This window comes from Pseudomonas psychrophila, assembly GCF_001043005.1.
Classification (GTDB): Bacteria; Pseudomonadota; Gammaproteobacteria; order Pseudomonadales; family Pseudomonadaceae; genus Aquipseudomonas; species Aquipseudomonas psychrophila.
The window spans coordinates 57672-172524 of the sequence record NZ_JYKZ01000010.1; the positions used below are offsets into that span (position 1 = coordinate 57672).

General features: G+C 58.4%; 101 protein-coding genes and 1 tRNA gene (2 of these 102 only partly in view). 44 read left to right on the forward strand and 58 right to left on the reverse strand.

Annotation, left to right across the window (positions count from 1 at the left end):
* The 5 genes from TU76_RS18840 to fdhA all read left to right on the forward strand — a co-directional run.
* Positions 1-227: the 3' portion of a sarcosine oxidase subunit delta gene (locus TU76_RS18840; protein ID WP_019822974.1), read on the forward strand. The gene continues 106 nt to the left of window position 1, outside the view; the window shows 227 of its 333 coding nt (coding positions 107-333); the start codon falls outside the window, past its left edge; it ends in the stop codon at positions 225-227.
* A complete protein-coding gene (locus tag TU76_RS18845; protein WP_019822975.1) occupies positions 224-3241 on the forward strand; it encodes a sarcosine oxidase subunit alpha in 3018 nt (1005 codons plus the stop codon). The genes TU76_RS18840 and TU76_RS18845 overlap by 4 nt, the downstream gene beginning before the upstream one ends.
* An 80-nt stretch (positions 3242-3321) precedes the next feature.
* A complete protein-coding gene (locus TU76_RS18850) occupies positions 3322-3954 on the forward strand; it encodes a sarcosine oxidase subunit gamma (RefSeq protein ID WP_048352312.1) in 633 nt (210 codons plus the stop codon).
* A gap of 147 nt (positions 3955-4101) precedes the next feature.
* Complete coding sequence (purU, locus tag TU76_RS18855; RefSeq protein WP_019822978.1) at positions 4102-4959, forward strand: formyltetrahydrofolate deformylase; 858 nt, start codon at positions 4102-4104, stop codon at positions 4957-4959.
* Positions 4960-5025: 66 nt separating this feature from the next.
* The gene (gene fdhA, locus TU76_RS18860) at positions 5026-6225 is read left to right on the forward strand and encodes a formaldehyde dehydrogenase, glutathione-independent (protein WP_046809224.1); all 1200 of its coding nucleotides are present in this window, start codon (positions 5026-5028) and stop codon (positions 6223-6225) included.
* A gap of 114 nt (positions 6226-6339) precedes the next feature.
* Here fdhA and TU76_RS18865 read toward each other — a convergent pair whose 3' ends face one another.
* Together TU76_RS18865 and TU76_RS18870 are read right to left on the reverse strand one after the other, a co-directional pair.
* Positions 6340-7014, reverse strand: a complete 675-nt coding sequence (locus TU76_RS18865) for an anti-sigma factor (protein WP_048352313.1) — start codon at positions 7012-7014, stop codon at positions 6340-6342.
* A complete protein-coding gene (locus TU76_RS18870) occupies positions 7011-7643 on the reverse strand; it encodes a sigma-70 family RNA polymerase sigma factor (RefSeq protein ID WP_019822983.1) in 633 nt (210 codons plus the stop codon). Before TU76_RS18870 ends, TU76_RS18865 begins: the two co-directional genes overlap by 4 nt.
* Positions 7644-7823: 180 nt before the next feature.
* On the opposite strand from TU76_RS18870, the gene TU76_RS18875 reads away from it, so the two are divergent.
* Positions 7824-8381: a DUF2780 domain-containing protein gene (locus tag TU76_RS18875; protein WP_019822985.1), complete on the forward strand. Its 558-nt coding sequence runs from the start codon at positions 7824-7826 to the stop codon at positions 8379-8381.
* Positions 8382-8384: 3 nt separating this feature from the next.
* Here TU76_RS18875 and TU76_RS18880 read toward each other — a convergent pair whose 3' ends face one another.
* Positions 8385-9272, reverse strand: a complete 888-nt coding sequence (locus TU76_RS18880; RefSeq protein ID WP_019822987.1) for an acyltransferase — start codon at positions 9270-9272, stop codon at positions 8385-8387.
* A gap of 159 nt (positions 9273-9431) precedes the next feature.
* Between TU76_RS18880 and rloA2 the strand changes: the two genes are divergently transcribed.
* Positions 9432-9932 carry a retropepsin-like aspartic peptidase RloA2 gene (gene rloA2 / locus TU76_RS18885; RefSeq protein ID WP_019822989.1) on the forward strand — a complete coding sequence of 167 codons (501 nt, stop codon included), beginning with the start codon at positions 9432-9434 and terminating at the stop codon, positions 9930-9932.
* A gap of 205 nt (positions 9933-10137) precedes the next feature.
* Here rloA2 and TU76_RS25430 read toward each other — a convergent pair whose 3' ends face one another.
* The 7 genes from TU76_RS25430 to TU76_RS18915 all read right to left on the reverse strand — a co-directional run bounded on the left by TU76_RS25430 (position 10138) and on the right by TU76_RS18915 (position 18366).
* Positions 10138-10314 carry a hypothetical protein gene (locus tag TU76_RS25430; RefSeq protein ID WP_019822990.1) on the reverse strand — a complete coding sequence of 59 codons (177 nt, stop codon included), beginning with the start codon at positions 10312-10314 and terminating at the stop codon, positions 10138-10140.
* Positions 10311-11423 (reverse strand): PepSY-associated TM helix domain-containing protein, encoded by a 1113-nt coding sequence (locus TU76_RS18890; RefSeq protein ID WP_019822991.1) that lies wholly within the window; start codon positions 11421-11423, stop codon positions 10311-10313. Before TU76_RS18890 ends, TU76_RS25430 begins: the two co-directional genes overlap by 4 nt.
* A gap of 74 nt (positions 11424-11497) precedes the next feature.
* Positions 11498-13933: a TonB-dependent siderophore receptor gene (locus tag TU76_RS18895; protein ID WP_048352314.1), complete on the reverse strand. Its 2436-nt coding sequence runs from the start codon at positions 13931-13933 to the stop codon at positions 11498-11500.
* A 90-nt stretch (positions 13934-14023) separates the two neighbouring features.
* Positions 14024-15001: a FecR family protein gene (locus TU76_RS18900; RefSeq protein WP_048352315.1), complete on the reverse strand. Its 978-nt coding sequence runs from the start codon at positions 14999-15001 to the stop codon at positions 14024-14026.
* Positions 14998-15522, reverse strand: coding sequence for an RNA polymerase sigma factor (locus TU76_RS18905; RefSeq protein ID WP_019822997.1), 525 nt, complete (start codon positions 15520-15522; stop codon positions 14998-15000). The genes TU76_RS18900 and TU76_RS18905 overlap by 4 nt, the downstream gene beginning before the upstream one ends.
* Positions 15523-15724: 202 nt before the next feature.
* Positions 15725-16435: a 3'-5' exonuclease gene (locus tag TU76_RS18910; RefSeq protein ID WP_048352316.1), complete on the reverse strand. Its 711-nt coding sequence runs from the start codon at positions 16433-16435 to the stop codon at positions 15725-15727.
* The gene (locus TU76_RS18915; RefSeq protein WP_048352317.1) at positions 16432-18366 is read right to left on the reverse strand and encodes a putative nucleotidyltransferase substrate binding domain-containing protein; all 1935 of its coding nucleotides are present in this window, start codon (positions 18364-18366) and stop codon (positions 16432-16434) included. Before TU76_RS18915 ends, TU76_RS18910 begins: the two co-directional genes overlap by 4 nt.
* 294 nt (positions 18367-18660) lie before the next feature.
* On the opposite strand from TU76_RS18915, the gene TU76_RS18920 reads away from it, so the two are divergent.
* Positions 18661-19098, forward strand: coding sequence for a response regulator (locus TU76_RS18920; protein ID WP_048352318.1), 438 nt, complete (start codon positions 18661-18663; stop codon positions 19096-19098).
* 103 nt (positions 19099-19201) lie between these two features.
* On the opposite strand, the gene TU76_RS18925 is transcribed toward TU76_RS18920, so the two are convergent.
* A complete protein-coding gene (locus tag TU76_RS18925) occupies positions 19202-21379 on the reverse strand; it encodes a malate synthase G (RefSeq protein ID WP_048352319.1) in 2178 nt (725 codons plus the stop codon).
* A gap of 352 nt (positions 21380-21731) precedes the next feature.
* On the opposite strand from TU76_RS18925, the gene TU76_RS18930 reads away from it, so the two are divergent.
* On the forward strand, positions 21732-22250 hold the full coding sequence (locus tag TU76_RS18930) for a glycine cleavage system transcriptional repressor (protein ID WP_019823006.1): 519 nt from the start codon (positions 21732-21734) through the stop codon (positions 22248-22250).
* A 10-nt stretch (positions 22251-22260) separates the two neighbouring features.
* Here TU76_RS18930 and rarD read toward each other — a convergent pair whose 3' ends face one another.
* The 5 genes from rarD to TU76_RS18955 form a co-directional block, all read right to left on the reverse strand.
* On the reverse strand, positions 22261-23148 hold the full coding sequence (gene rarD, locus TU76_RS18935) for an EamA family transporter RarD (protein ID WP_019823007.1): 888 nt from the start codon (positions 23146-23148) through the stop codon (positions 22261-22263).
* A 203-nt stretch (positions 23149-23351) separates the two neighbouring features.
* Positions 23352-24326: a serine/threonine protein kinase gene (locus TU76_RS18940; RefSeq protein WP_048352320.1), complete on the reverse strand. Its 975-nt coding sequence runs from the start codon at positions 24324-24326 to the stop codon at positions 23352-23354.
* 132 nt (positions 24327-24458) lie between these two features.
* Positions 24459-26360 (reverse strand): PhoX family protein, encoded by a 1902-nt coding sequence (locus TU76_RS18945; RefSeq protein ID WP_046808574.1) that lies wholly within the window; start codon positions 26358-26360, stop codon positions 24459-24461.
* Positions 26361-26445: 85 nt separating this feature from the next.
* Complete coding sequence (locus TU76_RS18950) at positions 26446-27210, reverse strand: TOBE domain-containing protein (protein WP_019823012.1); 765 nt, start codon at positions 27208-27210, stop codon at positions 26446-26448.
* 57 nt (positions 27211-27267) lie between these two features.
* The gene (locus TU76_RS18955; protein WP_037031831.1) at positions 27268-28008 is read right to left on the reverse strand and encodes a ComF family protein; all 741 of its coding nucleotides are present in this window, start codon (positions 28006-28008) and stop codon (positions 27268-27270) included.
* Between the two features lie 87 nt (positions 28009-28095).
* Here TU76_RS18955 and bioB point away from each other — a divergent pair, with 87 nt between their 5' ends.
* The 7 genes from bioB (at position 28096) to TU76_RS18990 (ending at position 36606) form a co-directional block, all read left to right on the forward strand.
* Complete coding sequence (bioB, locus tag TU76_RS18960) at positions 28096-29151, forward strand: biotin synthase BioB (protein ID WP_019823015.1); 1056 nt, start codon at positions 28096-28098, stop codon at positions 29149-29151.
* A 64-nt stretch (positions 29152-29215) separates the two neighbouring features.
* The gene (bioF, locus tag TU76_RS18965; RefSeq protein ID WP_046808576.1) at positions 29216-30388 is read left to right on the forward strand and encodes an 8-amino-7-oxononanoate synthase; all 1173 of its coding nucleotides are present in this window, start codon (positions 29216-29218) and stop codon (positions 30386-30388) included.
* On the forward strand, positions 30381-31112 hold the full coding sequence (locus tag TU76_RS18970) for an alpha/beta fold hydrolase (protein WP_019823019.1): 732 nt from the start codon (positions 30381-30383) through the stop codon (positions 31110-31112). The genes bioF and TU76_RS18970 overlap by 8 nt, the downstream gene beginning before the upstream one ends.
* The gene (gene bioC / locus TU76_RS18975) at positions 31105-31917 is read left to right on the forward strand and encodes a malonyl-ACP O-methyltransferase BioC (protein ID WP_019823021.1); all 813 of its coding nucleotides are present in this window, start codon (positions 31105-31107) and stop codon (positions 31915-31917) included. Before TU76_RS18970 ends, bioC begins: the two co-directional genes overlap by 8 nt.
* Entirely contained in the window at positions 31914-32594 is a 681-nt protein-coding gene (gene bioD, locus TU76_RS18980) for a dethiobiotin synthase (RefSeq protein WP_019823022.1), read from the forward strand. Before bioC ends, bioD begins: the two co-directional genes overlap by 4 nt.
* Before the next feature lie 175 nt (positions 32595-32769).
* On the forward strand, positions 32770-34575 hold the full coding sequence (locus TU76_RS18985; RefSeq protein WP_019823024.1) for a phenylacyl-CoA dehydrogenase: 1806 nt from the start codon (positions 32770-32772) through the stop codon (positions 34573-34575).
* 252 nt (positions 34576-34827) lie between these two features.
* Positions 34828-36606, forward strand: coding sequence for an acyl-CoA dehydrogenase C-terminal domain-containing protein (locus TU76_RS18990; protein WP_048352321.1), 1779 nt, complete (start codon positions 34828-34830; stop codon positions 36604-36606).
* Positions 36607-36893: 287 nt separating this feature from the next.
* Here TU76_RS18990 and TU76_RS18995 read toward each other — a convergent pair whose 3' ends face one another.
* Positions 36894-37793, reverse strand: a complete 900-nt coding sequence (locus tag TU76_RS18995; protein WP_019823027.1) for a LysR family transcriptional regulator — start codon at positions 37791-37793, stop codon at positions 36894-36896.
* A 217-nt stretch (positions 37794-38010) separates the two neighbouring features.
* On the opposite strand from TU76_RS18995, the gene TU76_RS19000 reads away from it, so the two are divergent.
* Positions 38011-39294 carry an aspartate aminotransferase family protein gene (locus TU76_RS19000; protein WP_048352322.1) on the forward strand — a complete coding sequence of 428 codons (1284 nt, stop codon included), beginning with the start codon at positions 38011-38013 and terminating at the stop codon, positions 39292-39294.
* A gap of 185 nt (positions 39295-39479) precedes the next feature.
* A complete protein-coding gene (locus tag TU76_RS24895; protein ID WP_004419451.1) occupies positions 39480-39638 on the forward strand; it encodes a YqaE/Pmp3 family membrane protein in 159 nt (52 codons plus the stop codon).
* A gap of 104 nt (positions 39639-39742) precedes the next feature.
* Here TU76_RS24895 and TU76_RS19010 read toward each other — a convergent pair whose 3' ends face one another.
* The 10 genes from TU76_RS19010 to TU76_RS19050 form a co-directional block, all read right to left on the reverse strand.
* The gene (locus tag TU76_RS19010) at positions 39743-41569 is read right to left on the reverse strand and encodes a S9 family peptidase (RefSeq protein ID WP_048352323.1); all 1827 of its coding nucleotides are present in this window, start codon (positions 41567-41569) and stop codon (positions 39743-39745) included.
* Entirely contained in the window at positions 41535-42671 is a 1137-nt protein-coding gene (gene pqqE, locus TU76_RS19015; protein WP_019823034.1) for a pyrroloquinoline quinone biosynthesis protein PqqE, read from the reverse strand. The genes TU76_RS19010 and pqqE overlap by 35 nt, the downstream gene beginning before the upstream one ends.
* Positions 42672-42678: 7 nt before the next feature.
* A complete protein-coding gene (gene pqqD, locus TU76_RS19020; protein WP_019823036.1) occupies positions 42679-42954 on the reverse strand; it encodes a pyrroloquinoline quinone biosynthesis peptide chaperone PqqD in 276 nt (91 codons plus the stop codon).
* Positions 42951-43703 carry a pyrroloquinoline-quinone synthase PqqC gene (pqqC, locus tag TU76_RS19025; protein ID WP_019823038.1) on the reverse strand — a complete coding sequence of 251 codons (753 nt, stop codon included), beginning with the start codon at positions 43701-43703 and terminating at the stop codon, positions 42951-42953. Before pqqC ends, pqqD begins: the two co-directional genes overlap by 4 nt.
* Positions 43704-43822: 119 nt before the next feature.
* Complete coding sequence (pqqB, locus tag TU76_RS19030) at positions 43823-44734, reverse strand: pyrroloquinoline quinone biosynthesis protein PqqB (RefSeq protein WP_019823040.1); 912 nt, start codon at positions 44732-44734, stop codon at positions 43823-43825.
* Between the two features lie 96 nt (positions 44735-44830).
* Positions 44831-44905 carry a pyrroloquinoline quinone precursor peptide PqqA gene (gene pqqA / locus TU76_RS24900; RefSeq protein ID WP_003444522.1) on the reverse strand — a complete coding sequence of 25 codons (75 nt, stop codon included), beginning with the start codon at positions 44903-44905 and terminating at the stop codon, positions 44831-44833.
* Between the two features lie 153 nt (positions 44906-45058).
* A complete protein-coding gene (gene pqqF, locus TU76_RS19035; RefSeq protein WP_048352324.1) occupies positions 45059-47506 on the reverse strand; it encodes a pyrroloquinoline quinone biosynthesis protein PqqF in 2448 nt (815 codons plus the stop codon).
* A 39-nt stretch (positions 47507-47545) separates the two neighbouring features.
* Positions 47546-48340, reverse strand: coding sequence for a carbon-nitrogen hydrolase family protein (locus tag TU76_RS19040; RefSeq protein WP_019823044.1), 795 nt, complete (start codon positions 48338-48340; stop codon positions 47546-47548).
* 145 nt (positions 48341-48485) lie between these two features.
* Complete coding sequence (locus TU76_RS19045; RefSeq protein WP_046808582.1) at positions 48486-50168, reverse strand: flavin monoamine oxidase family protein; 1683 nt, start codon at positions 50166-50168, stop codon at positions 48486-48488.
* A 150-nt stretch (positions 50169-50318) separates the two neighbouring features.
* Complete coding sequence (locus tag TU76_RS19050; RefSeq protein WP_019823049.1) at positions 50319-50771, reverse strand: Lrp/AsnC family transcriptional regulator; 453 nt, start codon at positions 50769-50771, stop codon at positions 50319-50321.
* Between the two features lie 172 nt (positions 50772-50943).
* Between TU76_RS19050 and TU76_RS19055 the strand changes: the two genes are divergently transcribed.
* On the forward strand, positions 50944-52911 hold the full coding sequence (locus TU76_RS19055; RefSeq protein WP_048352325.1) for a TonB-dependent receptor domain-containing protein: 1968 nt from the start codon (positions 50944-50946) through the stop codon (positions 52909-52911).
* Here TU76_RS19055 and TU76_RS19060 read toward each other — a convergent pair.
* Both TU76_RS19060 and TU76_RS19065 read right to left on the reverse strand, forming a co-directional pair.
* Positions 52895-54241, reverse strand: coding sequence for an ATP-binding protein (locus TU76_RS19060; RefSeq protein WP_048352343.1), 1347 nt, complete (start codon positions 54239-54241; stop codon positions 52895-52897). The genes TU76_RS19055 and TU76_RS19060 overlap by 17 nt on opposite strands.
* 29 nt (positions 54242-54270) lie before the next feature.
* Positions 54271-55026, reverse strand: coding sequence for a response regulator transcription factor (locus TU76_RS19065; protein ID WP_048352326.1), 756 nt, complete (start codon positions 55024-55026; stop codon positions 54271-54273).
* Between the two features lie 197 nt (positions 55027-55223).
* On the opposite strand from TU76_RS19065, the gene TU76_RS19070 reads away from it, so the two are divergent.
* The 3 genes from TU76_RS19070 to TU76_RS19080 all read left to right on the forward strand — a co-directional run bounded on the left by TU76_RS19070 (position 55224) and on the right by TU76_RS19080 (position 59233).
* Entirely contained in the window at positions 55224-55730 is a 507-nt protein-coding gene (locus TU76_RS19070) for a sigma-70 family RNA polymerase sigma factor (RefSeq protein WP_048352327.1), read from the forward strand.
* Positions 55727-56695, forward strand: coding sequence for a FecR domain-containing protein (locus TU76_RS19075; protein WP_048352328.1), 969 nt, complete (start codon positions 55727-55729; stop codon positions 56693-56695). The genes TU76_RS19070 and TU76_RS19075 overlap by 4 nt, the downstream gene beginning before the upstream one ends.
* A gap of 102 nt (positions 56696-56797) precedes the next feature.
* Positions 56798-59233, forward strand: coding sequence for a TonB-dependent siderophore receptor (locus TU76_RS19080; RefSeq protein ID WP_048352329.1), 2436 nt, complete (start codon positions 56798-56800; stop codon positions 59231-59233).
* Between the two features lie 107 nt (positions 59234-59340).
* On the opposite strand, the gene TU76_RS19085 is transcribed toward TU76_RS19080, so the two are convergent.
* From TU76_RS19085 to rpsU, 5 genes are all read right to left on the reverse strand, one after another.
* A tRNA-Ile gene (locus TU76_RS19085) sits at positions 59341-59417 on the reverse strand.
* A 15-nt stretch (positions 59418-59432) separates the two neighbouring features.
* Complete coding sequence (locus TU76_RS19090; RefSeq protein WP_048352330.1) at positions 59433-62804, reverse strand: bifunctional diguanylate cyclase/phosphodiesterase; 3372 nt, start codon at positions 62802-62804, stop codon at positions 59433-59435.
* 117 nt (positions 62805-62921) lie between these two features.
* The gene (gene rpoD / locus TU76_RS19095) at positions 62922-64769 is read right to left on the reverse strand and encodes an RNA polymerase sigma factor RpoD (protein WP_019823064.1); all 1848 of its coding nucleotides are present in this window, start codon (positions 64767-64769) and stop codon (positions 62922-62924) included.
* 67 nt (positions 64770-64836) lie between these two features.
* Complete coding sequence (gene dnaG, locus TU76_RS19100) at positions 64837-66792, reverse strand: DNA primase (RefSeq protein WP_019823065.1); 1956 nt, start codon at positions 66790-66792, stop codon at positions 64837-64839.
* A 471-nt stretch (positions 66793-67263) separates the two neighbouring features.
* Positions 67264-67479, reverse strand: coding sequence for a 30S ribosomal protein S21 (gene rpsU, locus TU76_RS19110; RefSeq protein ID WP_002551877.1), 216 nt, complete (start codon positions 67477-67479; stop codon positions 67264-67266).
* Between the two features lie 198 nt (positions 67480-67677).
* Here rpsU and tsaD point away from each other — a divergent pair, with 198 nt between their 5' ends.
* Positions 67678-68703 (forward strand): tRNA (adenosine(37)-N6)-threonylcarbamoyltransferase complex transferase subunit TsaD, encoded by a 1026-nt coding sequence (tsaD, locus tag TU76_RS19115; RefSeq protein WP_019823068.1) that lies wholly within the window; start codon positions 67678-67680, stop codon positions 68701-68703.
* 44 nt (positions 68704-68747) lie between these two features.
* On the opposite strand, the gene plsY is transcribed toward tsaD, so the two are convergent.
* On the reverse strand, positions 68748-69317 hold the full coding sequence (plsY, locus tag TU76_RS19120; protein WP_019823070.1) for a glycerol-3-phosphate 1-O-acyltransferase PlsY: 570 nt from the start codon (positions 69315-69317) through the stop codon (positions 68748-68750).
* Positions 69318-69391: 74 nt separating this feature from the next.
* On the opposite strand from plsY, the gene folB reads away from it, so the two are divergent.
* Together folB and folK are read left to right on the forward strand one after the other, a co-directional pair.
* On the forward strand, positions 69392-69745 hold the full coding sequence (gene folB / locus TU76_RS19125) for a dihydroneopterin aldolase (RefSeq protein WP_019823072.1): 354 nt from the start codon (positions 69392-69394) through the stop codon (positions 69743-69745).
* A complete protein-coding gene (folK, locus tag TU76_RS19130) occupies positions 69736-70263 on the forward strand; it encodes a 2-amino-4-hydroxy-6-hydroxymethyldihydropteridine diphosphokinase (protein ID WP_019823073.1) in 528 nt (175 codons plus the stop codon). The genes folB and folK overlap by 10 nt, the downstream gene beginning before the upstream one ends.
* A gap of 100 nt (positions 70264-70363) precedes the next feature.
* On the opposite strand, the gene TU76_RS19135 is transcribed toward folK, so the two are convergent.
* The 11 genes from TU76_RS19135 to TU76_RS19185 all read right to left on the reverse strand — a co-directional run bounded on the left by TU76_RS19135 (position 70364) and on the right by TU76_RS19185 (position 84426).
* A complete protein-coding gene (locus TU76_RS19135) occupies positions 70364-71593 on the reverse strand; it encodes a multifunctional CCA addition/repair protein (RefSeq protein ID WP_048352331.1) in 1230 nt (409 codons plus the stop codon).
* Between the two features lie 62 nt (positions 71594-71655).
* Positions 71656-73218 (reverse strand): SpoVR family protein, encoded by a 1563-nt coding sequence (locus TU76_RS19140; RefSeq protein ID WP_019823077.1) that lies wholly within the window; start codon positions 73216-73218, stop codon positions 71656-71658.
* Positions 73215-74489: a YeaH/YhbH family protein gene (locus TU76_RS19145; RefSeq protein ID WP_048352332.1), complete on the reverse strand. Its 1275-nt coding sequence runs from the start codon at positions 74487-74489 to the stop codon at positions 73215-73217. Before TU76_RS19145 ends, TU76_RS19140 begins: the two co-directional genes overlap by 4 nt.
* A gap of 102 nt (positions 74490-74591) precedes the next feature.
* Positions 74592-76514, reverse strand: a complete 1923-nt coding sequence (locus TU76_RS19150; protein ID WP_019823081.1) for a PrkA family serine protein kinase — start codon at positions 76512-76514, stop codon at positions 74592-74594.
* A 299-nt stretch (positions 76515-76813) separates the two neighbouring features.
* Positions 76814-77143 (reverse strand): thiosulfate sulfurtransferase GlpE, encoded by a 330-nt coding sequence (gene glpE, locus TU76_RS19155; RefSeq protein WP_019823082.1) that lies wholly within the window; start codon positions 77141-77143, stop codon positions 76814-76816.
* A gap of 32 nt (positions 77144-77175) precedes the next feature.
* Complete coding sequence (locus TU76_RS19160; protein WP_048352333.1) at positions 77176-78057, reverse strand: symmetrical bis(5'-nucleosyl)-tetraphosphatase; 882 nt, start codon at positions 78055-78057, stop codon at positions 77176-77178.
* Positions 78057-78437, reverse strand: a complete 381-nt coding sequence (gene apaG / locus TU76_RS19165; protein ID WP_019823087.1) for a Co2+/Mg2+ efflux protein ApaG — start codon at positions 78435-78437, stop codon at positions 78057-78059. Before apaG ends, TU76_RS19160 begins: the two co-directional genes overlap by 1 nt.
* Positions 78438-78559: 122 nt before the next feature.
* Entirely contained in the window at positions 78560-79378 is an 819-nt protein-coding gene (gene rsmA / locus TU76_RS19170; protein ID WP_019823089.1) for a 16S rRNA (adenine(1518)-N(6)/adenine(1519)-N(6))-dimethyltransferase RsmA, read from the reverse strand.
* Complete coding sequence (gene pdxA, locus TU76_RS19175; protein WP_048352334.1) at positions 79375-80364, reverse strand: 4-hydroxythreonine-4-phosphate dehydrogenase PdxA; 990 nt, start codon at positions 80362-80364, stop codon at positions 79375-79377. The genes rsmA and pdxA overlap by 4 nt, the downstream gene beginning before the upstream one ends.
* A complete protein-coding gene (gene surA, locus TU76_RS19180; protein ID WP_019823093.1) occupies positions 80361-81695 on the reverse strand; it encodes a peptidylprolyl isomerase SurA in 1335 nt (444 codons plus the stop codon). The genes pdxA and surA overlap by 4 nt, the downstream gene beginning before the upstream one ends.
* Positions 81676-84426 carry an LPS-assembly protein LptD gene (locus TU76_RS19185; RefSeq protein ID WP_048352335.1) on the reverse strand — a complete coding sequence of 917 codons (2751 nt, stop codon included), beginning with the start codon at positions 84424-84426 and terminating at the stop codon, positions 81676-81678. Before TU76_RS19185 ends, surA begins: the two co-directional genes overlap by 20 nt.
* A gap of 131 nt (positions 84427-84557) precedes the next feature.
* On the opposite strand from TU76_RS19185, the gene TU76_RS19190 reads away from it, so the two are divergent.
* The 3 genes from TU76_RS19190 to TU76_RS19200 are packed head-to-tail and all read left to right on the forward strand — an operon-like array spanning position 84558 to position 87017.
* The gene (locus tag TU76_RS19190; protein ID WP_048352336.1) at positions 84558-85583 is read left to right on the forward strand and encodes an aminoglycoside phosphotransferase family protein; all 1026 of its coding nucleotides are present in this window, start codon (positions 84558-84560) and stop codon (positions 85581-85583) included.
* Positions 85580-86251, forward strand: coding sequence for an N-acetylmuramate alpha-1-phosphate uridylyltransferase MurU (murU, locus tag TU76_RS19195; protein ID WP_019823099.1), 672 nt, complete (start codon positions 85580-85582; stop codon positions 86249-86251). Before TU76_RS19190 ends, murU begins: the two co-directional genes overlap by 4 nt.
* Before the next feature lies 1 nt (position 86252).
* Entirely contained in the window at positions 86253-87017 is a 765-nt protein-coding gene (locus tag TU76_RS19200) for a DnaJ domain-containing protein (protein WP_046809277.1), read from the forward strand.
* A gap of 6 nt (positions 87018-87023) precedes the next feature.
* On the opposite strand, the gene TU76_RS19205 is transcribed toward TU76_RS19200, so the two are convergent.
* A complete protein-coding gene (locus tag TU76_RS19205) occupies positions 87024-88001 on the reverse strand; it encodes an alpha/beta hydrolase family protein (protein WP_048352337.1) in 978 nt (325 codons plus the stop codon).
* Between the two features lie 74 nt (positions 88002-88075).
* On the opposite strand from TU76_RS19205, the gene TU76_RS19210 reads away from it, so the two are divergent.
* From TU76_RS19210 to TU76_RS19235, 6 genes are all read left to right on the forward strand, one after another.
* On the forward strand, positions 88076-90466 hold the full coding sequence (locus TU76_RS19210; protein ID WP_037031842.1) for a PAS domain-containing sensor histidine kinase: 2391 nt from the start codon (positions 88076-88078) through the stop codon (positions 90464-90466).
* Positions 90467-90473: 7 nt separating this feature from the next.
* Entirely contained in the window at positions 90474-91109 is a 636-nt protein-coding gene (locus TU76_RS19215; RefSeq protein ID WP_173667387.1) for a response regulator, read from the forward strand.
* A 376-nt stretch (positions 91110-91485) separates the two neighbouring features.
* Positions 91486-92610 (forward strand): ABC transporter ATP-binding protein, encoded by a 1125-nt coding sequence (locus tag TU76_RS19220; RefSeq protein ID WP_019823108.1) that lies wholly within the window; start codon positions 91486-91488, stop codon positions 92608-92610.
* Positions 92611-92650: 40 nt separating this feature from the next.
* Complete coding sequence (locus TU76_RS19225) at positions 92651-93691, forward strand: ABC transporter substrate-binding protein (protein ID WP_019823109.1); 1041 nt, start codon at positions 92651-92653, stop codon at positions 93689-93691.
* A gap of 68 nt (positions 93692-93759) precedes the next feature.
* Entirely contained in the window at positions 93760-95007 is a 1248-nt protein-coding gene (locus TU76_RS19230) for an ABC transporter permease (protein WP_046810030.1), read from the forward strand.
* 10 nt (positions 95008-95017) lie between these two features.
* On the forward strand, positions 95018-95842 hold the full coding sequence (locus tag TU76_RS19235) for an ABC transporter permease (RefSeq protein WP_019823113.1): 825 nt from the start codon (positions 95018-95020) through the stop codon (positions 95840-95842).
* Here the strand turns inward: TU76_RS19235 and TU76_RS19240 are convergent.
* On the reverse strand, positions 95839-96297 hold the full coding sequence (locus tag TU76_RS19240; RefSeq protein ID WP_048352344.1) for an REP-associated tyrosine transposase: 459 nt from the start codon (positions 96295-96297) through the stop codon (positions 95839-95841). The genes TU76_RS19235 and TU76_RS19240 overlap by 4 nt on opposite strands.
* A gap of 189 nt (positions 96298-96486) precedes the next feature.
* Here TU76_RS19240 and rpe point away from each other — a divergent pair, with 189 nt between their 5' ends.
* The 3 genes from rpe to trpE all read left to right on the forward strand — a co-directional run bounded on the left by rpe (position 96487) and on the right by trpE (position 99528).
* Positions 96487-97161, forward strand: a complete 675-nt coding sequence (gene rpe / locus TU76_RS19245) for a ribulose-phosphate 3-epimerase (protein ID WP_019823117.1) — start codon at positions 96487-96489, stop codon at positions 97159-97161.
* The gene (locus TU76_RS19250) at positions 97158-97976 is read left to right on the forward strand and encodes a phosphoglycolate phosphatase (RefSeq protein WP_048352338.1); all 819 of its coding nucleotides are present in this window, start codon (positions 97158-97160) and stop codon (positions 97974-97976) included. The genes rpe and TU76_RS19250 overlap by 4 nt, the downstream gene beginning before the upstream one ends.
* A gap of 70 nt (positions 97977-98046) precedes the next feature.
* Complete coding sequence (gene trpE / locus TU76_RS19255) at positions 98047-99528, forward strand: anthranilate synthase component I (RefSeq protein WP_046810032.1); 1482 nt, start codon at positions 98047-98049, stop codon at positions 99526-99528.
* A gap of 59 nt (positions 99529-99587) precedes the next feature.
* Here trpE and estP read toward each other — a convergent pair whose 3' ends face one another.
* The gene (gene estP, locus TU76_RS19260) at positions 99588-101516 is read right to left on the reverse strand and encodes an esterase EstP (protein ID WP_048352339.1); all 1929 of its coding nucleotides are present in this window, start codon (positions 101514-101516) and stop codon (positions 99588-99590) included.
* Positions 101517-101914: 398 nt separating this feature from the next.
* Between estP and TU76_RS19265 the strand changes: the two genes are divergently transcribed.
* The 4 genes from TU76_RS19265 to TU76_RS19280 all read left to right on the forward strand — a co-directional run bounded on the left by TU76_RS19265 (position 101915) and on the right by TU76_RS19280 (position 105234).
* A complete protein-coding gene (locus TU76_RS19265; RefSeq protein WP_048352340.1) occupies positions 101915-102508 on the forward strand; it encodes an aminodeoxychorismate/anthranilate synthase component II in 594 nt (197 codons plus the stop codon).
* Between the two features lie 9 nt (positions 102509-102517).
* A complete protein-coding gene (trpD, locus tag TU76_RS19270; protein ID WP_048352341.1) occupies positions 102518-103567 on the forward strand; it encodes an anthranilate phosphoribosyltransferase in 1050 nt (349 codons plus the stop codon).
* Positions 103564-104400: an indole-3-glycerol phosphate synthase TrpC gene (trpC, locus tag TU76_RS19275; protein ID WP_019823128.1), complete on the forward strand. Its 837-nt coding sequence runs from the start codon at positions 103564-103566 to the stop codon at positions 104398-104400. The genes trpD and trpC overlap by 4 nt, the downstream gene beginning before the upstream one ends.
* 132 nt (positions 104401-104532) lie before the next feature.
* Positions 104533-105234: a lipoate--protein ligase family protein gene (locus TU76_RS19280; RefSeq protein WP_019823130.1), complete on the forward strand. Its 702-nt coding sequence runs from the start codon at positions 104533-104535 to the stop codon at positions 105232-105234.
* On the opposite strand, the gene crp is transcribed toward TU76_RS19280, so the two are convergent.
* Positions 105231-105875, reverse strand: coding sequence for a cAMP-activated global transcriptional regulator CRP (gene crp / locus TU76_RS19285; RefSeq protein ID WP_019823132.1), 645 nt, complete (start codon positions 105873-105875; stop codon positions 105231-105233). The two genes, TU76_RS19280 and crp, sit on opposite strands and share 4 nt — an antisense overlap.
* Before the next feature lie 222 nt (positions 105876-106097).
* Here crp and TU76_RS19290 point away from each other — a divergent pair, with 222 nt between their 5' ends.
* Positions 106098-106520, forward strand: coding sequence for an OsmC family protein (locus TU76_RS19290; protein WP_003444470.1), 423 nt, complete (start codon positions 106098-106100; stop codon positions 106518-106520).
* Between the two features lie 134 nt (positions 106521-106654).
* Here the strand turns inward: TU76_RS19290 and coq7 are convergent, their stop codons facing one another.
* From coq7 to hemJ, 6 genes are all read right to left on the reverse strand, one after another.
* Entirely contained in the window at positions 106655-107302 is a 648-nt protein-coding gene (gene coq7, locus TU76_RS19295) for a 2-polyprenyl-3-methyl-6-methoxy-1,4-benzoquinone monooxygenase (protein ID WP_019823137.1), read from the reverse strand.
* 118 nt (positions 107303-107420) lie between these two features.
* Positions 107421-107759: a histidine triad nucleotide-binding protein gene (locus tag TU76_RS19300; protein ID WP_019823138.1), complete on the reverse strand. Its 339-nt coding sequence runs from the start codon at positions 107757-107759 to the stop codon at positions 107421-107423.
* A gap of 67 nt (positions 107760-107826) precedes the next feature.
* Positions 107827-108615, reverse strand: a complete 789-nt coding sequence (locus TU76_RS19305; RefSeq protein ID WP_019823139.1) for an SDR family NAD(P)-dependent oxidoreductase — start codon at positions 108613-108615, stop codon at positions 107827-107829.
* Between the two features lie 76 nt (positions 108616-108691).
* A complete protein-coding gene (locus TU76_RS19310; protein ID WP_019823140.1) occupies positions 108692-109207 on the reverse strand; it encodes a DUF805 domain-containing protein in 516 nt (171 codons plus the stop codon).
* A 61-nt stretch (positions 109208-109268) separates the two neighbouring features.
* Positions 109269-110240: an NAD(P)H-dependent flavin oxidoreductase gene (locus TU76_RS19315; protein ID WP_046808571.1), complete on the reverse strand. Its 972-nt coding sequence runs from the start codon at positions 110238-110240 to the stop codon at positions 109269-109271.
* A 29-nt stretch (positions 110241-110269) separates the two neighbouring features.
* Positions 110270-110698 (reverse strand): protoporphyrinogen oxidase HemJ, encoded by a 429-nt coding sequence (gene hemJ / locus TU76_RS19320; RefSeq protein ID WP_019823142.1) that lies wholly within the window; start codon positions 110696-110698, stop codon positions 110270-110272.
* A gap of 133 nt (positions 110699-110831) precedes the next feature.
* On the opposite strand from hemJ, the gene argC reads away from it, so the two are divergent.
* Together argC and erpA are read left to right on the forward strand one after the other, a co-directional pair.
* The gene (argC, locus tag TU76_RS19325) at positions 110832-111866 is read left to right on the forward strand and encodes an N-acetyl-gamma-glutamyl-phosphate reductase (protein ID WP_019823143.1); all 1035 of its coding nucleotides are present in this window, start codon (positions 110832-110834) and stop codon (positions 111864-111866) included.
* A 169-nt stretch (positions 111867-112035) separates the two neighbouring features.
* Positions 112036-112386 (forward strand): iron-sulfur cluster insertion protein ErpA, encoded by a 351-nt coding sequence (gene erpA, locus TU76_RS19330; protein ID WP_016782396.1) that lies wholly within the window; start codon positions 112036-112038, stop codon positions 112384-112386.
* A 75-nt stretch (positions 112387-112461) separates the two neighbouring features.
* Here the strand turns inward: erpA and TU76_RS19335 are convergent, their stop codons facing one another.
* The gene (locus tag TU76_RS19335) at positions 112462-113553 is read right to left on the reverse strand and encodes an anhydro-N-acetylmuramic acid kinase (protein WP_048352342.1); all 1092 of its coding nucleotides are present in this window, start codon (positions 113551-113553) and stop codon (positions 112462-112464) included.
* Between the two features lie 3 nt (positions 113554-113556).
* Positions 113557-114853 carry the 3' portion of a peptidoglycan DD-metalloendopeptidase family protein gene (locus TU76_RS19340; protein ID WP_019823149.1) on the reverse strand. 113 nt of this gene lie beyond the right edge of the window, so only the last 1297 of its 1410 coding nucleotides appear in the window; the start codon falls outside the window, past its right edge — the gene reads right to left on this strand; it ends in the stop codon at positions 113557-113559.

Consider the following 114853-nt stretch of genomic DNA (forward strand, 5'->3'; position numbering starts at 1 on the left):
CCGACGCCGAGTGGGGCGACTACATGTTCTTTCGCGACAACCCCCGGGGCCTGCACCACGAACTGTGGAACCACGTCGCCGGTTGCCGGCAGTTCTTCAACGCCACGCGCAACACCGTGACCTACGAAATTCTTGAAACTTACCTGATTGGCACCCAGCCGCAGTTCACTGAACAGGCGGCGCCACTGACCACCACGGCCACCCGCGAGCAGGGAGAAAAGGTATGAGCCAGACCCATCGCTTGCCTAATGGCGGCCGCGTAGACCGCAGCAAAGTGCTGACCTTTACCTTCAACGGTCAACAGTACAAAGGCTATGAGGGCGACAGCCTGGCCGCAGCGTTGCTGGCCAATGGTGTCGACGTTATTGGTCGCAGCTTCAAATATTCCCGGCCTCGTGGCATCTATGCCGCCGGTGCCGAAGAGCCCAACGCGGTGCTGCAAATCGGTGCCACCGAAGCCACTCAGATCCCGAACGTGCGGGCTACGCAACAGGCGTTGTATCAGGGCCTGGTTGCCACCAGCACCAACGGTTGGCCCAACGTCAACAACGATGTGATGGGGATTTTGGGCAAGGTGGGCGGCAAGCTGATGCCGCCGGGTTTCTACTACAAAACGTTCATGTACCCGCAGTCATTCTGGATGACTTACGAGAAGTACATCCGTAAGGCGGCAGGCCTGGGCCGTTCGCCGACCCAGAACGATCCTGACACCTACGACTACATGAACCATCACTGCGACGTACTGATCGTCGGCGCTGGCCCTTCAGGCCTGGCGGCGGCACTGGCTGCAGCACGCAGCGGCGCCCGGGTGATCGTGGCCGATGAGCAGGAAGAGTTCGGCGGCAGCCTGCTCGACAGCCGCGAAAGCCTGGACGGCAAACCGGCCATGGAGTGGGTCGGCAAAGTCATTGCCGAACTCAAGGAGCTCCCGGGCGTGACGCTGTTGCCCCGGGCGACAGTCAACGGCTATCACGACCACAACTTCCTGACCATCCACGAGCGCCTCACTGACCATCTTGGCGACCGTGCCCCGATTGGTCAGGTTCGTCAGCGCATCCACCGTGTTCGGGCCAAGCGCGTGGTACTGGCTACCGGCGCCTGCGAGAGGCCGTTGGTGTACGGCAACAACGACGTGCCGGGCAATATGCTGGCAGGCGCAGTGTCGACCTACGTGCGCCGCTACGGCGTGGCGCCGGGTAAAAAACTGGTGCTCAGTACCAACAACGACCACGCCTACCGCGTTGCGCTGGACTGGATCGATGCAGGCCAGCAGGTGGTGGCTGTCGCCGATGCGCGCAGCAACCCTCGCGGCGCATTGGTCGAGGCCGCGCGCGCCAAAGGCATCCGCATTTTGACCGCCAGTGCGGTGATCGAAACCCGTGGCAGCAAGCACGTGACCGGTGCCCGTGTGGCCGCGATTGACCTTAAAACCAACAGTGTCGCCAGCCCCGGCGAATGGCTGGAGTGCGACCTGGTTGCCACTTCCGGCGGTTACAGCCCGGTGGTGCACCTGGCCTCGCACCTGGGCGGTAAACCGACCTGGCGCGAAGATATTCTGGGTTTTGTACCCGGCGAAGCTCCGCAAAAACGCGTGTGTGTGGGCGGCATCAATGGTGTCTACGGATTGGGCGACAGCCTGGCCGATGGTTTTGAAGGTGGCGTGCGTGCTGCCAGCGAAGCCGGTTTCAAAGCGGTGGAGGGTGTGTTGCCCAAAGCCCTGAACCAGCATCATGAAGCCACGCTGGCACTGTTTCACGTGCCTCACGAAAAGGGCACTGCACGGGCGCCGAAGCAATTTGTCGACCTGCAAAACGATGTCACCGCCGCTGCAATCGAACTGGCTACCCGCGAAGGTTTCGAGTCGGTTGAACACGTCAAGCGCTACACCGCGCTGGGCTTCGGTACCGATCAGGGCAAGCTGGGCAACGTCAACGGGCTGGCCATTGCAGCACGCTCGCTGAACGTCACCATCCCGCAGATGGGCACCACCATGTTCCGCCCCAATTACACGCCGGTGACGTTCGGCGCCGTGGCGGGGCGGCATTGCGGGCATATTTTTGAGCCGGTGCGTTACACCGCGCTGCAAGCCTGGCACGTCAAGCAGGGTGCCGAGTTTGAAGATGTGGGCCAATGGAAGCGTCCGTGGTACTTCCCGCGTAATGGCGAAGACCTGCACGCAGCGGTCAAGCGCGAGTGCCAGGCGGTGCGTGACAGCGTCGGTATTCTCGATGCCTCCACCCTGGGCAAAATCGACATTCAGGGCCCGGATGCGCGGGAATTTCTCAACCGCATCTACACCAACGCCTGGACCAAACTCGATGTGGGCAAGGCTCGCTACGGCCTGATGTGCAAAGAAGACGGCATGGTGTTCGACGACGGCGTAACCGCCTGTCTGGCCGATAATCACTTTGTCATGACCACCACCACCGGCGGTGCGGCCCGCGTGCTGCAATGGCTGGAAATCTACCAGCAGACCGAGTGGCCTGACCTGAAGGTGTATTTCACGTCGGTGACCGACCATTACGCGACGCTGACCCTGTCAGGCCCCAACAGCCGCAAGCTGCTGAGCGAAGTCACGGACATCGATCTGGACCGTGAAGCTTTCCCGTTCATGACCTGGAAGGAAGGCCTAGTGGGCGGTGTACCGGCGCGGGTCTTCCGTATCTCGTTTACCGGTGAGCTGTCGTACGAGGTCAATATCCAGGCCGACTATGCGATGGGCGTGCTGGAAAAAATCGTCGAGGCGGGCAAGCCATACAACCTCACCCCCTATGGCACCGAGACCATGCACGTGCTGCGGGCCGAGAAGGGTTTCATCATCGTCGGTCAGGACACCGACGGGTCCATGACCCCGGATGACTTGAACATGGGCTGGTGTGTGGGCCGTACCAAACCGTTCTCATGGATCGGCTGGCGCGGCATGAACCGTGAAGACTGCGTGCGTGACCAGCGCAAGCAGCTGGTGGGGCTTAAACCGGTCGACGCGACCCAATGGCTGCCGGAGGGCGCGCAACTGGTGTTCGATCCGAAGCAGACGATCCCGATGACGATGGTCGGTCACGTGACGTCCAGCTATGCCCACAACTCACTGGGTTATTCGTTTGCCATGGGTGTGGTCAAAGGCGGTTTGAAACGCATCGGTGAGCGTGTGTTTTCGCCTCAGGCCGATGGCAGCGTGATCGAGGCCGAGATCGTGTCTTCGGTGTTCTTCGACCCCAAAGGTGAGCGGCAGAATATTTGAGTGGAGCCCTTTCGCGAGCAGGCTCGCTCCCACGGGGAATGGTGGGAGTCAATCAACACAACATTGCTAACGGGTGATCCATGACCACAGCCAACGTATACCAACAACGCCCGGACTCGGGCGCCAAAGCCGAGTCATCGTTGCACCAGGCCAACCTCGCCGGTTTGATCGGCAAGGGCCGTAAAAATCCGGGTGTGACCGTGCGCGAGAAAAAACTGCTGGGCCATCTGACCCTGCGCGGCGATGCCAAAGACCCGGCTTTTGCCGAAGGCGTGCACAAGGCCCTGGGGCTGGAGTTGCCAGTGGCCCTGAGCCTGGTGGCCAAGGAAGACACATCGTTGCAATGGATGGGGCCGGATGAGTGGTTGCTGATCGTGCCCGGTGGCCAGGAATTCGCCGTGGAACACGCGTTGCGCGCAGCGCTGGCCGGGCTGCATATCTCGGTCGTCAACGTCAGCGGCGGGCAACAGCTGCTGGAACTGAGCGGGCCAAAGGTGCGCGAAGTGCTGATGAAGTCCACCAGCTATGACGTACACCCGGACAACTTCCCGGTGGGCAAAGCGGTGGGCACGGTGTTCGCCAAGTCGCAGCTGGTGATTCGCCACACGGCTGAAGACACATGGGAGCTGCTGATCCGCCGCAGCTTTTCGGACTACTGGTGTCTATGGTTGCAGGATGCAGCAGCGGAGTACGGGCTGAACGTCGAAGCGTAAATATGATCCTGCCTGCGCCTCTGTGGGAGCGGGCTTGCTCGCGATTGCAGCACCACGGTCATCCGGATGTACCGTGTTGTTTGCATCGCGAGCAAGCCCGCTCCCACACAGGTCGTGTGCGTTCCAATACCCATCAAGGAGCACCCCATGAGCCGCGCCCCTGATACCTGGATTCTTACCGCGGACTGCCCGAGCCTCCTGGGCACGGTGGATGCGGTCACGCGTTATTTGTTCGAACACAGTTGCTACGTTACCGAGCACCACTCTTTCGACGACCAGCGCTCGGCGCGTTTTTTTATTCGCGTGGAGTTCCGTCAGCCTGACGGTTTTGACGAGCACGCTTTTCGCGCGGGTCTGGCCGAGCGCGGCCAGGCTTTCGGCATGGCCTTCGAACTGACGCCGCCTCATCACCGGCCCAAAGTCCTGATCATGGTGTCCAAGGCCGATCACTGCCTCAACGACCTGCTGTATCGCCAGCGTATCGGCCAGTTGTCGATGGACGTGGTGGCCGTGGTCTCCAATCACCCCGATCTGGAGCCGCTGGCCAGCTGGCACGGCATTCCTTATCACCACTTTGCGCTGGATCCGGCCAATAAACCGGCGCAAGAAGCAAAGGTGTGGCAGGTGATCGAAGACACCGGCGCCGAGCTGGTGATCCTCGCCCGTTACATGCAAGTGCTGTCCCCTGAGTTATGTCGCAAGCTCGACGGCAAAGCGATCAATATCCACCACTCCCTGCTGCCCGGTTTCAAAGGGGCCAAGCCGTATCACCAGGCCTACGAAAAAGGCGTCAAGCTGGTCGGCGCCACGGCGCACTACATCAATAACGACCTGGACGAAGGCCCGATCATCGCTCAGGGCGTGGAGGTGGTGGATCACAGCCACTACCCCGAAGACCTTATTGCCAAAGGGCGCGACATCGAAGCCCAGACGCTGGCTCGTGGTGTGGGCTATCACATTGAGCGGCGCGTTTTCCTAAATGGAGGTCGTACGGTGGTGCTGTGAGGTTAGCGGCACGTTCTAAGCTGGATGCAGCAAGTAATCCCTCCAATTACAACAAGGGTGAATACGATGGCTGACAATCGCGGTGTGGTGTACCTGGGCAATGGCCAGGTTGAAGTGCAAAGCATTCCTTTCCCGAAGATGCAGAATCCTCAAGGCAAGCCCATTCATCACGGCGTGATCTTGCGTGTGGTGTCGACCAATATCTGTGGCTCCGATCAGCACATGGTGCGTGGCCGTACCACGGCGCAAACCGGGCTGGTCCTGGGCCATGAGATCACCGGCGAGGTGATCGAGGCCGGGCGCGATGTGGAGCATCTGAAAGTCGGCGATCTGGTTTCTGTGCCGTTCAACGTGGCATGCGGGCGTTGCCGCAGTTGCAAGGAGCAAAACACCGGCGTCTGTCTGACCGTCAACCCGGCCCGTCCCGGCGGTGCCTATGGGTATGTGGACATGGGCGATTGGGTCGGCGGTCAGGCTGAATATGTATTGGTGCCTTATGCCGATTTCAACCTGCTCAAGTTGCCCAATCGTGATGCGGCAATGGAAAAGATCCGTGACCTGACGTGCCTCTCCGACATCCTGCCCACCGGCTATCACGGTGCAGTGACCGCAGGCGTTGGCCCCGGCAGTACGGTGTACATCGCTGGCGCTGGTCCGGTAGGTCTGGCAGCGGCGGCTTCGGCGCGTTTGCTGGGCGCTGCGGTGGTGATCGTCGGTGACGTGAACCCGATTCGCCTGGCCCACGCCAAGGCTCAGGGGTTTGAAATTGCCGACCTGTCCAAGGACACCCCGTTGCACGAACAGATTGCCGACCTGCTGGGTGAGCCTGAAGTGGATTGCGCCGTGGATGCGGTGGGCTTTGAAGCCCGTGGTCACGGGCATGACGGAGTGAAACACGAGGCGCCGGCCACCGTGCTCAACTCGCTGATGGGCGTAGTGCGGGTGGCGGGCAAAATCGGCATTCCGGGGCTGTACGTCACCGAAGATCCGGGTGCAGTCGATGCAGCCGCAAAAATGGGCAGCCTGAGCATTCGCTTTGGTCTGGGTTGGGCCAAATCCCACAGCTTTCACACCGGGCAAACGCCGGTGATGAAATATAACCGCCAACTGATGCAGGCCATCATGTGGGACCGGATCAAGATCGCGGATATCGTGGGCGTTGAGGTCATCAGTCTGGACGACGCGCCACGTGGCTATGGCGAGTTCGATGCCGGGGTGCCGAAGAAGTTTGTGATCGATCCGCACCGGATGTTCAGCAAGGCTTAAAAGCCACAACTGACTGTGTAGTCGCTGCCGCAGGCTGCGATGGATTGCGCAGCGATCCTGCCTTGAAGGGCCTGCGGCCCTTATCGCAGCCTGCGGCAGCGACTACAGGTTGGTTTACAGTGTCGCCAGCGGCCCCTGATACAGCACGGGGCCGGTTGGCTGCCCGGTTGGTGAGCCGCCCTGCGGCTCAAGACTCACCGCCAGTACCACCGGGACCCTGATCAATTGCTGCTGGCTCTGGCTCAGGGCTATCCGACCATCACCATCCGCGGGGATCAGCCCCAGGGACACCGGTTTGCCCTCAACCGGAATCGCCCACAATTCCAGACTGCGTCCTGCCTCTACCGCGCTCAGCTCAAGCGGTCGAACCTTCAGGTAGTCGGCGTGGGCCTCGATCCGCAGGCCGGGCTGAGCCGTGCCGCTGAGCAGGGTGGCCTGGTACTGGACACTGTCGCGGTTGTAGAGCAGGCCCGCGGTCAAGACGATCAGCAACGAGCAGGCAACCGCCCCCAACCGCAGCCAGTTCCAGAACGGGCGCTTGAGCGGTACATGCAGTGTTTGCGGTTCAATGCGCGCCACAACGGCTTGCCACACATGCTCGGGCACGGGTTGCTCGACCAGGGGCTCGGTCAGTAGGGTGAGGTGGTTTTGCCAGCGGGCCAGTTCAGCGCGCAACGCCCCATCGTCCAGCAGCAAGTGTTCAAAGCGTTTACGGGCGGTGGGCGGCATCAGGCCGATGGCGTAATCGGCGGCCAGCGCACGGCGCCGTTCAGGGGTTTGATAGTTCATGACTCAAGGCACCTGCGCAGTCGCTCCATGCCCCGGCGGATCCAGGATTTGACCGACCCTAGCGGTGCATCAAGGGTGTGCGCCAGTTCGCTGGCACTCAGCCCCTGAAAATAGGCGATGGTGATGCTCTGGCGCTGCATGCCTTCCAGTCGTTCAAGGCAATGGCCAAGGGCGCTGGCCGCCCGGGCGCTGTCCAGTTGCTCGTGGGCGCTTGGGCTCTCATCGGCCAAGGCGTCTTGCTGCAGGTCACTCAAGGGCAGTTCGCGATGTTTGCGCAACTGGTCGATGGCCAGGTTGCGAGTGATGGTGATCATCCAGGTCAGGGGGGCCGACACGTGAGCCTCATAACGGGAGGCGTTGTGCCAGATGCGCACAAAGCTTTCCTGCACCACGTCTTGCGCCAGGTCGCTGCGGCCCATGCAGCGCAGTGCCACGCTGTGCAGGCGCGGCGCCACGGTGCGGTAGAGGGTTTCGAAGGCGCGGCGATTGCCCAGTGAACATTGGGCCAAGAGCGTTGCAAGGTCATCGGCATCGGTAATTAAAATAGCCACTCTCCCGTCAAACACAGTCAGGGCATCAGACCAGTCGTCGGTTGAGGTTAGTTCAGGCTGTGGGGTTGTTCCAATCATGTGGCACCTCTGTGTCCTGTATACGCAGGCAAGGACACAGCGGATGCAGCGGTTTTCAATTAAGATTGCGACCCGTTTGATCCGATAGTGGCACCTGGGAACATCTGCTGGGGTTTTGGGTCATAGACATAGTTTTACCGCTCTATTGCAGGCGGTTTTTTGGTTCTAGAGGTTGAAGCGATGAATAAGTTGAGCGGCGTGGCACTGGCAACATTGATGACCGTGGTCGCGAGCCCGGTGTTTGCAGGTTTCAGCCTGAGCGATGTGGCCAACGTGGCGGCGCAGGTGCAGGGTGCCAACGGCAATGGCGCGACCACGGACAAGTCCGCGCAAGCCGTACAAATGCTGACCAAGGTCAACGAGCTGGGTGTAAAGCCTGAGCAAGCGGCAGGCGGCATCGGCGCGATGTTGAGCCTGGCGAAAAACCAGCTGACCTCCAGCGACTACTCCGAGCTGACCGAGCAAGTGCCGGGTGTCAACAAACTGGCTGGCGCTGGTGCACTGGGCCAGTTGAGCCAATTGGGCGGCTTGCTGGGCAAGTCCAGCGGCGTGTCCGAGACTGCGACCAGCGCTGTCAGCAACGTGTCCAACACTGACCAGTTGAACAGTGCATTCACCGCACTGGGCATGCAGGACGGTATGGTTGCCAAGTTTGCGCCGGTTTTGCTGGAGTACTTCAAAGGTCAGAACGTCAGCACTTCGCTGCTGAGCAAACTGGGCAGCGCCTGGGGCGTTTAAAGGCTAGCCGCGCTCGGCACGCAAGGTGCTGATGCGCAGGTCTTTCTCGGTCCAGAGCTGGTTGACCCAGCTCTGGACATGCTCGCGAAACACCGGATCGTTTTCGTAATCACCCCTCCACAACGCCGGATCCAGCTCACGGGTCTGTATGTCGATAATCACTTTGGGCACCTGCCCGCTGATCAATTGCCAAAACCCCGGAATTTTTTCCTGTGGATAAACCACGGTCACGTCGAGCACGGCATCCAACTGTTCACCCATCGCCGCCAGCACAAACGCCACTCCCCCCGCCTTGGGTTTTAGCAACCAAAAGTAAGGTGAATGTTGCTGGGCGTGTTTGGCGGGGGTAAAGCGCGTGCCTTCAATGTAATTGACCACCGTCACAGGCTGGCGCTTGAACAGTTCGCAGGCGTCCCGCGTGATCTTGAGGTCCTGGCCCTTGAGTTCGGGATGTTTGGCCAGGAAGGCTTTTGAGTAACGTTTCATGAATGGATAATCGAGCGCCCACCAGGCCAGCCCCAGGAAGGGCACCCAGATCAGTTCTTTTTTCAGGAAGAATTTGAAGAAAGGCGTACGTCGGTTCAGGCTCTGTATCAGTGCGGGAATATCGACCCACGACTGATGATTGCTGATCACCAGATACGAGGTATTACGGCTTAGCCCCTCAGCGCCGCGTATGTCCCATCGGGTGGGCAGGCACAAGGCGAAAATGCGCTTGTCTATCTCTGACCATGTCTCGGCGATCCACATCACCGCCCGCGAGTTGAAATCGCGAAGGCGCCCCGGCGTCACCAGTTTGAGCAGGGCAAACAGCATCAACGGCCCGAACAGAATCAGGGTGTTGCACAGTAATAACAGGGTAACCAGACAGCCGGTGAGCAGGCGGCGCATAAGCAACTCTTGAACGTTTAAGGACTGGTCATGATAAGCAGACTGGCGTAGAACGCCAAATCAATGAGCCCTTCCGGCGCTGGCTTGCACCAGCAAAAGCCGTGTGAACCTACTGCCGGTATGTGGTCTAAACCGGACTCTTTAAAAGGAATGACCCGTATGAAGTCTGTTTTTGTGTTGCTGTCCGTATTGGCGTTGCCGGTGATGGCGGCCGAGCCGACCCTTTATGGGCGTTACGAATACATCAAGCTGCCGGAAATTGGCGAAACCCTCAAAGCCAAGATGGACACCGGCGCCCTGACAGCGTCGCTGTCGGCTAAAAATATCCAGACCTTTACCCGTGATGGTGACGAGTGGGTCCGCTTCCAGCTGGCGACCGAGGGCGCGAGCAGCAAGGTTTACGAGCACAAGGTTGCGCGTATCAGCAAGATCAAGAGCCGTGCCGATGAAGATGACGAGAAAGAGGTCCCGGAAAGCGCCAAGCGCCCGGTAGTCGATCTGGAGATGTGCCTGGGTAACGTCAAGCGCACCGTAGAGGTCAACCTTACGGATCGCAGCAGCTTCAACTACCCGCTGCTGATCGGCGCCAAGGCGCTGCGTGAGTTTGGTGCGGCGGTGAACCCGGCGCGTCGCTATACAGCGGACAAGCCTGATTGCTGAAAACCCGCGTTCTCGTCAGCGGCTAAAGATTTTGCTTGTCCCGATTCGTAGCAGTTGACGAGCTGTGCGAGGCTACGTCCGGCGGCGCAGCCGTCGTAAAGCCTGCTTCCACGGTTTATCAGGCATGCCGTGTGTACCGGTTTTACGACCGCTACGCGCTCGAACGCAGCCTCGCAGAGCTCGTCAGCTGCTACGCAACTTTCGCTCAGCGCTTGAGCAACCCGCGCACGCTGACCCACACCGGAATGCCCAAGCCAATCCAGCTCAGTACATCCCACGCGCCGTCACCTAATAGCGCGCTGAACAGTCCGGTCACGCTCACAAGTCCAATCGCCAGCGGGATAGAAAACACCTTCCAGAAGTTCGACCGACGCGGCCTCATCGAGCGTTCTCCTTGGCCGCACGTCGGCGTACCCACCACAGGTACAAGCCGCTGCCGAGTACCACAATGGTCAGCAGGTCGAGGGCTGCCCAAAGGATCTTCATCGGCATGCCGCCGTAGTCGCCAAAGTGCAACGGCTGGGACATGCCCATCGCATCCATGTACCACGGTCGTCCGGCCACGGCAGTAACGTCCAGGGTGCTCGCGTCGATCAAGACCGGTGTCAGCAGGTGCGAGGTCAGGTGGGTGCTGCCTTTCATGAACACTGCGTAATGGTGTTCGCTGGAGAACCGTGTGCCCGGGAAGGCGATAAAGTCCGCATTCATGCCGGGTGCTGCTTTGGCGGCAATGTCCAGCAACTGGCTGGCAGGGGCCAGCTGGGTCAGCGGTGGTGCATCACGATAGGGTTCGATCATGACGCCGAGGCTGTCATTGCGCCAGGCTTCGATAATCAGGTCGGCACACGCGCTGATCACACCGGTCACCCCCACCACCAGGGCCCAGGTCAGGGTCACGGCGCCCAGCAGGTTGTGCAGGTCGAGCCAGCGCAAGCGGGTGGACTTGTCGGTGCGCACGGTGGCGAAGTCGTGACGGCGCATGAACGGCAAGTACAGCACCGTCCCGGAGATGATCGCCAGCACAAACAGCAGCCCCATGAATGCCAGCAGCAGCTTGCCGGGCAGCCCGGCGAACATGTCCACGTGAAGGCGCAGCATGACCATCATGATCCCGCCATTGGCCGACGGAACCTCTATCGCCTCGCCCGTACGCGCATCGAGCATAAAGGTGTGGGACGAGTTCGGCTCGGTGCCTGCGGTGGCCGCCATGATGGCTACGACCGCGTTGGGTTCGTCTGCTTCCCAGCCGAAATACTGCATGACTTCGCCCGGGCGATGAGCCTCGGCGGCGCGCACCAGTTGTTGCAGATCGAGTGTCGGGGTGTCGGCGGGCAGTTCCTTGACCTGCGGCGCATCGCCCAGCAGGTGGTCGATTTCATGGTGAAAAATCAACGGCAAACCGGTCAATGCCAGCATCAGCAAAAAACCGGTGCAAATCAGGCTGGTCCAGGTGTGGATAAAAGACCAGCGGCGAATGGTTTTGCTTTTCATGAAGCTCCAAAACACTGCTGTGGGAGAGGCGGTGCGCCGCTCCTACAGGGACAGGTGACATAGCGCTTAGCGGATTACCACTTGTAGTTGACGCTGGCCATGACGTTGCGGCGGTCGCCGTAGTAGCAGTAGAAGCCATCGCAGGTCGACAGGTATTCCTTGTCGAAGACGTTGTTGGCGTTAACTGAAACCGTCGCACCTTTAAGCGATTTGTTCATTTTTCCCAGATCATAATGCACGGCAGCGTCATAGACGGTGTAGGCGTCGGTGTGGCCATAAGAGGCATCGGGCACATAGGCCATGCTGCCAATCGCAATGTTGTCGGTTTCGCCAATGTAGCGAGCGCCAAAGCCCACACCGAAACCTTCCAGTGTGCCTTGGTGCCACGTGTAGTCAGCCCAGATCGAGGCTTGATGCTCAGGCGTCAGTGGCAATGGACGGTTCTTGTCCAGCGGGTCGGACACCTTGGTCATTTTGGTGTTGGCGTAGGTGTAGGCGGCTGTCAGCTTCAGGTTGTCGTTGACGTTGCCCACCGCCTCCAGTTCCAGCCCGCGTACGTTGGCTTCGCCCAGTGGCCGGCTCACACCCAGGGTATCGCTGAGCACAATATTTTTGCGGGTCAGGTCGTATACGGCGGCGGTGAACAGCATGTCGCTGCCCGGCGGCTGGTATTTGAGACCCAGTTCATATTGCTTGCCGGTGCCGGGTTTGAATGCCTTGCCGCCAAACCCTCCTGGCTCGGCCTGGAACGATTCGGCATAGGAAACGTAAGGCGTAAAGCCGGAGTCGAACACATAACTCAGAGCCGCATTGCCGGTGAAGGCGCTGTCGTCACGCTTGTCGCGGGCATTGTTCTCGTTATGGAACGTGGTGTCAGTGTGCAGCCAGTCCTGACGACCGCCCAGGGTCAAGCGCCAGTTATCCAGCGCCATCTGGTCTTGCAGGTAAACACCTGTATCGCGGGTTTTCTGGTTGTAGTCGTTATAGGCCGTGTATTTGACGTTGCTGAAATCTTGCCCATAAATCGGGTTGATAATGTTGCTGGCTGGGGCTGAGCCATAGTCCCATTTGTAATTGGTATTGATGCGCTGATGGTCAAGACCAATCAAGAGGGCGTGTTTGATTACGCCGGTGTCGAAGTCGGCCTGGAAGTTGTTGTCGACAGCAAACTGGCTAATGTCTTCATCGACCACGTTCGCCCCGCGCTGCAGGGTTCCATCGTCTGCAACCGAGCCGTAATAGCCCCCGGCGGTAATGCCCTGGAATGCCAGGTCGCTTTTTGTGTAGCGCAGGTTTTGGTGGAACTGCCACACATCGTTGAGACGGTGTTCAAACGCATAGCCCAGTGCGTAGTAGGTCTTGTCGTAGAACTCCCATTTAGGGTCACCCAGGTTCTTGTGATATTTCACTTCGCCCGCAGGTGAGGACACTTTGGTGCCTTGCAGCGGCAAGAACTGGCTGGTGATGGCGGTATCGTCGCGATTGAACTGGCTGAGGAAGGTCAGTTTGGTGTCTTCGTCGATATTCCAGGTCAGGCTTGGGGCAATGTTGTAGCGTTTGTCTTCGTTGTGTTCGATGGCGGTGTTGCTGTCGCGAACTACGCCGCTGACGCGATATAAAAAGCGTCCTTCATCATCGATAGGGCCAGTGCTGTCGAAGCTGATTTGCTTGCGCTGGTAGCTGCCGACTTGAAGCTGTACTTCATGACTTGCGTTGTTTTCAGGGCGACGGCTGACCATGTCCAGCAAGCCGCCCGCCGGAGTTTGTCCATAGACCGATGAGGCAGGCCCGCGGAGCAGGGCCACGCGCTCCAAGTCCCAGGTTTCCAGTTTTGGCATGGCGTAGGTGCCTTTGGGCAACGCCAGGCCATCGAGAAACTGGGTCGGTTCAAAACCTCGCACTTTCAACCACTCTGCACGGCTGTCGCTGCCATAACTGCTGGCGGTGACACCGGGCATATAGCGCACGGCATCATCCAGATTCTGTACTGCCCGGTCCTGCATCTGGTCGCGAGTGGCGACGGAGATGGAACGAGGAGCTTCAACCAGTGATGTATCGGTCTTGGTGCCAGAGGCTGTGCGCTGAGCGAGGTAGCCATCCACCGGTCCCCAGGCACTTTCGTAATTGTCCTGGCCGGAGATGGTCGTTGCTTCAAGCGCCAATGCGCCCTGGGGCATTTCGATCAGAGTGAAGCTCCCTGCGTTGCCGGGCACCAACTGCAACCCGCTCCCCTGCAGCGCCTCACGCAATGCCGTGGTTGCCTCGAACGTACCTTTTACCGGGGCTGAGGTTTTACCGGCCAGCAAGGACGAGTCGATGGCCAGGGTGATGCCGGCCTGGCTGGCGATCTGGTTCAGGGTGGACGCCAAAGGGCCGGCGGGCAGGTTGTAGCTGCGCGCAGACGATGTCTGCTCGCCAGCAACCAGCGCGGTGCTGGTCAACGGGGCGCAGAGAGCGATGGCTACGGCTAACAGGCTGGGGCGCAAAAACGTGTCGAGGGAGCGGGACATTCGGCGGGTTCCTGAATGGAAATGTTTCTTTATGCCTATCTGCCGGATGAGAGTTGAAAAGTGATAGGGCTGATTGAAAATAATTTAGATTCAGTTCGCCGACGGCTTGGCACTGACGGTGACCCACCATGGGGTGCGTTGTTCGATGTGTACCGGCAAGGTCGGCAACAGGGCATTGAGCGACAACTCGATGTTGTTCAGCGGGAAGCTGCCGGTGATGCGCAGGTCAGCGACTTCGGGCTCTACGCCCAGATGGCCGCGATGGTAGCGGTTGAGCTCGCTGATCATGTCGGCCAGGCGCACGTTGTCGAGTACCAACATTCCCCGTGTCCAGGCATCTGCCCCGGGGCTGAGGGCGAGCATTTGGCCTAGACGATCGCGGTGCATCAGCACCTGCTGGCCTTCGCTGTAGAGGGTGCGCTCGGCGCTGTTTTCAGGGTGTGCCTCGACCCGCGATTGCAGAACACTCAGGCGAGTGCCCTGGTCTTCGCGCTTGACCATGAACCGTGTGCCCAGTGCGCGCAGGCTGCCATCGCGGGTTTGCACGATAAACGGTCGAGGATCGCCATGGCCGGTCTCAACCATGATCTCGCCTTCTTGCAGGATGATGCGCCGCGTCGTGTCATCAAACTGCACATCGATTGCGCTGTGGGTGTTGAGGTTGAGCAGCGTGCCGTCGGCCAGCCGTAACTGGCGCTGTTCGCCGGTGGCGGTGCGCTGATCGGCCATCCAGTAATCAATGGGCAGGTAGTTTTTACCGGCGAACAAGGCCACTCCACAGACCAGCGCAATACTGGCCAGGCCACTGCCTATTTTGCGCACCCGCTCCTGTACGCCATTGCGGGCATTAAGCAAGGCGTTGCGCGCAGGGATGCTGGTAGTGCTGAAGCGCTGATCGAGCATGCCCAGTTGTAGCCAGGCCCGGGCGTGTTCTTCGCTGGCGCTGTACCACTTGGCAAATTCAGCCTGTTCCACGGCACTGCCGCTGCCGCAATCCAGGCACAGTTGCCAGGCGATGGCGGCATCCAGCACGTGGGATGAGACCGGTTTGGCGTTGGCCTGGCTCATACCGGTTCGCCATAGAGGGCGATGTAGCACTGGCGGATACCTTGGGCCAGATACTGGCGTACACGGGGCACAGACACGCCTAGGCGTTCGGCGATTTCTGCGTGGGTCAGGCCATCGAGACGGCTGTGCAGGAAGGCTGCACGGGACTTGCTCGACAGCTTGCCCAGCAGACGGTCAATGGCCTTCAGGTCTTCAAGGATCAGTTGCTGGACTTCGGGCGAGGGTTGCTCGGCCTCGGGGATCAGCATCAGCTCGTTGAGGTAGGCCTGCTCCAGCGCGGCGCGGCGAAAATAGTCGAACAGCAGGCCCTTGGCGATGGCGGCCAGGAATGCCCGAGGCTCACGGGGAGCTTGCAGTTCAGGGCGGCCCAGCAGGCGCACAAAAGTGTCCTGGCTGAGGTCTTCGGCCCGCTGCGGGCAGGCCACGTTGCGCCGCAACCACGCCAGCAGCCAGCCGCGATGGTCGCGGTAAAGCGCTCCAACCAGCTCACTGTGTGGGTTTTGGACTGACGACAAAGACATCACCGACGGCAAGTTTTAACTAACGATAATTATTCGCGATTGTGTCAGAGGGAATGGTCCTACGCAATTGACGCTCATCGGATGGCAGACACGGAGCGGTAAAAACCATTTTTTGTAGGAGCGGGCTTGCTCGCGATGAAATCGCTGCGGTGTGTCTGATGGACCGGGTTGTTTGAATCGCGAGCAAGCCCGCTCCCACAGATTAAAAACTGTGCATCTGCTTGCGCCGCTGCCACTGGTTGAGCCGCTGTTGCAGGGCTTGGGGGGTATCGATGCCCTGAGTGCGGGCACGGCTGAAGAGGATCAACGCCAGTTCAGCGGTAGCCAGGGCGTCGGCGCTGGCGTTGTGGCGGTCTTCGACCTGGAGGTTGAAGTGGTTGATCCACTGGTCCAGCCCGGCTTCGCGCTGATTGACCTGCGGGCACAGCATTGGCGCCATGCCCGCCACATCCAGGAACGGGTGTTGCAAACGGTAGCCCAGGCTGTCCTTGAGGGCGCGTGTGAGCATGTGCTGGTCAAAGGGTGCATGGAATGCCAGCACCGGGCTGTCGCCCACAAAAGCCATGAAGTCGAGCAGGGCATCCGCCGGGTCGCTGCCTGCGGCAATGGCCGCTGGCCCCAGTTCATGCAACAACATGCTGGGGCTCAGAGGGTTGTCGGGGCGCAGCAGGGTGCGTTCAAACGCCTGGCTAAAATCAATGGCGCCGTCCTCAATGACCACTGCACCGATCGACAGCACCTGGTCGCGATTGAGGTTCAGGCCGCTGGTTTCAAGATCAACCACCACCCAGCGTTGCGTGCGCATTGGCGTGTCGCCCAATTCGGTTGCGGGCGGCAGTCGCATCAGGCGCTCATGCTGCTCAAGGCTGAGCACCGGTTTTTTACGTGGCAACAACCATGACAACAGGCTCATAGCTGATACCTCAGGGCCAGGCTGCTTTGCAGGCGCTGAGCCTGACGCAGGGCTTCACGCAGTATTCGGCGGTCCAGCTGGTTGAGGCTGTCAGGGTCGACCCGGTTGGAGTACGGGCGGTTTTCCCGGGTTTGCAGCTGGTGCTGTTGCATGCGGGTTTGCTGGATAAAGTGGTAGGCCTCTTCATACGCAGCCCCGTCCAGCGGTTCGATCACTTCCAGGGCGACCAGTTGGCGCAGACGTTCAAGGGTGTTGTTGGCTGAGACTCCGTTGGCCAGCGCCAGCAGGCGGGCACCATCCACGAAGGGCGTGAGGCCCTGGACCTTAAGATCGAGGGTGGCCTTGTCGCCACCTTTGCGCTCCAGCACGAACTCGCGAAAGCGCCCTACGGGCGGGCGATGACGCAGTGCATTGTCGGCCATCATGCGCTGGAACAGACGGTTGTCGGCGACTTGCCCGAGGATGCCGCGGCGCAGTTGCTCGCAGCCCTGTTCATCACCCCAGACCACCCGCAGGTCGAAATAAATGGTGGAGGCCAGCAGGTTTTCAGGCGTGGCTTCGCGGATAAAGGCTGCAAAACGGCGGGCCCACTCGGTGCGTGACAGGCACAGGTCGGGGTTGCCGGCCATAATGTTGCCCTTGCACAGGGTGAAGCCGCAGGCCGCCAGGTAGTGGTTGATCTGCTGGGCGATGGGCAGCAGGCGCTCGCGAATTTCGGCGGCCTGGGCGCCATCCTGGGCCTCGAACAGAATGCCGTTGTCCTGGTCGGTGTGCAGGGTTTGCTCGCGTCGGCCTTCACTGCCAAAACACAGCCAGGTAAACGGCACGCCAGGGTCGCCCTTCTCGGCCAGCACCAGCTCGATCACCCGGCACACGGTATGGTCATTGAGCTGGGTGATGAGGTGAGTGATCTGTGTGGAAGACGCGCCGTGCGCCAGCATGCGCTCCACCAGTTGGCCGATTTCGCCCCGCAGGTTGATCAGGGTGTCCAGCCGTGGGGCATGACGGATGGTGCGCGCCAAATGGACCAGATCGACCCGTTGCAGGGAGAACAGGTCGCGTTCTGACACGACGCCGCACAGGCGCTGGTCCTTGACCAGGCACACGTGGGCAATGTGCCGCTCGGTCATGGCAACCGCCGCGTCGAAGGCACTGTGATCCGGGCTCAGGTAGAACGGGTCGGGGGTCATGTGCAAATCGATGGCTTGCGCAAAATCTTCAATGCCATTGGCTACCACCTGACGCAGGTCGCGCAGGGTGAAAATCCCCAGCGGCGACTTGTGTTCGTCGACGATGACAATGCTGCCCACTTGCTGTTCGTGCATCAGGCGTACGGCTTCGCGCAGTGCGACGGTTGGCGCGCACGTTACGGGGTGGCGCATGGCCAATTCACCCAGGCGGGTGTTGAGCGAGTATTGAGTGCCCAGGGTTTCGGCGGCTTTTTGCTGAACCTGCTGATTGACCTTGTCGAGCAGGCTGCTGACGCCACGCAGGGCAAAGTCGCGGAACTCGTCGGACAGGCCAAACAGTTTGATAAATGCGAGTTTGTTCAGTTGCAGGCAAAACGTATCTTCAGCGGCGCGGTGTTCGGTGCGGGTGGCGCGCTCACCCAGCAAGGCGGCAAGCGGGAAGCACTCGCCGGCGGTGATTTCGAAGGTGGTCTGGGCTTCTTCGCGGCCCAGGTGGGTGCGTTCGCCCACCACACGGCCCTGTTTGACGATATAGAAGTGTTCCACCGGGCCGTCGGTCGGTCGGATGATGCTTTCGCCTGGGGCATAGAAGCGCAGTTGGCACTGCTCGACCAGATACGCCAGGTGAGTGTTTTCCATTTGATTGAAGGGCGGGAATCGCTGCAAAAACTGCATGGTGCCGTGAATGTTCTGTAACACCGCGGTTTTTCCTGCCTGGAGAAACGCATCCGATTTACTCATTACTGATACCGCATTGTTGGTTGTTAGTCGTTGTTGTTATGACCGGACAGGGCAGCGCCCCATGGCGTATTTCTATCCCTCATGCTCGGCGGTCTGCACGCGGGTGCCCATTGGACGTAAGTCTATGGGGGCTAATTTCTGTCGCTGACTTTGAAAAGTCTTACAGGTTTTTTGTTCATTATTTGTGCGGGAGGCTTGGAAATACCTATGGCTGAGTGCACATTGGTGAACGGTCAGGGATAACCGACTACGCTGTTAGGATATTTTGCCTACAGGTTGGCTTTAGAGAAGCGTATGACTGAGCACGACATTTTGACTGACGCCGAACGCGAGGCCTTGAAAGAGGTCATGTCGTCACCTGTTTCGGCTTCATCATGTGTGTTGATTGTCGAGGACGATCCAGTGGCGCGTGAGTTGTTGGCGGAGCTTCTGGAACTCAATGCAATCGAATGCCTCACGGCCAGCAACGAAGAGCAGGCGCTGGCGCTATTGGCATCGAAACCGATCAACCTGATGATCACCGACTTGCGGATGCTGCCCCACGATGGCTTGCACCTGATCCGCAAAGTGCGCGATTCAGATCAGGCTACCTTGCCGATCATCATCATGTCGGGTGATGCGAGTGTGCGTGATGCCATCGATGCCATGCATTTGCATGTGGTCGATTTTCTGCTCAAGCCGATCGATACCGCCAAGCTGCTCAAGCTGATCCGTCAGGAGTTGGGGATGTAAAATTTGTCTGCAACTCTGTGGGAGCGAGCCTGCTCGCGAGCAGGTTCGCTCCCACAGATAGCAAAAAGCCCCGAAATTCGGGGCTTTTTGCTATCTACGATGTTTACAGGCCGTTTTTGGCCTTGAACTCGCGACGACGACGGTGCAGCACGGGCTCGGTGTAGCCGTTTGGCTGCTGGGTGCCTTCGATCACCAGTTCGACTGCCGCCTGGAAGGCGATGTTGCTGTCGAAGTTCGGCGCCAGCGGACGATACAGCGCGTCGTTGGCGTTTTGGCGATCGACCACAGGCGCCATGCGCTTGAGGCTTTCCAGGACCTGGCTTTCGCTGACGATGCCGTGACGCAGCCAGTTGGCGATGTGCTGGCTCGAAATACGCAGCGTGGCACGATCTTCCATCAGGCCGATGTCGTTAATATCCGGCACCTTCGAACAACCCACGCCCTGGTCGATCCAGCGCACTACGTAGCCCAGAATGCCCTGGGAGTTGTTGTCCAGTTCGTTCTGGATTTGCTCCGGTGTCCACTGCGGATTCACTGCCAGCGGGATGGTCAGGATGTCGTCAACCGATGCCGGGGCGCGCTTGGCCAGTTCGGCCTGACGGGCGAACACGTCAACCTTGTGGTAATGCAGCGCGTGCAAGGCCGCGGCGGTCGGCGATGGCACCCAGGCGGTGTTGGCGCCGGCCAGCGGGTGAGCGATTTTCTGCTCCAGCATCGCGGCCATCAGGTCGGGCATGGCCCACATGCCTTTGCCAATTTGCGCACGGCCTTGCAGGCCAGTGCTCAAGCCGACATCGACGTTGTTGTTTTCGTAGGCCGAAATCCACTTCTCGGCTTTCATGTCGGCCTTGCGCACCATCGGCCCGGCTTCCATCGAGGTGTGAATCTCATCGCCCGTACGGTCGAGGAAGCCGGTGTTGATGAACACCACGCGCTCGCTGGCGGCCTTGATGCACGCCTTGAGGTTGATCGTGGTGCGGCGCTCTTCGTCCATGATCCCGACTTTGAGCGTGTTGCGTGGCAACTTGAGCACGTCTTCGATACGGCCGAACAGCTCGTTGGTGAACGCGGCTTCTTCAGCGCCGTGCATCTTCGGTTTGACGATGTAGACCGAACCGGTGCGGCTGTTGCTGCGCGTGGCCTTGCCGTTGAGGCTGTGGATCGCGGCCAGGCTGGTCAGCAGGCCGTCGAGGATGCCTTCGGGTACTTCGTTGCCGTCCTTGTCGAGGATCGCATCGATGGTCATCAGGTGGCCCACGTTGCGCACGAACAGCAGCGAGCGGCCGTGCAGGCTGACGGTGCCACCGTTTGGCGCGGTGTACTCGCGGTCCGGGTTCATGGTGCGGGTGAAGGTTTCGCCGCCCTTGGACACCTGTTCGCTGAGGTCGCCTTTCATCAGGCCCAGCCAGTTGCGGTAGATCACTACCTTGTCATCGGCATCGACGGCGGCAACGGAGTCTTCGCAGTCCATGATGGTGGTCAGGGCCGCTTCCATCAGTACGTCTTTGACGCCTGCGGCATCGGTCTGGCCAACAGGGCTTGCGGCATCGATCTGGATTTCGAAGTGCAGGCCGTTGTGCTTGAGCAGCACAGCGGTCGGAGCCTCGGCTGAGCCGTGGTAGCCGATCAGTTGCGCGGTGTCGCGCAGGCCGGTGCTGGCGCCGTCCTTGAGGGTGACCTGCAAGGCGCCGCCAACGATGGCGTAGCCGGTTGAGTCAACATGAGTGCCGCTGGCCAGAGGCGCGGCTTCGTCGAGAAAAGCGCGGGCGAAGGCAATCACCTTGTCGCCACGGACCTTGTTGTAGCTCTTGCCCTTGGTGGCGCCATCGGCTTCGCTGATGGCATCGGTGCCGTACAGCGCGTCGTAGAGCGAGCCCCAGCGGGCGTTCGAAGCGTTGAGGGCAAAGCGCGCATTCATGACTGGCACCACCAGTTGTGGGCCTGCCATGCGAGCGATTTCGTCATCGACGTTTTGCGTCGTTGCCTGGAAATCTGCGGCTTCTGGCTGCAGATACCCAATATCCTGGAGGAAGGCTTTATAAGCCACGGCGTCATGGGCCTTGCCGGCCTGAGCCTGGTGCCAGGCGTCGATCCGCGCCTGCAAATCATCGCGTTTGGCGAGCAGTGCTTTGTTCTTGGGTGCCAGGTCATTGATGACCTTGTCGGCACCGTCCCAGAACTGGTCGGCGGTGAGGCCGGTACCGGGGATAGCTTCGTTGTTTACGAAGTCGAACAGGACTTTGGCGACCTGCAGGCCACCGACGTGAACGTGTTCAGTCATTGCTTGCCTCACTCATTTTTATTTAAAGCCTGGAGCGCTTCTTAAAACACCGCGTGGCTCATGCTGGCGGGGTTGGACGGGGTATAGCAGACACCTTGGCGGACCTTGTTGCAAGTTATGTAGTGGTCGCCGAGGCATACTACATGATCAATTGCAGATGTGAAAATCAGACCAATCACGTCGTTCTGCGACCATTTTTACGCTATCGGTCACGCAGAAGAACAGGATGTTCTCAAGAAACAGGCAGGTTGTTCCAGATAATTCTAAAAACAGTACACAATTTGTGATTTTGAATCCCTTTTGCGGGAGTGCCTATACTCACTCGACCCCCCTAATAAGAGAGACCCCCGCCATGAACCATCTTGTGATAACGGTCTTTGCCCAGGACAAGGCCGGGCAGGTCGAGCGCATTGCTCAATGCATCGCCGAGCATGGCGGTAACTGGCTGGAGAGTCGAATGTCGCGCATGGCCGGGCAATTCGCCGGGATCCTGCGCGTAGGCGTGCCCGCCGAAGCGCACGATGAACTGGTCGATGCGTTGCAGCATTTGGGCAAGGAAGGGATTCGGGTGTTGATTGCCGAAAGCGGCATTGAGCAGTCCTGCACCTGGAAGCCCATCGCCATGGAGCTGGTAGGCAACGACCGCCCCGGCATTGTGCGTGACATCACCCGGGTGCTGACGGAGCAGGGTGTGAGCCTGGAGCGGCTGGTGACCGATGTGCGGCCCGCGCCGATGAGCAACGAGCCGCTGTTTCATGCCGAGGCTATTTTGGCGGTGCCTCTGACCTTGTCCCTGGATGTGCTGCAAAAACGCCTGGAAACCCTGGCGGATGAACTGCTGGTGGACCTGAAGTTCAGCACCGAAGAGTAGGCCCGCAGGTTCAGCTGCGCTGACGCATGCTGAACCAGGCATCGAGGCTGTACACCACCAGGCCGGCCCAGATAAATGCAAAGGCGAGCAAGGTACTTTCGGATAAATGTTCGCCGTAAACCGTGACCGCCAAAATCAATACCAGCGTCGGCGCGATGTACTGCATGAAGCCCAGGGTTGTGTAGGGCAAATGCCGAGCGGCGGCGTTGAAACACACCAGGGGTATCAGCGTGGCCGGACCGGCGGCTACCAGCAACCAGGCCTGCGAGGTGCTCCAGAAATCGGCATGGGCGCTGTTGGCCTCGGGGTGCAGCAGCAACCAGACGATGGCCACCGGGACCAGAATCCACGTTTCGACCACAAGCCCCGGCAATGCCTTGACTGGTGCCTGTTTGCGGATCAACCCGTAAAAACCGAAACTCAGCGCCAGCGCCAGTGACACCCAGGGCAGGCTGCCCACTTGCCATACCTGTTGCGCCACACCGATCACGGCCAGGCCTACTGCAACCCACTGCAGACGGCGCAGGCGCTCGCCCAGCAGCAACATGCCGAGCAGCACGTTGACCAGCGGATTGATGTAGTACCCCAGGCTGGCTTCGAGCATGCGGTCGTTGTTTACCGCCCACACATAGGTCAGCCAGTTGGCGGCAATCAGCAGGCCGCTAATGGTCAGCACGCCAATGCGTTTGGGGTTGTCGCGCAGTTCTTGCCACCAGCCGGGGTGTTTCCACACCAGGAGCAACAGCGAGCCGAACAACGCGGACCAGAGCACCCGGTTCACGATGATCTCGGCAGCCGGGACGCTGGCCAGCAGTTTGAAGTAGAGCGGGAAGATGCCCCAGATGACATAGGCGGTGAGGCCTAAAATATACCCGCGGCGCGGGTTGGCGGCTTGCATGCAGAATCCTTGCTTAGGCAACTAACAGACACAGAAGAAGCTGTGAGTGTAAGCAGGTTTTGCAGGCGTGTCCTGTGTGAGGTTGGACGTTTTCTGTAGTCGCTGCCGAAGGCTGCGAGGGGTGGCCGGCGCTCCCGGGAAAACGGGTTGCTTTGCAACCCTTCGCAGCCTTCGGCAGCGACTACAGTGTTCATCCGGCTTTCTTAAAACAGCTTCAGCGGCTCTTCATTCAATGCCGATAGCTGCTCGCGTAATGCCAGGATCTGGTCGCCCCAATAACGCTCGCTGCCAAACCACGGGAAGCTGTGGGGGAAGGCCGGATCGTCCCAGCGTCGAGCCAGCCAGGCGCTGTAGTGCATCAGACGCAAAGCGCGCAGCGGTTCGATCAGCGCCAGCTCACGGGGGTTGAAGTCATGGAACTCGCTGTAGCCGTCCATCAACTCTGACAGCTGGCCCAGGCATTCCTGGCGATCACCGGCCAGCATCATCCACAAGTCCTGCACCGCAGGGCCCATGCGGCAATCGTCGAGGTCGACGATATGGAACACTTCGTCGCGGCACATCATGTTGCCGGGGTGGCAATCGCCGTGCATGCGGATGTTGGTGTGCGGGGTAGCGGCGTAGACGTCTTCGACCCGCTTGAGCAGGTCGCGGGCGACCGACTCGTAGGCCGGGAGCAGGCTGCGCGGAATGAAGTTGCCTTCAAGCAGGGTGGTCAGCGAGTCGTGACCGAAGTTCTTCACGCCCAGTGCTTCGCGGTGTTCGAACGGCTTGGTCGCGCCCACGGCATGCAGGCGGCCGAGCAGTTGCCCGAGGCGATACAACTGATCGAGGTTACCCGGCTCAGGCGCGCGGCCCCCGCGGCGTGGAAACAGGGTGAAGCGAAAGCCTGCGTGTTCGAACAGGCTTTCACCGTTGTGAATCATGGGTGCGACCACCGGGACATCAAGCTCGGCCAGTTCGAAGGTGAAGCGGTGTTCTTCGAGGATGGCTTCGTTGGTCCAGCGTTGCGGTCGATAGAATTTGGCGATCAGCGGTTCCGAGTCTTCGATACCCACCTGGTACACGCGATTCTCGTAGCTGTTGAGTGCGAGCACACGGGCATCGCTAAGGAAACCGATGCTCTCGACGGCGTCGAGCACCAGATCAGGGGTAAGTGTTGCAAACGGATGAGACATGCTGACTCCTGCGCGCAGCAGGCTGCCGCGTCCGGCCATGCATGTTAACGCAGACCGGGAGGCTGAGGGCGATTGAATAGGCTCTGGCGGCTCATGTGGGAGCGAGCAGGCTCGCTCCCACAAGATTTTTTGTTATGCGCCGACGATGCCGCCGTCTTCCCGGCTGATGGCCATGACGGATGAGCGCGGTTTGCCGTTGGGCAGGTGCTCGGGGAAGGTGGAACCGCCATTTTCACCCGGGTGCTGAATCCCCACGAACAGGGTTTTGTGGTCGGGCGAGAAGCTGATGCCGGTCACTTCACAGCCAACAGGGCCGACCATAAAGCGACGAATTTCACCGCTGACGGGGTCGGCGCACAGCATTTGGTTGTTGCCCATGCCAGCAAAGTCGCCGGTATTGCTGGCATCGCCGTCGGTCAGAATCCACAGGCGCCCTGCGTCATCGAATCCAAGGCCGTCGGGGCTGTTGAACATGTTTTGCGGGTTGATATTGGCCGAGCCACCCTTGGGCTCTTTGCCGTGAACCGCCGGGTTGCCGGCCACCACAAACAGGTCCCAGTCGAAGGTGTCGGCGCCATGATCACCGTTGCGGGCCTTCCAGCGCAGAATTTGCCCGTAGACGTTTTTCTCGCGAGGGTTTGGGCCGCCGACCGGTTGCCCCTCTTCGCCGCGCTTGGCGTTGTTGGTCAAGGTGCAATAGACCTGGCCGTCCGTGGGGCTGACCACGATCCATTCCGGGCGGTCCATGCGACTGGCGCCGACGGTGCTGGCGGCCATTCGTGCCTGGATCAGCACTTGGGCCTGGTTGGCAAACCCGTTACTGGCATCCACGCCGTTTTTGCCATGGGTCAGTTCAATCCACTGACCGTGACCCTTGGGGCGATCAGGGTTGTTGTCGCCACCGTCAAAGCGCGCCACATAGAGCGTGCCGTGGTCCAGCAGGTCGCGATTGGCCTTGGGGTTCTGGTGGTTGATCTTGTCGCGGCTGATGAATTTGTAGATGAATTCGCCGCGCTCATCGTCGCCCATGTACACCACGGCGCGGCCGTCGCCGGTTTCGGCCAGGGCGGCGTTTTCGTGTTTGAAACGGCCCAGTGCGGTGCGTTTGACCGGTGTTGAAAGCGGGTCGAACGGGTCGATTTCAACGACCCAGCCGTGGCGATTCAGTTCGTTGGGGTTGAGCGCCATATCGAAACGAGGATCGTGCGGGTGCCAGTTGATGTCTTTGCTGGCCGCAACCACGCCATAGCGCTTTTGCGCGGCATCGAAGGTTTGCTTCGGGTCAGAGCTGCCGAAACAGTCGGTGAAGTTTTCTTCGCAGGTCAGGTAGGTGCCCCATGGGGTTTTGCCATTGGCGCAGTTCTGGAAGGTCCCCAGTGCACGGGTGCCAGTAGCGTCGGCCCGGGTGCGCAGCAGCTCATGACCGGCAGCGGGGCCGCTCAGGCGAATGGGCGTGTTGGCGTGGATGCGTCGGTTGAAGGGGGAACCCTGGACAAACTGCCAGCCGTCGCCCTTGCGCTGGATCTCGATCACCGACACGCCTTCAGTGGCCTGGGCCTTGTGCACTTCTTCTGCCGATGCGGGCGAGCCGCCATGGGGGAAGAGGTAGCGATAGTTGGTGTATTCGTTGTTGATCGCCATCAGGGCGCGGTTCGGGTCATCCGCGAAGGCGAACAGGCTCATGCCATCGTTGTTGTCGCCAAATTGTACTTCCTGGGCGCTGGCAGTGCCGTTGCCGGAAGGGTCAAACGCCGGGCCGTCGGCTTGCAGCGGCTGGCCCCAACTGATGAGTACCGAAGAGCGGTAGCCGGGTGGCAGGCTGATGGTGTCAGTGGTGGCCGCATTGATGCTGTCGAACCCCATCAGTTGGCTGTTGGCGGCGCTGACACCCGCTGCCAGGGCACTGCGGCTGAGCAGGCCGCCACCCAAAAACATGGCCGCGCCACACAGGGCGCCTGCACTGATAAAGCCGCGTCGACTCAGGCCAATGATCTGCTCAAGGTCGGTGGATTGGTTTTCTTCTAATAGGCTCATGGCTGGCTTGGCTCTGGACGGTTTTGGCAGACACCATAAGCAGCGGGTATGACAGGGATGTTTCAAGTCGAGGGGGCGAGGGGTGTTACAGCGCGGTACCCAGCAACACCAGTGACGGCGCAAATTGCACGTGGGCCTCGCTGCCTTCTGTCAGGCCTAGTGTTTCGAGGTGTTGTGGTTCGGTCAGGGCGCACAGGGTCTGGCCGCTGGGCAGGGTGATACGGACTTCGCTGGGGCCGTTGTCGGTGTGCAGGATCTGCTCGATCTGGCCGTGCAGGTCATTGTGCTCGGGGCTGGGGGGGTGTGTGGCGCCAAGCAGTTGCAGCCAGCCCGCTTTGATCAATGCCACGGCCTGGCTGCCGATCACCAGTTCCAGGCGCTGGGTGCTGTCACGTGTGATTTGCGCGCGAAGGGTCAGGCCGCCGGGCAGTTCCAGCTGGATCAGATCGTTATGGCCGTGGCTGAGAATGGCAATGACGGTGCCATGCAATTGGTTGCGGGCGCTGGTGCGCAGCATCAGGCGGCCCAGCAGGTCGAGGTCCTGAATGTCTTCGGCGGCGTCCAGCACCTGATTTTGCATCGCCTGCAAACGCTGATAAAGCCGCAACACCCGCTCACCGGCTACGGACAGTCGAGCACCGCCTCCGCCTTTGCCACCGATATTGCGCTCAACCAACGGGGTTTGCGCCAGGTTGTTCAGCTCATCGATGGCATCCCACGCGGCTTTGTAACTGATGCCCGCGCTTTTAGCGGCGGCCGTGATCGAGCCCTGTTCAACAATGTGCTGCAGCAGCGCAATGCGTTGCGGGCGACGGACCATGTGTTGAGCGAGCAGGGTGGGCAGGTGCATGACAGAAGATTCGCAAGGCAGGACGTGCCCGAAAAGTGCCTGCTCAACCGGGTGGCGTCAAGGAGGCCCGTCGGGTTTTGGCGTTCGGGCCAGACAATACACGTCCACGCGTCTGGCTCCGGCCTTAATCAGCAGTCGGGCCAGGCTTTCAGCCGTGGCACCGGTGGTCAGCACGTCATCGACCAGCGCCAGGTGCAACCCGCAGACCTGTACTCCGGGCGCGAGACTGAATGCCTGCAACAGGTTGCGTTTGCGGCCTTTGGCGTCCAGGGCTTGTTGCGCGGCCGTGTCCTGGGTGCGCAGCAGCCAGTGTTCGTGTCGAGGGATGTTCAGCGCAGCACCGAGCCACTGGGCGAGCATGGCGGCCTGGTTATAGCCACGCTGGCGCAGACGTTGGGTGGACAGGGGCACCGGCAGCAGGAAGTCGGGTCGGGGGCTACCCGAGTTGAAGTCATCGAGCAGCGATTGGCCGAGAAGTTCGGCTAAAAGTCGACCATAGGGCCATTTGCCGTGGTGCTTGAACCGGATGATCAGACTGTCGATCGGAAAGCCATACACCCAGGGCGCATGCACGTGGTCAAAGGCTGGCGGCTGCTTGATGCAATGGGCGCAGATCAGCCCCGCCATCGGTAATGGCAGCCCGCAACGCTTGCAGCTATCGCCCAACCACGGCAGTTCCAGCTCACAGGTCATACAAAGGGCAAAGGGTGTGCCGCAGAATTCGTCGCACAATAAACAGGTCTGGTTATTAAATAACCAGATGTAAACCTGCCTTATCCATTGTGGTTGACAGTTCATGTCACATCCTTAAACATGCCGACATCCGTGCCGTGCCTGAGGCGTTTGCCTCAGGTTCAAGTCTAAGCATAAACAAGAGAAACGCCGATGAGCGCCAGCAGCCTTGCCAACCTGCGACATGATTGGTCTTTAGCCGAGGTCCGGGCGATGTTTACCCAGCCCTTCAATGACCTGCTTTTCGAAGCGCAGACCGTTCACCGCAAGCATTTCAATGCCAACCGGGTACAAGTTTCGACGCTGCTGTCGATCAAGACGGGCGCCTGTCCAGAAGATTGCAAATATTGTCCGCAGTCTGGCCACTACAACACCGGCCTGGCCAAAGAGAAGTTGATGCAGGTGCAAAAGGTGCTGGAAGAGGCACAGCGGGCCAAGGCCATCGGCGCCACCCGTTTTTGCATGGGCGCAGCCTGGAAGCACCCGTCGGCCAAAGACATGCCCTACGTGCTGGAAATGGTCAAAGGGGTGAAGGCCATGGGGCTGGAAACCTGCATGACCCTGGGCAAGCTCGATCAGGAGCAAACTGCAGCGTTGGCCCACGCCGGTCTTGATTACTACAACCACAACCTCGACACCTCGCCCGAGTTCTACACCAGCATTATCACCACGCGTACTTACAGTGAACGCCTGCAAACCTTGAGTTACGTGCGAGATAGCGGGATGAAAATCTGCTCCGGCGGCATTCTGGGCATGGGCGAATCGCTGGACGACCGCGCCAACCTGCTGATCCAGCTGGCCAATCTGCCTGAGCACCCCGAGTCGGTGCCGATCAACATGCTGGTGAAAGTGGCCGGCACGCCGATGGAAAACGCGGAAGACATCGACCCGTTTGATTTCATCCGCATGCTGGCGGTAGCGCGGATCATGATGCCGCACAGCCATGTACGCCTGTCGGCAGGCCGTGAGGCAATGAACGAGCAAATGCAGGCACTGGCGTTTTTTGCCGGGGCCAACTCGATTTTTTATGGCGACAAATTGCTGACCACGGCCAACCCTCAGGCTGACAAGGACATGCAGTTGTTCAGCCGTCTGGGGATCTTGCCGGAGGCGGGTGAAGATCATGCTGACGAGGTGCATCAGGCCGTGATCGAGCATGCACTGCGAGATCAGAAATCCAGCGAGCAGTTTTATAACGCTGTGGTTTAACCCACCCCCCGTAGCAGCTGCCTCGTCCCTTCGGCAGCGGCTACGACCGCTCATTGAGGCCAGCATGTCTTTTGATTTAAGTGCCCGTCTGGCCGTTCGTCGTGCCGATAATCTGTACCGTCAGCGCCCGCTGCTGGAAAGCCCGCAAGGGCCGCAGGTGGTGGTCGACGGTCAGCCGTTGCTGGCCTTCTGCAACAACGACTATCTGGGGCTGGCCAATCATCCGCAGGTCATCGAAGCCTGGCAGGCCGGTGCTTCGCGCTGGGGTGTGGGGGGCGGGGCGTCGCATCTGGTCATTGGTCACAGCACCCCGCATCACGTACTTGAAGAGGCCTTGGCCGAGTTCACCGGCCGCCCGCGGGCACTGCTGTTCAGCAATGGCTACATGGCCAATATGGGCGCTGTCACTGCGCTGGTGGGGCAGGGTGACACGGTGCTGGAAGATCGCCTGAACCATGCCTCGCTACTGGATGCCGGTTTGCTGAGCGGCGCGCGGTTCAATCGCTATCTGCATAACGACGCGGCCAGCCTGGCCAAGCGTCTGGAAAAGGCCTGCGGCAACACGCTGGTGGTGACGGATGGCGTCTTCAGCATGGACGGCGACCTGGCCGACCTGCCTGCGCTGGCCCGTGAAGCCAGAGCCAAAGGTGCCTGGTTGATGGTGGACGATGCCCACGGCTTTGGCCCCTTGGGCGCCAATGGCGGCGGGATTGTCGAGCACTTCGGCTTGAGCGCGGACGATGTGCCGGTGCTGGTCGGGACGCTGGGCAAGGCCTTTGGCACCAGCGGTGCTTTTGTTGCGGGCAGTGAAGAGCTGATTGAAAGCCTGGTCCAGTTCGCCCGGCCTTACATCTACACCACCAGTCAGCCGCCTGCCCTGGCCTGCGCAACGTTGAAAAGCCTTGAGCTGCTGCGCACCGAGCATTGGCGACGTGAGCATCTGAACACCTTGATCGGCCAGTTTCGGCGTGGCGCCGAGCAAATCGGCCTGCAGTTGATGGACAGCTTTACCCCGATCCAGCCAATCATGGTTGGCGACAGTGGCCGGGCCGTTCGCGTGTCGCAGATGTTGCGCGAGCGTGGCTTGATGGTGACGGCAATTCGTCCGCCAACCGTACCCGCAGGCAGCGCACGCTTGCGTGTGACCTTGTCGGCGGCTCACACAGAAGCACAGGTGCAGCTATTGTTAAGTGCACTCGAAGACTGTTGGCGTACGTTGGAGCCAGATCATGCGTGATCGTTTGGTTTTGCTGCCGGGCTGGGGCCTGGGGGTTTCACCCCTGGAACCTTTGGCCGAGGCATTGCGCGCTCTGGACGAGCACTTGCGGGTCGAGATCGAACCGCTGCCGGTGCTGCTGTCTACCGACCTTGACGACTGGCTCGACGAGCTCGACTCGACCTTGCCCGACAACGTATGGCTGGGCGGCTGGTCACTGGGCGGGATGCTCGCCAGTGAGCTGGCGGCACGCCGGGGCGATCGTTGTTGTGGGCTGGTGACATTGGCCAGCAACCCGAGTTTTGTCAGTCGCGAGGATTGGCCCAGCGCCATGCCCGCGTCTACTTTCGAACCGTTCCTCAGCGGTTTTCGCGATGCCCCGAACACCACCCTGAAACGCTTTTGCCTGCTGTGCAGCCAGGGCTCCCCTGAGTCTCGGGCATTGGCCGGGCTGTTGTTGGGCGCAGCACCCAAAGCCCAGCCGGACACCCTGCTGGCCGGTCTTGAACTGCTGGGTAAGCTGGATACCCGCGGTGCCTTACAACGTTTCAGTGGGCCACAACTGCATCTGTTTGCCGGGCTGGATGCGCTGGTGCCGCTGCAGGCAGGGACCGATGTACTGGGGTTATTGCCCGATGTCGAAGTGGGTCTGATTGAACAGGCTTGTCATGCTTTTTTACTGGAGGCTCCCCACGAATTGGCGGCGGCTATCCAGGATTTTTTACACGAGTCGGGCGATGAATGATTTGAGTGTTGCGATGCTTGCGGCCAGCTTGCCGGACAAGCGTCAGGTTGCGGTCTCCTTTTCCCGGGCGGCTGCCAGTTACGACAGTGTCGCCGAACTGCAACGAGACGTGGGCCATGAACTGATCGCCCGACTGCCGGCCAACCTCGGCCCGCAGCGCTGGCTGGATCTGGGAAGTGGCACGGGTTATTTCAGCCGAGTGCTGGGTCAGCGTTTTGCCGATAGTCAGGGGCTGGCGCTGGACATTGCCCAAGGCATGCTGGCCTTCGCCCGGCCCTTGGGTGGTGCGCAGCATTTCATTGCGGGCGATGCCGAGAACTTGCCACTGCAATCCAATAGCTGCGATGTGATTTTCTCCAGTCTAGCGCTGCAATGGTGTGCGGATTTCAGGGCGGTACTGAGCGAGGCTCATCGGGTGCTCAAACCCGGCGGGGTGCTGGCGTTCGCCAGTTTGTGCGCGGGTACCTTGAGTGAGTTGCGCGACAGCTGGCGAGCCGTCGATGGTCAGGTCCACGTCAATCGTTTTCGTGAGTTTGAGACCTATCAACAGTTGTGTGCGGACAGTGGCTTGCAGGTGCTCGACTTGCACAAACAGCCTCATGTGCTGCACTACGCGCAGGTTCGCCAGCTGACCCATGAGCTTAAAGCCCTGGGGGCACACAATCTGAACCCAGGTCGCCCCGAAGGGTTGAGCGGCAGGGCGCGGCTTCAGGGAATGATGGGTGCCTATGAACAGTTTCGTCAGCCGCTTGGGTTGCCGGCGACGTACCAAGTGGTCTACGGCATTTTGGAGAAAACGCGATGAGCCCTGCGTACTTCATTACCGGTACTGATACCGATGTGGGTAAGACCACGGTGGCGGCAGGTCTTTTATATGCCGCCCGTGCAGCCGGGTTAAGCACTGCGGCAGGCAAGCCGGTTGCGTCCGGATGCGAAATCACACCGCAGGGCCTGCGCAATGCAGACGCGCTGGCGTTGATGGCCGAAAGCTCGATCAAGTTGAGTTATGACGAGGTCAACCCGGTAGCCTTTGAACCGGCTATCGCCCCGCACATCGCTGCGCGCGAAGCCGGGGTGGTATTGACGGTTCGTTCACTGCTGGAACCCATGCAGCACATTTTGGCCAGGCAGGCAGATTTCACCCTGATTGAGGGCGCGGGTGGCTGGCGCGTGCCGCTTTCAGGGCAAGACAGCTTGTCGGATTTGGCTCAAGCGCTGGATCTGCCGGTGATTCTGGTGGTGGGCGTGCGTTTGGGTTGCATCAGCCATGCGTTACTGACCGCCGAAGCGATTGCCCGCGATGGCCTGCAACTGGCTGGCTGGGTAGCCAATATCATTGGTCCGAAAACCTCACGCCTGGAAGAAAACCTCGCCACCCTGGCCGAGCGTCTGCCTGCACCCTGCCTGGGGCGAGTGCCAAAACTTAAATCGGCATCGGCGCAATCCGTGGCTGAGTATCTGCAACTCGATTTGCTGGACTGACAGCAGTTCCCACAAATCAATCCTCCTTTGACTACGAGCCGTCCTAAGACGAACGGCGGCTTCGCGCTGCTTGACAATAAATAGGCGTAAACGTATGTTTCAAACACCTGTTTGACCGCCATAACAAATCCACGCGGTTGTTCATCCCCGGATTCATCAGCAGAGGTTTATCGCTATGCCTGACTACAAGGCCCCCTTGCGTGATATTCGCTTCGTTCGTGACGAACTGCTCGGTTACGAAGCGCATTATCAGAGCCTGCCGGCTTGCCAGGACGCTACTCCAGATATGGTTGACGCCATTCTTGAAGAAGGCGCCAAGTTTTGTGAGCAGGTGCTGGCACCTCTGAACCGTGTGGGTGACATCGAAGGCTGCACCTGGAGTGAATCCGGCGTTAAAACCCCTACCGGCTTTAAAGAAGCCTACAAACAATTCGTTGAAGGCGGCTGGCCGAGCCTGGCCCACGACGTAGAACACGGTGGCCAAGGCCTGCCGGAGTCGCTGGGTCTGGCCGTCAGTGAAATGGTTGGCGCTGCCAACTGGTCGTGGGGCATGTACCCGGGCCTGTCCCACGGTGCGATGAACACCATTTCCGAACACGGCACCCCCGAGCAGCAAGCCACTTACCTGAGCAAGCTGGTTACCGGCGAATGGACCGGCACCATGTGCCTGACCGAATCCCATTGTGGTACCGACCTGGGGCTGTTGCGCACCAAGGCCGAGCCTCAGGCTGACGGTTCGTACAAGATTTCGGGCACCAAGATCTTCATCTCGGCCGGCGAACATGACATGGCCGATAACATCGTCCATATCGTTCTGGCCCGCCTGCCGGATGCACCGGCTGGCACCAAAGGCATTTCGCTGTTCATCGTGCCCAAGTTCAACGCTAACGCCGATGGCAGCATCGGTGAGCGCAACGCTGTATCCTGTGGCTCGCTTGAGCATAAAATGGGCATTCACGGTAACGCCACCTGCGTGATGAACTTCGACGGCGCCACAGGTTTCCTGATCGGCCCTCCGAACAAAGGCCTGAACTGCATGTTCACCTTTATGAACACCGCACGACTGGGTACCGCGCTGCAGGGCTTGTCCCACGCCGAAATCGGTTTCCAGGGTGGTCTGAAATACGCCCGCGACCGTCTGCAAATGCGCTCGCTGACCGGTCCTAAAGCGCCTGAAAAGGCAGCTGACCCGATCATCGTTCACCCGGACGTACGTCGCATGCTGTTGACCATGAAGGCATTCGCCGAAGGCAACCGTGCGATGGTTTACTTCACCGCCAAACAAGTCGACATCGTGAAATACGGCGTTGATGAAGAAGAGAAAAAGAAAGCCGACGCACTGCTGGCTTTCATGACGCCGATCGCTAAAGCGTTCATGACGGAAGTCGGTTTTGAATCCGCCAACCATGGCGTTCAAATCTACGGCGGCCACGGCTTTATCGCTGAGTGGGGCATGGAGCAAAACGTTCGCGACAGCCGTATTTCGATGCTGTACGAAGGCACCACCGGTATCCAGGCCCTCGACCTGCTGGGCCGTAAAGTGTTGATGACCCAGGGCGAAGCCCTCAAGGGTTTCACCAAAATCGTCCATAAGTTCTGTCAGAGCAACGAAGGCAACGAAGCGCTTAACGAATTCGTCACGCCTTTGGCTGCACTGAACAAGGAATGGGGCGAGCTGACCATGAAGGTCGGTATGGCGGCCATGAAAGACCGTGAAGAAGTGGGTGCGGCCTCGGTCGATTACTTGATGTACTCGGGTTATGCATGCCTGGCGTACTTCTGGGCTGACATGGCCCGTCTGGCGGCTGAAAAGCTGGCGGCTGGCACATCCGAAGAAGCGTTCTACAAAGCCAAGTTGCAAACGGCACGCTTCTACTTCCAGCGCATCTTGCCGCGCACTCGCGCGCACGTTGCCACCATGCTGTCGGGCGCTGCCAACCTGATGGACATGAAAGAAGAAGACTTCGACTTGGGCTACTAAGTCCTGACGGGTCATCCAAAAAGCCGCGTTCCCTTTGGGGCGCGGCTTTTTTGGTTTTTGGTGCTCCCCAAAAAAACCAGTGGGAGCGAGCCTGCTCGCGAAAGCTTTCGCGAACAGGCTCGCTCCCACATTAGATATGTTTTCTTGACTTATTTATTGATCGTGGTCACAGCATGACCCTATGTATCACTATCGTCGTTAAGCTAGACTGGGTCCTACATTAATCGCCGTATACAGATTACGAGGTTTGCCATGGCTGACTACAAAGCGCCCCTGCGCGATATGCGCTTCGTCCTCAATGAAGTTTTCGAGGTCGCTACACTTTGGGCGCAATTGCCTGCGTTGGCAGAAACCGTAGATGCTGAAACGGTAGAAGCCATTCTTGAAGAGGCGGGCAAGGTTACCGCTAAAAGTATCGCGCCCCTGAGCCGCAGCGGTGATGAGGAGGGTTGCCACTGGGACAATGGTGCAGTAACCACCCCGGCCGGTTTCGTCGATGCCTATCGTACTTACGCTGAAGGCGGCTGGGTCGGCGTCGGCGGTGATCCACAGTTCGGCGGCATGGGCATGCCCAAGGCCGTGTCGGCCCAAGTGGAAGAAATGATCAACTCCTCCGGGCTGTCCTTCGGTTTGTATCCGATGTTGACCGCCGGGGCCTGCGTATCAATCAACGCCCACGCCAGCGAAGAGCTGAAAGCCACTTATCTGCCGAACATGTACTCGGGCGTGTGGGCCGGTTCCATGTGCTTGACCGAGCCCCATGCCGGGACGGATCTGGGGATCATTCGTACCCGGGCTGAGCCGCAAGTGGATGGTGCTTACAAAGTCAGCGGCACCAAAATCTTCATCACCGGTGGCGAGCACGACCTGACCGAGAACATCATCCATCTGGTGCTGGCCAAATTGCCGGATGCACCTGCCGGGCCTAAAGGAATTTCGCTGTTCCTGGTGCCAAAATTCATGGTCAATGCCGATGGAAGCCTGGGTGATCGCAACCCGGTGACGTGTGGCTCGATTGAACACAAAATGGGCATTCAGGCGTCAGCCACCTGCGTGATGAACTTTGATGAGGCAGTGGGTTACCTGGTGGGAGAGCCTAACCGTGGCCTGGCTGCGATGTTCACCATGATGAATTACGAACGTTTGGGAGTAGGCATTCAGGGCCTTGCTTGCGGCGAGCGCTCGTATCAGAACGCCGTGGAATATGCCCGTGACCGCCTGCAAGGGCGTGCTGCAACCGGCGCACAAGCCAAGGACAAAGTGGCGGACCCGATCATCGTGCACGCAGACGTGCGTCGCATGCTGTTGACCATGAAGGCTTCTAACGAAGGCGGTCGGGCCTTTTCGACCTATGTTGCCAACCAGCTGGATATCGCCAAGTTCAGTGAAGATGCCACGGCCCGTGAGCGCGCCGACGGCCTGGTTGCCTTGCTGACGCCCGTGGCCAAGGCCTTCCTCACGGATCTGGGGCTTGAAACCACGGTGCACGGCCAGCAAGTGTTCGGCGGCCATGGCTACATTCGTGAGTGGGGCCAGGAGCAACTGGTTCGCGATGTGCGCATTACCCAGATCTACGAAGGCACCAACGGCATCCAGGCGCTGGATCTGGTGGGGCGCAAGATCGTGGGTAATCAGGGTGTTTACTACCGCCAGTACGCCGACGAAATCCGTCAGTTTATAGCCTCGGCTAACAGCGAACTGAACGAGTTCACCCAGCCATTGGCTGCGGCTTTGGACACACTTGATCAGTTGACAGCCTGGGTGCTGGACCGCTCGCAAAACAATCCGAACGAGATCGGAGCCGCGGCCGTCGAGTACCTGCATGTTTTTGGTTACACAACGTATGCGTACATGTGGGCACTAATGGCCAAGGCCGCGCTGGGCAAAGAGGCCGATGAAGCCTTCTATGTCAGCAAACTGGGGACTGCACGTTTCTACTTCGCACGTTTGCTGCCACGGATCGATTCTTTGAGTGCCTCGGTGAAGGCGGGCAGCGATTCGCTGTATCTGCTGGACGAGGCACATTTTTAAAAGGTTTAGTGAGTTGTAAGCATTTGCTTACATTACATGCTGACAATCTCCCATATCCCCGGATTGGATCCAGAGGTAATCTACTTTCAATGGACGTCGAGCAGGAAGCTCAAAGCAACAACAGGGACACGTAGGATTCTGCCAGGATGGCGGAGTGAAAAGGATGTCAGGGAAACAGTCTGCAAAACCCCGCCTCGGCGGGGTTTTCTTTTTTGTGCGTCAGAACTTTTACTTTGACGTTAGATCCCTCCGTAGCAGCCTCGCTCCGCGAGTCAGCTGCTACGCGGCTACAACGTTTGTTCATTGCTCTGCATCACATCCTCAAGCAGCGTGCGCAACAACCCCAATGTGGCTTGCTGACGCTGTACATCGCGGCACACCAGCCCGACCTTCAATGGCACTCTGGGCTCACTCAGCGGTTTCCACAGCAACGTCTTGTCATCATGTTGATGACGCGAGCGCCCCGGCAATACAGTGGCCAGTTTGCTGTGGGGCAGGCTGTCGAGTATCCCGGCCATGGTATTCAGTTCGGCCTGAACCTGCGGTCGGCGGCCCAGGTTGGCGAGTTGGGTTTGCCAGATCTGACGCACCTGAAACTCTTCCCCGAGCAGCAGCATCGGCAACTCAGCGGCCTGGCTCAGTGACACCTTCTTGAATTCACGCAGCGGATGATCAGCCGGGATGACCAGTTGCAGCTCGTCTTCGTACAGCATCATGCCGTGCAGTCCTGGCTGGCGGGGCGGCAGGTAGCTGATACCAATATCGAGTGAGCCATTGAGCAGGCGCCTTTCGATCTCGATACCAGTCAGTTCGTAAATCTGCACCACCAAATGGGGTTGGGCCTGGCGCACACGTTCCAGCATTTGCGGGACGAGGCTGGTGTGCACGGTTTGCAACACGCCGATGGCGATAGTACGCAGGGCCTGGCCCTGAAAATGGTGCAAGGCCTCCTTGGCCCGTTGCAAACCATCGAGCAGTGGCAATGCGTGGTTGTACAGCGTGTGCGCTGCAAGCGTGGGCAAAAGGCGTTTGCTGCTGCGCTCAAAAAGACTCACATCGAGGTTGTGTTCGAGCTGGCGAATCTGCTGCGACAGGGCGGGTTGCGAGATAGACAGACGCTCCGCAGCACGGCCCACATGGCCTTCTTCGTAGACCGCGACGAAATAACGCAGTTGCTTGAAATCCATAAGTAATACTTATCGAAAATACTTAAAAAACGAAATGGCTCAACGGCCCTGAGGCGCCTAGTCTACGCGCATTCCACAAGGCTCATCGAGCCAGAGATGCTGATGCGCAGCGGCGTTATACATAGGCAGGGCAATAAACCCATCGAGAGGTTTACCTTCTATATAAATAGCCGCAAGTTGCAAATCAAATCTGTTTATGGTCACAAGGTCCGCGTGCATGAACCTGTTTAACCTGCGTCGCCATTCCCCCAGCCTTGAAGAGATGGCTGCGCATTCTGCGCCCTCGATGTCGGGCAGCCACCCTTCCCGTGAGTACCTGATGCCCTGCGTTGAGCGCGAAGCCCACGTGTTTGTGCGCGGGCAAGGTTCGTGGATGTGGGACAGCGACAGCCGTGCGTACCTGGATTTTACCCAGGGCAGCGCAGCCAATAGTCTGGGCCACAGCCCGGCGGTGCTGGTCAAGGCGATGGCCGACCAAGCGCAATCGTTGATGAACCCTGGGGCGGGGTTTTTAAACCGGGGGATGCTGGATTTGGCTCAACGCTTGTGCGAAAGCACCGGCAGCGATCAGGTTCATTTTCTCAACACCGGGGCCGAGGCCAACGAGGGCGCGATCAAGCTGGCGCGTAAATGGGGGCAACTGCATCGCGGTGGCGCGCATAGGATCATCACGGCCAGTCGCAGTTGCCACGGTCGCAGTTTTGGCGCGATGTCGGCCTCAGGCAGCGCGACGGTGGATAACCGGTTTGAGCCGCAACTGCCGGGCTTTATTAATGTGCCGTTTAATGACTTGCCCGCGCTGCATGCGGCAGTCGACGCACAGACCGTGGCCATCATGCTGGAGCCGGTGCAAAGCGAAGCCGGGGTGATCCCGGCGACCGAGCATTACCTCAAGGGTGTTGAGCGGTTGTGCCGCGAATTGGGAATTCTGTTGATCCTGGATGAAGTCCAGACCGGCATGGGGCGTTGCGGCACCTTGCTGGCGGAGCAGCATTACGGCCTTCGCGCCGACATCATCACTCTGGGCAAGGGCCTGGGCGGCGGGGTGCCACTGGCGGCACTGCTGGCTCGCGGCAAGGCGTGCTGCCTGGCGCCTGGCGAGCTGGGTGGTACTCATCATGGTAATGCCTTGATGAGCGCGGCCGGTTTGGCAGTGCTCGACACACTGCTGGAAAAAGGCTTTTTGCAGCAAGTCCGCGACGCGGGGCAACATCTGCGCGAGGGTTTGGGCCGGTTGGCCATGAGTTATGCACAGGGTGAATTGCGCGGGCAGGGCCTGTTGTGGGGGCTGACCTTATCGGATGACTCGGCGCACGAGGTGGTCAAGGCGGCGCTGTATGAGGGGCTGCTGATCAGCGCACCGCAACCGGACTGCCTGCGCTTCACCCCGGCCTTGTGCGTGAGCAAAGGCAACATCGACGAAATGCTGCTGCGCCTGGCCCGAGCATTTGCCCGGGTGCGTACCGCGCAATTGCAGTGTCGCCGTGGGGTTGCCGTCTGATTGCAGCCGCCACACTGAATTCAAAGAACCGTCTCGCGGTATAACGCGTCGCCCTGTGCCTGATTTCTTCGGCATGGGGCGTTTTTTTTGCTTGTGGATAAGTAGTGACTGAACCTTTGGTCTGGCTCCGGAGTCGATTAGCGGTAGGGCTCGATTGAGCCCACCAATAATTGGGAGCTGTGTCCATGGACCTTATCAAAATCATCTTCGCCATCCTGCTTCCGCCGTTGGGCGTATTTATGCAAGTGGGTTTTGCAGGGGCTTTTTGGCTGAATATTCTGCTGACGTTGTGCGGTTACATCCCGGGGATCGTGCACGCGGTGTGGATTATCGCCAAGCGCTAGTGCGGCAACTGATTCGGGTGGAGCGGGCTTGCTCGCGTTCAGGCAACTCGGTCTATCAGGCAGGGTGAGTTGATGCTATCGCGAACAAGCCCGCATCCACGGGATCAGTGCGTCAATAATTGGCTGTAAAACAACCATTCCTGCTCCAGCGCGTGAGCCTGATTGCTGGCTTTGCGAAAGCCGTGGCGTTCGTCGGGGTAGTAATGGGCCTTGGCCGGGATGCCGTTGGCTTGCAGGGCCTGGAGCATGTCTCGGGTTTGCTGCGGTACGACCACAGCGTCCAGTTCACCCTGAAAGAAAATCACCGGCACGCTGATCTGGCTGGCGTGCAGTAACGGGGTGCGAGCCGCGTAGCGTTGGGCATCGCGCTCGGGATCGCCAATCAGCCAGTCCAGGTAATCACCCTCAAACTTGTGGGTGGCACGGGCCAGGGCCATCGGGTCGCTGACGCCGTACAGGCTGGCACCCGCCCTGAACACGTTGTTGAACGCCAGCGCGCACAGCGTGGTGTAACCGCCTGCACTACCTCCTCGAATAAACGCGTTGCCTGGGTCAATCAGTCCTTGTTCGGCGAGATAACTGACCACCGCGCAAGCGTCTTCGACATCCACCTCTCCCCATTTCAAGTGCAGGGCTTGCCGATAGGCACGGCCATAGCCGCTGCTGCCGCGATAGTTGAGGTCGGCCACGGCAAAGCCGCGCTGGGTCCAGTATTGAATACGCGGGTCGAGCATCGGGTAGCAGGCAGATGTCGGACCGCCGTGGATAAACACCACTAAGGGCGGTTTGATTTCACCCTGCATCGAGGGGTAGAAAAAGCCGTGTGCCTGGCCCGCGCCCGAGGGGTAGCACAGGGTTTGTGGGCGGCTGATGTGCTCGGGTGGCAGCGGCGCAACGCCACCGGCCAGCACGTCAACCTGGTGGTCGGTGCGGCGAATGCGGATCACAGCGGAGGGGTAGACGGGAGACGCGGCGATGCAATAGATAAACGCATCATCCAGTGCCAGGCTGCGAAAACGGCTGTAATCACCGGTGAAGTCGTCGATGTTGCCGTCAGCCGTGCGGATGCCCAGATGTCCAAAACCAGCCTCGGTCCAACTGGCCAGGTAGGCCTGCTCGCCCATCGGCAGCCAGGTACTGGCACCCAGTTGCCACGGCGCAGGCGCATGGTCGGCGTGGGCGCTTGGGGCTGGCACCAGGCCTTGACCCGACTCGGCCCAGGGTTGCCAGAACCCCGCGCGGTCGGTCAGGCAATGCAAGCGATTGTGTTCGTCGAAGCGCGGTTGTTGCAGCGATTCTTCAGCGAGATCACCCGCCAGACAGTGTGCGGGGTTCCAGCGACCTGCGGTTTGGCCTTCAGCCAGCATCAAGCGGGTCGAGGTCCACGGTTGATGCGGGCGACTCCATTCGACCCAGGCCAGGCGTTGTCCGTCAGGGCTCTGTGTGGGGGCCGCGTAGAAGTCGGCACCTTCGGCCAGCACCTGGCGTTCAAGGGTGCTCAGGTCGATGCTGACCAGCCGATGCTGATCGAGGTTTTCTTCAACGGCCAGCACCAGGCCCGCTGCACACTGCACGTCGCCATAACGGCAAGTGCCCTGGGTCAGGGGTTGTGGGGCCGTACCGTCCAGGGGTTGCAGGTACAGCTGTTGATCGGCTTCGTTGACGAACACCACGGCGTCATCACTCAGGCAAAACGCGCCACCGCCGTACTCGTAGACCCGGCTGCGTACGCTGAAACCATCGGGCGTCAGGCAACGGGCCTGGCCGTCGTGCCAATGCCAGATACGGCAGGCAGCATCTTGTGGTCGGTATTCGTTCCAGAACAGGCCCCGAGGGCCGACGCGCAATTCTGCGAAGTCGACCCCGGCGGCCACAGCGAGCGCGGCGCTGAACGGTTCAGCCTTTAGCGATGAGACGTGAGTTTCGTTCATTTCGGAAGGCCAATTGTTCGATGGTCTGGGTGGCGTGCTCAGCTTCTTCGCGCGCCTTGAGAATCAGGTCGTGTTGTGGCGATTTACTGCAGACAGGGTCTGCGTTGCTGGCGTCCCCGGTGAGCATAAAGGCCTGGCAACGGCAGCCACCGAAGTCCTTTTCTTTCTCGTCGCACGAGCGGCAAGGTTCGGGCATCCAGTCATAACCGCGAAAACGGTTGAAGCCAAACGAGTCGTACCAGATGTGCTGCATGGTGTGGTCGCGCACATTGGGGAACTCGACCGGCATTTGCCGTGCACCATGACATGGCAGGGCCGTGCCGTCAGGCGTTACGGTCAGAAAGATGCTGCCCCAGCCGTTCATGCAGGCTTTTGGACGTTCTTCGTAATAATCCGGGGTCACGAAAATCAGCTTGCAGGGATGGCCCTGGGCTTCAAGTTTGGCCCGGTACTCATTGGTGATGCGCTCAGCCCGGACAAGCTGCTCTTTGGTCGGCAGCAAACCGACGCGATTGAGCTGGGCCCAGCCATAAAACTGGCAGGTGGCCAGTTCGACAAAGTCGGCCTCCAAAGCGATGCACAGCTCGATGATGCGATCGATTTTGTCGATATTGTGCCGATGGGTGACGAAGTTCAGCACCATCGGATAGCCATGAGCTTTTACGGCGCGGGCCATTTCGAGCTTTTGCGCGAAGGCTTTTTTAGAGCCGGCCAGCAGGTTGTTCACTTGCTCGTCACTGGCCTGGAAGCTGATCTGGATATGGTCCAGTCCGGCTTTTTTGAAGTCGCTGATCTTTTGCTCGGTCAGGCCAATGCCCGAGGTGATCAGGTTGGTGTAGAAGCCCAGTTTGCGGGCTTCGCCGATCAACTCGGCCAAGTCCTGACGCACCAGCGGTTCACCACCGGAGAAGCCCAGCTGGGCCGCGCCCATCTCCCGAGCTTCGCGAAAGACCTTGATCCACTGCTCGGTGCTCAGCTCTTTGCCTTGCTGGGCGAAATCCAGCGGGTTGGAGCAATACGGGCATTGCAGCGGGCAGCGATAGGTCAGTTCGGCCAGCAGCCACAGCGGCAAGCCCACTTCAGGCTTGGGTGGCAGCGCCATGCGGCTGTCAGGCGAGTTCGATCCAGTGCTCTGCACGAGCGACCTCCATAAATTGCTCGATGTCTGCACCGAGCTCGGGTACGCCGGGGAACTGTTTGTCCAGTTCACCAATTATGGCCGCGACATCGCGCTGGCCATCGATCAGGCCGCCAATCAGTGCGGCGCTGTCATTGAGTTTGATCATGCCTTCGGGGTACAGCAGCACATGGCCTTTTTGCGCGGGTTCGTACTGAAAGCGGTAGCCGGTGCGCCAGGTCGGGATTTTGCTGCGATCGAAGCTCATAGGGTGATTCCTTTATGCCAGACCCGCTCGGTGGTCACGCTGTGATACGGCGGGCGGTCAAGCTCGTAGGCCATGGTCATGGCATCGAGCATGCTCCAAAGAATGTCGAGTTTGAATTGCAGAATTTCCAGCATGCGCTGCTGACCTTCCCAGGTGGTGTAGTGCTGCAGTGTAATCGCCAACCCGTGCTCCACGTCGCGCCGCGCTTGGCCTAGGCGGGTGCGAAAGTACTCATAGCCGGCCGGATCGATCCACGGGTAATGCTGGGGCCAGCTGTCGAGGCGCGACTGGTGGATTTGCGGCGCGAACATCTCGGTCAGCGAGCTGCTGGCGGCTTCTTCCCAACTGGCGCGGCGGGCAAAGTTGACGTAGGCATCCACCGCGAATCGTACGCCGGGCAGAACCAGCTCCTGGGAGCGCAACTGATCCGGGTCCAGGCCGACCGCCTGACCCAAGCGCAGCCAGGCTTCGATGCCGCCGTCTTCGCCGGGGGCTCCGTCGTGGTCTAGCAGGCGTTGAATCCACTCGCGGCGCACTTCGCGATCCGGGCAGTTGGCCAGGATGGCGGCGTCCTTGAGCGGGATATTGACCTGATAGTAGAAGCGATTGGCGACCCAGCCCTGAATCTGCTCGCGGGTCGCGCGGCCTTCGTACATCGCCACTTGATAGGGGTGGTAGATGTGGTAATACGCGCCTTTGGCACGCAGCGCGGCCTCGAATTCGGCGGTGGAGAGTGGGGCTTGGGTCACTTGTGTTCTCCAGTCATGTGGGAGCGGGTTTACTCGCGATGGCATCACTGCGGTTTGTCAGTCACACCGCGTCGTTTGTATCGCGAGCAAGCCCGCTCCCACAGGGGATGGGTGAATTATTACAACTCGATGCTCATGCCATCAAAAGCCACTTCAACGCCCCGACGAACCAGTTCGGCACGTTCGGCGGAGTCTTCGTCGAGGATCGGGTTGGTGTTGTTGATGTGGATAAGTACTTTGCGTTGCGCGGGCAATTGCTCAAGCACTTCGAGCATGCCGCCGGGGCCGTTTTGAGCCAGGTGGCCCATTTCTCGGCCCGTACGGGTGCCTACGCCACGGCGCTGCATCTCGTCGTCATCCCACATCGTGCCGTCCACCAGCAAGCAGTCGCTGCCCGCCATGATCTCCAGCAACGGCGCATCGACCTTGCCCAGGCCCGGTGCGTAGAACAGTTTGCCGCCGGTGCGCAGGTCTTCGACGATCAGGCCAATGTTGTCGCCCGGGTGCGGGTCGAAACGGTGCGGTGAATACGGCGGTGCTGCACTGCGCAAAGGCAGCGGGCTGAAACGCAGGTTGGGGCAGGCAGGAATGGTGAACGAGCCTTCAAGCTCGATGCGGTTCCAGTTCAGGCCGCCGTTCCAGTGCTTGAGCATGGTGAACAGCGGGAAGCCTGTGCTCAGGTCTTCGTGGACCATGTCAGTGCACCACACCTCATGGGGGCAACCTTCGCGCAGGCTTAGCAGGCCGGTGGTGTGGTCGATCTGGCTGTCCATCAGGATGATCGCGCTGATCCCGGTATCGCGCAGGGCCCGGCCCGGTTGCATCGGGGCGAAGCTTTGCAGTTGCGCACGGATATCGGGCGAGGTGTTGCACAGCACCCAGTTCACACCGTCATCGGAAATCGCAATGGAGGACTGAGTGCGGGCGGTAGCACGCAGGGTGCCATCACGAAAACCTGCGCAGTTGACGCAGTTGCAGTTCCACTGCGGGAATCCACCGCCAGCGGCGGAGCCTAGAATCTGGACGAACATGGCGTGTTCTCTTGCGATGCTGTAAATAAAAACGCCCCGGCGAACCGAGGCGTTGGGCTGCTCTGCTGGGCTCCTTTATTCAAGAGGCCGTGCAGATCAACGGCTTGCGAAGTACATGGTGACTTCAAAGCCAATGCGCAGATCGGTGTAAGCAGGTTTAGTCCAAGCCATTAGGTGACTCCTTCAGTGAGTGGGTGAATGGGTGTCTCTTGATTAGTCCAGCTCCCGAAGGAGTGGTTCAAACGCTTAGGTGGCTATGTTACTAAATTTGGCGGTTTTTGAACGCTCAATGTCGAAGAAAGCCCGTTACGTGGTTGGTAATGATCAGCTTCTCCCTTGATAAAACGTTTCAGTCGCAGGGCTTGTGGCCACGCATACCCAACCGCTTGCCGGCGAGTTAATGTGCTCGGCCGCTTTCAGTGTAGTGCCTTGATCCAGCGCCATAAGTGCAGTGTAGAGGGCTGTCAGGTAATCCGACGGGTGGCCCGCCAGTTTGGCTTGCCATAACAATTCACTGGCCTGGAACACGCCCAGGGCCTCGGCCGAGAATTGTTGTGCCAAGGCAGCACGGGTCTGGGTGAAAGATGTTTCATCCAGCGCCAAGATCAGATCCGGCAAATGCGCGAGGAAGTTCTCGATGTGCTCAAGGATTTGAGTCGTTGAGGCGTGAGGCGATTGCACCCCGAACAGCAGACCTGTTTTACCGTTGATTTGGCGCAGACCGCTGAATACGGCATAACCCAACTGCAACTCAACCCGCAGGCGTTGATAAAACGGGGTTTGCATCACGTGGGCTAGCATGCGCCAGGCGGCTTCGTCAGCCAGAGTGGCCTCGGGGGCCGGGCAAAACAGGATCAGCGCGTGTTCGCTGGAGTCGCAGGTTTCGGTGTGCCAATGGCGTTGAACCGGCTGCACGGGCCCGTGTGCCAGATGTGCATCCGGGGTGCCGGGAACCTTGTTCAGCACAGGGGTGATCAAGGCATGCGTGGCAGCGGGCAGGCCTGTTGCCAAACCGTCCCAGCGCGCCTCGGCCCAGCAGTGCTGCAGATCGTTGAGCGCTGACTCGCTCGCCGGTTGGCATAACTCGGGCAGGCGTTTAATCAGTTGGCGAATCGGCATCAAGGCGGCGTCTTGGGACAGGTTGCCCGACGGCACGGCCGAAGGTGCGCTGAGCACACGCAGTGCGTGTTCAAGAATGGCGGGCATCGGCTCGTGGAAACCGTACATCTTCAGCAACCAGTCATTACCTGACGCAGTCAACGAAACCTCAACGCCGGCTTGTTGGGCATCGAGCTTCAACGAGCGCAGGTTGTTGTCCAGTGTCGCCAGCAAGGCGTCAGCAGGCTTGGCGGGCAGGCGCCAGCGCAGGTAAATCACCGCCTCGCCGCTATGGCTGGGCACTGCGGTGCTGAAACTCATGGCGGACACGTCGCGGCGAGTGCGCAAGCGGTCCTGGGCAAAGGTTCGCAAGCCACGGTGAGCACTGGTTTGCCCGCGAATCAGGCCGGCGCTGACCGGCTCTTTCGCCGCTTGCAGATACGGATTAGGTGCAGGCAGTTGCCAAACTTGTGGCGATGACGGCAGGGATGCGGGTTGCATCTGTTCGAGAATTGCCTTGAGCGTTGTTACACCCTGATCCGACAGGCCGGGTACGCGTTGCTCACAATCATGGCGGGCCAGTTCCAATGCGCCACTCACCGCTTGCTGACGCTGCAGCAGCAGGAGGTACTCCTCACGCAGCGTTGGCCAATCCTGCTGTGCGCTGAAAAACGCCAGCCAGTCATGGAACGTGTCTCGAATCTGCATGGCCTGCAGGGCAATATCGGTGTCGGCTTTGAACTCAATCTGCAGCAGTGCCTGGCCATTGAAGTGATAGAGCGGCGTGGCTTTCAGGGTGTCGATCAATCCCTGTTCGCGTAATTGTGCGAGGAGGCCTTCGGGCTTGTCTGCGTTGATCCAGTGGCACAGAAAATCCAGGGCCGGGTCGGACTCCGGCAGCAACTGTTCGAAGGCGAACATCAGGCTCAGATGCTGGCCGTCGATGTGTTGATAGCGGGGCTCAACGCTGGACATCAGTGCTGGCGGGCAGACCTGCTGCAGGCTGTTGCCGGGGCGCAAATCGGCGCTGCACCGTTGCGCCAGGGCGATCAATTCATGGGTTGATAGCGGACCGCTCAGGCTCAAGGTCATTTGCCCGGTCTGATAGAACGTTTGGTAAAAGTCTTTTAGGGCTTGCTGGAAACTCGCGCGTGGCACGGGCAGGCTGTAGCGGTTGCCCGCATGGAATGCCCGCAGCGGGTGAGCCGGGTTCAATGGCTGAAACAGCTTCATCTCGCGCTGCGCCGAAATCTCGCGGGCCCAGGCAATGAACTCTGCGTGCAGTACTTCGCGTTCGCGAAGCTGGTCATCCAGAGCCATGCGCGGATGGGCGAGCATGTCGCACAAGCGCTCAAGCCCGCCGTCAAAGGCGCCCGGTGGCAGCTCGAAAAAGAAGTCGGTATGTCGCTCGCAGGTTCTGGCATTGACCTGGCCGCCGTGGCGCTGCACGTAAGCCATCAGGTTGTCTGTCGCCGGGAAGCGCTCGGTGCCCAGAAACAGCAAGTGTTCCAGGAAATGCGCGAGGCCGGGCCAGGCTGCGGGCACATCGTGGCTGCCTGCGGCAACCCGTAAAACGGCCGCGCAGCGCTTGAGACGCGGCTCATGGCGCACGCAGAGGGTCAGACCGTTTTCAAGTGTCAGACGTTGGGTGTGAGGGTGATTCAGCGCAGGCATGGGCACTTCCGGAACAGAGATGTGCTCATGCTAGCGGATTTAGCCCTTGCTCAGCTCGCGATAAAGTTCCGGGCGACGGTCCGCCAGGTAGACATTGCCGGTTTTGGCATCAGCCAGTTGCTGGCGATGCAAGGTCGCGACAAGCAGGGTTGGCTCATGCTCGGCCAGCGCAATTTGCTTGCCGTTGGGTGCGGCGACACTGCTTTGGCCGCAGTAGCGGATGTCGCCTTCATGCCCGCAATAGTTGGCGTAGGCCACATAGCACTGATTCTCGAAGGCACGGCAGCGCACCGTGACATCGGCGATAAAGTCGTAGGGCGCCATATTGGCGGTGGGCACCACAATCAACTCGGCACCGGCCAGCGCCAGGCGGCGGGTGTTCTCGGGGAACTCCAGGTCGTAGCAAATCAGCAGGCCAAGCTTCCAGCCATTGAGTTCAATGACCGGGAATGAGTCCGGGCCTTTGCTGAACATCGAGTGATCGAGTTCGCCGAATAGGTGGGTTTTACGGTAGTTGCACAGGCTTTTGCCGTGAGCGTCGATCAACTGCACGCTGTTGTAGATTTGCCCGTCTGCTCCGCGCTCCGGGTAGCCGTATGCAATGGCCGTGTCAGTGGCTTTTGCCAGTTCGCCAATCTGCTGGGCGGCGTCGCCGTCGTGGGTTTGCGCCAGTCTGGCCACGGCCTGGGCACCGATGTTGTAGCCCGTGAGGAACATTTCGGGCAGGACCAGCAGGTCGATGTCTTTGGCTTGATGCGCAATGTCATTTAAGCGCTGCAAATTGCCCGCAACATCCAGGGGCAGAGGCGTGCATTGGTAAAGGGCGACGCGCATGGGGTTCTCCTGGTCATTAACTCTGTAGAGACTCTGTTGCCGATTGGGGTACCCCTTGTGGGAGCGAGCCTGCTCGCGAAGGCCGTTCGCGAGCAGGCTCGCTCCCACCGTGAAGTTCCTTTGCCGCTGGCGCAAGTGGTGTTAATCAATCCGGCAATGCAATCGGGCCGATTTCGTGGAACACATCGCCCGGCCCGGGGTTGGCCGCGTGGGTGCTGCCGCCAAAGTGGGTCATGATGCCCCACACCGCGTTCAATGAAGTCTGTACCGCACCTTCCACCCAGGCCGGGGTCCACGACACGTCGTCGCCGGCAATAAAGATTCCCCGTTGCTCGCTGGGCATGTCCTGCTGCATGAAGTGCGCGTACATCCGCTGGTTGTAACGGTAATGCCCCGGCAGTGCGCCCTTGAAGGCACCCAGAAAGTGCGGGTCGGCTTCCCACGACACCGTGATCGGATCGCCGATGATGCGGCTGGCGATGTCCACTTTGGGGTAAATCTTTTTCAACGAATCGAGGGCCAGCTTCACGCGCTTTTCCACCGGGTGCGGAAGCATTTTCAGCGCATCGCTCATCCATGAATACGACAGGCAAATCACCCCCGGCTTGTCGTCACCGTTGTCGAACAGGTAAGTGCCGCGGGTCAGGCGATCGGTGAGGGTCATGCTCATCAGGTCGCGGCCGGTTTCGGGGTCTTTGTCTTTCCAGAACGGGCGGTCGACCATGACGAAGGTTTTGGAGGATTGCATGTAGCGCGTACGGTCCAGCGCCATCCACACTTTTTGTGAGAACAGCGACTCTTCGCATTCGATCTGGGTGGTCAGCAGCCAGCTCTGACAGGTCACCAGTACGGCTTCATAGGGGCGGGTGACCCCAAGTATGTCAGTGACGGAAAACATCCCGTCCTCTGAACGAGAGATGGCCTTGACCCCGGTACGTGGTGCGCCATGGTGTAGCGAACTCAGGCTGGTGCCAGTCGGCCAATGGGCGCAGCGCTCGGGTGCGTGACGCCAGATCCCCAGGGGTACTTGCTCAACACCGCCAACCACCAGATGTTGGTGGTCGTCGCAGTTGGTCATCACCACGCGAAAAATCTCGAGCATCGAGTTGGGGAAGTCCGAGTCCCAGCCACCGGTGCCGAACCCCACCTGGCCAAACACTTCGCGGTGCTGGAACGACAGCTTGGCGAAGGCCTTGGAGGTGGCTACAAAGTCATAGAAGGTGCGGTCGTCCCATAACGGAACCAACGTGTCCCACAGTTCTTTAAGGCGCGGTACGTCACGGTCACGGATGGCTTGCTGTATATCGCCAAAGCGCGAGCCTTCTTCCAGCGCGTCTGCCCAGGCGTCAGCTACTTCTTGAAACAGTGCAGGCAGGTCCGCCAGTTTTTGTGCGTAGAAGGTCTGGCCTTCAAGGTCAATCACGGTGCTGCCCGAGGCGGGTGTCAGCGGGTTGGGGAAGGGTTTGGTCTCCAGCCCCAGCTTGTCGACGTAGTGGTAAAAAGCGGTCGAGGAGACCGGGAAGCGCATGCCGCCCAGTTCGGCGATGACACCTTCGCTGCCTTCAAAGGCTTGCGAGCGCAGGCGTCCGCCCATCTTCGAGGCTTCATACACCACGGGTTTGAGGCCCAGTTTCATCAGCTCATAAGCCGCCACCATCCCGGCCATACCTGCGCCGACAATCGCCACCTCAGTTCCAAGCTTGTGTGCCGGGATGGTGCCCAGGCCCGCCGGGTGTTCGATCCAGTCATCGAAGGCAAACGGAAAATCCGGGCCGAAGATGGTGATGGGTTTTTTGCCGTCGTTAGGGTGGCGATTATTCTTGTTCATGGCTGACCTGGCTGGCGACTCACGCTTAACGTTGAGTATAGGAAAAGACAGGCACCATGATAGGGAGCGTGGAACACGGTAATAAGACGCAAACTGTCGTCGTTATGGCTTTTGTTTAGTCAATATGACGAAGTCAGTGGTCTAAATGACTTATCCTCGATCAACTTTGCTGCTGAGGATGATTGAGGTGGTGGTCTTCTCGACGCCCTCGACGCTGCCGATCTGATCAAGCAGTTGATCCAGTTGCTCGGGGGAGTCGCTGCGCAGCCAGGCCACGTAATCGAACTCGCCACTGACCGCGCACAGTTGCTGCACCTGGGCCATTGCGCTCAAGCGCCGCACCACCTCTTTGCCGGAGCGTGGCTGCACGGTAATCCCGACGTATGCCTGCAAACCGCCATCAATCAAGCGCTGCCCCAGGCGAACCCCATAACCGGTAATCACCGAGGTTTTCTCCAGTCGTGCCAGCCGTGAGGTCACGGTGGTACGCGCAATTCCCAACTGGCGAGCCAGCATCGCAACGCTTTCACGGGCATTGAGTTGCAAGGCCGCAATCAATTGGCGGTCGATTTCATCCAGCGCGGGAGGGCGGGTATCAGGCACGTGAAGCTCCAGTGGCAGGGGACTGATGGGCGGTCATGGTACAGGGCTGCGGAACCACTTTGCTGGCCCGCGAATTTTAGACGGAGCGCGGTGATGGTTGTCACACTTTGTCCAATCTGCAGGGATGTAGATGATTACGATTCTCTTTTAAGTTGAATCATAAGGACGCTTCATGCATTCGTCTCTTCGCTTTCACCCATTGCCCCTGTGGCTTCGTTTGGCCTTGGCTGCTGGCGCGTCCAGCACGCTGGGGACTGCTGCCCAGGCGGCAGATCCGCAAGCACTGACCCTTGATGAAATGGTCGTTACGGCTTCCGGTTACGAGCAAAGTATCGAGGATGCGCCCGCCTCGATCACGGTGATTGATGGGGAGACGCTTCGCCGCAAGTCTTATCGCGACCTCGGCGACGCCGTGCGTGATGTGGAAGGTGTCGTGGTCAACGGCGGGGCCAATGAAACGGACATCTCCATTAGAGGCATGCCGGCCGATTACACCCTGATCCTGGTCGATGGCAAACGCCAGAGCGCCCGAGAGTCGCGGGTCAACGGCAACAGTGGTTATGAGCAGAGTTTTGTGCCGCCGGCTGCGGCCATCGAGCGCATCGAAGTGGTTCGAGGGCCGATGTCATCGCTGTATGGCTCGGATGCCATTGGCGGGGTGATTAACGTGATCACCCGCAAAGTGTCGCCGCAGTGGGGCGGCTCTGTGGGCTACGACTACTCGGCGCGTCAGCACAGCGACCAGGGGAATGCCCGCCAGACTCAGTTCTACCTCAGCGGTCCGCTGAAAGAAGACTTTCTGGGTTTGCAGGTATGGGGCCGCTATCTGGATCGCCAGGCAGATGACGACATTGAGCAAACCAACGGTTTCAGCAATGCCGACCATCGTGACCTGACCGCGCGGCTGGCATTCACTCCGACGGTCGACCACGACATCCTGCTGGAGGCTGGAGCCACGCGCCTCAAGAACGGCGACGGCGTGAGCGCCAATTGGGCCACCCGCGAGCAAGAAAACAATCGCGATCACTGGTCGCTGTCGCACCAGGGCCGCTGGGGCTGGGCGACGTCGGACATGGCGCTGTTCCAGGAAACGTCCAGCCGTGAAGGCAAGGCAACACCTGCGCAAACGGATATCTACGGACGCAAGCCGGAGATCAAGAGCACCGTGTTCGACGCCAAGCTGGTGGTGCCCACCGCGCACAACGTCAGCTCCGTCGGCGTGCAGTGGAATGAAAGCCAGCTGACCGACTGGAACCAGGGCCTGGGTGATCGCGTCGACTACGAGTTCTCAGTGGTACAGAAGGCCGTGTTTGCCGAAAACGAATGGGCGATGACTGATACCTTTGCACTGACCACCGGATTGCGCCTGGACCATCACGAAGAGTACGGCACCCACGCCAACCCGCGAATCTACGGGGTGTGGCGCGCCACCGATAACTGGACCCTCAAGGGCGGTATTGCCCGTGGTTTCAAGGCGCCGGAGCTGCGGGCAGTGGTCAAAGACTACGCCTACCTGCGCCGCAACCGTTTCGTGATGTTCGGCAACCCGGACCTCAAGCCTGAGTCGAGCACCAACTACGAAATGTCCGCGCTGTGGTCCAACCGGGACAACGTGTCGGCAGGTGCGACGGTGTTCTACAACGACTTCAAGGACAAACTCTCAACCGTCACCACCGATGAGCGATGGAATGGCTACATCATCATGGATCGCGTCAACGTCGATAAGGCCGTGATCCAGGGCGTTGAGTTGACCGGGCAATGGGACGTCAACGACAGCGTTGTGCTCAAGGCCAACTACACCTACACCGACTCTGAGCAGAAAAGCGGCGCCAACGCTGGCGCGCCACTGGCGTTGACCCCTAAACAAAAAGCCAATGTACGCGGTGAATGGGTGGTGACTGATCGCGCCCAGGCCTGGGCGTCGGTCAGTTATTACGGAGAAGAAACCGGCAATACCCTGACTGACGAACCCGCGCCGGGTTACACCACGGCCGATATCGGCGGCTCTTACGAGCTCACCGACTCGATCACGTTGAACAGCTCCCTGAACAACCTCACGGACAAGCGTCTGGACGACGAAACCTACGGCACGGTGAACTACGGTCGCACCTTGTGGATGGGGGCTACGCTGAACTTCTGACCAGGGCCATCGGCAGCCTGACCACGGCGCACAGCCCGGCGGGCGGCCGATTCTCCAGCAGCAATTCGCCGCCATGGGCCTGCACACAAGCGCGGGCGATGGCCAGGCCCAGGCCGATACCGCCATTGTGCGAACCGTCGGCGGCGCCGAACTGTACGAAGGGTTCGAATACTTTGCTAAGCCATTCCTGCGGCAGGCCTTGGCCGTGATCGAGAATTTCCAGGCGCAGGGTGCCGTGGTCTTCCTGGTGCAGGGTCAACGTGGCATCCCCGGCATGACGCAGTGCGTTGTCGATCAGGTTGGTCAAGGCCCGCTTCAACGCCAGGGGACGGCAGGTGAGCATGATCGGCGCCGCGCCTGACCAGGTTACTGGCTGCTTCATGAGCCGGTAGCGCTTGGCCAGATCCTCCAGCATGTCATTCAGCACGATTGTCAGCGTGGGCTCCTGCACTGCATCGTCACGAACGAAGTTGAGGGTTGCGCCCACCATCGCACTCAACTCATCCAGGCTTTCGAGCATGTCCTCGCGGGCAGGGCTTTCTTCCAGCAGCTCCAACAGCAGTCGCAGTTCAGTGATGGGCGTGTTCAGGTCGTGGCTGAGCGCCGCGAGCATTCGAGTACGGCCTTCCACATGGCGGGCGATATTGGCTTGCATGGTGTTAAAGGCTGCCGTCAGGTCGCGTGCCTCTTGAGGGCCGGTCAGGGGCAGTGGCGCAATCCATTCCCCGCGGCTGACGCGTTCGGTCGCCTGGGCCAGGGTTTTGACCGGGCGCACCACGCGGCTGATACAGAACATCACGATCAACAGCACTGGCACTGTCGTCACCGGCAGACTGTACGCCAGCATGCTTCCCCATTCGTAGGCGCCTGCCGGATGCTGCAAGGCGTTGAGGTAGCGCCCGTCGGGCAACTCGATGCTGCTGCGTAGCCGCAGGGGCGCCCAACCGTCGGGGCTGAATACGTGTCCCCGGGCATGGCCGCCGGTGATCCGTTCCAGTTGCATGTCAACGCGCACATCCTGAGCCAATTGCAGTTGCTCGCGCAGGGCGTTGGCCATTCGTTGTTCTTCGGCGCGCATGGCGAAGGGTTCGACCTCGGCCTGCTGATCGATCCAGAACTGCGCGTCCGCGCTGGTGGTTGCCCCCAGCAACCGGTCGAAGACTTCGTCTTGCGCTTCCATGGCGACATGGTGCGCAGTCACCAAACGCTCCAAGCTCATGGTTCGCGACAGGGGATGAATCAACGCGCCGGTGTGTTGCACAAACAGCATGGCGATGGCATTGGAGGCGAGTAACGCGAGCAACAACAGTACGCTGAGTTGATGCAGCATCTTGCGGGGCCACAGGGCGCGCAGACGGCTCATGGCGCTTGCAACGTGACATCGGCCGCAAACAGATAGCCGCCGCCCCAGACCGTACGCAGCAACTCTGGCTCCCCGGTGCTGTGCGCCAGCTTGCGGCGCAGGCGACTGACCTGACGGTCGATGGCGCGATCACTGAGATCGCTGTCGGTCGCGGTGGTGAGGTCGATCAGGCGCTCTCGAGGTAGCAGCGTATTAGGATGGTCGAGAAACACCTGCAGCAGCTTGCTTTCGACCGTGCTGAGCACAATCAGCGTCTCTTGATCGCGAGTCAGCGTGGCGTGACTGGCGTTGTACAGCCAGCCTGCGAACAGATAACAAGGGCTCATTTTCACGGTGTTCGTCGAGCTAGCCTGCTTTGCTGCCGCGGGGCGGTGGCGACGTAACACGCTGTTGATTCGTGCTACCAGCTCCCTGGGCTCAAAGGGCTTGGTCACATAATCGTCTGCCCCAAGGTCGAGCCCACGCACCCGGTCGGCAGAGGTGTCCCGTGCGGTCAGCAGAATCACCGGAGTATCGGCGCGCCGATGCAGCCGGCTGCACAAGTCAAAGCCATCGCCATCGGGTAACGACACATCGAGAATGATCACGTCAAAAGCGTGTTGCTTGAGCAATTGCCACATGCCCGCAGCGTCCGCAGCTGTGCGCACATCGAACGTGTGCCGGCGCAGGTACGCAGCCAGCGGTTCGCGAATTTTGCGGCTGTCGTCGACGATGAGTACGCAAGGCGCCGTGTTCGAGGGAAGGGTGGTCATGGCGGGTTGAAACACCGGGATAATCAGATGGCAATGATACTACTAACGCTTCTCAGTTGTTTCTGTATGAGCGTCAATCCTTCTCAGCCTTACAGGCTCGCCCTGCAACGAGGGGAGTTGTAACCAGGTATTGAAGTGGCGATCGTCCTGTGGGTACTATTGAGAACAATTCGCACTTACATCTGGAAGACCGACCGGTGCAACCTCCTTCGACGAGCAAGTTGAGCTTTTTTTTCAGCGATCATCATCGTTGGCTGTTGCAGCATATCCAGCGGTATTTGCGTAATCACGCGGACGCGGAGGACACAGCCGCCGATACGTTTTGCCAGTTGCTGACGGCCCGGGTTGATCCGGACGGCATCGAGCAACCTCGCGCATACCTCTCGACCATTGCCCGGCGCCTGATTTTTGATCGGCATCGTCGGCGCAAGCTGGAGTTGGCCTACCTCGAACGCCTGTCTCTGTTGCCCGAAGCGCTGGCGCCGTCCCCGGAAGAACAAGCGCTGTTGATCGAAGCCCTGGTGGCCATCGATCGGGCGATTGACGGCCTGCCGATGCCGGTCAAGGCGGCGTTCCTCTACAGCCAGCTGGATGGCCTGAGCTACGTTGAGATTGCCCGCAAGCTTGAGCTGTCGGAGCGCACCGTCAGCCGTTACATGAAACAGGCTTTGCGCCAGTGCTATTTGAGCGAAGGCGCGTTATGAGCAAGCAGCGTCTTGATCCCGTCAGCGAGCAGGCGATCGACTGGATGGTGCGCCTGCGTGCCGGCGAGCCGAATGTTGCGCTGCAAGAACGCTTCAATGCCTGGCTGGCCCTCGACCCCGCCCATGCCCAGGCCTGGACTACGTTGCAGGAACGACTGGGTGCTTCTTTCGGTACCGTTCGCGCGCTTGATCGGCGGGTGCCCGGACAGGCGGGCGAAGCGCGCCAACTGTTGCTGCAACCCAAGGCTTCGCGCCGTGATGCGCTGAGGGTTATCGCGGGGCTTGGCTTGCTTGGCGGCGCTACCTGGGTCGGTGCGCGCAGCCCATGGGGAGACTCACTGCTGGCTGACCTGCACACCGGGCGCGGTCAGCGTCAGGACTTCACGCTGGCGGACGGCAGCCGCCTGAGCCTGAATGCCGAGAGCTCTGTGGACCTGCGCTTCGATAACCAACAACGTCTGGTGATCTTGCGCCACGGTGAACTGGTGATCCAGGTCGCTGCCGATCCTCTTCGTCCGTTGAGTGTGCGCACCGCAGAAGGTGAAATTCGCGCACTGGGCACTCGCTTCCTCGTGGCCCAAGAGCACGGCGCCACTCGCGTAGTGGTGTTGCAGCACTCGGTCAACGTGCGGTTGTTCGACGGCACGAGCCAAGTTCTACAGGAAGGCCAGTCAGCCATCTTGCAAGCCAGCCACATTGCCCCGATTACCGGTGATCAACATCATCGGGCCGATTGGTTAGTCGGGAGCCTCAATGTGCTGGACGACCCACTGGATCAGGTGGTCAACGCGCTACGCCCTTACAGTCGCGGTTTTGTGCGGGTGGCTCCCGAAGTCCGCAACGTGCGTGTTCAAGGGGTGTTTCCGTTGAACAATCCTGACCGGGTGTTCGCGGCACTGGCGGAAACGCTGCCGATTCGGGTTGATCGCTACAGCCCTTGGTTGACGTTAATTAGTGCGAAATAGTGGAGCCGGAGCGTTATTTTTGAAAATCGCTCTCATGTGTGTCTGGTTTTCATTTCTCGTCCCACCTATCTCCTGACACTTCCACATTTTCAGGAGAACGCTGTGTTCAACCCGTGGCCTCACCCCCTTTGCGTCGCCGTCGCCCTGGCAACGCTGGCAAGTTCTACGCTGGCTCAAGCTCAGGATCGGACCTTCAATCTGCCCTCCGGCCCGCTCGCCAGCACCCTGAATGCCATTGCCAGCCAGAGCGGACACATCGTTTCGCTGGAGCCGTCGCTGGTTAAGGGCAAACAGGCGCCAGCAGTGGTCGGCAAGATGCCCGCCGAGCAGGCGATGCAACAGGCACTGATGGGCAGCGGCTTGCAATTGCGCGTGACCGATCAAGGCAACTTCAGCGTCGAGCCGGCCATTGACAGCAATGCCGCGCTGCAACTGGGGGCTACCAACATCGTTGAACTCAGCACGGATGCCACCACTGAAGGGTCGGGCTCCTACACCTCACGGGCCGTGACCATCGGCAAGGGCACCCACACCCTCAAGGAAATACCGCAGTCGATCACTGTGGTGACCCGCAAGCAGCTGGACGATCAAGGTCTGACAGACCTCAAGGACGCGGCCAACAAGACCACCGGACTGGTCGGTGCACAGGGCGTGGGCAAAGGGATGATCCTCAGTTCGCGCGGGTTCCAGATCGACGACTGGCAATACGACGGTGTGCCGATCCCGCGCAACACCTATGCACTGGGCAACTGGGCAACCCAGGACCTGATCTTCTTCGATCGCATGGAAGTGCTGCGTGGCGCATCCGGTCTGCTGCAAGGCACCGGCAGCCCGGGTGGCGCGGTCAATCTGGTGCGCAAACGCGGGCAGATCGCCCCCACGGTGACCCTCACCGGCAAGGCGGGCTCCTGGGATCATTACGGCTTGCAACTGGACGCCGGCGGACCGCTGAACCAGACAGGCACGGTCCGTGGCCGCTTCGTGGCCGACCAGGACGACAGCCACTCGTTTGTCGATTCCGAATGGAGCAAAACCACCTCGCTATACGGTGCGCTGGACTTCGATTTGCGCGACGACACCACCCTGGGCTTGGCGGTCAGCCAGTCCAGCGGCGAGTCGCGTCCAATGGTCCGTGGTTTTCCGCGCTATGCCGACGGCAGGGCCATCGACCTGTCGCGCAGCACCTACACCGGCGCGAAGTGGAACCACTCCCAGATCGATGTCACCACCCTGTATGCGGATCTGGAACACAGATTCAACGACGACTGGGCCTTCAAGGTCGGCGCCGTGCGTCAGGCCGAGGGCAATAAAGCCAAGAACCAGCGGGTGCAATCCATCCAGCAGGGCTTGGCGGCTGATGGCAGCGGCGTGCAGTACGCCGACTTTTACTCGAACTTCGACTCCACCAAAGTCGGCCTGGACATGAACCTCACCGGCAAATTTGAAGCCTTGTCCATGCAGCAGGAAATCATGGTGGGCGGCAACTATTCGAAGTTGACCTCGGACGACAAATACGCGCGTACCTTCAATAACAGCACCGACACTATTTTCGGTATCGACCATGATCGGCCTGACATCAGCTACGAAAGCCTGATCAATGCTCCCCAAGGGCAGGGCACCCTGAGCAACTATGACATTCGCCAAAAAGGCCTCTACGGCAGTTGGCGAGTCAAGCCGGTCGACTCGCTGACCTTGGTGCTGGGTTCCCGGGTCAGTTGGTACGACTACAGCTACACGTATTGGACCCAGAAAACGTCCGGCATTACCGCCAACCCGGACAGCACCACCAACGAAACCGGGCAAGTCACCCCTTATGCCGGCATCGTCTATGACCTGAGCCGCGAGTGGGCCGTATACGCCAGCTACACCGACGTTTTCGAACCACAGACTGCCCGCACCGTAACGGGGCCTGTGCTCAAGCCGGTGATCGGTAGCAACTACGAAGTCGGGATCAAGGGTGAGTTGATGGACGGCCGGGTCAACACCTCCCTGGCGGTGTTCCGTTATGACCAGGAAAACCGTGCTGTCCTCGACCTGGCGTCGCCACAGATCTGCGACGGTTGGTACTGCTCGGTCGCCTCAGGGAAAGTGCGCAGCCAGGGGATTGAGGCTGAAATCAGCGGTGAAGTGACCGACAGCCTGCAACTGTTTGCCGGTTACACCTACAACACCACCCAGTACCTCAAAGACCCGGAAAACGAAGGCAAAATCTTCAGTTGGTGGACGCCCAAACACATGCTGCGGGTGTGGAGCAACTACCAGTTCAGCGGTGACTGGAATCGTGTGAGCACCGGCCTCGGCTTCACCGCCCAAACCCGCACGGTTGGTTACGACCACTCCGTCAACGTACCGGGCTACGCGGTATGGAATGCCCGAGTTGGCTACCAGATGACGCCGGAGATCGAACTGGCGATGAACGCCAACAACCTGTTCGACAAGACTTACTTCACTGCAGGCTATAACCAGCTCAACGGCAACAACAACTACGGTGATCCGCGTAACGTCATGTTCAGCGTTAAGTACACGCCGACGTTCTAATGCCACCCATCACGCGTGTGGACGGAGGTTCGATCTTGAAGCCGCGTGAAGCCCGGAAATCACAAACGCCAGAAACACGAAAGCCGCGCAGTGCGCGGCTTTGAGTATGGTGGGCCCAGTAGGACTCGAACCTACGACCAAGGGATTATGAGTCCCCTGCTCTAACCAACTGAGCTATAGGCCCTCAGTAGGCCGCGGATTATAACGACGGTTTCTCAGTAGTGCTATCCGAAAAATCTGAAATTGATATGCGAAGGAAGGTTGCCGCGAATTTTTCAGCCGATAGAGGGGCGCTGACGATTGCGCCCTGGATGTGTTCGCAACCGGCTTGGGCCAGAAAGGCACGCTGTGCCCCGGTTTCTACGCCGTCCGCGATGATGGTCAATTGCAAGCTGTGCCCCAGTGTAATGATCGCGTGAACGATAGCGGCGTCGTGTACGTCATCGGGCAGGCCCTTGATAAATGACGAGTCGATTTTCAGGGTGTCCAGCGGCAAGCGCTTGAGGTAGCTAAGGGATGAGTTGCCAGTGCCGAAATCGTCAATGGACAGTTTTACTCCCAGTTGCTTGAGTCGATGCAGGGCCTCACAGGCCTCTTCGGCTTGGCACGTTATGAAGCTTTCGGTGATTTTAAGTTGCAAGAAACCGGGTTTGAGCATGCAGGTGTTGAGCAGATGCTGGATGTGTTCCAGTAACCCGGGTTGGTGCAGTTGTGCACTCGCGAGGTTGACTGAGATTGCTCCAAATGGGGTGTATACCTGGTGCCATGAATGCAGTTGCTGGCAGGCGCGCTCAAGCATCCAGTCCCCGATTTGTATGATCATGCCGTTTTCTTCGGCCAGATGAATCAGGCGCTCATGGGGTATCTCTCCGAGAATGGGATGGACCCAGTGGAGCAATGCTTCGGCACCGACCAAGCTGAAGTCATCCAGGCTGATTTTGGGCAGGTACAACAGTGATACCTGGCCTCGCTCCAGAGCACGACGCAGTTCATGGCTCAGGACGACTCTGGCACTGGCTTGTGAGCCAAGGTCGTGGCTGTAGCGTTCGACGCGGTTGCGCCCTTTGAGTTTGGAGTGATACATCGCGAGATCGGCGTTTTTGACGAGTGTGGCGACGTCGTCGCCATCATCCGGGAATACGCTGGTGCCGATGCTGGCACTGATGAAAAGCTCGTGCTCGCCTGCGAGGAAGGGAGCGTTGAAACACGCAAGCAGCTTGTGGGCAATCATTTGCGCATCATTTGTTTGTTTGAGCCCGGGTAGCAAAATGATGAACTCATCGCCGCCCAGGCGGGCAACAGTGTCTACGTCACGTAGCTGTTCTTTGAGGCGGGTTGCGATGCCTTTCAACAAAAGATCGCCCACGGGATGTCCGAGGCTGTCGTTGATATTTTTGAATCGATCAAGGTCCAGAAATAGCACGGCACTACGTTGGCCGTTGCGTCTCTGGTCGGCGAGCACCTCGCACAACCGGTTTTCAAACAGTAAACGATTGGGAAGGTTGGTCAGCGGGTCGTGATGGGCCTGGTGGTCAAGGCGGGCCTGGGCATGCTTGAGGCTGGAAATGTCAGAAAACACCGCCACAAAGTGGGTGATCAGGTTGTCGCTGTTGCGCACGGCGCTAATGGTCAACCAGTTAGGGTAGATTTCGCCATTTTTGCGTTTGTTGCTGATCTCGCCCTGCCAGTTGTCTGCGTTCGACAATTGGTGCCACATGGCAGCAAAAAAGACCTTGTCGTGTTGGCCTGAAGCCAGGATTCGTGGTGTTTGGCCCAGCACTTCGCTTTCGCTATAGCCGGTGATTTCGGTGAAGGCCCGATTTACTGCGGTGATTTTTTGCTGGGGGTCGGTAAAGATGATGCCTTCGGCCGTACTTTCAAAGACGGTGGCCGTCTGCAAGAGTTTTTCCTGCATTTGGTGGCGTTCGGTAATGTCGTGAATGAGGGTCAGAATGCAGTCTTCAGCTCCGATGATCAGCGGGTAGCAGGAGATTTCACAGAGACGAATGTGTCCGTCTTTATGACGGAAGTTGCAGCTGAAGTCCCGTACAAAGCCGTCCTGTTCCAGTAGTCGTAGTACTTCGCGCCGTTGCTGAAAATCTACCCATAGATGCAAGTCAAACGTTGAGTGGTGCAAGGCGCTGGCATTGTCATAACCACTGAGACGGCTGAAGCCTGCGTTTATCTCTATCAGCAGGCCGTCACTTTTTCGGCTCACCAATAGGCCATTGGGTGAGGCGTGGAAAACTTTGACGAACTTTTCTTCGGATAACTGCAAGGCTTCTTCGGTCTGCTTCGTTTCGCTGATATTGATCATCAGGCCGCGCAGGACGATCTGCTGGTTGTGGGTTGTGATGCTGGCAATGTCGCGCAGCCAAAGTGTGTTGCCGTCTGCGGTAATCACGCGATAGTCCAGGCTGTGGTCGCAGTTGGCACTGACCTCTTTTTCACGGTAGGCCCGGGCTCGGGCCAGGTCGTCGGGGTGCAGGATTCGGTCCCAGAAACCCAGGCTTAGCCATTCGGCAATCGGATAACCCAGCAACGCTTCTGCCTGGGGAGAGACATAGGTATAGGTGTCGCCGTCCAGGCGCGCTTCCCATGCGATAGCCGAAAGGCTTTCAATCATTCCCCTGTAGTGATGCTCGCTGCTACGCAGTTCCTGCTCAAGGGATGTTCGCCGGGAAATTTCGGAGCTCAGGCGTCGATTGATGCGTACGACCACGAGCAGCACGATGATCAATAGCAGCGCGCCGGGGAGGACATACAGCAGCAAGGTGCGCCACAGTGCGCGATAGTCGCTTATGTTGCCGACCCAGTACTGCTGAATGCTTTCGGTTTCACTGGGGCTTATATCAGCCAGCACCTTGTCGAGCAGTTCGAGCAGAACGGTCTGACTTTTGGGTACGGCCATGGCCAGTTGGAAGCGATATGGCGTCTCCCCGCTGACGTAAAGGCCGTCGAGCTTGAGCTGGCGCAGGCTCCATACGCTGGAGGCCAAGTCACCAACCATGGCGTCGACCTGGTCAGTGGCCAGCGCCTGGAGAGCCGAACTGACGTTGGGCAGTGCAACGATATTCAAGTCCGGGTACTGCGCGCGCAGAAGCTCATGGGGGGCGTAGTTTTCAATGACGCCGACCCTGAGGCCGTAGAGGTCTTCGATATTTTTTGGGGCCGCGCCGCCCTTGTGGGCGAGGATAACGATGGGGAAGTCCAGATAGGGCCGGGTAAACGCAAGGTACTTTTGGCGTTCAGGCGTCGACATGATGCCGGGCAGCAAGTCGATTTTGCCCTCTTTGGTCTGCGCCAGTACTTCGCTCCAGCTAGGGGCGGCGACCGGTTTGAGGGTTATACCCAGCCGGTCGCTGATCAGACTGATGTAATCGGCGGCCAGGCCTTTGTAGTTGCCTTGCGCATCGCGAAATTCAAATGGCGGCCACGTGGTATCAATACCAAGGATCAGCTCAGGATGGTCTTTGAGCCACTGCTGTTCATCATCGGTGAGCGTCAGGGCGTTGGTGCCCGTGGTCCAAACGACAAGCGACAGTAGCAGGGTGGCCAGCAATCGTGACATGCGCGTCTCTTCAGTGCGCCTGGATGCATCCAGTGTAGTCGGGCTGTGGCAGGGGGAGGGTGCAGGAGGGGTTTTAGCTATAAAGCAAAACCCCCGGCAGGGCCGGGGGTTTTGTTATCACTCGTCGAGGAAGGAGCGCAGATGCTCGCTTCTCGTCGGGTGGCGCAGCTTGCGCAACGCTTTGGCTTCGATCTGACGAATCCGTTCACGGGTAACGTCGAACTGTTTACCAACCTCCTCAAGGGTGTGGTCGGTATTCATGTCGATGCCGAAACGCATGCGCAATACCTTGGCTTCACGGGCTGTGAGGCCGCCGAGTACGTCGCGTGTCGCTTCTTTAAGGCTCTCAACAGTGGCTACATCGATTGGCGACTGCATAGTCGAGTCTTCGATGAAGTCACCCAGATGGGAGTCTTCGTCATCACCGATCGGGGTTTCCATGGAGATCGGCTCTTTAGCGATCTTCAATACCTTGCGGATTTTATCCTCAGGCATTTCCATGCGTTCGCCCAGCTCTTCCGGGGTCGGTTCGCGACCCATTTCCTGCAACATCTGGCGGGAAATACGGTTGAGCTTGTTGATCGTCTCGATCATGTGCACCGGAATACGGATGGTGCGGGCCTGGTCGGCGATCGAGCGAGTGATCGCCTGACGGATCCACCAGGTGGCATAAGTCGAGAATTTGTAGCCGCGGCGGTATTCAAACTTGTCTACCGCTTTCATCAAGCCGATGTTGCCTTCCTGGATCAGATCGAGGAACTGCAAGCCACGGTTGGTGTACTTCTTGGCGATGGAGATAACCAGACGCAAGTTGGCTTCAACCATTTCTTTCTTCGCGCGGCGGGCCTTGGCCTCACCGATCGACATGCGACGGTTGATGTCCTTGATCTCGGCTATCTTCAGGCCGGTTTCTGCTTCCAGGGCAGACAGCTTTTGCTGGCAACGGATGATGTCCGGTTGCAGGCGACCAATGGCTTCAGCATATTTGCTTTTGCCTTTGGCCAGCGCGTCGCTCCAGCTTTCGTCGACTTCGTTGCCCGGGAACAGGCGCAGGAAATCGGTACGCGGCATGCGTGCATCACGTACACACAGCTGCATGATGGCGCGCTCTTGTGCACGCAGACGCTCCAGGGCGCTGCGAACACGCTCAACCAGGCCTTCGAATTGCTTCGGGACCAGTTTGATCGGCATGAACAGCTCTGCCAGTGCAACCAGCTCGGCAATTGCCTGCTTGCTGCCGCGGCCGTGCTTTTTCAGTGCCTTGCGAGCGATTTCCATCTGATCGGAAACGGCGCCAAAGCGCTGAGCCGCGATGATCGGGTCGGGGCCGCTTTCGACCTCTTCCTCTTCCTCGGTGGACTCTTCTTTATCGTCCTCTTCGTCATCACCTTCGGCTTTCACCTTTGGATCGACAGGAGGCGGCACTTCGGCTGCAGGAGGCGCAATGCCGTCGTCCGGGTCGATATAACCGCTCAGAACGTCGGACAGGCGACCACCTTCGGTGGTGACGCGAGTGTACTCGGAGAGAATATGGTCAACCGTGCCAGGGAAGTGCGCAATTGCGCCCATCACTTCACGGATGCCTTCTTCGATACGCTTGGCGATTTCGATTTCGCCTTCACGTGTCAGCAGTTCTACCGTGCCCATTTCACGCATATACATGCGCACTGGGTCGGTAGTACGACCAATGTCGGTCTCTACTGCCGCCAACGCGGCAGCTGCTTCTTCAGCAGCTGCTTCGTCGGTGTCGGCATCGGCCAACATAAGGGCGTCCGCATCCGGAGCACTCTCGTGTACGGGGATCCCCATGTCATTAATCATGCGGATGATGTCTTCCACTTGCTCCGGATCTGAAATATCTTCGGGCAGGTGGTCGTTGACCTCTGCGTAAGTCAGATACTTCTGCTCACGGCCGAGGGTGATCAACTCTTTGATACGAGACTGCTGTTGCGCTTTTCCGGACATAACACCCTATCCACTGAAGGTCTTGGCGGGCAAAAAACAAGCCGAGGATTATACCTTAGCTATGACCTCACGCGCCAGTTGAGGTCGGGTTTGATGCGGGATTATTGCGACTTAGAAGGTCGCGTAACTGATTTTTTTCTTCGCTACTTAGCTCGCCTTGACGTGCTTTTCGAAGAAGTTGCTCTAGATTTCGCTCGCGTTGGCGAGCTGACAAGCTAGTTATGGTGTCGAAAAACTGTTGTTCAAGGTTGTCGGCATCAATTAGCCATTCCTTTTCCAGCAGTCTTTGCAGCAAGCGGCCCTGTTCAGTGCCGTGCCAGCGGGACAGTAGCTGTATAGAGCTTAGCTTAGGATTTTTCTGTACGGCCTCTACCAGAGCAATCAATAGCTGGTTATTAGTCTGGTCTTCTGCAGCAAAGTGCCCGGCATCCTCAACTTTTTTGGCCAGTTGCGGATGGTGCAGCAGGGTGCGCAGGGCTGTCAGTGTAGGCGGTTCAACGCCTACGGGGATCCAGGCCTGCTCGCGCTCGCCGCCACGCTTGCCTTTTTTGTCCCAGGGCTTGTTTTCCCACTTTTTGCCGCCGGCACCAGACTTTTTCGGAGTCCATTCCTGTTGAGGGATGTACATGTCCGGTTGCTGGAAGTCGCCGTAGTCGGGCATTGCATCGTAATCAATGCCGGGGTCGTAAGTCGGTTGGACCTGGGGTTTTGCAGGTGCGTTTTGCGCCAGTTGACTGACTGTCTCGCTGGTGAGGCCGGTAATTTCGCTCAGGCGCTGACGCATCAAGGTCCGCAGGTTTGCGCCCGGGACTTTGTCGATCAGCGGTGCTGCCAGCGTGGCCATATGAGCTTTGCCTTCCAGCGAGCGAGGGTCAGCTTCTTCGGTTAATTGCTGGAAGAAGTAATCGGCCAGTGGCTGTGCGTGCTGGTTGATGCGGGCCTTGAAGGCGTCAGTACCTTCGGAGCGCACCAGTGTGTCCGGGTCTTCGCCTTCGGGCAGGAACAAAAAGCGTGCGCGCCGACCGTCCTGCAAGCACGGCAGTGTGGCTTCCAGTGCGCGCCAGGCGGCATTGCGGCCTGCCTGGTCGCCGTCAAAACAGAACAGCACGCTGGGCACCACGCGAAACAGGCGTTTCATGTGTTCTTCGCTGGTGGCGGTGCCCAGTGTGGCGACGGCATTGCGCAGGCCTTGCTGGGCCAGTGCAATGACGTCCATGTAGCCTTCAACCACGATGATTTCGTCGAGGCTACGATTGAATTTGCGTGCTTCGAACAGCCCGTACAGTTCCTGGCCTTTATGAAAGACCGGGGTTTCAGGGGAGTTCAGGTATTTGGGCTTGTCATCGCCCAGCACTCGGCCACCGAAGGCGATGATGCGACCACGACTGTCGCGGATCGGAAACATGACGCGATCGCGAAAACGGTCGTAGCGTTTGCCGGTCTCGGCGTTCTCCACCAGCAGGCCGGCATCGATCATCGCTTTTTGCTGCAGCGTGTCACTGCTTAAGTGCTTGTACAGGTTGTCCCAGCCTGGCGGGGCGAATCCCAGGCCGAAGTCGCGGGCGATTTCGCCAGTCAGGCCGCGGCCCTTCAAGTAGTCCACGGCTGCTTTGCGTGCTGGATGGATTTTTAAGGCCTGGCGATAAAAATCAGCCGCCGCAGTCAGAAGTGGGTAGAGCGGAGAGTCAGTCGGTTGCCGCGGTTTATGTGGGCGGCCGCTTTCTTCTCTCGGAATCTCCATGCCGGCGGCTTTGGCCAGTTCTTCGACAGCCTGGGGGAAGTCCAGATTGTCGTGGTCCATGATGAAGCCGAGGGCGTTGCCACCCGCGCCGCAGCCAAAGCAGTAATAAAACTGTTTGTCAGGGCTGACGCTGAAAGACGGGGTTTTTTCTTTGTGGAAGGGGCAGCAGGCAGTGTAATTTTTGCCGGCTTTCTTCATTTGCACGCGAGAGCTAACGACATCGACGATATCGGTACGGTTCAGAAGGTCGTCAATAAAGCTCTGGGGGATTAACCCGGCCATGGCGTTCTCGTCATCACTGCGCAGAAATAGGTCCGTATAAAAGGCTTGGTCATCGCGCGTGCAGGCGAATGCTCTGCTCGATCGTGGGGCGTCTGCTCAATTATTTCGGGGAAGTGTATCTGCCGAAACCCGTTCTGCTCATTTTAATCAGAGTGAGTGGGATCGATAATTTTTACGCTCTGAGTCCGGCACTGACCAATGGCTGGTCTCGGATAGCTCATAAGCAGGCACTGGAGAGGTGCCTTGGGCTGATCGTCTTTAAGGAAAATCAGAGAGGTGTGCTCGTCGGTAGCCTTGGAAGGCTCGTCAGTAAAGACGTGCACCGCTGGCTATTAGGCCAGGTCTGACGTGATGTAGCGCTTGTCGCGGTCGCATCTGCGGCCTTGACGATAAAGCATGTAACCTTCAACAACTGCCTACGGCCCGGCTTTAGGCCGGGCTTGGCAGAAGCGTGCTACGAACGTCTGTGTATTAGTACAGACGAACGGCGCGGCGCTGCTCGCGCTGAACTTTCTTCGCGTGACGCTTAACAGCAGCTGCTGCTTTACGTTTACGCTCAGAAGTCGGCTTCTCGTAAAATTCGCGGCTGCGAACTTCAGCCAGAACACCGGCTTTTTCGCAGGAGCGCTTGAAACGACGCAGAGCTACGTCGAAGGGTTCGTTCTCTTTTACTTTGACGGCTGGCATCCAGAGCTACCTTCATTCATTACCGGGGTCAACGTCTCAAGGCAAAATCGCGTTGGAAGACGTCGGTTTTTAAGGGTTGCGGATGTTAACCCCTCATCGACCGGAATGCAAAGCCTCTGATCGAAAACCGCTGGCCGGGGGCGGGAGTGGCGACTATTATGCGCGCCTTCGAATTTAGCCTCTACAAGGCGTAAACCCATGCTAGTACTGGGATTAGAAACCTCCTGCGACGAAACCGGCGTCGCGCTATACGACAGTGAACGCGGGCTTTTGGCCGATGCACTGTTCAGTCAGATCGACCTTCACCGCGCTTATGGCGGTGTGGTTCCGGAGCTGGCTTCAAGGGATCACGTCAAACGCATGCTGCCCTTGATTCGTCAGGTGCTGGCTGAGGCTGACTGCGTGCCTACCGAGATTGACGCGATTGCCTACACGGCTGGCCCGGGATTGGTCGGAGCCCTTCTGGTTGGGGCTTCTTGCGCTCAGGCGCTGGCCTTTGCCTGGGGTATTCCGGCCCTCGGTGTTCATCACATGGAAGGCCATTTGTTGGCTCCGATGCTGGAAGAGCAGCCCCCGGAATTTCCGTTCGTCGCTTTGTTGGTGTCGGGCGGTCATACGCAGTTGGTTCGCGTTGATGGCATCGGCCAATACGAGTTGTTGGGCGAGACGCTGGATGACGCTGCGGGTGAGGCGTTCGACAAGACTGCGAAGATGATGGGTCTCAACTATCCGGGCGGTCCTGAGATCGCTCGATTGGCCGCTCAGGGCGTTGCGGGGCGTTTTGTGTTCCCCAGGCCCATGACTGATCGACCGGGGCTGCAGTTCAGCTTCAGCGGCCTCAAGACCTTCGCCTTGAACACCTGGCAGCGCTGTGTCGCGGCGGGCGACGATACTGAGCAAACCCGTTGCGATATCTCCCTGGCGTTTCAGCAGGCAGTGGTTGAGACACTAACGATCAAGTGCAAGCGCGCGTTGAAGCACGCGGGGATGAAGCGTCTGGTGATTGCGGGTGGGGTGAGTGCCAACAAGGCGTTGCGTGTATCGCTCGAAAAAATGCTCGGCGATATGAATGGCAATGTTTATTACGCTCGGCCGGAATTTTGCACGGATAACGGCGCGATGATTGCGTTTGCCGGTTGTCAGCGCTTACAGGCCGGTCAGCACGAAACATTGGCGATCAGTGTGCAGGCGCGCTGGCCGATGGAGCAATTGAAGCCCCTGTAAACGCTGTGTCTGGATCGCACGTGAGGTTTTTTCACGGGCAATATTCAGAAATGCCGTTCGCGCCCAGCCATCAGGTCGCGTAAATTGCCGCGGTGGCGCCAGACAATCAGTGCCGTCAGGACGCTCATGGGTAGCAGGGCGGCAGGCTCTTGCCAGGCCAGCAATGGCAGGGTCAGGGGTGTGGCGATCAACGCGGCCAGTGAGCTGGTGCGGGTCAGTTGAAAGGTCAGCAGCCAGGCTGCGACCGCCAGCAATGCCGCAGGCGGGTAAAGCCCCAGCAGCATGCCTGCAGCCGTGGCGACACCTTTGCCGCCGCGAAAGCGGAAGTACGCAGGGTACATGTGCCCGACGACGGCGCAGATGCCGATCCAGGCCTGGTCTTGGAGCGAGAAATCCAGTTGATAGGCCAGCAGGACGGGTAAAAGCCCCTTGCACAGGTCGCCGAGCAAGGTCAGGACGGCAAGCTTTTTGCCAGCCAGACGCAACATGTTGGTTGCGCCTGCATTGCCGGAGCCACTCATTCGCGGATCGGGAGTTCCCGTCAGGCGGCTGAGCAAAATGGCAAAGGACAGAGAGCCGAGCAGGTAGGCGAGGGTCGCCAGTAACCAAAACATGCTAACTATTCCGGGCGAGGACGCCCTGATTCTAACGGGGCATTGCGCCCTTGTCGTGCTGCGGAGAAGAGTGCTTGGACAGAGTGTTTATCGAAGGCCTGGAAGTCGACACCGTAATTGGTGCTTATGACTGGGAACGTGGCATCCGTCAGTGTCTGCGTCTTGACCTGAGTTTTGCGTGGGACAACCGTCCGGCTGCCGCTGGCGATGATCTGACGCTGGCTCTCGATTATGCGAGCGTTTCCACGCGCATTCAGGTATTTGCCGAGCAAGCTCAGTTCCAGCTGGTGGAAACCTTTGCAGAGCGTCTGGCGCAAGTATTGATGAGTGAGTTCAATATTCCCTGGTTGCACCTCAAACTGACCAAGCCTGGTGCCGTTGCAGCGGCCGCCGGGGTTGGCGTGGAGATTGAGCGCGGATGTCGCTAACTCAGGTTTATCTCGGGCTGGGCAGTAATATCGAGCGCGAAAAACACTTGCTGGCGGGGCTTGAGGCTCTGGCTGATTTTTTGTGCGACATGCACTGCTCTGCGGTGTTTGAAAGTCAGCCTGTGGGTATCAAAAGCGGGCCGTTTTTCAATCTAGTGGTGTCGGCGAAAACCGATTTACCACTGATCGAGTTAAGTCGACGTTTAAAGCTGATCGAGGCTGATAACGGACGTTATGCTCAAGATCGCAAAGGGTTGCCTCTGGATATCGACGTGCTGTTTTACGGCGATCTGGTCGGTAATTTTGACGGGTTGACGTTGCCACGTGCAGAGATTCTCAAGAACGCTTTCGTATTGTGGCCACTGTCTTTGATAGCCCCAGACAAAGTGCATCCTGGTGTGGGCAAGCCTCTTGCTCAGATGTGGGCAGAGGCAAAGATCGATCAAGTGCTCGCGCCTGCTGCATTTGAGTGGCGGGGCGAGCAGTTAACGCCGCTGGAGATGCTTTCGCATCTGTAGCCGCTGCCGCAGGCTGCGATAAGGGCCGTAGGCCCTTCGATATTTCGGGGCTGCTTCGCACCCCATCGCAGCCTGCGGCAGCGGCTACAGAAGTTCTGAGTCAGTATTTTTCCGCAGCTTTGTAGGCCTGTAGCGCCTTGAGCCGCTCGTGCTTCAGTGCCTCACCCAGTTCGGGGCCTTTGAAGCCCTGCTCCAGCAGTGGTTGCACGGCCACGGCCAGTGCGGCTCGAGCTGCGCCGCGCAAGTAGTCAGCTTGCGGGTATGGTCGATTTTCCAGCCCCAGGCGCCCTCTGGCGTCCATCTCGCATGCCGCGATAAATTCCTCGAATCGCTGCGGGCGACGGTATACGTCAAAGCGCTGCAATAACTCCAGTAGCGTCGACGCCTTGAGCTCAAGAGCTCGATGGCCGTGGGTGTGGTACTCGCCCACCAGCACTGCCAGTTCCTGACAATCCCTCGGCACTTTGTAGCGATCATTTACGGCTTTGATCAGGCGCAACCCTTTGTGCTCGTGGGCAATGTGCCTTGGCCAGTCTTTCTCCGGTGTAAGCCCCTTGCCAAGGTCGTGCAGAAGGCAAGCCCAGCGAACGGTCAGCGGTTGTTTGTGCAGTGCAGATTGCTCCAGAACGCTCAGGGTATGAACGCCGCTGTCGATTTCCGGGTGGTGGGCAGGGGGCTGCGGCACGCCAAACAATGCGTTCACCTCGGGCAGCAGCACCTCGAGCGCGTCACAGCTACGCAATACTTCGATAAACACCTGAGGCTGGTCTTCCATCAGTGCGCGGGAAATTTCTTTCCAGCAGCGCTCCGGGGTCAAGGCTTGTAGTTCGCCGGATCTGGACAGTTGGCGCATCAGTTCCAGTGTCTCTGGTGCGATGCTAAAGCCAAGGCTCGCGTAGCGTGCGGCAAACCGGGCCACGCGAAGGACTCTGAGGGGATCTTCGGCGAATGCGGGGGAAACGTGGCGTAAAATACGCTCCTCAAGATCGCGCAGGCCATTGTAAGGGTCAGTGACATTACCAGCTTCGTCCTCGGCCATCGCATTGATGGTCAGGTCGCGACGTATCAGATCTTCCTCGAGGGTGACGTCTGGGCTGGCATGGAAGATAAAGCCCCCATAACCCTGACCACTTTTGCGCTCGGTGCGGGCCAACGCATATTCGTCGCCAGTTTTTGGGTGAAGAAATACCGGGAAGTCTGAGCCTACGGGGCGAAACCCCATGGATAGCATTTGCTCGGCCGTTGCGCCAACCACCACCCAATCAATGTCGGTGACAGGCTTGCCCAGCAGGCGATCACGTACGGCGCCGCCAACTTTATAGATCTGCATAAAAAACCTCCGTTAGCGCGACAGGATAGCGCGTGCGCGGCGTTAACGGAGGTCTGTGTGCGTTACAGGTGAATGGCGCCCATATCCAGTCGGCCGCGGTCATTGTCACCGTAATCGCCTCTCGGCGGTACATGATGAACTTTAACGACCTGTTCGCCCTGCAGTGTTTCAAGGTGGATATCGAAGCCCCACAAGCGGTGCAGATGTTTCAGGACCTCGTCGGTTGAGTCGCCCAAAGGTTTGCGGTCATGTTGCTGGTGGCGCAGGGTCAGGGAGCGGTCGCCACGACGGTCGATACTCCAGATTTGAATGTTGGGTTCACGATTGCCCAGGTTGTACTGAGCGGCCAGGGTTTCACGAATGATGCGGTAACCGTTTTCGTCGTGAATGGCGGGCACCAGCAAGTCGTCCTTTTGATCGTCGTCCATGATGCTGAACAACTTCAGGTCACGGATTACTTTGGGTGACAGGTATTGCAGGATAAAACTCTCGTCCTTGAAGCTGCTCATGGCAAATTTGATGCTTGATAGCCAATCGCTGCCGGCCAGGTCGGGGAACCAGTAACGGTCCTCATCGGTAGGGTGTTCACAAATGCGCCGGATGTCGCAATACATTGCAAACCCCAGTGCGTAGGGGTTGATGCCGCTGTAGTAAGGGCTGTCAAAGCCGGGTTGGAACACCACGCTGGTGTGGGAAATGAGGAACTCCATCATGAAGCCTTCGGTCACCAGGCCTTCGTCGTAAAGATCGTTCATCAAGGTGTAGTGCCAGAAGGTCGCCCACCCCTCGTTCATCACCTGCGTTTGCCGTTGTGGGTAAAAGTACTGTGCAATCTTGCGCACGATACGTACAACTTCGCGTTGCCAGGGTTCGAGCAGTGGAGCGTGTTTCTCAATAAAGTACAGGATGTTTTCCTGAGGCTCGTCGGGGAAGCGGGCATTATCCTTTTCGCTAAGTTTGTCTGCACTTTTAGGGATGGTGCGCCACAGATCGTTAATCTGCTTTTGCAGATGCTCTTCACGCTCTTTTTGGCGGCGGCGTTCCTCTTCGGCGGAGATCGGGTCGGGTCGTTTGTAACGGTCCACACCGTAGTTCATCAAGGCATGGCAAGAGTCGAGCAGGTCTTCAACCGCATCAATGCCGTGGCGCTCTTCGCATTGCATGATGTACTGCTTGGCAAACACCAGATAATCGATTATCGAGCTGGCGTCCGTCCAGGTACGAAACAGGTAGTTGCCCTTGAAAAAGCTGTTATGCCCATAGCAGGCATGGGCCACTACCAGTGCTTGCATGCAGATGGTGTTTTCTTCCATCAGATAAGCGATGCAAGGGTCAGAGTTGATGACGATTTCGTAGGCCAGCCCCATCTGGCCACGGCTGTAGGATTTTTCAGTGCTCAAAAAGTGTTTGCCATAGGACCAGTGGTGATAACCCAGCGGCATGCCCACAGACGCGTAGGCGTCCATCATTTGTTCGGCCGTAATGACTTCGATCTGGTTGGGATAGGTATCCAGCGCATAGCGCTCGGCCAGGCGGCCGATTTCACGGTCGTACGCCTGGATCAGGTCAAAGGTCCACTCTGAACCAGTGGAGATGGGTTGGCGTTTATTCTCTTTGGCGGTCATGTCACTAACCTGCGCTGGAAGAGTTCACGGAAGACCGGATAAATATCGCCGGCCGAGACCAGTTGTTGCTGTGCGAAGGTGTCAGAAAACGCCTCGCTGATGCGCTCATATTCGTACCACAAGGCCTGATGTTCACGCGGTGTAATTTCTACATAAGTGTAGTACTGCACGAACGGCATGATCTGGTTGATCAGAATGTCGCGGCAAATGGGTGAGTCGTCATTCCAGTTGTCCCCGTCAGACGCTTGCGCTGCATAAATATTCCACTCATTGGTGGGGTAGCGCTCGGCCATGATTTCCTGCATCAGTTTGAGTGCGCTTGAGACGATGGTGCCGCCGGTTTCCCTTGAATAGAAAAACTCCTCCTCATCCACTTCGCGTGCACTGGTGTGATGGCGAATAAACACTACATCGATCTTGTCGTAGTTCCGCTTCAGGAACAGGTACAGCAAGATGAAAAAACGTTTGGCGATGTCTTTCGTGGCTTGGGTCATGGAGCCAGAAACGTCCATCAGGCAGAACATGACGGCCTTGGAGCTGGGGTTGGGTTGCTTGACCAGCAGGTTGTACTTGAGGTCAAAGGTGTCGAGGAAGGGCACGCGGTGAATACGTGCGCTAAGTTTCTCGATTTCGGCCTCCAGGGCTTTGATATCGCCGAAATTATCGGGTTCTTCGCGTTTTAGCCGCTCCAGTTCGGCTTTGGCTTCCCTGAGTTTTGCCCGGCTGCTGCCAGACAGGGCAATGCGCCGTGCGTGAGCTGAGCGCAGGGTACGGATGATGTTGATGCGAGACGGGTTGCCCTCGTTACTGATACCGGCGCGCACCGTTTTAAAGGTGTCAGTTCCGGTCAGGTTGCGTTTGACCAGATTGGGCAGTTCAAGGTCTTCGAACATGAATTCGAGGAACTCTTCCTGAGTGATCTGGAACACAAACTCATCCATGCCTTCGCCGGAGTTGCCAGCCTTGCCTGGACCTCCGCCAGCTCCTGCTCCGCCTTGAGGCCGGGCAATGTGTTCGCCGCTGGTGAACTCCTTATTGCCAGGGTGAACAACGGTTTGCTTGCCACCGCGCCCATGGTGCAGTACCGGCTCATCGATATCGCGGCCGGGGATGCTGATTTGCTCGCCATGTTCCATGTCAGTAATGGAGCGGCGGCCCACGGCTTCTTCTACGGCCTTTTTGATGTGGTCACGGTAACGCCGCAGAAAGCGCTGACGGTTCACCGTGCTTTTGTTCTTGCCATTGAGGCGTCGGTCGATCACATAGCTCATTAGGCCCTCCGGGCAGCTTCAAGTTGTGAGCTGCAAGCTGCAAGTCCAGGCAATTGCGTGTGCCTGGTTCTTGCAGCTTGAGGCTTGAGGCTTACAGCTGCCTCACTGCGACTTGCGGACTCGCAGGTACCACTCGGAGAGCAGCCGTACTTGTTTGTCGGTATAGCCGCGTTCGACCATTCGAGTGACGAAGTCGTTGTGTTTTTGTTGGTCCTCTTTGCTCGCCTTGGCGTTGAAACTGATAACCGGCAGCAGGTCCTCGGTGTTGGAGAACATTTTCTTCTCGATCACTACGCGTAGCTTCTCGTAGCTGAGCCAGGTAGGGTTTTTGCCGTTGTTGTTGGCGCGGGCTCGCAGCACGAAGTTGACGATTTCGTTGCGGAAATCTTTCGGGTTGCTGATACCCGCCGGTTTTTCGATTTTTTCCAGCTCCTCGTTGAGGGCTACACGATTGAGGATTTCGCCGGTTTCCGGATCGCGGTATTCCTGATCCTGAATCCAGAAGTCTGCGTACAGCACGTAGCGATCGAAGATGTTTTGTCCGTATTCGCTGTAGGACTCCAGGTAAGCCGTCTGGATTTCCTTGCCGATAAACTCGATGTAGCGCGGTGCCAAGTATTCCTTGAGGAAGCGTAGGTAGCGCTCACGGGTTTCGGCCTGGAACTGTTCCTGTTCGATCTGTTGTTCGAGCACGTAGAGCAGGTGAACTGGGTTTGCGGCAATTTCGTGCGGGTCAAAGTTGAACACCTTGGACAGGATTTTGAACGCGAATCGGGTCGAAAGACCGTTCATGCCTTCGTCGACACCCGCGTTGTCCCGGTACTCCTGAATAGATTTGGCTTTTGGATCGGTGTCCTTGAGGTTCTCGCCGTCATACACCCTCATCTTGGAGTAGATGTTGGAGTTTTCTGGTTCTTTGAGACGTGAGAGGACAGTGAACTGGGCCAGCATTTTCAAGGTGTCGGGTGCGCAATGGGCCTTGGCCAGTGAGCTGTTGAACAGCAGTTTGTCGTAGATCTTCACTTCGTCACTGACGCGCAGGCAGTAAGGGACCTTGACGATGTAGATGCGGTCGATAAACGCTTCGTTGTTCTTGTTGTTGCGGAAGGTGTGCCACTCCGATTCGTTGGAGTGGGCCAGCAGGATGCCGGTAAACGGAATCGCCCCCAGGCCTTCGGTACTGTTGTAGTTGCCCTCTTGAGTGGCAGTCAGTAATGGGTGCAGCACCTTTATCGGTGCCTTGAACATCTCCACGAACTCCATCAGGCCCTGGTTGGACCGGCACAGCGCGCCCGAGTAACTGTAGGCGTCGGCGTCGTTCTGGGGGAATTCTTCCAGTTTTCGAATATCAACCTTGCCGACCAGAGCTGAGATGTCCTGGTTGTTTTCGTCGCCGGGTTCGGTTTTGGCGACCCCGATCTGGTTGAGAATCGAGGGGTAGAGTTTGACCACCCGGAACTGGCTGATGTCACCACCAAATTCGGCCAGACGCTTGGTGGCCCACGGCGACATGATGGTGCTCAAGTAGCGTTTCGGGATGCCGAAGTCTTCTTCGAGGATCGCACCATCTTCGGTGGCGTTGAACAGGCCCAAAGGCGACTCAAAGACCGGTGAGCCCTTGATCGCGTAGAAAGGTACCTTCTCGATCAGTTGTTTGAGCTTTTCGGCAAGGGATGACTTGCCGCCCCCGACGGGACCCAGCAGGTAGAGGATTTGTTTCTTCTCTTCCAGGCCCTGCGCGGCATGGCGGAAGTAAGAGACGATCTGGTCAATGCATTCTTCCATTCCATGGAAGTCTTCGAAGGCCGGATAACGACGAATCACCTTGTTGGAGAAGATTCGTGACAGACGAGAGTCGTTTGAGGTGTCCAGCAGTTCCGGTTCACCAATGGCCAGCAGTAGCCTTTCAGCAGCAGAGGCATAAGTGCTCTTGTCTTGCTTGCACAACTCCAGATACTCCTGGAGCGTGAGCTCTTCCTGGCGTGTGGATTCAAAGCGTTGTTGGAAGTGGCTAAAAATACTCATGACGTCACCTCGCTCGATACGTGGAGTCGGCGATAGATCGGTCAGTTCGAGTGCTGGCATGCAGCAGCATTTCAGCTGCTGTGTACCCCCCAGGACACCATCAAGGTGGCTAAGCCCTTGAAGTTACTACCGATGATCCATTCGCCGGTGTACCGGCTCTCCCCAGATTTGGATGGCCTGAGGTAAAGGATAGTTGGTAATCCGGGAGGTCAAGGCGAGATGCATGAATTGTTGCGCCAGACCGTTGGTCAGGCAGGGCGCCAGCCCTCTGATCACGGGGGCTAGCGCTGAAAAAAATATTATTCGGCAGTGCTCTGGGCCGTTTCGTTCGGATAAGTTGCGCGCCACAGTTCGAAGCCGCCATCCAGGCTGTAGACCTCGCTGAAACCCTGACTCACCAAATACGCCGCGGCGCTTTGGCTGGAATTGCCGTGATAGCAGGCAACGATCAGTGGGGCGTCAAGGTCGGCGTTGGCAATGAAATCATGCAGAGAGTGATTGTCCAGGTGCTTCGCGCCGCTGATATGGCTGGCGGCAAAGGCCTGTGGGTCACGCACATCAACAACGACGGCGCCTTGTTCACGCAAGGCCTGGGCCTGCTCTGGCGGGATACGTTTGAATTCGGTCATGGGAGATTCCTGTGGCCTGACAGCGGGCGCGGTTAGCCGGCGCCCAAGGGTTGGGAAGGTGGGGCGGTTTGCAGTGCGAGGGAGGGTGCCGCAATGGCCGGGTCGTCGCAATCGCAGATCAGACGCTGATCGGTATCGACATTGAGGAGGGTCATGGCCCCGCCCCAGACACAGCCAGTATCGAGTGCGAAGATGCCAGGCTCCTTGCAGTTGCCTTCCAGCGCTGCCCAATGCCCAAAGATGATCTTGAGCCCTTGGGTTTTGCGTTCGTTATAACTGAACCATGGCGCGTAGCCTGGAGGTGCGCTGCCGATGCCTTCTTTGCTTTTGAGGTCGAGCTTGCCTTCTCGGGTACAAAAACGCATGCGGGTAAAATAGTTGGTGATCACCCGCAGGCGGGTGACGCCAGTCAGTTCGTTGTCCCACTTGGCAGGGTCGTTGCCGTACATACCGTCCAGGTAAGGGCCGATGAGGTTGTCATCGCGCAAAGCATGTTCGACTTCACTGGCGCACTTTAGGGCTTTTTTCAGAGTCCACTGCGGCGGTATTCCTGCATGCACCAGTGCAATGTTGCGCTCGGCATCGTGGTGCAGCAAAGGTTGCTGGCGCAACCAGTTGAGCAGCTCATCGCAATCGGGAGCCAGGAGAATTTCACGCAGGGTATCGCCTTTTTTCAGGCGCTCGGCGTTGTGGCCCACGGCCAGCAGGTGCAGGTCATGGTTGCCCAGCACGCACACCAGTGATTCTCGCATGCGGTACAAAAAGCGCAGGGTTTCCAGCGATTCCGGGCCGCGGTTGACCAGATCGCCTACCAGCCAGAGCTTGTCTTTACCGGGGTCGAAGGCTACACGTTCGAGCAGGCGTTTGAGAGGCGTCAAGCAGCCTTGCAGGTCGCCAACGGCATACACCGCCATCAGTGCAGGGCCCCGGGTACCGCAAGGCGGAAGGGGGCAATGACGGCTTTGAATTCATGACCGTCTTCAGCGTGCATCAGGTAGCTGCCTTGCATGGTGCCGACTTTGGTCGTGATGACCGAGCCGCTGCTGTAGGAGTGTTCGCTGCCAGGTTCGATCGTGGGCTGTAAGCCCACAACACCTGCACCACGAACTTCTTCAACATGGCCATCGCCGTCGGTGATTACCCAGTGCCGGGACAATAGTTTTGCGGGTATTGAGCCGTTATTACGCACCGTGATGGTGTAGGCAAAGGCAAAACGCTGATGTTCAGGCTGCGATTGTTCTGGCAGGTAACGCGTGACGACGCTGACGTCGACCAGGTAGCGGGGATCGTGCATGCGAGAGGCCTTACTTGAAAGCGAAGACACAGTTCGGGATAAAACTGATGCCTGAGTCTAGGCCAAACAACGGGTACTAGGCCAGACGTGGCGTCTGGCAAGGTACCCGTTTTTCACGGCAATCAGTCGGCAGCGGGCGCTACGACAGGTTGTTCGCTGAGCTTGTCGGCCAAGCGTACAAAGGCGGCAAGGTCGAGTTGCTCGGGGCGTTTGCTGCCATCGACGCCGGCGGCTTCGATTTCATCGTTGCTGAGCAAGGCTTTAAGGGTGTTGCGCAGGGTTTTGCGGCGCTGGTTGAAGGCTTCACGCACCACGCGTTCAAGCAGTCGATGGTCCTTGGCCGGGTGTGGTAGCACTTCGTGCGGCACCAGGCGGACAATTGCCGAATCAACCTTTGGCGGCGGATTGAAGGCACCAGGACCTACGTTGAACAGGTGTTCGACGCGGCAGTGGTACTGGACCATGATCGAAAGACGACCCCAGTCGCCACCGCCCGGGCCGGCTGCCATGCGTTCAACCACTTCTTTTTGCAGCATGAAGTGCATGTCGCGGATCAGGTCGGCGTTTTTCAGCAGGTGAAAAATCAGCGGTGTGGAGATGTTGTACGGCAGGTTGCCGACCACTCGCAGGGTGCGCGGTGCTGCGTTGAGGCTTTTGAAGTCGAACTTCAGCGCATCACCCTGGTGCAGAGTGAAGTTACTCATCCCTGCGAATTGCCGATTGAGGATCGGGATCAAGTCTTTGTCGAGTTCCACGACGTCAAGTTGGCCACCGCTGTTGAGGATGCCTTCGGTCAGGGCGCCCTGGCCCGGGCCGATCTCCAGCAGGCGATCGTCAGCCTTGGCGTGGATGGCGCGCAGAATGCGGTCAATTACGCCAGCATCGTGCAGGAAGTTCTGGCCAAAACGCTTGCGCGCCTTGTGTTGGTATTGCTCGTTCATATACGGGTCTCGGCCATCTGGTAGGCGGTTTCCAGGGCGACTTGCAGGCTGCCGGTGTCGATCTTGCCGCTACCCGCCAGATCCAGGGCGGTGCCGTGGTCGACAGAGGTGCGGATAATCGGTAAGCCCAGGGTGATGTTGACTGCGGCACCAAACCCTTTGTACTTGAGTACGGGCAGGCCTTGGTCGTGGTACATCGCCAGCACTGCGTCGCAGTGTTCCAGATATTTTGGGGTAAACAGAGTGTCGGCAGGCAGCGGGCCACGCAGGTCCATGCCCTCGCTGCGCAGGCGCTCCAGGGTTGGTTCGATGATATCGATTTCTTCATGGCCTAAATGCCCGCCTTCACCGGCATGGGGATTTAGCCCGCAAACCAGGATACGCGGTTGGGCGATGCCGAATTTTTGTTGCAGGTCGGCGTACAGGATACGGGTAACCCGCATCAGTCGCTCGGGGGTGATTGCATCGCTGACCTGACGCAGTGGCAAGTGAGTGGTTGCCAGAGCCACGCGCAGTCCGCGAGTGGCAAGCATCATCACGACTTGTTCAGTATGAGTCAGGTCGGCGAGGAATTCGGTGTGTCCAGAAAACGGAATACCCGCTTCGTTGATCACGCCTTTATGCACAGGGGCGGTGATCATTCCTGCAAAGTCGCCACTGACGCAGCCTTGGGCCGCGCGGGTCAGGGTTTGCAGCACAAAGGCTGCGTTAGCCTTATCCAGCGTGCCAGCGGTGACGGTGGCATTTAGGGGTGTATCCCATACGTACAAACTGCCTGCAGGTGCCGGTTGCTCGGGCCAGTTGCCAGGTTCTACCGGTAGCAGGCTGACAGCCACACCGAGCTGCGCGGCCCGCTCAATGAGCAGGTCGCGGCTGGTGATGGCGATCAGGGGGTGTGGCTGGTGTTGCGAGGCGAGCAGCAGGCACAGGTCTGGACCTATGCCTGCCGGTTCACCGGGTGTGAGGGCAAAGCGCTGTGTTTTCACTGCGTGGCCTGATCTGCGCTATCTGCTCCGTTAGCACCAGGGAGCTTGATTTCAACATAGGCTTCGTCGCGGATCTGACGCAGCCAGGATTGAAGCTCTTCGTCGTACTTGCGGTTACGCAAAGCGTTCATTGCCTGTTGCTCGCGTGCCTGGGTGGTGCTGTCAGTGGCGCGACGGCCAAGGACTTCCAGAACATGCCAGCCGTATTGGCTTTTGAATGGTTTGGACAACACGCCTTGCGGTGTGTCGGCCATGGCTTCACGGAACTCCGGAACCAGCGAGTTAGGATCAACCCAGTTCAGATCGCCGCCATTCAGAGCGGAACCCGGGTCTTCAGAGTAATTCTTAGCCAGTTCAGCAAAGTCTTCACCGGCGCTGATGCGCTCGTAAAGTTTATCCGCCAGCGCCTTGGTGGCCGCTTCGCTACGAATTTCGCTTGGCTTGATCAGGATGTGGCGAACATGTACTTCGTCCACAACCACTGATTCGCCGCCGCGTTTTGCGTTCAGCTTGAGAATGATGAAGCCGCCAGGCGTACGCACCGGGGGTGTAACGTCACCTACAGGCATCTCGCTGAGCATGCGGTCAAAAGGAGGTGGCAGTTGAGCCGCTTTACGCCAACCCATGTCGCCGCCTTCAAGTGCCGTGTCGCTGCCGGAGCGGGCGATAGCCATTTGGCCGAAGTCCGCGCCTTGCTTGAGCTTGTTGTAGACTTCTTCAGCTTGTTTGGCGGCGTTCTGGATGGCATCCGAGCTCGCGCTCTCAGGCGTTGGGATCAGGATGTTGGCCAGATTGTATTCTTCGGACATCTGCATTTTGCCCAGGTCCGACGCCAGGAAGTTTTTCACTTCCTGATCCGTTACCTGGATGCGCTCAGCCACACGACGTTGACGCACACGACTGATGATCATCTCGCGACGCACCTGCTCACGGGCATCTTCATAAGACAGACCGTCGCGGGCCAGGGCCTGACGGAACTGTTCGATGGTCATGTTATTGCGCTGGGCAATGGTGCCGATAGCCTGGTTCAGCTCTTCATCCGTGATACGGATTCCCGAGCGCTCGCCGAGCTGCAATTGCAGGTTTTCAACGATCAGGCGCTCAAGCACCTGCTGGTCCAGAACGCTGGCAGGCGGTACGCCCTGCCCGCGCTTGGCGATGGTTTGCTGAACTTCGTGGACACGCTGATCCAGTTGGCTCTGCATGATCACGTCGTTATCGACAATGGCCACCACTTTATCCAGGGGCTGTACCGCAGCGCTAGCTGCAGTACCCAGGAACAACGCGCCCAGCATTAGCGGGCGCAGACACTCAGAAAGCTTGATCTTCACGTTCACGATAACCTTGGATGCCTTTGTCGAGGAAGCTCTCTACTTTGGTGCCAACAACGCCACCGAGACCTTTCAGCACAACTTGGAGGAAGAGACCATGGTCGCCCTTCTCGTTAAGAGGGGCTGCTTGGGTGTACTCGTCGTTGGATACCCAATAACGGCTGATCAGACGAAGCTTCCAACAGCAATTGTCGTACTCGAAACCACCGAAGGCTTCCAGGGTACGGTTGCGGTTGTAGTCGTACTGCCAGCGGCTGATGGCATTCCATTGCGGCACGATCGGCCAGATAACCGAGAAGTCGTGCTGCTGGATTTTGTAGTAATCCTTGATGTAACCCGGTTCGCCCTTAGTACCGAAATCGCCACCGCCGACGGTCCACTTGCCGGTGTACTGGTCATAGCGAACCTGGTCGTTGCGATAGCGATAGCCGATGTTGACGACCTTGTTCGGGTTGTCTTCAGGTTGGTAGTGCATCATCGCACTGCCAGAACGCGGGCTGCGGGTTTCCGGATCCCAGTTGTAGTCGGCGGTTGCACGCCAGTCGCGGTTGAAGCGATAAGCGTATTCCAGCGCATAAGGAGACATGCCGGAGGTTGCGTCTTTGCGGTCGTCTTCAATACCAGGCAACTGAACCTTGCGGTCCTTGAAATAGTAGGCCTGGCCCACGCTGATACGTTGACGTTCAAAGCCGTTGTCTTCGATCAGGCGGCTGGTAAGGCCCAGCGACAGCTTGTTCTCGTCGCCGACGCGGTCAGTACCCGTAAAGCGATTGTCACGCCACAGCGAGGAGTAGCTGAAGGTGCTCTCGCTGGTGTCGAAAATCGGGATGTCGTCCTGATTGCGTTCAGGGACATACAGATAGAACGCACGCGGCTCCAGGGTCTGGCGGTAGTTGGTGCCGAACCAGTTGGTGTTGCGGTCGAAGTACAGGCCGCTGTCGACGCTGGCGATTGGCACGCTGCGGCTGACCGAACTGTCGAATTTATCTCCAGCAGCAAGTTGCCCTTTACCCTTGCCATCCAGATCCAGGTCGTACTGCGTATACATGTACTTGAGGGACGGCGTGAGGTAGCCATAACTCCAGTTCAGCGGCAGGCTGACACTCGGAGCAAGGTTCATTCGTGTGCCGTTGGCTCGAGCCAGGCCCGTTACGTTGTTGTCTAGGCGAGGATCTACTGTGCCATCTTCGTTGGTGTAGTTGCCGTTTTCGAGGCTGCGATCGAATCGAACCAGCTCGGTGTTGTAGGCAATGTTCAGGCCGCCCGGTTGCTGTGGCAGTGCACCATTGAGGGTGAGCTGCGGCAGCATGTTGTAAGGCGTGATCTGAGTAACGGTGGCCAGTTGATAGGCCTGTGCGTTCAGCCTGGCGGTGTAGCTGTCGCCACGATAGCTGACAGCACCTTGCTGATTCAGGTAGTCACGGCTTTCAACGCCGATCTGATCACTTTCCAGATCCTGGAAGTAATACGGGTCGCTGATCTTGGTGTAGTCGACTTCGGTCAGTACGCGGGAGTCCAGGCCGCCCTTGTGCTGCCAGTTGAGCATGTAGCGCTTGTCGGTGTAGTCGGTCTGGCGCTTGCGATCGTCGTTGTCGTCGTTGAGGTACGCGGCACCGAACTGACCTTCGCTGGACTCGGTCAGGTAGCGCAGCTCGCCTTCCATCAACAAACCGCGTTTGGTCATGTAGCGCGGGTACAACGTGGCATCGTAGTTCGGTGCCAGGTTGAAGTAGTACGGGGTCACGAGCATAAAGCCGGTGTCGGAGCTGCTGCTGAAAGACGGCGGCAGGAAACCGGACTGGCGGCGATCGTCGATCGGGAAATAAATGTACGGGGTGTAGAACACTGGAATGTCCTTGACCCGCAGTGTCACGTTGGTCGCCGTACCGAAACCGGTAGCCGGGTTCAACGTGATGTTATTGCCCTTGAGCTGCCAGGCGTTGCTGTTTGGCTCGCACGTGGTGTACGTACCGTCCTTGAGTCGGATGATCGAGTCTTCAGCGCGTTTTGCGTACAGTGCACTGCCACGAATGCGCGACTTGTGCAGCACGTATTCGGCGTTATCGACCTTGGCAGCACCCGTGTCCAGTTGAACATCGGCGTGGTCGCCGACGATCAGGGCGCCGTTGTCACGCAGACGCACCTTGCCATTGAGCTCGCCACGGCTTTCAGCCTGATACAGGCTGGCTTCGTCGGCTTCGATCTGCATGCTGCCCTGGCGCATGACGACGTCACCGGCCAGCGTCGCGATCTGCTCTTCCTGCTGATAGCGGGAAGCCTTGGCGCCGATAAAGGTCGGGGAGTCGCTTTTGCTGGTGGGGTCGTTCATGCCCGGACGGATGGGCTCTACGTACGAACCGGAGCAGTACGGACCGGTCTCGGCCAGTTGCGCTGCGGTCAGTTTGTCCCGTGGCACCCAGTCGAGATGGCTGTAGTCGTCACTGCGCGCTTTCAGCGCACGGCCTTTGGCCTCGGTCACCAGCGGGGCCTGTTTGACCTGCTCGCTGGTTTCACCGCTGGCACCGACAGCCCCGTCGGCATGCGCCGGACGCGGTGGCAGTTGCGCCACGCTGGTTTTTGGTGCGCAATCCCAGCCACCCGTAGCCGACACGGAACAGTCATACTGCTCCTCAGCAAAAGCGAACGGCGTGGCTAGAGGTTGCATGGCCAGCAAACTGCCGGTTACCAGCAACGGAAATTTTTTACGAAACGCGGGGGATTTCAATGCCATCTTATTAGTCCGGGCTTCCTGCGTGCCATCAGCCCGCGGTGGGGGACCGCACGCCTATCGATGGTCTGGAAAAGATTCTGGATAATAAAGCATGACCCGCTTGACGGCTAGCACCGTCGGAGACCCTTGTAATGCCTGACCAAGATGTACGCTTGCAACACCTGAAAGTTTGGCTGGATGAGCAGTTGGCAACCTTGTTCGCGAATGAGGGTTGGGGTCCTGTGCCCCCGGCCACGTTGACTGCTGCCAGTAGCGATGCGAGTTTCAGACGCTATTTTCGCTGGGAAGGCGAGGGTCGCAGTTTTGTCGTCATGGATGCGCCGCCGCCCCAGGAAAACTGCAAACCTTTCGTCGATATTGCCGATTTCTTGCGCACCTGCCAGATAAACGTGCCGAAAGTTCATGCTCAGGACCTCGATCGCGGCTTTCTTTTACTCAACGATCTGGGCAACAAAACCTTTCTCGACGTGATTAACAGCGCCAACGCCGATGAGTTGTTCAAGGACGCGATCGAAGCCCTGCTGGCCTTTCAGCAGTTGCCGATGGTCGAGCCTTTGCCCAGCTATGACGTGGCTTTGTTGCGCCGCGAGCTTGAGTTGTTCCCCGAGTGGTACGTACGGGCTCACCTGGGTGTTGACTTCAATGAACAGCAACTGTCTGCCTGGCAACGGATCAGCACACTGCTGATCGACAGTGCGCTGGCACAGCCCAAAGTGCTGGTACACCGCGACTTTATGCCGCGCAACCTGATGCTCAGTATTCCCAATCCTGGCGTGCTGGATTTTCAGGACGCCGTGTATGGCCCGGTGACGTATGACATCACCTGCCTGTTCAAGGACGCCTTTCTAAGCTGGCCCGAAGAGCGGGTGCGTGCCTGGTTGCAGGACTACTGGAAGCTGGCACTGCCCTTGGGTATCCCGGTGCAATCGAACTTTGAGGAGTTCCTGCGCGCCAGCGACCTGATGGGTGTGCAACGGCATTTGAAAGTGATCGGCATTTTTGCCCGCATTTGCCACCGTGATGGCAAGCCGCGTTACCTGGCCGATGTGCCGCGCTTCTTCTCTTATATAGAAGGGGTTTTGGCGCGGCGTCCTGAGTTGGCAGAGTTGGGTGAGCTGTTCGCCAGCCTTGGTCTCGTCAGTGAGGCTGATGCATGAAGGCGATGATTCTGGCTGCCGGCAAGGGCGAGCGCTTGCGGCCATTGACCTTGCACACGCCTAAACCATTGATTTGCGCTGGCGGTGTGCCACTGATCGAGTACCACTTGCGGGCATTGGCGGCCGCGGGCTTTACCGAGATCGTGATCAATCACGCCTGGCTGGGCCAGCAGATTGAAGATCACCTGGGCGACGGTTCGCGTTTTGGTGTCAGCATCCATTACTCCCCGGAGGGCGAGCCGCTTGAAACCGGTGGCGGGATCTTCAAGGCGTTGCCGTTGTTGGGGGATGAACCTTTTGCGGTGGTAAACGGCGATATCTGGACCGATTACGACTTTGGCGCCTTGCGTCAACCGCTGACGGGGCTGGCCCACCTGGTATTGGTGGATAACCCGGCGCATCACACTACGGGAGATTTCTGCCTGATCGGCAAGCAGGTTGAAGATGGGGTGTCGGGTGGCGATACGCTGACCTACAGCGGTATTGCAGTGCTCCACCCTGTGCTGTTTAAAGAATGCGCTGCGGGTGCATTCAAGCTGGCACCGCTACTGCGCAAGGCAATGGCCGCAGGGCAAGTGACGGGTGAGCGTTTACTCGGGCATTGGGTCGATGTGGGCACGCATGAGCGCTTGGCCGAGGTCGAGTCGCTGATTGAGGGCGCTCGCTAACATGCTATGGCCAGGGACTCTTGTTGGAGCCGGAGCGGGTTTTTTTATTGCCAGCATTCCGGGGGCCATGCTCGGTGCTTTATTAGGGCAAGCGCTGGACCGGCGCTTGCAACTGCACAGTTGGGCACACCTGCTTGAGCGCCTTGGCGCCCGGCCGGTGTTGCGCAACGATGAGCTGTTGTTTTTGCTGCTCGGTCGGCTGGCAAAAAGCGGTGGGCGAGTGGTGGACAAACATATCGAGCAGGCGCGGCTTGAAATGCGTCAGCTCGACATGGAGCCCGCAGCGCAGAAGCGTGCCATTGCCGCGTTCAATCGCGGCAAGTCCGGCAATGATTCGCTGCGTGGCTACCTGCGGCGTCTTAAAGCTCAGCCCCATGCGGCAGAAGGTGTGTTGCGGGCCTGCTGGCGGATGATACTGGCTGATGGCCGTGTTGCGCCCCAGGAACGAGAGTTGATTGCACTCTGGGGGGGCTGGCTGGGCTGGACACGGCAGCGGGTTCTGGCACTGGGGGGCGAATATGACGTCCATAAAAAACCGCTGGCGACTCGCGGCGGTACTTATCAGCAATCATTGAATTTGCTGGGGGTGACGGCCACCAGTGATCCTGAGCAGATCAAGCGCGCCTATCGACGGCTGCTCAGCCGTCATCATCCTGACAAGGTTGCTGGCACAGGTGCCAGTGCAGTTCAGGTGCGAGAGGCCACGGAAAAAACCCGTGAGCTGCATCAGGCCTACGCTTTTATTCGTGAACAGCGCGGGTTTTAGCGCCGTTCACTTATCCACAGGCTGCGGGCTGAGCCAGCCGCGAACTCGACGAAACAGTTGCTCCTGTTCGCCATCCCGGTTTCCTGGGGTGGCGAACAATCCCACTTGCTTGAAATTCGACCCGTTGGCGCGCTTGCTTGCCTGCACCCTTTGCAAGGCGGCTTCGCGGGCGAGTGGTTGGTCTTTATAGAAGATATCCAGCAGTGCCACGTTGAGGCCAGCTGTCAGTTGACTCAACTCTGACGTGGCCTGAACGGGGTTGCGAGCAGAAATCATGATCAGTTTCTGGATCTGGGCCGGATGCTTTGCGCTGATATAACGCGATGCCCAGTAGGCGCCCGTGCCATGGCCGAGCAAGACAATACTGCGCATGTTGTGTTGCTGGGCATAGGAAATAGCTGCGTCGATGCGAGCAAAGATGCGTTCGGCATCAGCTTCGTTCAAAGCATCTACGGTTTGAGCGGTCTCGGGCTCCGCATTTTCGGTGCCAGCACTGGCCGCCTGCTCGATGGGTTTGGCTGTGGTGCTGGCTGCTTTGCTGCTACTGTCTGTCGTTAATGACGTAGGAGTTTTTTCTGCTTCGACTTCTCGCGCCTGACTGGCTTCGCTTTGCATGTCCGGCAAGCTCAGACTCAAACTGGCCCAGTCGGCGTTCGGCAGCTTATTGCGCAGAGGGCCTACCACCAGCGGCCAGTCGGCGGTTTCGCCGGCCCCGGGGATGATGATTACCGCACCTTTGGGGGCGTTGCTATTGGCAGGTTTCCAGAGGGTAAGAAAACTGTCGCCCGGCGCTTGAAGCTGTTGCTGTTCGTGCTGCGGAACTTGTCGCTCAAGAGCGGCGGCGTCTTCCTGGCTGCGCTCGGGCAGCGGCTCACGCACGGCAGGTTTGGGCTGGGCCTCGGTTTCGGTTGCAAGCGCAGGCGAGGCGAGTGGCAACAACAGCGACAAGCACAAGGCCGGCAATGCCAGACGATAAGAAAACATCAGTTATTCCAGGCCAGAAGTAGTCCCGGCAGCGTAATGGGTTGATCAGTATTTGTCAGGGTGTGGGCGTTTAGATGAGACGTTTTTGCTATCTGTGGGTTATCGGCTGGTTATGGCTGCCCTTAATGGGCAATGCGGCGTCTGTGCCTGCGGCCCAACTGTCGGCGGATCAACGCGAGTGGCTGGCCCAGCACAAGGAACTTCGGGTGGGACTGGTCTTGCAGGCGCCCTATGCCAAGTTTGATCAGCGGTTGCAGCAGCTTTCGGGAGCCAACGTCGAGCTGATGAAGTGGCTGGCTCAGGCGCTGGATGTCGAACTGATATGGCGCAACTATCAGGACCTGGCACAACTTGAACAAGCTGCCCGTGCCGGAGAAATCGATCTAGTGCCCGGGTTGACCCAAACCCCCGCGGGTTTGCGGTTGTGGCAGTTTTCCGATCCTTACATGCGTGTGCCCCAGTTATTGGTGGGCACGCGCAATGGCACCGGTTCGGTGGATCTGGAGAGAGTCGACAGCCAGACCCGGGTCGCGGTGCGCATGCCCAGTGCCACGGCCGATTTTTTGCGCAGCAGTTACCCCGGCCTCAACTTGCAAGGTGTGCCTCTGGAGCGCCAGGCCCTGCAACTGTTGCTCAGTCAGCAAGCGACTTATGCCGTCATCGATGAGGCACAGCTCAGTCGTTTGTCTGTCGAACCGGAGTTCGCAGAGCTGGCCGTGGTGGGTGATGTAGGTTTGCCGCAGTTGTTGCGGGTGGCGACGCGCCGCGACTGGCCGCAGTTGGCCGGCATCGTTGAGCGCGGGTTGCATGCGATCCCGGCGCGGGACATGGAGCAACTGCACAGCCGCTGGCTGCAGCCCAAGTATCCGCATCTTGGGCCATCGCCCGGCTTTTGGCAGAACCTGAGCCTGCTGATGGGTGCGCTGTTACTGGCCAGCATGGCGATTGTGGTGTGGCAGCGTCGTCAGCAAACAGGACTGGAGCGCGCTTTACTCAGCGCACGTGAAGACATCGTCTTGCGTACGGCCAGCGCCCAGGCGCTACGCTTGAGCCAGTTCTCGATCGACCAAAGCCCGGTGGGTATTTTATGGGTCAACTGGGACAGTCACGTGCGCTATGCCAATCGGGCGGCGGAAGTCATGCTCGGCTACCAGCCGGGGGCTGTGCTGGATCGACCGTTAAGCGATTTTGAACCGGGCCTGAACATGGACCGCTGGCTGAATATGTGGCGGCGCGCGCGAAATCGAAAAGAGGGCGTGCACCGCAGTGAAACCCTCTGCGTTCGCGCCGATGGCAGTGAGTTTCCCGCCGATGTGACCTTGAGTTTTCTGCGTTTTCAGACGGCAGAATATTTGGTGGTATACCTCAATGACATCACTGAGCGGCACCGGGTGCAGGCCGCCTTGCAAGAAAGCGATGCGCGCTTACAGGGGATTGCCGCCAACGTCCCGGGGCTTGTCTTTCGTCTGGAACGCTCGTTGCTGACGGGCGAGTTGGACTTCCCCTACATCAGTGAAGGCAGCGAAAGCCTGGCCGGTTTTTCCCCGGCTACGCTGCGCCTGCGCGAGGTAGGGCTGCGCAGCCTAGTGCATCCTGATGACAGGGCTGATTACCATCGTGTGCAGGATCTGGCGTTGGACAGTGACAGTGACTGGTCATGGCAAGGTCGGATTTTGACCCGCCAAGGCGAGCAGCGCTGGGCCGAGATCAAAGCGATTACCCGTCGTCTGGATGATGGCACCGTAGTGTGGGACGGTATTGTCTGGGATATCAGCGAGAGCAAACGTATTGAACTCGAGCTGGACAGCTCCCGTGGGCAGTTGCGCGAATTGTCTGCGCACCTTGAAAGCGTGCGCGAAGAAGAGAAGGCGCGCATCGCCCGTGAAGTTCATGATGAGTTGGGGCAGATGTTGACGGTGCTCAAGTTGGAAACCTCGATGTGCGAGCTGGCGTATGCGCAGCTGGACCCAGGGTTGAATGAGCGGCTCAACAGCATGAAAAAGTTGATTGCCCAGCTCTTCCAGTTAGTGCGCGACGTGGCTACGTCACTGCGTCCGCCGATTCTGGATGCGGGTATCAGCTCGGCCATCGAGTGGCAGGCCAGACGCTTTGAAGCGCGTACGCACATCCCGTGTCTGGTTCAGGTGCCGGAGCACTTGCCGCCGCTTGGTGCGGCCAAGGAAGTGGGCTTGTTCCGCATCTTGCAAGAGGCTCTGACCAATGTGATGCGCCATGCCCATGCGCACACGGTTGAGTTGACCTTGAGTGTGGAGGGCAAGGATCTGTGCCTGAGTATCAGCGATGATGGGCAAGGCTTTGTGCCTGCGACTGGCAGGCCGACTTCCTTCGGCGTTGTGGGGATGCGAGAGCGGGTCTTGATGTTGGGTGGAACCTTGTTTTTGCACAGTGTTCCGGGGGAGGGAACGACCCTGATTGTACGCGTGCCCTTGGTTGATAAAAGTTGATGAGGAAATGCTCGTGATTCGTGTACTGGTAGCAGAAGACCACACCATTGTGCGTGAAGGGATCAAGCAATTGATCGGCCTGGCCAAAGACCTGCTGGTAGTCGGTGAGGCCAGCAATGGCGAGCAGTTGCTGGAAACCTTGCGTCATGTGCCATGTGAGGTGGTACTGCTGGACATCTCCATGCCGGGGGTCAATGGCCTTGAAGCGATACCTCGTATTCGGGCCTTAAACAATCCACCGGCGATTCTGGTGTTGTCGATGCACGATGAAGCGCAAATGGCGGCACGGGCGCTGAAGTTTGGCGCGGCGGGCTATGCCACCAAAGACAGCGATCCGGCACTACTGCTGATGGCGATCCGCAAGGTCGCGGCAGGAGGGCGCTACATCGACCCGGACCTGGCTGACCGTATGGTGTTCGAAGTCGGCCTGACTGATTCAAGACCCTTACATGCCTTGCTGTCCGAACGTGAGTTTTCGGTGTTCAAGCGCCTGGCCCAGGGCGTTAACGTCAATGACATTGCCCAGCAGCTGGCGCTGAGCAGCAAGACCATCAGCACCCACAAGGCGCGGTTGATGCAAAAGCTCAATGTCACGTCGCTGGCCGAACTGGTGAAGTACGCGATGGAACATAAGTTGTTGTAGCGTGACTTCGTAGCAGCTGCCGAAGGCTGCGTCCTGTTGCGCAGCGACCGTGAATCCTGAGTCCCGGGTCTGCCTGGCCCAGCGCGCTTTGCGGTTCTGCGACGACTGCATCGTCGAACGCAGCCTCGCTCCTTCGGCAGCTGCTACGGGATGATGTTTTGTGCTGGCATATCTGTTTACGACCCTGGTTGGCCGACCCCGGGCCCTGCTGCAGGGTTTGCCGCGCCTAACCGTTCTATTCACGACATCCCTGTAGGGCAATCCCTACCCAAAGCTTTCCAACCTCCTGATGTGAATCTCTCTTGCCTCCCGATTTCTGTGGGGTAGCCGCTTCTTTAGTCTTGGCCTACGGCAGTCCAAAACAAAAGGTGTGGTTATGAGTGAGGTCGGTGCAAGCGCTGGGGCGGATGAGATTCTGGTCAGCTTTCGTGGCGTGCAAAAGAGCTACGACGGTGAAAACCTGATCGTCAAAGATCTCAATCTGGAGATTCGCAAAGGCGAGTTCCTGACCTTGCTCGGGCCTTCCGGTTCGGGCAAAACCACCAGCCTGATGATGCTGGCCGGTTTCGAGACGCCCACTGCCGGTGAAATTTTGCTGGCCGGGCGCTCAATCAACAACGTGCCGCCACACAAGCGCGACATTGGCATGGTGTTTCAAAACTATGCGTTGTTCCCGCACATGACCGTGGCCGAAAACCTCGGCTTTCCCCTGTCGGTGCGCGGGTTGAACCGAACCGATATCAGTCAGCGGGTCAAACGGGTGCTGAGCATGGTTCAGCTCGACGCCTTCGCCCAGCGCTACCCGGCCCAGCTGTCTGGCGGCCAGCAGCAACGCGTGGCGCTGGCCCGTGCGCTGGTGTTCGAGCCGCAGCTGGTGCTGATGGATGAACCCTTGGGGGCGCTGGACAAACAACTGCGTGAACACATGCAGATGGAAATCAAACACCTGCACCAACGCCTGGGCGTGACCGTGGTCTACGTGACCCACGACCAGGGTGAAGCGCTGACCATGTCCGATCGCGTTGCCGTGTTTCACCAAGGTGAAATCCAGCAAATCGCTCCGCCGCGCATGCTCTATGAAGAGCCGAAAAACACTTTTGTTGCCAACTTTATCGGCGAGAACAACCGGCTCAATGGCCGCCTGCACAGCCAGGACGGCGATCGTTGTGTGGTCGAGCTGAGCCGGGGCGAGAAAGTCCAGGCCCTGGCGGTGAATGTCGGTCGTACAGGTGATCCGGTGACCCTGTCGATTCGCCCTGAACGTATCAGCCTCAATGGTTCCAGCGAGTCGTGCGCCAATCGGTTCTCGGGTCGGGTTGAGGAGTTTATCTACCTGGGCGACCACGTCCGGGTGCGCCTGGAAGTCTGCGGCATGAACGATTTCTTTGTGAAACAGCCGATTGCCGAGCTGGACCCCACCCTGGCTGTCGGCGACGTCGTGCCACTGGGCTGGCAGGTCGAACATGTACGTGCGCTGGACCCTCTCTTAGAGGCGAATTGATCGCCCCGGCTTCACCAACCCTGCACAGTGGAGAATAACAATGCATACATCCTTCAAGTTCACGGCCTTAAGTCTGGGCCTGATGTTTGCGGCCAATGCACTGGCCGCAACCGATCTGACCGTGGTGTCGTTTGGCGGCGCAAACAAGGCCGCTCAGGTCAAAGCGTTTTACGCCCCTTGGGAAGCCAAGGGCGAAGGCAAGATCATTGCCGGGGAATACAACGGTGAAATGGCCAAGATCAAGGCCATGGTCGACACCAAAAGTATCTCTTGGGACCTGGTAGAAGTGGAGTCCCCGGAGCTGTCCCGCGGTTGCGACGAGGACATGTTCGAACCGCTGGACCCGGCGCTGTTCGGCAATCCTGATCAATATGTCAAAGGCGCAATTCAGTCCTGTGGGGCGGGTTTCTTTGTGTGGTCCACTGTTCTTGCCTACAACGCCGACAAGCTGAAAACTGCACCGACCAGTTGGGCGGACTTTTGGGACACCAAAACCTTCCCGGGCAAACGCGGGCTGCGCAAAGGCGCCAAGTACACCCTGGAATTCGCGTTGATGGCTGATGGTGTCGCGCCCAAGGATGTGTACACCGTGCTGGCGAGCAAGGACGGTCAGAACCGCGCCTTTAAAAAACTCGATGAACTCAAGCCAAGCATTCAGTGGTGGGAAGCGGGCGCGCAGCCGCCTCAATACCTGGCTTCTGGCGATGTGGTGATGAGCTCGGCCTACAACGGTCGAATCGCTGCCGTGCAAAAAGAAAGCAATCTGAAAATCGTGTGGAACGGCGGCATTTACGACTTTGATGCATGGGCCATCCCTAAAGGGCTGGGTAAAGCCAAGGCGGACGCAGCGAAGAAATTCATGGCCTTCACCCTGCTGCCTCAACAGCAAAGCGTTTACTCGCAAAACATCGCTTACGGCCCGGCCAACAAGGACGCGATGCCATTGCTGCCTAAAGAGGTTCAGGCCGACATGCCGACAGCCCCGCAAAACATTGCCAACCAGGTACAGATCGACGTCAGCTTCTGGGCTGACAACGGTGAGCAACTGGAACAGCGCTTCAACGCCTGGGCTGCCAAGTAAGCAGACCTGATCTGCGGTGCGACCCATCGGGTCGCACCGCCATCGTTTAAAGTTTTTCGGAGTTCGCCATGGCCGTCGCCGTTCCCCTGAACGAGGTCTCCAGCCCCACCTTGAAGAAGCGCCTGGCGCATGCCGAGCGGATCAACCGCTGGAAGGCGCAGGCGCTGATTGCACCCTTGGTGATCTTTTTGCTGCTGGTGTTTCTGGTACCGATTGCGGCACTGCTCTACAAAAGTGTCGGTAACCCGGAGGTGGTCGAGGGTTTGCCGCGCACGGTGGTTGCCGTTGAAAGCTGGGACGGCAAGGGTTTGCCCGCCGAGCCTGTGTATAAGGCACTGAGTGAAGACTTGGCTGAAGCTCGCAAGAATCAAGTCTTGGGCGATCTGTCCAAGCGTCTGAATATGGAATTGGCCGGCTACCGTAGCCTGTTGATGAAAACCGCCAAGGCGCTGCCCTTCAAGGCTGCCCCAGAATCGTACAAAGATGCGATGGAAGGGATTGATGAGCGTTGGGGCGACCCGGCGTACTGGCAGGCGATCAAACGTAACAGCTCCAGCGTGACTGCGTTTTATCTGCTGGCGGCTGTCGATCATCGCATCGACGATCTGGGCGAAATCGCGCAGGCCACGCCTGATCAGTCGATCTATCTGGATATCTTCGCCCGTACCTTCTGGATGGGCTTTGTGATCACCTGTATTTGCCTGGTGCTGGCCTACCCGTTGGCGTACTTGCTGGCCAACCTGCCAACACGGCAAAGCAACCTGTTGATGATCCTGGTGCTGTTGCCGTTCTGGACCTCGGTGTTGGTGCGGGTCGCGTCCTGGATTGTGTTGCTGCAGTCGGGCGGCCTGATCAATAGCGCACTGATCAGCATCGGCCTGATCGACAAGCCGCTGGAACTGGTGTTCAACCGCACCGGGGTCTACATCTCGATGGTGCACATACTGTTGCCGTTCATGATTCTGCCGATCTACAGCGTGATGAAAGGTATCTCGCCTACCTATATGCGTGCAGCCATCTCACTGGGTTGTCATCCATTTGCTAGCTTCTGGCGGGTGTACTTCCCGCAGACTTATGCCGGTATTGGGGCGGGTTGCTTGCTGGTATTCATCATTGCGATTGGTTACTACATCACCCCGGCCTTGCTTGGCAGCCCGAACGACCAGATGGTCAGCTACTTCGTGGCGTTCTACACCAACACCAGCATCAACTGGGGTATGGCGACAGCATTGGGCGGCTTGTTGTTGCTGGCGACCGTCGTGTTGTACCTGATGTACAACTGGCTGGTCGGCGCCAGCCGCCTGCGTTTGAGTTAAGGAGAGCGCCATGCTGAGCCCCTACATGTCACCCGTTGAGCGGGTCTGGTTCTACAGCTTGCGCATTCTTTGCGGGCTGATTCTGCTGTTCCTGATTTTGCCGGTTCTGGTGATTATTCCGTTGTCGTTCAACTCGGGCAGCTTTCTGGTGTATCCGCTGCAAGGCTTTTCGTTGCACTGGTATCAGGACTTCTTCGCTTCAGCTGAGTGGATGCGTGCCTTGAAAAACAGCGTGATCGTGGCTCCGTTGGCCACCGTGCTGGCGATGGTATTTGGCACGTTGGCGGCGATCGGCCTGACCCGAAGTGATTTTCCGGGCAAGGCACTGGTGATGGCCCTGGTGATCTCGCCGATGGTGGTGCCAGTTGTGATCATCGGTGTGGCCAGTTACCTGTTTTTTGCGCCGTTGGGCATGGGCAACAGCTACATCTCGCTGATCGTGGTGCATGCGGTATTGGGTGTGCCGTTTGTAATCATTACCGTGTCGGCCACGTTGCAAGGTTTTAACCAGAACCTGGTGCGAGCGGCTGCCAGCCTGGGTGCTTCACCGCTGACCGCCTTTCGTCGAGTGACATTGCCACTCATTGCACCGGGGGTGATTTCAGGTGCGCTGTTTGCCTTTGCGACATCGTTTGATGAAGTTGTGGTCACCCTGTTTCTGGCTGGGCCTGAGCAGGCGACCTTGCCACGGCAGATGTTCAGCGGCATCCGTGAAAACCTCAGCCCTACCATTGCTGCAGCGGCCACCTTGTTGATCGCGTTTTCGGTGGTGTTGTTGCTGACGCTGGAATGGTTGCGCGGTCGCAGTGAGAAGTTGCGCACGGCGCAGGCTTAAACCCAGCAGGCATCCCACAAGGGGTAATCGCCGATCCGCGTGGTCAATTGGGCGCGGATCGGGTTTTTGATGAGGTAGCGGGCGATGTCTTTTATGTCCTCCTCTTGCCTGACTGCCCTGTCGTTATAGCCCTTTTGCCACAACCGTCCGCTGGATTGACATGCCTGATTGACCGTTACGCTGCTGCGTGATTTGAAGCGGCACATCAACTCGCCCAAGGTTTTACGGCGTAGCTCTACGAGCCAGTGGCAGTGGTCGGGCATGACCACCCAGGCTATGGACCTGACGATACCTTCGTCATGAGCTTGCCGAAACTGGTTCACCACAAGACGGCCCAGATGGAAGTCGGTAAAAACTGGCCGGCGTAGTTCGGTGACGGTGGTGAGTAGGTATATGTGGCCGGGCTCGGAGTAGCGTCCGATACGCAGGCGACAAGCGCTGTTTGAAATTGGCAATCCATTGCCCTCAGTTTTGGTTTTTTCTAACGCTAGATCAGCCATCGACAAGTTAACAAGCAAACACTTAACCGGATATTGCACTCTGCTACGGTTGGCATTGGGCCAATCATCGCGGTCACGGTGTGCGGCACATAGCCAGCGGTATACAATGCGCGCCACCGTGTTTAGCCCACTAAAAGGTGCGTCATGCAGCCCTTCGCTATTGCCCCATCGATTCTTTCTGCCGATTTCGCCCGTCTTGGCGAAGAAGTGGACAACGTACTCGCCGCGGGTGCTGATATCGTTCACTTCGATGTCATGGACAATCATTACGTGCCCAATCTGACCATCGGCCCGATGGTATGCGCCGCCTTGCGCAAGTACGGCATCACCGCCCCCATCGATGCGCATCTGATGGTCAGCCCGGTTGACCGGATCATCGGCGACTTCATCGAGGCAGGCGCGACCTACATCACGTTCCACCCCGAAGCGACCCAGCACATCGACCGCTCCTTGCAACTGATCCGCGAAGGCGGCTGCAAGGCAGGTCTGGTGTTCAACCCGGCGACACCGCTGGATGTGCTCAAGTACGTCATGGACAAGGTCGACATGATCTTGCTGATGAGCGTCAACCCGGGTTTTGGCGGGCAAAAATTCATCCCGGGCACGCTGGACAAGCTGCGAGAAGCCCGTGCGTTGATCGATGCTTCCGGTCGCGAAATTCGCCTCGAAATCGACGGTGGCGTGAACGTTGGCAACATCCGCGAAATCGCTGAAGCAGGCGCCGACACCTTTGTCGCCGGTTCAGCAATTTTCAATACCCCGAACTACGAAGAAGTCATTCAAAAAATGCGTGCCGAGCTTGCGTTGGCACGACCATGAGCCGTTTTGAGCAGCTACTCCAAGGTCAGTTGCCAAAGCTGGTGATGTTCGATCTGGATGGCACCCTGATTGATTCAGTACCGGATTTGGCTGTCGCCGTGGAGAGCATGCTGCTCAAATTGGGCCGCCCCCCCGCCGGCATTGAGAACGTGCGGCTGTGGATCGGAAATGGCGCACCCATGCTGGTGCGTCGTGCCCTGGCAGGCGACATGGACGGCAGCGGTGTCGACGACGCCGACGCCGAGCAGGCGCTGGAAATTTTCATGGAGGCTTACGATGGCGGCCATGAGCACACCAAGGTTTATCCCGGCGTACGCGAAAGCCTTAAGTGGCTGCAAAAGCAGGGCGTTGAAATGGCCTTGATCACCAACAAGCCTGAGCGCTTTGTTGCGCCTTTGCTGGATGAGTTGAAGCTGGGACGGTTTTTTCGCTGGATTATCGGTGGTGATACCCTGCCACAGAAAAAACCCGACCCTGCCGCGCTGTTGTTTGTGATGAAAATGGCGGGTGTTACTCCCGCCCAGTCGATGTTTATCGGCGATTCGCGCAATGACGTGCTGGCGGCAAAGGCTGCCGGTGTGCGTTGCGTAGCCCTGAGCTATGGCTACAACCACGGTCGACCGATTGAAGAAGAATCACCGGATATGGTGATTGGTAACCTGCAAGAACTGATAGCCGGTTGCTTAGATTCTACGCCTGAGATAACGTTGGGCAATTCTGCTTCCCCCTCTCGAAGAGACTCTATCGTGGTGGTCACTCGCAAACTCTGGATGAAAGTTATCAAGGCCCTGGCCCGTTGGCGTTGGCGCGCCTGACTTGAATCTGGCCGCACAGTCGGCACGTTTGCACACCTGACCGTTCTACCCTCAGACCACGAGGCACCTCATGATCCGCGAAGAATTCCTGCGTTTGGCCGATGCCGGCTACAACCGTATCCCCCTTGCACGTGAAACCCTTGCTGACTTCGACACACCGCTGTCGATCTACCTGAAACTGGCTGACCAGCCCAACTCCTATTTGCTGGAGTCGGTGCAAGGCGGTGAAAAGTGGGGCCGTTATTCGATCATTGGTTTGCCCTGCCGCACGGTTTTGCGTGTGCATGATCACCAGGTCAGCGTGACTCATGATGGTATCGAGATCGAGTCCTGCGAAGCTGAAGATCCACTGACCTTCGTTGAAGCGTTCAAGGCTCGATATAACGTGCCGACCATTGCCGGTTTGCCGCGTTTCAATGGTGGCCTGGTGGGCTACTTCGGTTATGACTGCGTGCGCTATGTAGAAAAGCGTCTGGGCAAGTGCCCGAATCCTGATCCACTGGGTGTGCCAGACATTTTGCTGATGGTGTCGGACGCTGTTGTAGTCTTCGATAACTTGGCCGGTAAGATGCACGCCATCGTGCTGGTTGATCCGTCTCAGCCTGAGGCCTATGAAGAAGGTCAGGCTCGGCTTGAGGCACTGCTCGAGCAGCTGCGTCAGCCGATTACCCCACGTCGTGGCCTGGACTTCACTGCACAGCAAGCAGCTGATCCGGTGTTCCGCTCCAGCTTCACGCAGAACGACTACGAAAAAGCCGTCGACACGATCAAGGACTACATCCTCGCAGGCGATTGTATGCAGGTGGTGCCGTCGCAGCGTATGTCCATCGATTTCAAGGCCGCGCCGATCGATTTGTATCGCGCGCTGCGTTGTTTCAACCCGACGCCCTACATGTACTTCTTCAACTTTGGCGACTTCCACGTAGTGGGTAGCTCACCGGAAGTGCTGGTGCGGGTCGAAGACAACCTGATCACCGTGCGCCCGATTGCCGGTACTCGCCCCCGTGGCGCCACCGAAGAGGCCGATCTGGCACTCGAAGAAGACCTGCTCAGTGATGACAAGGAAATCGCCGAGCACTTGATGCTGATCGACCTGGGTCGTAACGACACGGGCCGTGTCTCTGAAATCGGCTCGGTCAAGCTGACCGAGAAGATGGTGATCGAGCGTTATTCCAACGTGATGCACATTGTGTCCAACGTGACGGGCCAACTGAAAAGCGGGCTGACAGCGATGGACGCACTGCGGGCGATTCTGCCGGCGGGCACGTTGTCCGGCGCACCGAAAATCCGCGCCATGGAAATCATCGATGAGCTGGAACCGGTCAAGCGTGGTGTCTATGGCGGCGCGGTCGGTTATTTCGCCTGGAACGGCAATATGGACACCGCAATTGCCATCCGCACGGCGGTGATCAAGAACGGTGAGCTGCATGTACAGGCTGGCGGCGGCATTGTCGCTGACTCGGTCCCGGCCCTGGAATGGGAAGAGACGCTGAACAAGCGTCGTGCAATGTTCCGTGCCGTGGCCCTGGCCGAGCAAACCCCGCGGGATTGAACCTTGTGGCATCCATTGTGGGAGCGAGCCTGCTCGCTCCCACAAAAACTGCGGTGTTTTTAGAAGTTCAAGCTAATCCCGATATTGGCTCCCTGCTGAGCTACATCATCACTCTTCCTTACGTTGTAAGCCGCCTGCAGCATAAGGTCGGCGGTCAGCTTGTGGCTGATCCCCAGGCTGATGCGGTCAAGGTTGCTTTGCGGTGTATAGCCTTCGAGCTTGAAACTGTTGTTGGGCAGGCTATTAAGCGCGATGCTCAGGCGCTGAGTGGCATCCTGAAACTCATGCTCATGGGCGGCTTCGCCAAACACCCGGGTCTGGGCAGTGAACTGGTAGCTGGCGAGCAAGCCCGCGCCAATGCGACTTGAAACGAGTGTCTGCTCTTCGAAACTCAATGCGGTCGAGCGCCGTCCTTTTTCTTCATAACGGCTGACCTCTACTCGCGCGTAATCGGCGCTGATAAAAGGCGACAGGCTCCACGGAGCCGAGGCCTGTGCGATGTCATACCCCAGACGTGTGCTTAATGCCCGCAGGTGGCCGTCGGTTTGTCCTTTCTCCATCCCTTCGCTGGTGCCAAGGGCGAATTTTCGATTGAGGTCGTCGTAATCCAGTCTGCCCAGGGTCAGCGCGGCATCACCCCACCAATGATTGTGTTGGTATTGCGCAAATACGCTGCCCAGATAGCTATTGAGTTTGTAGTCCGATTCGTGGGCGCCCGTTTCGAGGCGTTGCCGGTAAAGTCCGGTCGCAACGCCCAGTCGCCAGTGTTCATCCAGTCGATAGCTGGTGCCGATATTGACGTTAAAGCCTCTGCCATCAGCACTGACAGAGGTGTTTTGCTCGTCAATACTCAAGCGTTGCCCACCCCCCGCGACGAACGCTCGCCATTGCCCTGGAGCTTGCCATTGACGGTTGTCGCTGCCCCACTGATTACGCAGTTGGTCTTGGTGGGCGTTCAGCGTGCCTTGTGCCATCACCGGTAGTAGCGTCACCTCCCACGGGGCGGCGAGCAATGAGTGGGCATAGTCGGCGATTAACCGTTGCCCTGCTTCGGTGGGGTGGACCGAGTCGTTGAATAACAGCCTGGCGGGATCGGGTGTCGGGCTGCTGATGCCGTACTGCGGGTTCTCTGTGCATTCGTCACCGCTGAAGCAGGTGCCCACGAGGTTGTGCCCGGTGGCCAGGCCAAAACGGAAAGGATCGGAGACCGCCTCACGGAACAAGAGCGGGATGTTGAGGGGGATGACTTCAGCATCTATCTGGCTGAGTTGATGGGCCAGTTCGGTGTTGAATGCAGCGCTGAGGTAGCTGCTGCCGGCCTGTGCAGGTGTGCCGTAAATGGCCGGGGTCAGGCCCAGGTCAGGCAACATCCAGACCATGATGTAACGCGCCCCGGCCTGTTGCAGGGCGAAGGCGCTGTCTGCCAGATTCTGCGCGGCTTTACCTGCCTCGGCGGGGTTTCTCACTCTCTCGTCAAGGAAGTCGTTACCGCCGCCGGAGATGAAATACAACGCTTTGGGGTCGGCTTTGAAGCCGTTTTCCACCAGGTAGCCGCGTCGGCTGCGCAATGTTGAGCCTGCCCCGAACCAGTCTCTGGGTACGGTTACTTTTGACACTTTGGTAATGGATTTGAATATCTGGTCAGTCCGATATCCGCCAACTGCCCAGTTGTTGCCATCGATGTCGCCGGTCATCGACGTCGACGGCGCAAGATCGCCGGGGGCGACGCCCAGCTTTGCTCCCAACAGCATCGGTGCAACAGGAGCATAGGCTTCACCCTTGAACTCCTTGTAAGTAGGCCCGGTGCGGTTGGTGAAGCGGGTGCTGTCGCCGACGGCGCCACTCAAGTCGATGTATTGCCCCGAGTCACTCAAACTGTCGCCGAACACGATCATCGTGGAGTAGGGGGTTGGGGCCGCTATTACGCGTTCGCTAACGAAGGACAGGATGCATCCCGCCAGGGGGATGAGGAGTGAAAGTCTGCGCATGAGGAGATCTTTTTTTATTGTTGGGAGCGCGGACACTATCAAAACAATTTGTATTAAGTGTTTCGTGTCAAATAAAGACACAAAGTATTGTCTATCTGTTTTGCCCCGTATTTGCTGCCCCGTGTTGCGCCTTCTGCGAGGCTACGTTACTGTGCCGGGACGTAGAAATGAGACCCTTCCTGTGTTGATCATCAGCAAACTCTTTATGCGAGTTCTCAAGGCCCACGGCCGTTGGCGTTGGCGCGCCTAATATTTCTCTGCCGGCCTCGCCGGACCTGCCCCTTGCGTTTTCATGAATGGCTGCCCCTCGGTTGGTGTGTTCAAACCAGCAACTGAAACTGCGGGCATAGCGTTCTGAAAACAGTTTTGAATGTCAGTGAATTCAGAGGTTTAGCAACATGCTGCTGATGATCGATAATTACGACTCTTTTACTTACAACGTTGTGCAGTACCTCGGCGAGCTGGGTGCAGAGGTCAAGGTTGTACGCAACGATGAATTGACCGTGGCCCAGATCGAAGCGCTCAAGCCTGTGCGCATTGTGGTCTCGCCGGGCCCCTGCACGCCGAACGAGGCGGGTATTTCCCTCGAAGTCATCAAGCACTTTGCCGGCAAGCTGCCGATCCTGGGCGTGTGCCTTGGGCATCAGTCCATCGGCCAGGCATTTGGCGGTGATGTGGTTCGTGCCCGGCAAGTGATGCATGGCAAGACCAGCCCGGTGTATCACCTCGATAAAGGGGTATTCCAGGGCCTGAACAATCCGTTGACCGTGACCCGCTACCACTCGCTGGTGGTCAAGCGTGAAACCTTGCCGGACTGTCTGGAACTCACCGCCTGGACTCAGCTTGAAGACGGCTCTGTGGACGAGATCATGGGCCTGCGCCACAAGACGCTGAACATCGAGGGGGTGCAGTTTCACCCTGAATCGATCTTGACCGAACAGGGTCATGAATTGTTTGCCAACTTTCTTAAACAAACCGGCGGCACGCGCTAAGGACTTCAAATGGACATCAAGACAGCCCTGAACCGTATCGTCGGTCATCTCGACCTGACCACTGATGAGATGCGCGACGTCATGCGCGACATCATGACCGGTCAATGTACCGAAGCGCAGATCGGCGCGTTCATGATGGGCATGCGCATGAAGAGCGAAAGCATCGACGAGATCGTCGGTGCCGTGACGGTCATGCGCGAGCTGGCTGACAAGGTTGAACTCAAGACCCTCGATGGTGTGGTCGACATTGTGGGTACCGGTGGTGATGGCGCGAATATTTTCAATGTGTCAACGGCTTCGGCGTTGGTGATTGCCGCAGCAGGCTGCACCGTGGCCAAGCATGGCAACCGTGCTGTCTCGGGCAAAAGCGGCAGTGCCGACTTGCTGGAAGCAGCCGGGGTATACCTGAACCTGACACCGGTTCAAGTCGCCCGTTGCATCGACAGCGTGGGCATCGGTTTCATGTTTGCCCAGTGTCATCATGGCGCCATGAAGCACGCCGCTATCCCGCGTCGCGATCTTGGCCTGCGTACCCTGTTCAATATGCTTGGCCCGCTTACGAATCCGGCCGGTGTGTTACATCAGGTGGTCGGCGTGTTCAACCAGGCTCTGTGCCGTCCGTTGGCTGAAGTGTTGCAGCGTTTGGGCAGCAAGCACGTATTGGTAGTGCATTCCCAGGACGGGCTGGATGAATTCAGCCTCGCAGCCCCCACCTATGTTGCAGAGCTGAAGAACGGCGAGATCACCGAGTATTGGGTTCAGCCTGAAGATCTGGGTATCAAGAGCCAAAGCTTGTTCGGTCTGGTAGTTGACAGCCCAGAGCAGTCGCTGGTGCTGATTCGCGATGCGTTGGGTCGTCGTAAAACTGAAGCGGGCCAGAAAGCCGCTGAAATGATCGTACTCAATGCGGGCGCCGCCTTGTACGCCGCGGACCTTGCCTACACTCTCAAAGAGGGTGTGGAGTTGGCCCACGACGCGTTGCACACCGGATTGGCCCGTGAAAAGCTCGAAGAGCTGGGTGCATTTACCGCGATTTTCAAGCAGGAGAATGAAGCATGAGTGTGCCAACCGTTCTGGAAAATATTCTGGCGCGTAAAGTTCAAGAGGTTGCCGAGCGTAGCGCCCGCGTGAGCCTGGCCGAACTTGAGCGTATGGCCGCTCTGGCTGATCCTGTTCGCGGTTTTGCCAGCGCGTTGCTGGCGCAGGCCAAGAAAAAACAACCTGCGGTGATTGCCGAAATCAAAAAGGCTTCACCGAGCAAGGGCGTGATTCGCGAGCACTTCGTGCCTGCCGAAATTGCCAAAAGCTACCAGTCGGGCGGCGCGACGTGCCTGTCCGTGCTGACCGATATCGATTACTTCCAGGGTGCCGACGCGTACCTGCAGCAGGCCCGTGAGGCCTGTACCTTGCCGGTGATTCGCAAGGATTTCATGATCGATCCGTATCAAATAGTCGAAGCCCGGGCTTTGGGTGCCGATTGCGTGTTGTTGATCGTGTCCGCTCTGGACGACGTGAAAATGGCCGAGCTGGCAGCTGTCGCCAAAAGTGTAGGGCTTGATGTGTTGGTTGAAGTGCATGATGGCGATGAGCTTGAGCGCGCACTGAAAACCCTGGACACGCCGCTGGTGGGTATCAACAACCGCAACCTGCATACCTTTGAGGTCAGCCTGGAAACCACGCTGGATCTGTTGCCGCGTGTGCCACGCGATCGTCTGGTGATTACCGAAAGCGGAATTCTTAACCGTGCGGATGTTGAGCTGATGGAAATCAGCGAGGTGTATTCGTTCCTGGTTGGCGAGGCCTTCATGCGTGCCGAGAATCCGGGCAATGAGTTACAGCGATTGTTCTTCCCTGAGCGTGCTGTAGCGGTAACCGGTTCGACACTGGACTGACTCGCAAAACTACCTGTGGGAGCGAGCCTGCTCGCGATGGCATCAGCGTATTTACCTGATAGACCTCGGCGCCTGCATCGCGAACAGGTTCGCTCCCACAGTCATTGTTGTTCTGCGCTCGAAAGGATTCGCATGCCTCTGATCAAACACCTCACCGTCGAAGCTGGCCTTAAGGCCGAGCAGGATTTGCTGGCCTCGGTTTGTGCCGGTGAAATGGAGGCGGGTGTGTTGTTCTGGCAGCCCACGGATCGGGCGTTGGTGATGCCGCGGCGTCTGAGTCGCTTGCCGGGTTTTGAGCAGGCCTGTATTGAGTTGGCTGCCAGTGGCTGGCCGATTCTGTTGCGTGAGACCGGTGGCGAGCCTGTGCCTCAGTCCGCCTCGACGATCAACATCGCTCTGGTCTACGCACCTTTGCGCAGTGAAGGCGATCACGGGCGCATCGAAACTGCGTACCGGCGCTTGTGCGAACCTATTTGTGATTTGCTGACACAGTTGGGCGGGACGGCATCATTGGGGGAGGTTGAAGGCGCATTTTGTGATGGCCGTTTCAACGTCAATCTCAATGCACGAAAACTGGTGGGTACCGCTCAGCGCTGGCGCCAGAGTCAAGGTGGGCAGCGACCTGTCGGTCTGGTACATGGTGCATTGCTGGTAAATAACGAACGTGAGTCGATGGTGGCAGCGGTCAATCGTTTCAATCAGCTGTGTGATCTGGAGCAACGCTGTCTTGCCGACAGTCACATCGCCTTGCACGAAGCGTTCGCTGCCCCTGATTTCTTTGAGCGCCTGAGTGCCAGTTATCAACAGATTTTGGCACCCTTGCTCAAGTCTTAGCGTGTGCCGAAGACCACCATGGTTTTGCCTTTGACGTTGACCAGGTTCTGTTCTTCCAGACCTTTGAGTACGCGTCCTACCATCTCTCGAGAACAGCCGACGATTCTGCCGATTTCCTGGCGGGTGATCTTGATTTGCATGCCGTCCGGATGGGTCATGGCATCGGGTTGTTTACACAACTCAAGCAGACAACGTGCAACCCTTCCGGTGACATCAAAGAATGCCAAATCACCGACCTTGCGCGTAGTGTTACGCAGGCGTTGTGCTATTTGGCCACTCAGCGCGTAAAGAATTTCTGGTTCTTGCTGAGTGTATTCTCTGAACTTTGGATAGCTGATCTCTGCAACTTCGCACTCGGTCTTGGCTCGAACCCATGCGCTGCGCGACTGCTCTTGCCCCGCTTGTTCAAACAAGCCCAATTCGCCAATAAAGTCTCCGCTATTGAGGTAGGCAATGATCATTTCACGACCTTCCTCGTCCTCAATCAACACTGTGACCGAGCCTTTGATAATGAAGAACAGGGTGTGTGAAGACTCACCTGCACAAATGATATTACTCTTGGCTGGATATCGTTTGCGTTGGCAAAAAGTCAAAAACTTGTCGAGGTTTTTGATCTTGGGTATGGGAGTAAGAGCAACCATGGTTGTATCCCGAGAAGCGTACACAGTAAGGGTTAAATCTATTTTTATATAGAGCGCTTTCTGGCTGGCGCCAGCGATTTGGCGCCAGCTTACCAGACAGGTTCTGTGCGGATTGCAGAATTTTCTGAGTGTCTGGCCAGAGAAACGCTTCAGTGCGGTGAGTTATCAGTTTCCGGCCCTGTGCTAAGCTGGCGCCCCTTTTAAAACAGTGGAGTCTGGGTGATGAAGGCACGCATTCAATGGGCTGGCGAAGCCATGTTTCTGGGCGAGTCAGGCAGCGGCCACGTCGTTGTGATGGATGGCCCGCCTGAAAGCGGTGGTCGTAATCTGGGCGTACGCCCGATGGAGATGCTGCTGCTAGGCTTGGGTGGTTGCAGCAACTTTGACGTTGTGAGCATTCTCAAGAAGTCGCGTCAGGCGGTTGAGAGCTGTGAGGCGTTCCTGGAGGCGGAGCGCGCCACCGAAGATCCAAAGGTTTTCACCAAGATCCATCTGCACTTTGTGGTCAAGGGCCGTGGTTTGAAAGAAGCCCAGGTCAAGCGTGCCATTGAGTTGTCGGCCGAGAAGTATTGCTCGGCCTCCATCATGCTTGGCGCGGCAGGCGTTGCCATCAGCCACGATTACGAAATCATCGAGCTGGGCTGAGCAGTGTTTCAGCCTTCAAGGCTGAGCCGGGTCGCCGTTACGCCAGCAGCATAAAAAAGGGCCTGAACTCAGCCCTTTTTTTATGCGCCTGTATTGCTCATGCGGTGGCCGCTGTCGAAGGCAAGAGGCTGCGATCAGATGCGGTACGTGCTTTTGGTCATGACCTTGGCCATCAGGCTCATGCCGAACTTGATCGGGGCAGGGAAGCGGAAGCCACCCGCATTGAGTGCAGACTCAGCGTGCTGCTCTTCGTCGATCCGCATTTGCTCAAGAATTGCCCGGGACTTTTCGTCCTCGGCCGGCAACTGCTCAAGGTGCTCGTTCAGGTGCTTGCACACCTGATCTTCGGTCGCCGCCACAAACCCCAAGCTGACTTTGTCGCTAATCAGGCCTGCGGCCGCGCCGATCCCGAAGGACATGCCGTAAAAAAACGGGTTCAGCACGCTGGGATGGCTACCCAATTGGCGGATGCGTTGCTCACACCAGGCCAGGTGATCGATTTCTTCATCAGCTGCATGTTCCATTGCTTCGCGCACGTGCGGGAGCTTGGCTGTCAGTGCCTGACCCTGATACAAGGCTTGAGCACAGACTTCGCCGGTGTGGTTGATGCGCATCAGACCGGCAACATGGCGAGTGGCCTGCGAGTCTAGCGGGTTTTCAGGTTTGACGATGGCCGGTGATGGCCGATGAGGCTGTCCGCTGAAGGGCAGCAATGTGCGCAGGGCGGTATCGGCTTGTAACAGAAGACGGTCAATCGGCGAGTAGTGACGTTGGTTAGTCATGCTTACCTCCGGAAAAAATCACGGCGGTCAGTTTACCCCAATCACAGGGGTAGCGTTTGCGTTGGATCATGGATGGAGGTGGGAACCGTGCGGCTCCCACGTCAAAGTCGCGTACCAATCAGCCCGGCGGCCAATTCATCTGGCGTTGACCCAACACGTGCATATGAATGTGGTAAACCGTTTGGCCACCCTTTTCATTGCAGTTCATCACCACGCGGAAGCCGTCGTCGCAGCCCAGCTCTTTGGCAAGACGTTGTGCTGTGAAGAGAATATGGCCGGCCAGCAGCTTGTCTTCTTCGGCCAGGTCGTTGAGCGTGCGTATCGGCTTTTTCGGGATAACCAGAAAGTGGACCGGTGCTTGCGGGGCGATATCGTGAAAAGCGAGCACTTGATCATCTTCATAGATGATCCTGGCGGGTATTTCACGGTTGATGATCTTGGTAAACAAAGTATCCAAAGCAGTGTCTCCGTGAGTGAAGTCCGGTTTGAGTGTACTCAGGGCAGTGAGTTACGCCCAGTCGTCGTTAGCGAGGGCAGTAGGATTTGTTGACCGAGGCGGCTATTTTCCGCGTCATCCAGCGAGGGATAACGCGCGGAAAGCGAGATAGCCAGCGGTTGCGACGTCCTGGAATGATGATCGCCTTGTTTTTATCGAGCGCCCGCACGGTGTAAAGCGCAACTTCTTCAGGACTCATGGCACCGGCACTTTGCTTGATGGGGTCGGTGTTCATTTTGGCCGCATCAAAAAAACGGGTTCGGGTGATACCTGGGCAAAGTACCGAGACCTTGATACCGGTTTTTTTCACTTCTTCGCGCAAGCCTTCTGAAAAATGCAGGACGTACGCTTTGCTGGCGAAGTAGGTGCTCAGCCACGGACCGGGCTTGAAAGCTGCAATCGAGGACACATTGAGAATCTGCCCGCCGCCCTGTACCGCCATCATGTTGCCAATGGCATGGCACAAGCGGGTGAGTGCCAGCACGTTAAGTTCGATCAGGTCTTGTTCGGCGCTCCAGTCATGGGCCAGGAAAGGGCCGCAAGTGCCGATACCCGCGCAATTGACCAGCAGGTCGATCTGACGGTCACCTTCTTCAAGCTCCAGCAAAAAGCCTGACAAACGCAAAGGCTCACCCAGGTCGCAGGCGCGGAACAATACCTCGACGCCAAAACGCTGGGTCAACTCAAGCGCAATGGTTTCCAGCGCATCCCGCTGGCGGGCCACCAAAATCAAACTGCGCCCGCGTCGGGCAAGAGCCTCAGCCAGAGCCAGGCCAATGCCGCTGGAGGCGCCGGTGATTAAAGCGTAACGGGTCATGCTGTTCTCCATTGCAACGGTACAGTCCGGTGACAATGATGTCCCTGGCGTTAACGCGTTCATTAAGGCGGGCAGTCTACATGCTGTTGCTGTTGACTGCGTTGATCAACGCAGTCAACAGGCCCAAAGCAAAAAGGGCGATCATTACGCAGATGCTCAGTCCAATCAGAAAGATGGTAATCGCGGCCAGAACATTCACTGCCCGGCTGTTCGGCGGTGGCGGTGGCCCGTATTTATTAGGGCCGGGTGTGCCAGGCATTAACAGCATCATCAGGGCCAGGACCAGATTGGCCACGGGTACCAAATGCAGCAACAGCATCCATGCGGACCAGTTGAGGTCATGTAAGCGCTGAGCGCTGATTCTCAGGCTGATGATGAAATAGGCCAGTGTGAGGGTTGCACCGCAGGTAATGCCAAGCGTGGGAGAGACCTTGATGGCGAGCAAAACCAGAAGTGATGTCACCATGGCGATGATGGTGATTACCATGCTCCAGGCCAGCAGTCGTAAACGCCCGATCCGGCCGCTGAACCCTGTTGGGTCTAGCACCGCGTACTGTTCTTGAGGTGTTTTGTTAAGGCTAAGCTCGGCCACAGTGGCTTCCTTGTCCGGAGAGGGTTAAAAAAACCCGCCGAGAATGGCGGGCTTGGTAATGTCAGTGTTGCGGCCAATGCTGGGCGAGCCTTGAAGTGAGGCTTTGCGCCTTGCGGTATTCCTCATCCAGGCGTGCGATCAATTGATCGGTTGTTGGCAGGTCGTGGATTTCTCCTACACCTTGGCCAGCAGACCAGACCGTTTTCCACGCTTTGGCTTCATCGGTCAGTGGTTTGAGTTTATTGCTTGCACCTGTTTCGTTTTTGCCTTGGAGTGCCGCGAGGTCGAAACCTGCATTTTCAAGACTCTGGCGCATAAAACTGGCGGGCACACCCGATACCGCCGGGGTGTGAATGATATCGGCGGCGCGGGATGCCAGCAGCATATCTTTGTAGGCGTCAGGTGCATGGCTTTCTTGGGTAGCGATAAAGCGTGTGCCAAGGTAGGCAAGGTCTGCCCCCAAAATCTGGGCTGCGAGAATCTCGTGCCCATGATTCATGCAACCTGCCAGCAGTACGGTCTTGTCGAAAAACTGTCGTATTTCGGCGAGCAATGCAAAAGGGCTCCAGGTACCAGCATGACCGCCAGCTCCTGCAGCGACGGCAATAAGGCCGTCGGCCCCGGCTTCAGTTGCTTTCTCAGCATGACGTCGGGTGGTGACATCGTGAAAAACCAAGCCACCGTAGCTGTGAACGGCATCAACGACCTCTTTGACTGCCCCCAGGCTCGTAATCACGATCGGCACTTTATGTTCGATGCAAATCGCCAGGTCTGCCTGCAGCCGTGGGTTGCTGTTATGCACAATCAGGTTCACGGCGTAGGGGGCAGGGTTATCCAATACGGCGAGTCCAGCTTCGATTTCTTCAAGCCAGGCCTTGAAACCACTGCTCTCGCGCTGGTTGAGTGCAGGAAAACTGCCTACCACTCCATTGCGGCAGCAGGCCAGGACAAGCTTGGGGTTGGAAATCAGAAACATGGGGGCTGCAACTACCGGCAGGCGCAAGCGTTGTTCAAGCAGGGCGGGCAGTGACATGGATAACCTCGGATCGTTAAGAAGTGAGTTTAAAACGGTTTGACCACGGCCAGAATTACGATCGCCAGCAGAAACACGACCGGTACTTCGTTGAACCAGCGATAGAACACATGGCTGCGTTTGTTCTCGCCGCGGGCAAAGCGTTTTACCTGCGCACCACACATGTGGTGATAACCGATCAACAGGATTACCAGCGTCAGTTTGACGTGCATCCAGCCCTGGCTGAAATAGCCGCTTGGGTTGAGGCTGATCAACCAGCCGCCGAAAATCAGGGTCGCAATCATTGCCGGGCCCATGATGCCGCGATACAGCTTGCGTTCCATGATGCTGAATCGCTCTTTGCTAACGCAATCGTCGCTTTGTGCGTGGTAAACAAACAGGCGGGGCAGGTAAAAGAGGCCAGCAAACCAGCAGACGATGCTGATGATGTGAAAGGCTTTGAGCCATAGATAAAGCATTTTTAGTTATTCCCAGGTTCACGGTAGATCAAATAGTAGTAGTAGAGCGCCCGGGAGTCACCTTGGCGGTTGTCGCAGGGGCTCGGTATCCCTATTATCGAGGGCTTTCCAGTGGTTTCGTTGAGGGCAGGTTATGGTCAAGGTCGGTATTGTCGGCGGCACGGGTTACACCGGGGTCGAATTGCTGCGTTTGCTGGCACAGCACCCGCAGGCTGAAGTGGTTGTCATCACTTCTCGATCCGAGGCTGGCCTGCCAGTTGCCGATATGTATCCCAACCTGCGCGGTCATTACGACGGCTTGGCCTTCAGCGTGCCGGACACTCAAACACTGGCAGCGTGTGATGTTGTGTTTTTCGCAACGCCTCACGGTGTAGCCCATGCCTTGGCTGGCGAACTGCTGGCTGCAGGCACCAAGGTTATCGACCTCTCGGCGGACTTCCGCTTACAGGATGCTGATGAGTGGGCCAAGTGGTACGGCCAGCCTCACGGTGCTCCAGAACTGCTGGAAGAGGCGGTTTATGGTTTGCCGGAAGTGAATCGCGAACACATCAAGCAGGCACGACTGATTGCAGTGCCGGGATGCTATCCCACCGCAACTCAATTGGGGTTCATTCCTTTGCTGGAGGCGGGTCTGGCGGATACCGCGCAGTTGATCGCTGACTGCAAGTCGGGCGTGAGCGGCGCCGGTCGTGGCGCGAGTGTGGGTTCGCTGTACGCCGAAACGTCAGAAAGCATGAAAGCCTATGCAGTAAAAGGTCATCGTCATCTGCCGGAAATCCGCCAGGGTTTGCGTCGCGCAGCTGGGAAAGACGTAGGCCTTACCTTTGTACCGCACCTGACGCCGATGATTCGCGGTATCCACTCCACGCTGTACGCGACCGTAGTCGACCGCTCTGTTGATCTGCAGGCGCTGTTTGAAAAGCGTTACGCCAACGAACCGTTTGTTGATGTGATGCCTGCGGGAAGCCATCCGGAAACCCGGAGTGTGAGGGGCGCCAATGTATGCCGCATTGCCGTGCATCGGCCACAGGATGGCGATCTGGTCGTGGTGCTGTCTGTGATCGACAATCTGGTCAAGGGCGCTTCTGGTCAGGCCGTTCAGAACATGAACATTATGTTTGGCCTGGATGAGCGTCTGGGCTTGTCACACGCTGGCATGCTGCCTTAAGGCAGCAGGTTTTAAGCGCCAGGCAGTCATTTAGGGGGGGCGTTTTATGAGCCTCTTCCAGACAGCAGCCTGGCGTTGCTACTTATGAATAGTTGACCGCTTTTCTAGGAGAAGCGGATAATGCGCGTCATCACGCATTATGGCGGCATAGCGCCGGGAGATAGTCAGCATGAGCGTCGAATCCTTCACCCCCATGGCTTTGCAATTCACCGAAGGTGCTGCGCACAAGGTGAAGAGCCTGGTCGATGAAGAGGGTAATGATCGTTTGAAGTTGCGCGTTTTTGTTACGGGCGGCGGTTGTTCCGGTTTTCAATACGGTTTTACCTTCGATGAAGAAGTGGCCGATGACGACACCCTGGTTGAGCGCGAAGGCGTAAGCCTGGTGGTCGATCCAATGAGCTTCCAGTACCTGGCGGGTGCCGAGGTGGATTATCAGGAAGGTCTGGAAGGGTCGCGTTTTGTGATCAAGAACCCTAATGCCACCACAACCTGTGGTTGCGGATCATCGTTCTCGATTTAAATGTGTCGTACAGGCTTCAAACTCAACGCCGCGTAGATTCGCGGCGTTTTGCTGTCTGCGCGTTGAGCTTAGCGTTCAGGCGGGGTAGATGGCGCCCAATATGCGCAGGCCGCGTGCGCCAGTGACGCTGGGGCGGTTGGTAGGGATGCTTTCCAGGCAGCAGTGCGCCAGCCATGCAAAGGCCATTGCTTCGACCCAGTCGGGGTCTACCCCTTTGACCTGGGTGCTGTTCACTTGGGCGGGAGCCAGTAAGTCTGCCAGTCGGGCCATCAATGCAGCATTGTGTGCGCCGCCACCGCATACCAGCAGTTCGTCAGTGTTCGGCTGAGCGGCGCGCAGTGACTCTACGATGGTCTGTGCGGTGAGCTCCAGCAAGGTTGCCTGAACGTCTTCGGCCGGGAAGGTCGGAAGGTTGAACAGATGCTGTTTCAGCCATGCCAGGTTGAACACCTCGCGCCCGGTGCTTTTCGGGCCTTTGGTCTTGAAGAAGGGATCGCTGAGCAGGGCATTGAGCAACAGTGGCTCAACCTTGCCGCTGGCTGCCCATTGTCCGTTATGGTCATACAGTTCACCGCGCCGCTCTTGTATCCAGGCATCTAGCAGTACGTTTCCTGGGCCGCAGTCGAATCCTGCAACGGGAGCAGTAGGAGTTATCAGGCTTAGATTGCTGAATCCGCCTACGTTCAGTACTGCCCTGCTTCCGATGTCAGCCGTGAACAAGGCTTCGTGAAAGGCAGGCACCAAGGGTGCGCCCTGGCCTCCGGCCGCTACGTCACGACGACGAAAATCACCTACGACGCAGATGTTGGTCAATTCGGCCAGGAGTGCCGGATTGCCGATCTGTACGGTGAAGCCTTGGGCGGGCTCGTGCCGTATGGTCTGGCCATGACTGCCGATCGCCCGGATATCTGATGGGGAGAGTTGTTGCTGAGCAAGGAGCGCGTTGACACCCTGTGCGGCCAGTTCTACCCAGTGATTCTCGGCGATTGCGCAGCGGGCCACTTCGTCATGGCCGCTGGCGCACAACCCCAGGAGCTCGCTGCGCAGCGCTTCTGGCATCGGGGTGTAATGGGTAGCGAGCAGAGTCATGCCAGGCTCGAGCTCTATAAGAGCGATGTCCATGCCGTCCAGGCTGGTACCGGACATCACACCTATATAGAGGGCCATTGCTTAGCGCTTGCTCGAGGCCAGGAGGGTGGCCTTTTCCTGGTTCATGCGGGCCATCAGTGGCTGGCTTTGTTGCAGGAAGCGGGTGCGTTCAGCTTTGGCAATCGGATCGGACATAGGCAGCTTCTGGCCCAGCGGATCAACGTGGACGCCATTGACCTGGAACTCGTAGTGCAGATGCGGACCGGTCGAAAGGCCGGTTGTGCCGATGTAACCAATCACTTGGCCCTGCTTGACCGAGCCGCCGGTTTTGACGCCTTTGGCGAAGCCCTGCATGTGACCGTAAAGCGTGCGGTAGGTGTTGCCGTGTTGAATGATTACGGTGTTGCCGTAGCCGCCACGACGACCAGCCAGCAGTACTTTTCCATCGCCGGTAGCTTTGATTGGAGTGCCCCGGGGGGCTGCGTAATCTACGCCTTTGTGAGCACGGATCTTGTTCAGGATCGGATGCTTGCGACCTGAAGAAAAGCGCGAACTGATGCGGGCAAAGTCTACAGGGGTGCGGATGAATGCCTTGCGCATGCTGTTGCCGTCGGCGGTGTAGTAATTGCTGTTGCCTTGCTTGTTGGTGTAACGAACCGCGGTAAAGGTTTTGCCGCGATTGGTGAAGCGCGCAGAGAGAATGTTGCCAGTGCCTACGGTTTTGCCGTTGATCACTTTCTGCTCATAGATCACTTCGAACTGGTCGCCTGGTCGGATGTCCTGAGCGAAGTCGATGTCGTAGCCAAATACCTTGGCCATATCCATCGTGGTGCTGTGAGGCAAGCCTGCACGCTGGCCAGAGACCGAAAGCGAGCTGCTGATTACGCCATGGGCGTACGCAGTGCGCATGGTCGGTTGTGTGGTGACCCTGCGAAAGGTATAGCCCTTGGCGCTTTTATTGAGGGTAATGGTCTCAAGATCGCTGACCTGACTATGCAGTTTGTTCAGCTGCAAGCCGTCGGGACTCATCTCAAATTCGAGCTTTTGGCCATGCTTGAGCTGGCTGAATTGCTTGGCTTGCTTGTCGCTGGCCAGGACTTCATGCACAGAGGTAGGTGGCAGGCCAACCTTCTGGAACAAGGTTGAGAGCGTGTCGCCCTTGCTTACGATCACTTCGCGATGGGTAGGTGCGGCTGGTGCTTCAGGTTCGACTTTGGCAGTCGCAACCGGTGCGTTGTCCTGCTGTTCAATCTGTGCAAATGGCGATGGATTCGCTTCATTTGTGGCTTGAACGAGCTCGGCAGCGTCTTGATCTTGTGTCAGTTGTTCAGCAGGTGTTTCCAGCTCCAGATTTAGAGTTGTTCTTTTTGCTTCCACT

Excerpts from the sequence above, each read along its gene's own strand:
- TU76_RS19335 (WP_048352342.1), bottom strand. The coding sequence starts at position 113,553 with ATGGCCCTCTATATAGGTGTGATGTCCGGTACCAGCCTGGACGGCATG.
- purU (WP_019822978.1), top strand. The coding sequence starts at position 4,102 with ATGAGCCGCGCCCCTGATACCTGGATTCTTACCGCGGACTGCCCGAGC.
- TU76_RS18870 (WP_019822983.1), bottom strand. The coding sequence starts at position 7,643 with ATGATTGGAACAACCCCACAGCCTGAACTAACCTCAACCGACGACTGG.
- TU76_RS19140 (WP_019823077.1), bottom strand. The coding sequence starts at position 73,218 with ATGACCGCCAAAGAGAATAAACGCCAACCCATCTCCACTGGTTCAGAG.
- TU76_RS18895 (WP_048352314.1), bottom strand. The coding sequence starts at position 13,933 with ATGTCCCGCTCCCTCGACACGTTTTTGCGCCCCAGCCTGTTAGCCGTA.
- pqqF (WP_048352324.1), bottom strand. The coding sequence starts at position 47,506 with ATGCCTGCGCTGAATCACCCTCACACCCAACGTCTGACACTTGAAAAC.
- TU76_RS19305 (WP_019823139.1), bottom strand. The coding sequence starts at position 108,615 with ATGACCCGTTACGCTTTAATCACCGGCGCCTCCAGCGGCATTGGCCTG.
- TU76_RS19250 (WP_048352338.1), top strand. The coding sequence starts at position 97,158 with ATGAGCCGTTTTGAGCAGCTACTCCAAGGTCAGTTGCCAAAGCTGGTG.
- trpE (WP_046810032.1), top strand. The coding sequence starts at position 98,047 with ATGATCCGCGAAGAATTCCTGCGTTTGGCCGATGCCGGCTACAACCGT.
- TU76_RS18900 (WP_048352315.1), bottom strand. The coding sequence starts at position 15,001 with ATGAGCCAGGCCAACGCCAAACCGGTCTCATCCCACGTGCTGGATGCC.
- TU76_RS19000 (WP_048352322.1), top strand. The coding sequence starts at position 38,011 with ATGAACCTGTTTAACCTGCGTCGCCATTCCCCCAGCCTTGAAGAGATG.
- bioC (WP_019823021.1), top strand. The coding sequence starts at position 31,105 with ATGAATGATTTGAGTGTTGCGATGCTTGCGGCCAGCTTGCCGGACAAG.
- coq7 (WP_019823137.1), bottom strand. The coding sequence starts at position 107,302 with ATGACTAACCAACGTCACTACTCGCCGATTGACCGTCTTCTGTTACAA.
- TU76_RS19145 (WP_048352332.1), bottom strand. The coding sequence starts at position 74,489 with ATGAGCTATGTGATCGACCGACGCCTCAATGGCAAGAACAAAAGCACG.
- TU76_RS19055 (WP_048352325.1), top strand. The coding sequence starts at position 50,944 with ATGCATTCGTCTCTTCGCTTTCACCCATTGCCCCTGTGGCTTCGTTTG.
- TU76_RS19225 (WP_019823109.1), top strand. The coding sequence starts at position 92,651 with ATGCATACATCCTTCAAGTTCACGGCCTTAAGTCTGGGCCTGATGTTT.
- TU76_RS19135 (WP_048352331.1), bottom strand. The coding sequence starts at position 71,593 with ATGCAGATCTATAAAGTTGGCGGCGCCGTACGTGATCGCCTGCTGGGC.
- TU76_RS18920 (WP_048352318.1), top strand. The coding sequence starts at position 18,661 with ATGACTGAGCACGACATTTTGACTGACGCCGAACGCGAGGCCTTGAAA.
- TU76_RS19090 (WP_048352330.1), bottom strand. The coding sequence starts at position 62,804 with ATGTCACGATTGCTGGCCACCCTGCTACTGTCGCTTGTCGTTTGGACC.
- TU76_RS18925 (WP_048352319.1), bottom strand. The coding sequence starts at position 21,379 with ATGACTGAACACGTTCACGTCGGTGGCCTGCAGGTCGCCAAAGTCCTG.
- TU76_RS18880 (WP_019822987.1), bottom strand. The coding sequence starts at position 9,272 with ATGCGCCGCCTGCTCACCGGCTGTCTGGTTACCCTGTTATTACTGTGC.
- rpsU (WP_002551877.1), bottom strand. The coding sequence starts at position 67,479 with ATGCCAGCCGTCAAAGTAAAAGAGAACGAACCCTTCGACGTAGCTCTG.
- TU76_RS19040 (WP_019823044.1), bottom strand. The coding sequence starts at position 48,340 with ATGCGCGTCGCCCTTTACCAATGCACGCCTCTGCCCCTGGATGTTGCG.
- TU76_RS19265 (WP_048352340.1), top strand. The coding sequence starts at position 101,915 with ATGCTGCTGATGATCGATAATTACGACTCTTTTACTTACAACGTTGTG.
- TU76_RS18905 (WP_019822997.1), bottom strand. The coding sequence starts at position 15,522 with ATGTCTTTGTCGTCAGTCCAAAACCCACACAGTGAGCTGGTTGGAGCG.
- TU76_RS18850 (WP_048352312.1), top strand. The coding sequence starts at position 3,322 with ATGACCACAGCCAACGTATACCAACAACGCCCGGACTCGGGCGCCAAA.
- TU76_RS19205 (WP_048352337.1), bottom strand. The coding sequence starts at position 88,001 with ATGTTTTCTTATCGTCTGGCATTGCCGGCCTTGTGCTTGTCGCTGTTG.
- TU76_RS18955 (WP_037031831.1), bottom strand. The coding sequence starts at position 28,008 with ATGAACTGTCAACCACAATGGATAAGGCAGGTTTACATCTGGTTATTT.
- TU76_RS19315 (WP_046808571.1), bottom strand. The coding sequence starts at position 110,240 with ATGTCACTGCCCGCCCTGCTTGAACAACGCTTGCGCCTGCCGGTAGTT.
- pqqD (WP_019823036.1), bottom strand. The coding sequence starts at position 42,954 with ATGAGCTTCGATCGCAGCAAAATCCCGACCTGGCGCACCGGCTACCGC.
- TU76_RS19150 (WP_019823081.1), bottom strand. The coding sequence starts at position 76,514 with ATGAGTATTTTTAGCCACTTCCAACAACGCTTTGAATCCACACGCCAG.
- rarD (WP_019823007.1), bottom strand. The coding sequence starts at position 23,148 with ATGCAAGCCGCCAACCCGCGCCGCGGGTATATTTTAGGCCTCACCGCC.
- TU76_RS24895 (WP_004419451.1), top strand. The coding sequence starts at position 39,480 with ATGGACCTTATCAAAATCATCTTCGCCATCCTGCTTCCGCCGTTGGGC.
- rloA2 (WP_019822989.1), top strand. The coding sequence starts at position 9,432 with ATGAAGTCTGTTTTTGTGTTGCTGTCCGTATTGGCGTTGCCGGTGATG.
- bioF (WP_046808576.1), top strand. The coding sequence starts at position 29,216 with ATGTCTTTTGATTTAAGTGCCCGTCTGGCCGTTCGTCGTGCCGATAAT.
- TU76_RS19190 (WP_048352336.1), top strand. The coding sequence starts at position 84,558 with ATGCCTGACCAAGATGTACGCTTGCAACACCTGAAAGTTTGGCTGGAT.
- hemJ (WP_019823142.1), bottom strand. The coding sequence starts at position 110,698 with ATGCTTTATCTATGGCTCAAAGCCTTTCACATCATCAGCATCGTCTGC.
- TU76_RS19220 (WP_019823108.1), top strand. The coding sequence starts at position 91,486 with ATGAGTGAGGTCGGTGCAAGCGCTGGGGCGGATGAGATTCTGGTCAGC.
- dnaG (WP_019823065.1), bottom strand. The coding sequence starts at position 66,792 with ATGGCCGGGTTAATCCCCCAGAGCTTTATTGACGACCTTCTGAACCGT.
- TU76_RS18890 (WP_019822991.1), bottom strand. The coding sequence starts at position 11,423 with ATGAAAAGCAAAACCATTCGCCGCTGGTCTTTTATCCACACCTGGACC.
- TU76_RS18985 (WP_019823024.1), top strand. The coding sequence starts at position 32,770 with ATGCCTGACTACAAGGCCCCCTTGCGTGATATTCGCTTCGTTCGTGAC.
- TU76_RS18875 (WP_019822985.1), top strand. The coding sequence starts at position 7,824 with ATGAATAAGTTGAGCGGCGTGGCACTGGCAACATTGATGACCGTGGTC.
- TU76_RS19200 (WP_046809277.1), top strand. The coding sequence starts at position 86,253 with ATGCTATGGCCAGGGACTCTTGTTGGAGCCGGAGCGGGTTTTTTTATT.
- rpe (WP_019823117.1), top strand. The coding sequence starts at position 96,487 with ATGCAGCCCTTCGCTATTGCCCCATCGATTCTTTCTGCCGATTTCGCC.
- TU76_RS18990 (WP_048352321.1), top strand. The coding sequence starts at position 34,828 with ATGGCTGACTACAAAGCGCCCCTGCGCGATATGCGCTTCGTCCTCAAT.
- folK (WP_019823073.1), top strand. The coding sequence starts at position 69,736 with ATGTCGCTAACTCAGGTTTATCTCGGGCTGGGCAGTAATATCGAGCGC.
- TU76_RS19010 (WP_048352323.1), bottom strand. The coding sequence starts at position 41,569 with ATGAACGAAACTCACGTCTCATCGCTAAAGGCTGAACCGTTCAGCGCC.
- TU76_RS19210 (WP_037031842.1), top strand. The coding sequence starts at position 88,076 with ATGAGACGTTTTTGCTATCTGTGGGTTATCGGCTGGTTATGGCTGCCC.
- apaG (WP_019823087.1), bottom strand. The coding sequence starts at position 78,437 with ATGCACGATCCCCGCTACCTGGTCGACGTCAGCGTCGTCACGCGTTAC.
- TU76_RS18845 (WP_019822975.1), top strand. The coding sequence starts at position 224 with ATGAGCCAGACCCATCGCTTGCCTAATGGCGGCCGCGTAGACCGCAGC.
- pqqE (WP_019823034.1), bottom strand. The coding sequence starts at position 42,671 with ATGGCGCTGCCACCCAAGCCTGAAGTGGGCTTGCCGCTGTGGCTGCTG.
- TU76_RS19065 (WP_048352326.1), bottom strand. The coding sequence starts at position 55,026 with ATGACCACCCTTCCCTCGAACACGGCGCCTTGCGTACTCATCGTCGAC.
- TU76_RS18915 (WP_048352317.1), bottom strand. The coding sequence starts at position 18,366 with ATGAGTAAATCGGATGCGTTTCTCCAGGCAGGAAAAACCGCGGTGTTA.
- bioB (WP_019823015.1), top strand. The coding sequence starts at position 28,096 with ATGAGCGCCAGCAGCCTTGCCAACCTGCGACATGATTGGTCTTTAGCC.
- TU76_RS19075 (WP_048352328.1), top strand. The coding sequence starts at position 55,727 with ATGAGCAAGCAGCGTCTTGATCCCGTCAGCGAGCAGGCGATCGACTGG.
- TU76_RS25430 (WP_019822990.1), bottom strand. The coding sequence starts at position 10,314 with ATGAGGCCGCGTCGGTCGAACTTCTGGAAGGTGTTTTCTATCCCGCTG.
- rsmA (WP_019823089.1), bottom strand. The coding sequence starts at position 79,378 with ATGAACGAGCAATACCAACACAAGGCGCGCAAGCGTTTTGGCCAGAAC.
- argC (WP_019823143.1), top strand. The coding sequence starts at position 110,832 with ATGGTCAAGGTCGGTATTGTCGGCGGCACGGGTTACACCGGGGTCGAA.
- TU76_RS18910 (WP_048352316.1), bottom strand. The coding sequence starts at position 16,435 with ATGAGCCTGTTGTCATGGTTGTTGCCACGTAAAAAACCGGTGCTCAGC.
- plsY (WP_019823070.1), bottom strand. The coding sequence starts at position 69,317 with ATGTTTTGGTTACTGGCGACCCTCGCCTACCTGCTCGGCTCTCTGTCC.
- murU (WP_019823099.1), top strand. The coding sequence starts at position 85,580 with ATGAAGGCGATGATTCTGGCTGCCGGCAAGGGCGAGCGCTTGCGGCCA.
- glpE (WP_019823082.1), bottom strand. The coding sequence starts at position 77,143 with ATGACCGAATTCAAACGTATCCCGCCAGAGCAGGCCCAGGCCTTGCGT.
- TU76_RS18930 (WP_019823006.1), top strand. The coding sequence starts at position 21,732 with ATGAACCATCTTGTGATAACGGTCTTTGCCCAGGACAAGGCCGGGCAG.
- TU76_RS18865 (WP_048352313.1), bottom strand. The coding sequence starts at position 7,014 with ATGAACTATCAAACCCCTGAACGGCGCCGTGCGCTGGCCGCCGATTAC.
- crp (WP_019823132.1), bottom strand. The coding sequence starts at position 105,875 with ATGGTTGCTCTTACTCCCATACCCAAGATCAAAAACCTCGACAAGTTT.
- estP (WP_048352339.1), bottom strand. The coding sequence starts at position 101,516 with ATGCGCAGACTTTCACTCCTCATCCCCCTGGCGGGATGCATCCTGTCC.
- TU76_RS18945 (WP_046808574.1), bottom strand. The coding sequence starts at position 26,360 with ATGAGCCTATTAGAAGAAAACCAATCCACCGACCTTGAGCAGATCATT.
- TU76_RS19290 (WP_003444470.1), top strand. The coding sequence starts at position 106,098 with ATGAAGGCACGCATTCAATGGGCTGGCGAAGCCATGTTTCTGGGCGAG.
- TU76_RS18995 (WP_019823027.1), bottom strand. The coding sequence starts at position 37,793 with ATGGATTTCAAGCAACTGCGTTATTTCGTCGCGGTCTACGAAGAAGGC.
- fdhA (WP_046809224.1), top strand. The coding sequence starts at position 5,026 with ATGGCTGACAATCGCGGTGTGGTGTACCTGGGCAATGGCCAGGTTGAA.
- trpC (WP_019823128.1), top strand. The coding sequence starts at position 103,564 with ATGAGTGTGCCAACCGTTCTGGAAAATATTCTGGCGCGTAAAGTTCAA.
- TU76_RS19060 (WP_048352343.1), bottom strand. The coding sequence starts at position 54,241 with ATGCTGCATCAACTCAGCGTACTGTTGTTGCTCGCGTTACTCGCCTCC.
- TU76_RS19215 (WP_173667387.1), top strand. The coding sequence starts at position 90,474 with ATGCTCGTGATTCGTGTACTGGTAGCAGAAGACCACACCATTGTGCGT.
- TU76_RS19280 (WP_019823130.1), top strand. The coding sequence starts at position 104,533 with ATGCCTCTGATCAAACACCTCACCGTCGAAGCTGGCCTTAAGGCCGAG.
- bioD (WP_019823022.1), top strand. The coding sequence starts at position 31,914 with ATGAGCCCTGCGTACTTCATTACCGGTACTGATACCGATGTGGGTAAG.
- TU76_RS19160 (WP_048352333.1), bottom strand. The coding sequence starts at position 78,057 with ATGGCGGTGTATGCCGTTGGCGACCTGCAAGGCTGCTTGACGCCTCTC.
- TU76_RS19185 (WP_048352335.1), bottom strand. The coding sequence starts at position 84,426 with ATGGCATTGAAATCCCCCGCGTTTCGTAAAAAATTTCCGTTGCTGGTA.
- erpA (WP_016782396.1), top strand. The coding sequence starts at position 112,036 with ATGAGCGTCGAATCCTTCACCCCCATGGCTTTGCAATTCACCGAAGGT.
- TU76_RS18950 (WP_019823012.1), bottom strand. The coding sequence starts at position 27,210 with ATGCACCTGCCCACCCTGCTCGCTCAACACATGGTCCGTCGCCCGCAA.
- TU76_RS19045 (WP_046808582.1), bottom strand. The coding sequence starts at position 50,168 with ATGAACAAGAATAATCGCCACCCTAACGACGGCAAAAAACCCATCACC.
- tsaD (WP_019823068.1), top strand. The coding sequence starts at position 67,678 with ATGCTAGTACTGGGATTAGAAACCTCCTGCGACGAAACCGGCGTCGCG.
- TU76_RS19230 (WP_046810030.1), top strand. The coding sequence starts at position 93,760 with ATGGCCGTCGCCGTTCCCCTGAACGAGGTCTCCAGCCCCACCTTGAAG.
- pqqB (WP_019823040.1), bottom strand. The coding sequence starts at position 44,734 with ATGTTCGTCCAGATTCTAGGCTCCGCCGCTGGCGGTGGATTCCCGCAG.
- trpD (WP_048352341.1), top strand. The coding sequence starts at position 102,518 with ATGGACATCAAGACAGCCCTGAACCGTATCGTCGGTCATCTCGACCTG.
- TU76_RS19235 (WP_019823113.1), top strand. The coding sequence starts at position 95,018 with ATGCTGAGCCCCTACATGTCACCCGTTGAGCGGGTCTGGTTCTACAGC.
- rpoD (WP_019823064.1), bottom strand. The coding sequence starts at position 64,769 with ATGTCCGGAAAAGCGCAACAGCAGTCTCGTATCAAAGAGTTGATCACC.
- TU76_RS18940 (WP_048352320.1), bottom strand. The coding sequence starts at position 24,326 with ATGTCTCATCCGTTTGCAACACTTACCCCTGATCTGGTGCTCGACGCC.
- TU76_RS18970 (WP_019823019.1), top strand. The coding sequence starts at position 30,381 with ATGCGTGATCGTTTGGTTTTGCTGCCGGGCTGGGGCCTGGGGGTTTCA.